Source organism: Geothrix paludis (genome assembly GCF_022808815.1).
Classification (GTDB): Bacteria; Acidobacteriota; Holophagae; order Holophagales; family Holophagaceae; genus Geothrix; species Geothrix paludis.
Map to the genome: position 1 here is coordinate 1 of NZ_JAKZLC010000007.1, position 111329 is coordinate 111329.

The following is a 111329-nucleotide window of genomic DNA, read 5'->3' on the forward strand; positions in this document are numbered from 1 at the left end:
GGCCCCTAACCCTCCGCTCAACTCGGACCCAGCCTGCATTGTCTTCCGCTCTATCTCAACTTCTCGCTTCCTCGGCTCCGCTCAACGCCTCGGTGCAGGCGGGGCCGGTTAGCTTCATTCGTTAGGCCGTCGATGCGCATGAATCATATCTTCAAGGCTGGTTTCATAGTCATAGCCGCAATGGCTCTTGATGCTGCGCCAAAGGTAAAGCCGGGGATTTCGATTCAACGGTTACAGGTGAGTGAACTTCAAGATGGCGCAATTAGCTACGCCTACTTTACGGATAAACCTAAGGGAGTTGGCTGCGAATGGGCAACATCACCTCAAATCGCCGCTCCCTCCAAAGTTGATCCGCATCAACTCGCCATTCGGATTAATGGTCGACTTCACCATCTCCAACTTTCAGAAGGTCATAGCCGCAATGGCCCTAAATCATTCGATGGCACTACCTATCGGCTCTTCAGGGAATGGTCAGACAACGAAGTCAAAATTGAAATTTACGAAAATCGTATTGAAGAAAACGACTCACAAAGGTGTACACAGGGTTTACTGATCGTGACCATTGGCGAAGATTCTAAGCGTTTCCCACTCTGGGGGCTACACGGATGCGAGTAGCGATCGGCCTAACCCTCCGCTCAAGTCGGACCCCGCCTGCATTGCCTTCCGCTCTGTCTCAACATTTTGCTATCTCGGCTCCGTTCACCGTCTCGGTGCAGGCGTGGCCGCTTAGCTTCCTTCGTTAGGCGCTCCATGCAGATCACATCACTTCCCACCGAAAAGGTGATCATGGTGTTGGCCCTTTGTTTGGTCAGTTCATGCACTTCTGTCATTGCGCACTACGATCACCGAGGGGCAGGTACTGTTTGGGTTGAGCAAACACATGGCGGTCCCAAAATTGGCACTGGTGCAGTCATATACAGGCAGAACGATTATTTCGAATTGAGCTTTCATGAAAGGTCCAATACCTACAGTTCGGCGAATATGGAGGTTCGGATCGGGTCTAGATACGATTCGAAATCCAGAATTCTCAACCGCTTCGAAGGCGGTGTCCAAATTGATCGAGAACAGTCGGTCATTGAAATCACCATCGTTGAGATCCTGTCTGATGGCAAGAAATCGCCTCTTCCCATTAACGGGCGCCATAAACTCAAGCCGGGCCAAATGCTTCCCTAGCGCCTAACCCTCCGCTCAAGTCGGACCCCGCCTGCATTGCCTTCCGTTCTCTCTCATTATTTCGCTATCACGGCTCCGCTCATCGCCTCGGTGCAGGCGTGGCCGCTTAGCTTCATTCGTTAGGGCTCCCACTTCGATGAGGAATTCCTGGCCCGTTCTTCTTCCATTGCTGATGAACGTCCTTGCCTGCTCGTCAGGGAAATCCGTCATTCCCGAGATTCAAACCTTGGCCCGCGTTGAATCACCCGATGGCCGGTATGAAGCCAGATTGGATCGCATCATTGGTGGGCCTTGGATGGGTGGTGCCGTCGTTTGGCAAGAGTTGCGAGTGGTTCCACGGAATGCCGTGGTCCATCCGGGCCAAGATGAGCCGAGCATTACTCTCACTTCCAATGAGGAAGACAATTCACCCTCAGTTGGCCTTCGTTGGGCATCGTCTGCCAAACTAGTTGTCACCCCAACAGGTCCAAGCTCAATTAAGCAAGTCCGCCAATCCATCGGCAATGTCGAGATTTCCATCTCCCAACAATGATCGCCCTAACCCTTAGCTCAACTCGGACCCCGCCTGCATTGCCTTCCGCCCTCTCTCAACATTTCGCTACCTCGGCTCCGTTCATCGCCTCGGTGCAGGCGTGGCCGGTTAGCTTCATTCGTTAGGTAGCCCAACATGCGCTCGCGAATTGCCTGTCTAGTTATCGCGGTCTCGGTGCTCACTGGCTGTTCATCTACCCCTGAGAAGGCCCCGACACTTGCTCAGGCAGCTGCATTCCCAAAGGAATTTCAACCTGGAGCAAGGGCTGTGGCTGCTTCCATTCAGCAACACGGTGAGAATCCCTCAGAGTTCCATGCCGTAGTTGAGGGACCGATAAATGGCACTCTCATTTTCCATCTCTGGCATCAGAGTGCTTTCACCCCGGAAAACAGGAACCCGGCTCTCGTTGGCAACCCTGGTGGCAAATGCCGTGATGTAACTTTTGATATCGCCACCAACAAAGTCCTCTCAACTGCACTTTGGCAGTGACCGGCCTACCTAACCCTCCGCTCAACTCGGACCCCGCCTGCATTGCCTTTCGCTCTCTCTCAACTTCTCGCTTCCTCGGCTTCGCTCAGCGCCTCGGTGCAGGCGGGTCCGGTTAGCTTCATTCGTTAGGCATGCCTCTAGAGAGTCGTTCAGATGAATGAAGCGTTCAATTATTGGCTCATTGGGATTCAATACTTACGTTTAGCGGAAGCAGCGTGTAATGAACTGGTTGGCCGAGAGAATGCATCTGGGGTTGTATTTATTGGAGCGGTAGATTGGGACGAGTACCTTGAAGCGACTAAGTGGTCCGATCACAGCATTGGGATTGCAATTTTATTCAATTTCTTTCATGGAATCGAAGTTCTCCTCAAAGGATTCCTATCATTGAAAGCAGCCAGTCCGCCGCGGCACCACAGGCTTTCAGAAATTCTTATGGAGTTTGAAAAGGAATACCCTGGTACTCGCCTTTCAAGCCTTGTTCGCGAATACACGGAAGAGCTGTGCCCCTACTCCCCTCTTGGCCAGTTTTTCAGAACGAACGCGATATCGGTGGATGAGTGGTACGAGGCATTAAAATATCCCGAGTCAAAAAGCGGTCGTTCTTATCGGCACACGGACTTAAAATATGGCGGCCTTGACACAGTTCACTTTTGGAAATCTATCGGCAATACAGCCATTCTTCTGCGAAAAGAGGCTGTACAACTATCTAGGTCCATCGATTGAATCGCACCGCATGCCCAACCTCTCGCTCAAGTCGGACCCCGCCTGCATTGCCTTCCGCTCTCTCTCACCATTTTGCTATCCCGGCTCCGCTCATCGCCTCGGTGCAGGCGGTGCCGCTTAGCTTCATTCGTTAGGCTTCACCACAAGGAGTCACCAAGATGCCTCGAAAAGTCATCGCTCCTTTGCTTCTTACTTCACTGATCTTCACCCTCGCTGGATGCACCGGCCCTGTTTGGGTCCGGGCACGTCCCGAAGGCGGGTATGTGCGCGCCCAAGGGTATAGCCACGAAGACAACTCTCGCATCACTGCTGAACTTAAAATTTTCGGCACCATCGATCCGAGTTCCATTTCATTTGAAGGGGCTTCTCCGCAAGAATTGAAAATCGAATATCAGTCAGATGAAGCAACTGTGCGTTGGTCAGTGCCAGGAGATCGGATTGGTAAATGGAACAAAGCTCCGTATTTCATTCTTGGGCGAAGTAAGGATCGACCTTTCAAAATTCGAGTCGACTGCCAGCCTAAACACACCATTCTTACCGAGATGATTCTCATTCCGGGGGCTCGGTTGTAAAACCAAACCAGAACTGGTTCTTCAGCCTAACCCTCAGCTCAACTCGGACCCCGCCTGCATTGCCTTTCGCTCTCTCTCAACTTCTCGCTTCCTCGGCTCCGCTCATCGTCTCGGTGCAGGCGGGGCCGGTTAGCTTCATTCGTTAGGACGCCATGAATCAACTCAAAATTCCCCTTGGCTTTCTATTGACCACCATGGCGTTCTCTTCGCTAAAAGCGGAAGAGCCGAAGGAACGCTTCAGGGTCGGGCTTGTTGCTAGTTTCCCGATTTCAGATTTCAAAGATTCGACCTCATCAGCAGGGCCAGGCATTTCTGCTGGCTGGAGTTTCTGGACTATATCCCCCAACACCAGTGCAGGCATGTATCTCGAAAATGGTTGGTACTCCGCGGATTCAGGTACGGCAGTTCTAACTAACCTAGGCTTTGAGATGAGGTCGAGATTAAATGGTGGATTCTATGACCGGTATGGAATTGGTGCTGTCCGTGTGAAAGCACCGACTTCAGAAGCTACGATCAAACTCGGTGGCGTTTTTGGGTTTGGTTATAGGTTTAGCGATGCAGTTGGAATTGAGCTTTATGGGGCATTCCTGGCCTCATCTCAACCCCCTGCTTCAACGTTGAACATGGCCGTTGTATGGAATTTCTAGCTGCCCAAAATGAACCAAGCAAACCGCCTGGCGCCCTAACCCTCCGCTCAACTCGGACCCTGCCTGCATTGTCTTCCGCTCTCTCTCAGCTTCTCGCTTCCTCGGCTCCGCTCAGCGCCCCGGCGCAGGCGGGTCCGGTTAGCTTCATTCGTTAGGCAGCCCAATGGAATTCTCAGAATCACCTGGCATTGGCAAGCCGAAATCAAATCGGTTCAAAATTCGTGCGAGTATCTTATTTTTGATCTCAACAATCCTGTTTACATACACCGTCATTTGCAACGTATTCTATTATCGATCCAAAAAAGAACTGACCAGCCAATACGCATTGATTCATTCCTTTTATATTCAATCGTCACCAGCAATAGAAGGTTTTGCCTTAAGGTATGCTTCCTCACGCATTGTTCAAGTCAAAGCCCAAAGTAACCACGGGCATCTAGTTTCTCCGTTTAATTCTGACGATTTCGAATTCATAAAAACAAAATATGTTCTACTCGATAACATCGCCTTCGAAATTCTAGGCAAATTACAATTTCGAGAAGTCCCTGAAAATTTATCCGATATAGTTGAACTAAATAAATTTCTGATTTCCTCAAACAAATTACAAATTCAATATTCAAAATCAGTCGACGACTACAATAGTACTTGTAAAACAATGCATCAATTACTTCCATCCTTTTTAATTCTTGATCTGGAAACAAACCCAGGAGATTTTCGGAGCTAGCAACTTGGTCGTATCGCAAGGCTGTCTAACCTCTCGCTCAACTCGGACCCCGCCTGCATTGCCCTCCGCTCTCTCTCAACATTTCGCTTCCTCGGCTCCGTTCATCGTCTCGGTGCAGGCGGGTCCGGTTAGCTTCATTCGCTAGGCATTCCATGATCGCTTCGACAGTTCTATGGATGGTCGTTATGGTCCTTGTCCCTCGCTCGGGGCCAAGGATCAACCCTCAAGAACTTCCTGCACTTGCTGCTGATCCAAAGCTGTCTGAAAGACTCGGATCAAAGGCTGAGGCAGAAGGGAAATATGCGGAGGCAAGAAGGCATTACGAAGAGGCTTGTCGCCTCGATGCAGATTGGGGAGAAGAAAATCAGCCTCCATTCGGAGAGGCAAGCGTCCTCCTCAAACTTGCACGACTGCTTCGCGATCCAAAGTGCGGTCCTCCCGACCTCACACGGGCCGGGCGCTGTTATGTGGCCGCACTTGGCATCGGTTCAAACCAATGGAGTGCAGAAGCCTGGATTGAACTGATCAAAATGTATCGAGATGGTCTAGGTGTGCCAAAGGATCCTGGATTTTCAAAGCATCTGTTGGAGGAATTTCGATTCAAGGCGGGAAATATGCACTGGTCCAAAGAGGACAGTCGTCGCCTTGCACTGATGTGGGAGAAAGGAGATTTCCTACCAAGAAACCTACTTGCTGCATCCAGTCAATTTTATTTGGCTGGCGACATAGCATCCGCCCGCAAAGCCTTAGAGAAAGGGGCCGATGAAGGCGATCCATCTGCATGTGAAAAATTGGCATGGTCCTATCAGGGCCAAGGTTTGGTAGTCACCGACATCGACCCAAAAAGGGCTAACGCGTACTTGCTGAAAGCCAAGTCTCTTCGTTCAGCGATTACCTCGCCCAAGCCCCAAACCAATCCTGAGAAGCCAAGAGTAGCCATGAGGGCCTGGGGTGGCGATGCCGGCCCTCCACAAGAAGCAAGTGATGAATCACTAGGGTCCGAAAAACAGCATGAACTCTCCCAAACCCCTGACCCCGTCCGTGGGCTTTATCATCGACTTTGGGCAGAGTACCTGTCCCCAAAGGATTGAGTGAATGCCTAACCCTCCGCTCAACTCGGACCCCGCCTGCATTGCCTTCCGCTCTCTCTCGGCTTCCCGCTTCCTCGGCTCCGCTGGTCGCCTCGGCGCGGGCGGGTCCGGTTAGCTTCATTCGTTAGGCCTCTCACAATCTTCAAAGCCATCATCGATCCAGGCACGGAGCACCATGGCCAAATACCTGATCTCCTTCCCCAGTGCTGCGATGGTCGTTCCCAGCGGCGAGCTAGAGGCAGTGGGCCACGCTGCGCACGCCGTGATTGAAGAGGCGAAGGCCGCTGGCGTTTACATCTTCGGCGGTGGCATCGACGAAGATGTGCCGCCAGTGCTCGTTTCGTCCGATGGCACGATCTCTATGGGCGGTTACCCGTGGGCGCCCACGCTCGATGGCGGATTCACCGTGCTCGAGCTGCCCTCGCGCGAAGAGGCCATCGCGTGGGCTACACGGATCGCCAAGGCTTGCCGCTGTGACCAAGAGCTACGCGTCTTCGGGCTCGACCCGCAGTCCTAAAGGCGCACGGACGCATATCGGCCTAACCCCTAGCTCAACTCGGACCCCGCCTGCATTGCTTTTCGCTCTCTCTCAACTTCTCGCTTCCTCGGCTCCGCTCAGCGCCTCGGTGCAGGCGGGTCCGGTTAGCTTCATTCGTTAGGCGCATCGATGATCGCTCCAATGAGAATTAAGCTGATATCCGTTGCAATCATGGCGATCTGTGAATTCGCCTGCCTTGGACCAAATACATTCACTGTTCCAAAGACACAGAAGAAAATCGGAAACTTAGGATTCCTGATTGATATCCCAATTCCAGGAGTTCCAATTGAGTGTCAGTTCCCGGGCAATGGGATAGTGAATTATGATTTTTACTTGAATTCGAGAGAATTCAAGCCTGCCAAACTATTTTCTGTTGAATGGATAAGCCGGAAGGGCAAGCAGCCCCTGAGCGAGAAGGAAGTAGACACATATTTGGTGGACTTCATTCCCAAATATTTGACACATAATTTTGAAAACGGGAATTACACACTTCTATTCTCAAGCCCAGTTGTTCTCAATAATGAATTCGCTGGAACATTATTCGTGGGTTCTGGTCATCACAATGGCGGTCAGCCAGGTTCAATCTATCTAATCACTGTTTACTTCGATCATCACTGGGCCATGATTTATTCTTTAAATACGAACACGATTGAGAAAGATAACCCATCGCTTCGTTCCATGGAATCAGTTGCTGGCCTGCCCGCGTTTGGCAATTTCAGCAAATTTGCAGACTCATTTGATTTGGACCTACCTTACAAACCCCGGAAGTGAGTAGGTGCCAGATGCGCCTAACCCTCCGCTCAACTCGGACCCCGCCTGCATTGCCTTCCGCGCTCTCTCAGCTTCCCGCTTCCTCGGCTTCGCTCATCGCCTCGGTGCAGGCGTGGCCGGTTAGCTTCACTCGTTAGGTGTTCCCTCGGGGCTTTAATGACCAAATATCCAATGTCCAAGCAAGTTCTAGGCTTCTTTGGGTGGCTCTCCATTTGCTTTGCAACCGCAGCCCTTGGCGCCCTCGCTTCCGCACAAGCTGGATCTTTCTACAAGGCACTCATTCGCCCACTATGGGCACCACCCGGATGGCTCTTCGGTCCGGTTTGGACTGTTCTCTACATCATGATGGCCATTTCAGCCTGGCTTATATGGCGGGAATACGGTCTTCGAAAGGCCGGTCCCGAGCTCGCTCTGTTCGTTTTCCAACTAGCCGTAAATGCCCTATGGACTTGGTTGTTCTTTGTTTGGCATCTCGGCGCCCTGGCGTTCGCTGAGATCCTATTTTTGTGGCTGTTGATCATCGCCACCGCAATTATGTTCTGGCGCCGAAATCGTTTTGCGGGTGCTTTGCTTATCCCCTATTTAGCCTGGGTGTCTTTCGCTTCCGTTCTCACCTGGGCAGTATGGAAAAGCAATCCCCACATCCTTGCCTAACCCTTAGCTCAACTCGGACCCCGCCTGCATTGCCTTCCGCTCTCTCTCATCCACTCACCTCCTCGGCTCCGCTCATCGCCTCGGCACAGGCGGGGCCGGTTAGCTTCATTCGTTAGGCGTTCCCACCTTCATTCCGGATGGTTGTCATGAGCGCTCAATCGGTTTTCACGTTCCTTCTTTCTCTGGCGTGCACAACCCTACCTGCCCAGGTAGATGCAGCTGCATATCTTCCAAGGTCGTTTGATCAGATCCTCATCGAGAGGAAACCGTGTGCAGATCCTGCATCAGACCTTAATGTGTGCACGGAAATTCACAAATATCAAACCCAACTGACATATCTAAATGAGATACGCCCAATTACCGGCCGAAAGGCTGAACTACTAAAGGGCCTCCAAACCTCATGGAAGGCCCTGCCAAATGTCGTTCAGTTTTTCGCCATGTACCATCAGGAAATACTGGTTACCTACAAAGGCACCAAGGTATGGATCCCAATCCAAGACTCTTTAATCCCTGAAGTGAAGCAATACTTGAAACCAAACCATGACTTCTTGGCGTTCCTAGTGGTTCCAGGCGCTCTAAAATCAGAGTTGGTCTTCGTTCTGACAAGATTCGATGAACTTGATTAGGGGTTCGGGCCGGGTACGCCTAACCCTCCGCTCAACTCGGCCCCCGCCTGCATTGCCCGCCGCTCTCTCTCATCGTTCCGCTTCCTCGGCTTCGTTCAGCGCCTCAGTGCAGGCGGGTCCGGTTAGCTTCATTCGTTAGGCTGCGCGGCGTGTTCAACCTCGCCAACAGGAAAGGTCCAAACATGAAGAGGACGGCTTTTCTCCTGACGATGTTTCTGCCAGCTGCCTTAGTGGCGCAGCATCAACCTACGACGGGTTACGCCCCGGTGAACGGTCTCAAGATGTACTACGAGATCCACGGGAGCGGCGACCCGGTGGTCCTGCTCCACGGCGCGTTCATGACGATCACCAACAACTGGACCGGGTGGATTGACGAGCTCTCCAAAACGCGGAAAGTGATCGCCGTCGAGATGCAAGGCCATGGGCGCACGGCGGACATCCCACGCGACATCACCTCCGAGAACCTCGCCGACGATGTGGCGGCTCTGCTCGATTACCTGAAAATCCCACGCGCGGACCTCCTCGGGTACAGCATGGGCGGCGGCGTGGCCATGCGGTGTGCGATCCGTCATCCGGACAAAGTGCGAAAGGTCGTCGTCATTTCGTCGATGCTCCGCCGGGACGGCGTGGTCAAGGAAGGGCAGGACGCCCTCGCGACACTCACCGCGGACGCCTTTAAAGGTTCGCCCATTGAAGTCGAGTACAAGAGACTGAACCCGAATCCGGACGATTTCCCGAAGTTCGTCAAGCGGGTCCTCGCCATGGATTCGAAAGGGCGCGACATTGGCGACGATCAACTGAAGGCCACCCCGGCGCCGATGTTCTTCATCCACGGTGACTCGGATGGTGTACGGCTCGAGCACGTCGCGGAAATGTTTCGCCTGAAAGGCGGCGGGATCCACGGCGACATCAAGCCGCTCCCCGCCTCGCGATTGGCCATCCTGCCCGCCACGACGCACGTGACGCTGATGCAGCGCATGTCCGTCATCGTCCCGATGGTGAATGACTTTCTTGACGCCAAGCAACCAAAGCCATAAGAGAAGTCCCGTACCTCAAACCACTCAGCCCAGATATTCATCTAGATTCCATCTCGCAGCCTAACCCTGTGCTCAACTCGGACCTCGCCTGCATTGCCCTCCGCTCTCTCTCAACTTCTCGCTTCCTCGACTCCGTTCAGCGCCTCGGTGCAGGCCGGTCCGGTTCGCTTCATTCGTTAGGCCTTCCTCGAAAATCCAAAACCCAGGTCCCTTCTTAAAAACCCAGCAGCAATAGGATGCTTGTCATGAACCCATCCAAGCCTTCTCTTGATGAACTTGTGGCGGTGCTGGAACGAACGCCCGCTAGTCTCGCGAAGTTGCTCGAAGGATTACCTGAAACCTGGGTGACAGCGACCGAGGGCGATAACACTTGGTCCCCGTACGATGTCCTCGGCCATCTCATCCATGGCGAGAGAGTCAACTGGATTCCTCGAGCACGGCACATCCTGGCTGGAGAGACGCGACCATTTGATCCATTCGATAGAACTGCCCAGTTCAATCAAAGCCAAGGCAAACCGCTTTCAGAGTTGCTCACGACCTTTGAATCACTTCGACGCGATAACGTCTCTGTTCTACTCGAAATGAACCTTACGAACGCAGACCTTGATCGTGTCGGTCTACACCCTGAACTTGGGAATGTAACATTGGCGCAGCTATTGGCAACGTGGGCTGTCCATGACCTTGACCATCTTGGACAGATTGCCCGAACGATGGCAAAGGTTTGCGCCAGTGCCGTAGGACCATGGGCGAATTACTTATCGATCTTAAAGGATCGTCGGCATTAAGTGGCTCAACTACGGACAGTTCGGCTTAGGTAGCCCTCCGCTCAGCTCGGGCCCCGCATGCGTTGCCCTCCGCCCTCTCTCAACTTCCCGATTCCTCGGCTCCGCTCAGCGCCTCGGTGCAGGCGGGGCGGTTAGCTTCTTTCGTTAGGCCCGGCCCAGAGAAGGTGTCCACCCAGACCACACCTAGTTGTCAATCAGCATTTCAAGCCTGAGCAGTTGCTCTACCCGAAGCACGGTGACAACCCATATGGTGCTTCCGGCCCGGCGATAGATGACTCGACAGGGATAGGCAGTTACTTCGCGGTGAGGCAATCCCTTGAAAACCACTTTTCCCATCTCTGGATGCTCTCGCAAGTGCTCCAAGAGTTTCTCGACATGCGCAGCAATCTTGGAGGTAGCGTCAGGATTGTCCATCGCGATGAATTGAAGGATCTCGTTCAACTGCCGATGGGCTCGTGGAGCAAACCTGATGCTTAGCGTTGCCATTTCTTCAGGTCCGCTTTGACGTTCTTCCAGCTAACGCTCAGTCCTTGCCCGATTTCCATTTCGCCCATGGCAATCTCCTCGAGCACGGCCAGGCGGTTCGTCAGCATGTGGTAAGCCTCTGGGTCCATGATCACGCCAGCTTCCCGCCCGTGCTCCGTGACCATGACGGGTTGTTTGGTGGCCCGCACTTGCTCGAAAATCTCTGCGGTGTGTCGTCGCACTTCTGTAAGGGGTGTAAGGTTTGGGCTCAGGTTCACAGCATCACCTCAAACAAAGTATAACTATTCTTGCACTTTTTGCAATTCCTGGGCCCAGCTCACCGCTCAACTCGGACTCCGCTCGCATTTCCTTCCGCCCTCTCTCGGCTTCCTGCTTCCTCGGCTTCATTCAGCGCCTCGGTGCAGGCGGGGCCGGTTAGCTTCATTCGTTAGGCGTCTCGGATGCGCCCCACCGAATTCATCAACCTCTTCGCAGTTCTTCTTGGGGCTCTCTATGTGGGGATAGCATCAGGTTTTATCGCTCTAATCGCCCCTATCCCAATCTCGCCCAGAGCTCGATCGTGGGTCGCATACGGTGCCCCGGTCGCACTCGCGACCATGCTCGATCTTCCTGCCCATCTGGGACCGAGGCACTTACCCCAGCTGCGGTTGGGATGTCGTGGCGATTCTGTTATGGGCAACTGTGGGCATGGTGGTTTCCATTCTCGTGGCCAATTACAAAGAGCGTCGATCTAAACTTAAAATCAATCCGACGCCTAGCCCTTAGCTCAACTCGGACCCCGCCTGCATTGCCTTCCGCTCTCTCTCAACTTCCCACTTCCTCGGCTCCGCTCGTCGCCTCGGTGCAGGCAGGGCCATCTAGCTTCATTCGTCAGGCGCTCCATGCTTCCCGAATCCTTCGCCATTATCGGTGCCATCATCGGGTCGCTCGGCGGCTTCTATTACTTATACGAAACCATCGCCGGCAAAGCCCAACCCAACCGCATCACGTGGCTGCTTTGGGGTGTTTTCCCGATGGTTATTTTTGTGGCGCAAAGGGCGCAAGGCGTAAAGAGTTTATCCTGGGCGTCCTTTGCCGCCGGCTTTACGCCGTTGCTTATCGTTGCTGTATCTTTCTTCAACAAGAAGGCCTATTGGAGAAGCGAGCCCCGCGACTACTACCTGATGGCGGCGGCCATCATCGGCATCGTCCTCTGGGCCATGACCGACAATCCGAACCTGGCCATCCTGTTCTCGCTGCTGGCCGACATGCTGGCCGGCATACCGACCCTCATCAAGTCGTATCTCCATCCCCATTCAGAGAGCTGGGTTGCCTATGCCGTCAGCGCATTCGGTTTCGGAATAAGCTTTCTGTCGATTCGAACCCACAACTTTGAAAATACAACTTTTGTAGCGTATCTTTTCATTCTCAATGGCACCTTTGCGGTACTGGCCTCACGAAGCCGTAAGCATCAATAAGCGACCAGCTTCTTTCATCAACCTCGGCGCCAGCCCAACCCTCCGTTCTGCTTGGGCTTCGCCTGCCTGGCCTTCCGCCCCTTCTCAACCATTCGCTTCCTCGGCTCCGCTCCCTGGCCTGACGCAGGCGGATCCGGTTGGCTTCATTCATCAGGGGTCTCCGGCTCATGCCCACCATCGAAATCGCCACAACCAGAATGGACATTGATTCTGCGCGGGACCTTTTCCTCGAATATCAATCCCTCTTGGGGGTCGATCTCGGGTTCCAGTCGTTCGATGAAGAAGTCAACCGCCTGCCAGGCGACTACGCGCCTCCCGATGGAAGGCTGCTTCTCGCCAAAAAGGATGGCTTCCCGCTCGGGTGCATTGCCTTGCGGCGCATCTCCGCCACCAGGTGTGAGATGAAGCGCCTTTTTGTCAGGCCCCAAGGCAGGGGCCTGGGCGTTGGCAAAAAGCTTGTCGCCCGGCTCATCGCGGAGGCCCGGTCCATGGGATACGCCGAAATCGTCCTGGACACCCTGCCCACCATGACCGAGGCCCAGACCATGTACCTGGCCTTCGGTTTTCACGATATCGCCCCCTACCGTCCCAACCCCATTCCTGGGGCGCGGTTCCTGGGCCTGTCCCTGTGATCGGTCCACCCCTCTGTTCACCTCGGGCTCCCGCCTGCATTGGCTTCGGCGCATTCCCGCCTTCCCGCTTCCCAGGCTTCGTGAGCCGCCTTGGGGCGGGCGGAAACGGGTAACATCCTTCGTCAGACCGCCTCCGAGGTTCACATGCATCCGAACTTCCCGCTGCTGATCGCCTCCCTGGTCCTCGCCGCCCTCGCCCTTCCACTGGCCGTGAGATGGGTCCGCCCGAATCCGCTGTACGGCGTTCGAATCCACAGGAGCCTCCAGAACGAGCGGCTCTGGTTCAAGACCAACACGTTTGGCGGTTGGCTGCTGGTGGCGGTGGCCCTGCTCGGCGTCGGCCTCTCCATGGCCGGTTCGACCATCATCGGGTTCTCTGCCAGCTTCAATTGGCTCCTTTTTGTGGCTGCCCTTCTTGTCGCTCTGATCATGTCAACGGCCTACGCCTACCTTGCGGCGTAATCCCCGGGCTCAAGCCAGTCCATCCCCCAGGCCACAACGATATGGATCATGCCCTTCTCGCTCGAGTGCTCCAAGGTGACGAAGAATCCGCCTCCCGGTTTGGCAAACCTTGAATTCACCCTTCTCGACGACGGTCGCCTCATCAAGGAGCACCCACCATGTCAGCAGAAGCCGCAGCCGTCACGCGCGTGATCGAATCGTTCGCCGCATGCTGGAACCGACACGACATGAACGCGTTTGGGGCGTTGTTCTCGGCGGATGCCGAGTTCGTGAATGTGGTCGGCCTATGGTGGAAGGGGCGGGCAGAGATCCAGGCGGCCCACGAATTCACTCACCAAACCCTCTTCAGGGACAGCCGGTTGACCATCGGGGAAGTCTTCACGCGGTTCCCGGCGCCGCACCTCGCGATCGCGCGGTGCCGATGGAAGCTCGAGGGCCACGTCACGCCCGACGGGGCGCCACTGCCAGAGCGCAACGGCATCCTGCTGAACGTGCTGCGCCAGGAAGGCGGCGGGTGGTTCATCATTGATTCGCAGAACACCGACATCATTGAAGGGGTCGCGTCCAGGCCGCAGTAGTGGCAATCGTGATGTCGCCGGGTCGGCCGATGGCGCTGGACCTTCCGTTCACTTCTGACCCCACCGCATGGTCCTTCGCGCCCTCTCACCTCCCCGCTTCCTCGGCCTTGTTCGGCGCCCCGGCGCAGGCGGTGCCGGCCACCTTCCTTCGATAGGCAGCCCATGAGCCACCAGATCCGATCGGCCACCCTGTCAGATGCCTCTGACATCGCGCGCCTCTCGGACGCGCTCGGATACCCCGCCGAGCACGAGGAGATCGCCCGGCGCCTGGCCGTGCTGCTTCCCAATCCTTTGCATCTGGTCCTCGTGGCAGAACCGCTGGAGGGCCACGGCCTCCTCGGCTGGCTCGCCGCGGAGCAGCGCATCACCCTTGAATCTGGAACCAAGTTTGAGATCGTGGGGTTGGTCGTGGACGGAACGGCCCGGCGATCCGGAATCGGCAAAGCGCTGGTCCAAGCCGCGGAAGCGTGGGTCCTGGACCAATCGGGGACGGGCCTCGGTGTCAGGTCGAATGTCCTGCGCCCCGAGTCTCATGGGTTTTACGAATCGCTCGGCTACCTCCGCAAGAAGAGCCAGCACGTCTACCACAAGGGCCTGCCGACCTGACCCTCGCTCATCCGGGACCTTGCCTGCATGGCCTTCCGCATCCGTTCCCGCCTGGGCAGAATGAAGCAGCGATCCGCATATCCGTGGCTGCTCCTTCCACCCCGGGGCTCTCACGTACCTTTATTTTCTGCCCTTCATGGAGCCGTGATGAGCCTAGGAACCAGGTGTGCATTCGGGATGCTGCTGGTCCTGCCCTTGATGGGACAGGTGGCCGCCCGCCAGGGAACCGTGGCTGATGTGCGGCAAAGCGAGTTCTCGTCCCCGATGGTCCTCGAGCTGCCGATGGACCGGCTCAACGCCGCGGAACCCGGGGACATGTACTCGTTCACGGACCAGGGGACCTTCGTCTGTGATGACGTGTCCCTTCCCCTGGTCGTGGTGAAGAAGATCGTCAATGACAAGGCCAATCGGGTGGAGCTGAAGATCCAGTCCACGGCCTACGTGCGCCCCTCCTTCGACCGGAAGGTGGTCCTCCGCTATTCGGTCCTCCGCTCCGGCCAGGCGCTGGCGGCCTTCACGGAGCAGGAGATCTCGGCCAAGGAGAAGAAATACAGGTCCGACAGTTCCACCCTGGTAATACCCAAAGACGAGTTCGACAGCCTCTTCCAGGGTGGAAGCCGCGGGGTGCTCAAGATCGTCATGGTCGTCACCCCAGACCGATGACACGGCCTTAGACGGGTCCCGGCCGGCCCGGGCGTGCCCAGCCATGCTCTGACGGCCGCGGGACATGACCGCGAGAAGACGCCGCGGGATTCAAGCCCCCCTATCGCCGCCTTTCCTCGGCCTCGGCGTCCTCTTCCTCTTCATCCTCCTCGATGGCCGCCAGGGACACGGGATTCCCCCGAAGATCCAGGGGCGAACCATCGTCCGGGATGAAGATCTCGTGATCCGCGTCCCAGCGCCCGCTCATCTCATCGCCATCCGTGAAGAACCGGGCCTCCCCGGCCTCGGGAAACACGGCCACCCACCTTGCCTGGGTGCCATGCGGCTCGTAGGCGACGAGAACCCACCAGGACTCGCCGCGGCCCTCTGTGGTCTCGAGGGTTTCCATGAGCGTGTACGGCGGCGGGAAGGCCTGGCCGCGCATCTCATCCAGATCCCTGATCATCTTGGTGCGCAGCATGACCACCCTCCTCGGCCTGTCCCATGACGGAGAAGAAGGACGATCATACTCCGGACGCAAAGTACCGGATGCCAAGGATTCCGACCTGCGCGAGCCGCGGACGGGCCTATCTTCATCGATCGGAACACCCATCTTGCGGGGCGACTCAAACGATGCGGAGGTACCCATGAAGCCTGCTTCGTTCCTCGCCACGGCCTTTCTCGGAATCGTCGCCTTGGCCCATCTGGTGCGGGTGATTCTCGGGCTGGAAGTCCAGATCGGCCGGGCCCTCATCCCCTCCTGGATGAGCCTGGTGGCGTTCCTGTTCTGCGGGGCCCTGGCGACGATGCTGTACCGGGAAAGCCGCGCGGATTGACCGCGGCTGCCTGCTCGTCGGCGATCCCGCCTACTACCTCCGCTTCGGCTTCAGGCATGTCCCTTCGCTTCGCATCCACGACGTGCCGCCGGAGAATTTCATGTGCCTTCCCTTCTCCGGGGACATCCCGAGCGGGCTCGTCACGCATCACCCGGCCTTCTTCACGACGGCCTGACCCTCCGCCCGTGGGCCTCCGACCAAGGCAAGGGCCATCTTTTTACCAAGCGATGGGCCCTGGCGCCCCGGGGGAACCGGGCTATCTTCATTCCCGTGGCTTCCACAAGGATGCAGTCTCGATCTCACATCGTGGATCCGGCCCGAACGCCGCCGGTCCCCCCAGGGAGCTTCCCATGGCCGACCTGAGTCCAGACCAAGTGGCCGGGAACTGGGGTGCCATCGCCTCGGACTACGAGCGGGCCTTCGAGGGCCTGAGCGGTCAGTTCGCGGCGCACGCGCTGCGGCTGCTGGGCCTGCGGCGGGGCGAACGCGTGCTCGACGTGGCCGCGGGCACGGGAGCCTTCGGGCTGATGGCCGCGCGGGCCGGCGCGAAGGTCCTCGCGACGGACTTCGCCCCGGGCATGGTGCACCGGCTCCGCGAACGCATTGCTGAAGAACAGCTCTCGGGCATCTCCGCCGAGGTGATGGACGGGCAGGCCCTGGACGTTCCGGATGGAGCTTTCGACGCCGGCGCCTCGGTGCTGGGCCTGATCTTCTTCCCGAACATCGACCGGGGCCTGGCCGAGCTTCGGCGCGCCCTGCGTGGAGGCGGACGCGCCGCGATCGTCTGCTGGCGCGACCCCGCCAACCTGCAGCTGATGACGCTGGTGCGACAGGCGGTCCAGAAAGTCGCCCCCGAGTTCCAGCCCCCCACCGCGCCGCCCGTGTGGGCGAGGCTCAGCGGCGCCGAGACGCTGAAGGCCCGCATGGAAGCGGCCGGCTTCCGCGAGGTGGAGGTCGTGACGTCCACGGCCGTGCAGGAGATCGACGAGCCGGAGGCCTACTGGTCGGGCTTCACGCGGTCGGCGCCGCCCCTGGCCCACCTGTTCAGCCGGCTCGGGCCCGAGGCCACCGAAGCCGTGGGGCGCGAGTACATCGAGGCCCTCCGCACCCAGTCCCGCCGCGGGATGCCCGTCATGAGGGCGGAGGCCTGCATCGGCCTCGGCCGGGCCTGACATGGACGCGGACCGCACCGGCCCCGGGGTCCGCCTGCCGCCGCCCGTCGTGTTCATCGCGGGCCTGGGTCTTGGCTTCCTGCTCCAGCACCGCATTCCGCTGGCCTTCGCCGTGCCGGGGAACCCCCTTCCGCGGCTGCTGGGCGCCGTGCTCGTCCTCGGCTCAGGGGCCCTGGCGCTCTGGGGCTTCCTCACCTTCCGCCGGGCCCGCACCACGGTGCGGCCCGATCGCTCCGCCTCGGCACTCCTCACCGAGGGGCCCTTCCACTTCACCCGGAACCCCCTGTATCTCAGCCTCTCGCTGCTCCATGCCGGCGTGGCCCTGCTGGCGAACGCCCTCTGGCCCGCGCTCATGCTGCTGCCGGTCCTGCTCGTCATCCGCTTCCACGTCATCGCCCGGGAGGAGCGCCACCTGGCGGCCCGCTTCGGGGCGGAGTACGAGACCTACCTCCGGACCGTCCGACGCTGGTTCTGATCACCTACCGGTGATCGGGAACCCCCTCGGCCACTCGGGCGGCGTAGGCGTCCATGGCCCGGGCGGAGAACACGAGTGCGGCACCGGCATTGACGGCCACGGCCACACCCAGCGCCTCGGCGATCTCCTCCCGGCTGGCCCCCAGCTTCACCGCCGCATCGGTGTGGACGGCAATGCATCCGTCACAGCGTACGGTGACCGCCACGGCAAGGGAGATCAGCTCGCGGGTCTTGGCGTCGAGATGGCCGGTCTTCTGACCCGCCTCCCCCAGCATGCGGTAGCCCCGCGCGGTCTCGGGGCTCAGCCGGGCGAGATCGCCCACCCCCGCCCCGACCTGTTTCCGATAGCCGTTCCAGTCGAGCATCATGGCGGCACCTCCGGCCCACGAGTGTTCCACCTTCCTGGCCCAGGCAGGGGCGATTCGATGGGGCTTATGCTGGCTGCATGGCAGATTCCTTCCTCGAGCGCCTCCCCACCCTCTCCGAGGCGGAGCTGCGCCGCTATGTGGAGCGGCCCCAGGCCTACAAGGCCGAAGCCGTGACGGCGGCCCTGGCGGAGCTGCGGCGGCGGGGCGCAGCGGTCTCCGAGGGCGACCTCGCGCAGATCCGGGAGGCCCTCCGGTCCCGGGAGGCGCGTCAGGCCGCGCAGGCCGGCCGCCTGCTGGGGACGGACCCGCGCGTCCGGAAGCACCGCATCCGCCGCGTCACGGCGGGCATCCTGACCGCGGGCCTCGGCGGTGCTGCCCTGATCTACCTGCGAGCCGTGCCCCGGGTGGCCAACCCCCTGGGCTACGAGCCGGAGGACACCAAGAAGTACCTGCGGGAGCTGGAGGTCTACGGGGGGAAGCTGAACGTCCTGGTCACGGAGTTCCGGCGCTGGTTCGAGGGGCTGTGGCAGGGCCGGTCCCTGGCCGCCACCGTGGCCGTCCTGACGCTCCTCCTCGCCCTGGGCTTCTGGTTCGTGGCCACCCGCCTGGCTCCGGACGGGGAGGGCCGCTGACATGGCCTCGAAGCCGCAGGCCCAGGCGCCGAAATCCCCAGCCCCTGCCCATCGACCCGCCAAGCCGGGCCTTCACCCCCGCAACCGCCACGGCGGCGGCTACGACTTCCCGCGCCTGGTCGCCGCCAGTCCCGAGCTGGGGCCCTTCGTGCGGCGCGCCCCCCATGGCGGGCCCACCATCGACTTCTCGGATCCCGCCGCGGTGAAGGCCCTGAACCGGGCCCTGCTGCTGGAGGCCTACGGCATCCGCGGCTGGGACCTGCCGGCGGAGGCCCTATGCCCGCCCATCCCCGGCCGCGCGGACTACCTGCACCACCTGGCGGACCTGCTGGCGGAGGGCGGACCCATCCCCCGGGGCGCCACCGTGCGCGCGCTGGACATCGGCACCGGCGCCAGCCTCATCTACCCGCTGCTGGGCCACCGGGAGTACGGCTGGTCCTTCGTGGGCTCGGACCTCGACGGTGCGTCCCTCGCCTCGGCAGCCCGCATCCTGGCCGCCAACCCGGACCTGGCGGCGGCCATCGCCCTGCGCCGGCAACCCGATCCCAAGGCCGTCTTCCGGAACGTGGTGGGGCTCGACGAGCGCTTCGACCTGACCCTCTGCAACCCGCCCTTCCATGCCTCGGCGCGGGAGGCCCGGGAGGCCGCCCAGGCGAAGTGGCGGAAGCTGGGGCGGGGATCCGCCGGGACGGCCCGGAACTTCGGCGGCCGGGGGGCCGAGCTGTGGTGCGAGGGCGGCGAGGCAGGCTTCGTCCGGCGGATGATCGACGAAAGTGCCACCCTCGGAACCCGGGTGCGCTGGTTCACCACGCTCGTCTCCAGCTCCGCGAACCTGCCCGGCCTGCAGCGGGCCCTGCGCCAGGCCGGAGCCGTGGAGGTCCGCACGGTGCCCATGGCCCAGGGCCAGAAGCAGAGCCGCTTCCTGGCCTGGACTTTCCTGGCGCCTGATGCGCGGAAAGCTTGGTCTGGCTTAGGATCCGGGTTGTGATTCGATATTTCGGATAAACAGGTACGATTCCCAGAACCGGGAGTCCCCATGTTCGTCCTTCGCCGCCTGCCCGCCCTCCTCGCCCTGCTGATGCTGGGGGCCCACTTCCTCCGCTTCGGGCACACACCCCTGGTGCTGCTCTGTCTGGCCCTCCTGGCGCCCCTCTTCATCCCGCGGCCCTGGGCCCAGGTCCTGGTGCGCTGGACCCTGGCCCTGGGCGCCCTGGTCTGGCTGTGGACCCTGGTGGAGGACGTCCGCCAGCGCCTGGCCTTCGGCGAGCCCTGGCTCCGCCTGGCATTCATCCTGGGCGCCGTGGCGGCGTTCACCGGCTGGGCGGCGTGGCTAGTACGGGCGGAGACAACCGAGAAAAAGCGCTGACAGGATTAACAGGATTAAAGCATTTCAAGTTTTGAATCCTGTTCATCCTGCCTTTCATCCTGTTAATCCTGTCCCGCTTTTCCTCAGAAGACCGACCACCCTGTCCGCGTCGTGAAGCGGTCCAGGGCCTCGACGCCGGCGATGCTGTTGCCGTGGGGGTCGAGGGCGGGACTCCAGACGCAGAGGACGCCGCGCTCGGGCAGCACGGCCAGGATGCCACCGCCCACGCCGCTCTTGCCCGGCAGGCCCACGCGGTAGGCGAAGTCACCGGCGGCGTCGTAGGTGCCGCAGGTGAGCATGATCGAGTTGATGCGCTTGGATTCGCTGCGGGAGAGCAGGCGCGTGCCGTCCGCCCGCAGGCCGTGGTTGGCCAGGAAGAGCCCGGCCTTGGCCAGATCCGCGCAGCTCATGGCGAGGCTGCACTGGCGGAAGTAGTGGTCCAGCACCCGGTCCACGGGATTCTCCAGGTTGCCGCAGCTGGCCATGAAGTGGGCCAGCGCCGCATTGCGGTGGCCATGCGAGGCCTCCGAGTCGGCCACCTCCGGATCCACGTCCACGGCCGGGTTGCCGCTCTCGATGCGCAGGAAGTCCCGCAGGGTGCCCAGGGAATCGCCCGTGAGGGTGAGCAGTCGGTCGATGAGGACCAGGGCCCCGGCGTTGATGAAGGGGTTCCGCGGAATGCCCTTCTCGTACTCGAGCTGCACGAGCGAGTTGAAGGGGTTGCCCGAGGGCTCGCGGCCCACACGCTTCCACAGCGCCTCGCCGTCCCGGGCCAGCACCAGGGCCAGGGAGAAGGCCTTGGACACGCTCTGGATGGAGAAGGGCGTGCGCCAGTCGCCGGTTCCGAGGAGCTGGCCGTCCGTGGTGGCGAGGGCCAGGCCGAAGCGCGCGGCGGGCACGGAGGCCAGGGCCGGGATGTAGTCCGCCACCTTCCCCTGCGCCGCCAGGGGCGCGGCTTCCGCCGCCAGATCATCGAGGAGGGCTTGGAGGTCCATGCCTCCAGAATCCCACAGGAACCGTGGGTATAGGATGGTCGCCATGACGCCCCTCGCCGCCGACCTCCTCCTGCTGTTCCGCCGGGACCTGCGCTGCCTCATCCGCGAGGTGGAGCTTTTCCCGAATGACACTGCGCTGTGGCGCACGGTGCCGGGCATCGCCAACAGCGCCGGGAACGTGGCCCTGCACGCGGCGGGCAACCTCCGGCACTTCGTGGGCGCCGTGCTGGGGGGCACCGGCTACGTGCGCCAGCGGGAGCGGGAGTTCGCCCAGCGGGAAGGCACACGGGTTGAGGTCGCGGCGGAGCTGGAGGCCGCCATCGCCGCCGTGGAGGCGGGCCTGGCGGCCCAGACGGACGCGTCCCTCCAGGCGCCCTTCCCCACCCCCATCGGCGGGCACCGGATGTCCACCCGGCGCTTGCTCCTGCACCTGGAGGCCCACCTCGCCTTCCACCTGGGCCAGGTCGGATACCTACGCCGCGTGCTCACGGGGGATGCCGCCAGCGCCGGCGGCATGGCCATCCAGGACCTTGCGGAGCCTTGAGCCACCGGCGAGGCCGGCGGAGAATTGTGCATCATGCCTGAAGGAGGGCTCATGTCCCTGAATGATTCCGTCGCGCTCGTCACCGGCGCCAGCCGTGGCATCGGGGCCGCCGTGGCCAAGGCCCTGGCCACCGAGGGCGCCGCGGTGGCCGTGAACTACTTCGGCTCGGAGGCCGCCGCGAAGGCCGTGGTGGGCGACATCCAGGCCGGGGGCGGCCGGGCCATGGCCGTGAAGGCGGATGCCCGCGACCGGGCTCAGGTGGAGGCCATGGCCGCGGCAGTGAAGGTGGAGTTGGGGCCCATCGGGATCCTGGTCCTCAACGCATCCATCGGCTTTCCCATGAAGGGGATCCTCGAGTACCCCTGGGAGGCCTTCGAGGCCAAGGTGCTGGGCGAGATGGGCGCGGCCTTCCACGGCTGCCGGGCCGTGGTGCCCCAGATGCTGGCGCAGCAGAAGGGCGCCATCATCGCCATCACCAGCGGCCTCGCCCGCAACCCCGGCTGGGGGTTCTCCGCCCACAGCGCGGCCAAGGCGGGCCTGGAGGGGTTCGTGCGGGCGCTGGCCTTCGAGCTGGGCCCCATGGGCATCCGCGTGAACGCCGTGGCGCCCGGCCTCACGCTCACGGACGCCACGGCGGACCTGCCGGAGAAGCACAAGCAGGCGGCGGCGGAGCACACGCCCCTGCGGCGCAACGGCCAGGCGGAGGATGTGGCCGAGGCCGTGGTCGGCCTCCTGCGGGCCGGCTTCGTCACGGGCGCCACCCTCCCCGTGAACGGCGGCGGGCACACCTTCTAGGAGCTTTCATGGCGGCGGTTCGCACAGGTCTCGTCCTCGGCATCCTGGTGGTGCTCTGGACCTTCGTCATGGGCTTCACGGGTTGGTACCGCCATCCCAGCCTCTTCTTCCTCCTCTGGCTGGCCATCCCCCTGCAGATCGGCCTCCTGATCCTGGCCCTCCGCGGCACCGCCTCGAGCCAGGGCTACCTGCGCCAGGTGCAGGATGGCGTGGGGGCCACCCTCATCGCCTCCGCCATCATCTTCGTGGGCAGCCTGCTCTTCACCCTGGTGGTGTTCCCCAGCTACTTCGCCGAGATGGAGGCCCTGGGCCGCCTGAAGATGGTCCAGCAGGGCTTCAGCGCCGATCAGATCGAGGCCGTGATGAAGGCCAAGGGCCCCATGCAGACCTCGCTGGGCCGGGCCTTCTCCTGGGCCCTGGGCACCTGGATCACGGGCCTGGTCACGTCCCTGGCCGCCGCGGTGAAGTACCACCGGCGCAGGCCGCTGGCGGCCATGCCGCCTGCGGGTGTCGACCATCCGCAAGAGGGACCGACGGGCGTTTAGGGCCTGTCGGTGTTCCTTCTTCAGCGCTCCCGCCTCAGTGCTGTGGCGAGGGAGAGCGGGTGGGCCGCGCCGGCGATGACGTCGTCCACGCAGCGCAGGACGAGGCCCGAGCGCAGGGGCGCGGCGGCCAGCTCGTCGCGGGTGAGCCAGCGGCAGCCCAGGATGTCCGGATCCTCCGGGGCCGCTTCCGCGCCTTCGGGCACGGTGCCCCGGAAACAGATGCGGCAGTAGTCCTTCCCGTTCCGCGCCTGGAGCTGATAGATGCCCACGAACGCCTCGGGCGTGAAGGCCAGGCCCGTCTCCTCGCGGACCTCGCGGCGCACGGCGGCGAGGACGTCCTCGCCGGGCTCCACGTGCCCCGCGGGCTGGTTGAAGACACGCTCAGGCGAGGCGCCGTCGGTCTCCTCCACGACAAGGTAGCGGCCCTCCCGCTCGATGACGGCGGCGACCGTGAGCTCCCACATCACGCACCCAGGAAGAGGTAGAAGCCGTTGATGAAGTAGACGATCCCGATCACGCCCACCAGCAGGCCCAGGTAGTAGACGGGCTTCTGCTTGAGCAGGGCGGCGATCGAGGAGAGCAGGATGCCGATCTGCAGGAAGATCACCGCCAGGCCGAAGGCCGCGCCGTGCCGCTGGGCCTCGGTCTTAACGTCCTCGAAGCGGCGGGCCTCCTTCTGGATCTCGGCCTTCTCCCCGTCGTACTTGGCCACCTTCTTCTCCACGTCCGCGAGGCTCTTCTGCAGGGTGGGCAGGGCCGTCTTCGGCGCCAACTCCAGCTCCCGGCGCAGGCGCATGGCCTCCACCTCGTAGAGGTTCCCCTTGATGCCCTTGGCTTGGTAGTAGGCCCACTGGTCCGAGGCCTGGCTCTGGCTCAGCACGGCCCGCGTGGAGTGGCCGCCACCCTTGAAGGTCGCCAAGGTGGCGCAGACCGCGAGGATCACGGTCGTCAGGGCCAGCAGGTTCAGCCAGGGTTCTTTCTTGTCGTCGCTCATGGGTCTCCGCCGCAATTGGCTCTGTCCATTCTACGGAAAAAGGCCCCGTTGCTTGAACCGGCGGGACTTGGGCCTATCGTGAAGGATTGGAGTCCTCCGGGATGTGCGCCGAATGTCGCAGTCCTCCTCCGATCCGACCAGGATCCGCCGCCCTTCACCGGGGGCGGGCTCGGCGCGTCCGTCCCCATGTTCCCAAGCAAAGCCTAGGAGGCTCCCATGCTGCACCGCACCGCGCTTTGCATCGGGATCAACCAGTACCAGAACTTCCCCGCGGCCAACCTGAACGGGTGCGTGAACGACGCCCACGACATGGCTTCGCTGCTGAAGGATCTGCTGGGCTTCGAGGATTCCGATATCACCCAGTTGACGGACCAAGCCGCCACCAAGGCCAACATCATGCGCGAGCTGCGACGCATGGTGGAAGGCGCCTTGGCCGGCCGCTACAACCACCTGGTCTTCACGTTCTCGGGGCATGGCACCCAGGTGCCGGACCTGAACCTCGATGAGTTCGACCGGGCCGACGAGGCCTTCTGCCCCCATGACCTAGCCCAGAGCGGCCCCCAGTGGGACCGCGACCACCTCATCGTGGACGACGAGCTCCACGACCTGTTCGTGCAGCTTCCCCAGAGCGTGATCCTGGAAATCCTCCTCGACACCTGCCACAGCGGCGCGGGCCTCCGGGCGGCGGACCTGCTCATGGACCGCAAGCCCCGCTACCTGCCGCCGCCCTCGATCGAGGCCTTCCGCGACATCGAGTACCGCCGGGCCCGCCCCGGGCACCTCAAGCTGCTGGAGAAGGGCCTGTCGCACCACATCCTCTGGACCGCCTGCAAGGAGAGCCAGACCGCTGCGGACGCCTTCATGCAGGGCGACTGGCACGGCGCCTTCAGCTGGCACTTCTGCCGCGAGGCGAGGGCCAGCGGTAACCACCTCACCCGGGCCAAGGTGCTGGCGAAGATCCGTTCCGACCTCAGCGCTGCCCACTTCACGCAGACGCCCCAGCTGGACTGCGAAGCCGTCACCCGCCATGCGGTGATGAAGGCGGTGGAGGTTCCCCCGAACCTGTCGCCACTGCCGACCGAGATGCCGACCTGACCGGGTCTACGCCCGAAACGAGCAGGGCGCCGCAAGGCGCCCTGTTCTCTGAAACGCGAAGCGTTTCAGCCTAGTAGCGGTAGTGGTCGGCCTTGTACGGTCCCTCCACCGGCACGTCGATGTACTTGGCCTGGTCGGGGCGCAGGGTCGTGAGCTTCGCGTTCAGGGTCACCAGCTGGAGCCGCGCCACCTGCTCGTCCAGGTGCTTGGGCAGGGTGTAGACGCCGACCTGGTACCCGCCCTTCTTCGTCCACAGCTCGATCTGGGCCAGGGTCTGGTTCGCGAAGGAGGAGCTCATCACGTAGCTGGGGTGGCCGGTGCCGCAGCCCAGGTTCACCAGGCGGCCCTTGGCCAGCAGGATGATGCGCTTGTTGTCCGGGAAGATCACGTGGTCCACCTGGGGCTTGATCTCCTCCCACTGGTACTTCTCGAGGCTGGCGACGTCGATCTCGCTGTCGAAGTGGCCGATGTTGCACACGATGGCGTTGTGCTTCATCCGCTTCATGTGGTCGTGGGTGATCACGTGGAAGTTGCCGGTGCAGGTGACGAAGATGTCGGCCTGCTCGCAGGCCTCCTCCATGGTCACCACGCGGTAACCCTCCATGGCGGCCTGCAGGGCGCAGATGGGATCGATCTCGGTGACCCACACCTGGGCACTGAGCGCACGGAGCGCCTGGGCGCTGCCCTTGCCCACATCGCCGTAGCCGCAGACCACGGCGATCTTGCCGGCGACCATCACGTCCGTGGCGCGCTTGATGGCGTCCACCAGGGATTCGCGGCAGCCGTAGAGGTTATCGAACTTGCTCTTCGTGACGCTGTCGTTGACGTTGATGGCGGGGAACTTCAGCTCGCCCTTCTTGGCCATCTCGTAGAGGCGGTGAACGCCCGTGGTGGTCTCCTCCGTCACGCCCTGGATCTTGGCCAGCTGGGTGGAGTACCAGTTCGGCTGCGTGGCCAGGCGCTTCTTGATGGCGGCGAAGAGCACGGTGGCCTCCTCGCTGTCGGGATGATCGAGCACGTGGATGTCCTGCTCGGCGCGAGCGCCCAGGTGCAGCAGCAGGGTGGCGTCGCCGCCGTCATCGAGGATCATGTTCGCGCCGCTTTCGAAATCGAAGATGCGGTGCGTGTACTCCCAGTAGTCCGGCAGGGTCTCGCCCTTGACGGCGAACACCGGCGTGCCCCCCGCGGCGATGGCGGCGGCGGCGTGGTCCTGGGTGCTGAAGATGTTGCAGCTGGCCCAGCGCACCTCGGCGCCGAGCGCCTTCAGCGTCTCGATGAGCACGGCGGTCTGGATGGTCATGTGCAGCGAGCCCGCGATGCGCGCGCCCTTCAGCGGCTGCTGCGCGGCGTACTGGCGCCGGATGGCCATGAGGGCGGGCATCTCGCCCTCGGCGATGGCGATCTCCTTGCGGCCCCAGGCGGCAAGGGCGAGATCGGCGACGATGAAGTCGGTGGTGGCGACGGTCATGGGACCTCCACGAAGGGCCGGATCGACAGGAGGGTGCGTCCACCCCATCGCCCCGGTTCAGGGTTGAGGTGAGCGCCGTTCCTGGAAGGATGGGTCCGAGCCTGAGATCCCGCACAGCCGATCTGCCGGGTCCTGCAGCGCTCCTCGGACCTCTCCAGGATAGCGGTGACGACAGGGGGTGGAGTGGTTTCTATTTTCTTGGTGTCGCGTTACAAAATTTTTTCAAAATTTTGTAACGAAATATAAATATTAAAATAATTATAATTGTTAACTAATTTGTGTATTTTGTCACTTTTATCTAACAAATTTTTTTCGTAGAAAAATTTTTGTACCTGCAAACACACGACTTGCAAACTGGCACAACCCTCGATGTGACATGGCTGCCTGAAAGGAGGCAACCATGTCCAACCCCTTCACCTCTCTGGCCTTGGCGCTCGTCCTGGCCCTTCCCCTCTCGGCCGCGGCCGGCCGTTCCCCCCGGGCGCCCCAGCGGCCGGTGAACCTCAACACGGCTTCGGTCACCGAGCTCATGCAGCTGCCCCGCGTCGGCCAGAAGACCGCCGAGCGCATCGTGAGCTTCCGCAAGCAGCATGGCGGCTTCCAGCGCCCGGAAGAGCTCATGAACGTCAAGGGCATCGGCGAGAAGTCCTACGCCAAGCTGAAGCCCTACCTGGCCCTCACGGCCTCGCCGCGTTCCGCGGCCGCGGCGAAGTAGGGGGTGGCCATGCTCCGGAGCTGCCGCCTCTCCCAGCGGGGGACCTCCCTGCTGGACCTCACCGTCTCCATGGCCGTGGCCGCCGTCATGACCATGATCTGCCTGGCCCAGTGGGATCCCGGCAGTGTCGAGCTCTCGGTGGCCCACCAGGAGATCCGCGGCAGCCTGGAGCAGGCCTTCAGCCTGGCGCGGGCCCGGGGCAGCAATGTCACCGTGGCCCTGGGCCAAGCCAGCGGCGCCGGGGAACACCTCCCGGTGCAGCTCAGCCGCCGGATCAAGTGGGGCAAGCCCGCCCAGATCCCCCTGCCCCCGGGCATGGACGCGCCCGCGGTGGCGACCCGCACGGGCGAGGCCCACCCCATCCTCACGGTCACCCCCCGCCACACGGCCCTGGCCAGCACCTGGTTCCTGAACGACGGCCAGGAAGCGCTGTGCATGCGGCTCTCCGGCCAGGGCCGGCTCCAGGTGCTCCGGTGGCGGCGGGACCGCCAGAAGTGGGTGAGGGCCTGATGCGCATCCTCGACCTCTCCCCCGACCAGCGTCCCCGGGAGCGCCTGCTCGCCGGTCACGGCGAGACCCTCTCGGACGCGGACCTCCTTGCCCTCATCTGGGGCACGGGTCTCCGGGGCCACAGCGCCGTGGAGCTGGCCCAGGCGGTGCTGGGCCGCACCGGCGGCCTGGCGGGCCTCCTGGCCCTGGGGCTGAACGACTGGCTGGGCCAGCCCGGTCTCGGCCCCGCCAAGGCGGGCCAGCTCTGGGCCGCCTTGGAGCTCTCCCGGCGTGCCCAGCGCGGGTCCGACCGTCCCCGCATCACCAGTCCCCGCGCCGCCGGCAGCTACCTGCTACCCCGCTGCCAGGGCTGGACCGAGGAGCGCTTCGGCCTCCTCGCCCTCAACGCCAAGGGCGACCTCCTGGCGGAGCGCATCCTCAGCCAGGGTACGGCCACGGCCACGCTCATCAGCCCCCGCGAGTTCTTCCGGGAGGCGCTGAGATACGGCGCCAGCACCGCCCTGGCCTTCCACAACCACCCGAGCGGCGACCCCGCCCCCAGCCGCGAGGACATCCAGCTCACCCGCCGCCTCCAGGCCGCCGGCGAGTCCCTGGGCGTGCCCCTGGCCGACCATCTCATCCTCGGCCAAGAGCGCTATCACAGCTTCCGCGCGGCGGAGGGCTGGGATCAGCGAGGGTAGGGCTCAGGGCCTGAACGGCTCCTTCAGCGGTTCGCCGCAGGCGAGGTCGGCCAGGGTCTCGATGAGCACGTGGGCACCGCGGTGCAGATCCTCGATGGGCACCTGCTCGTCCACGTCGTGCCCCGGATAGGGCCGGCCGGGGAACCACATGCCGAAGGCGATGGCGTGGGGCATGCGCTTGGCGTAGGTGCCGCCCCCGGAGATGGCGGGCTGATCCACCCGTCCGGTGGCGCGCTCATAGTCGGCCATGAGGCGCTTCACCAACCGGGACTGGGGATCGAAGGCCAGCGGGGTGTCCCCGAAGAAGCCCCCGAAGCTGAAGGCCGTCTTCCGGGCGGCCGCGAACGCCGAGACCACCTGCCGGAGGTGCGCCTCCAGCGCGGGCCCGTAGCGCTTCGGTGTCGCGCGGATGTTGAGGGTGAGCTTCAGACCGCCGCCAGCCTCCGGCTTGAGGGTGGCCACGTTCACGGCGCACCTGCCCCAAAGCGGGTCGGGTTCCGTGAGCCCCAGCCCGGTCCCGTACAGGTCCCCGCCCGCCTGCCGGGCGAAGGCCAGGAGGTCGTCCGCCCCGCCTGGCGGCAGCTCGCCGTCCAGCAGCCGCGCCAGGGCCACGAGCGCATTGCGGCCCCCTTCCAGGTTGACGCCACCGTGGGCGGCCTTGCCCTGGACGGTGATGGTCAGGGAGGCACCGGCCCCCTCCGGCGTGAGGCTGAAGGCCGCTCGGCATCCGGGGTCCAGCGGCCGGCGCTCCAGGCGCTTCCGTAGGGCGACCAGAGGATCCTTCCCAGCCGCGGAGGCCAAGCGGATCACCGCCCGATCGGGGACGATGCTCGTGGCCAGGCCCGCCTCCAGGGCCGCCACGGTCCAGGGACGGTCCGCCGTGGGAGCGGTCGGCCGCTGGGTCTCGAGGGTGAGCGCGTTCCAGGCCTTCTCGCCCACGACCACGGGGAAGGCGGAGTCGAGCACGAGGCTGAGGTCCGGCGGCCGGTTCGCCTTCAGGTAGTCCGTGATGTCGGTGTTGGTGCTCTCCTCGTCGCTTCCCACCAGGAGCCGGATGGTGCTGGCCCGGGTGGGGCCGGCCTCCTTCAGGGCCTTCATGGCCAGGAGGGCCTGGATCATCGGGCCCTTGTCGTCCGCGGCCCCGCGGCCGAGGACCCGCCCATCCTTCACGGTCCCCGAGAAGGGTGGGATGCTCCAGTGATCGTCCACGGGCTGCACATCGCCATGGACGAGGAGACCGAGTACCGGCGCCCCATCCCGCCCACCCGTGGCCGGCAGGTCCACCTCCATCACCTTGCCCGCGTCCCGCACCTCGAAGCCGAGGCCCTTGGCGAGCTTCTGGATCCAGGTCTTCTGGTCCGCCCAGGCCTTCGCGTTTCCGGCGACCGTGGGGAAGCGGATCACCTCGGACAGCAGGGGCACCATCCGGGGCGCCAGGCGGCGATCGTAGTGGTCGTGGACCGGCCGTGTCGGCTGGGCCGGCTGGGCCGCCCACAGGAGAGAAGGGATCATCAAGGAAAGCAGCATCCGCACCACGACCTCCGCACCACTGATCCCCGACTATACGTGTGCAAACAGAAATTCCGGCCAGGATTGACGGAATGACAGGTTCCGCTTCCCCGAGCCAAGATGAGAGCCGGCGATTCTGTGACTTCGAATCCCGCTCCCGCCACATTTACATGAAGGCGCCCCGCGACGCGGGGCGCTGATGTGGCGGAGGGAGCGGGATTCGAACCCGCGGTGAGCTCACACCCACGACGGTTTTCAAGACCGTTGCCTTAAACCGCTCGGCCATCCCTCCGTGCCTCCATCTTGAAGGCTGGGCGCGGCCCTGGGCAAGAAGCCTTGTGCCGAACCGCCCCCAACGGTAATCTGGAAGGCCTTGGAGAGATGCCGGAGTGGCCGATCGGGCTCGCCTGCTAAGCGAGTGTATTGGGTAAACCAGTACCGGGGGTTCGAATCCCCCTCTCTCCGCCACTGAAGCCGCCGAAAGGCGGCTTCTTTGTGGCGGAGAGAGGGGGATTCGAAATCACTGAATCGCCGTCCCTCGTCTTGGCTCGGGGAGACAGCCCAGTGGGCTGTCGGACCCGAGGCAGAGAGACGTGCGATTCGTGCGGCCGGAGGGGACCCCGCGCAGCGGTGACCCCGGAGGGAATCCCCCTAACCGGCCTGCCCGGATGATCATCGAAGCCGTGGCGGGGAGAGGGGGATTCGAAGTCACTGAATCGCCAACTCTTGGCCCCAGGCCAGAAGACCGAAGAAAACCGCCCCCATCCCCGGAGATGGGCCTAGCATGGGGCGACGCATCCGCCGGTCGGCCCTCCGAGGTCGGCGTCGGCAGGTGGACGGATCTTGCTCAAGGCGTCTTCCTGGTTCCCCTGCCGGCCTCCTCCGGCTGGGGCGAGAAAGGAGGAAGCGATGCTGGACACGCTTCGGTACCGGGGCCTCAACGGAGCCCGCGCCATCCGGCGCTGGGCCGTTCCCTACGTCGGGTCGCGGCTGCGGCCGGATGAGTTCCGACCCCTGCTCTGCTACCTCTTCACCGACTGGAAGTGCAACGTGGATTGCCACTACTGCTTCCAGTACGACAACCACCGGCCGGGCATGTCTCTCGAGACGGCACGCTCCGCCATCGATTGGCTGAAGACGGTGGGCTGCCGAGTCCTCGCCATCATGGGCGGCGAACCCCTGGTGCGGAAGGACTTCATCCTGGACGTGATCCGCTACGGCAGCGAGAACGGGTTCTTCGTCTACCTGCCCACCAACGGCTACCTCATGGACCCGGCCTTCATTGATGCGGCGGGCCGCGCCGGCGTCACCGCCATCAACCTGGCCGTGGACGGCGTGGCGCCGCGGAAGGGCCTGCCGAAGGCGCTCCTGGCCATCGAGCCGCAGTTCCGCTACCTCGTGGCCCAGCAGAAGAGGCACGGCTACATCCTCTTCTTCAACATCAACATCTGCGGCCCGAACCTGCGGGACGTGCGGATGCTCACGGAGATCGCGCGCCAGAACGGCATCGGCACCGACTACCACCTGCTGGAGGACCCGCAGGCGACGGTGGACACTGGGCACTATGCCCACCGGGACAACGATCTGCGCATCCGGCCCGAGCAGTACGAGGAGGTGGATGCGCTCCTGGACTGGCTCATCGAGAAGCAGGAGGAGGGCTGGTGCATGGTCAACGCGCCCGAGCACCTCCGGGCCATGAAGGACCGCCTGCGCGGCCGGATCGAGCCCTGGGACTGCCGCGCCGGGCACAACGGCGCGCTGATCAAGCCGGACGGCTCCATCGCGCCCTGCTTCGACCTCATCACGCACCCCTACGACTGGGGGCGCATCTGGGAGCCCGACTTCAACCCCGAGGCGCTGCGGGCCGCGAAGGAGGCCTGCCTGCCCCACTGCTCCTCCACCTGCTTCTACAACCTGGGCACCTACTACAACCTGCGCTCCCTGCCCACGTGGCTCGCCAAGCACGCGCGGATGGGCTGACCCCGCGGCGTGTGGGGCGGCGACAGATTTCCAGGCGCGTCAGCCCTTCTTGTGGGCGTGCACCTTCGCGAACATGGCGTCGGTCATGGGGGAGACCTTCTTCTTGCCGTGGCAGGTGGCGCACTGGGCCTTATCCGGCATGATCAGGCCCGCCTTCTTCGCGGCGGCGGGATCCTTCATGACCCGGATGCCCTTGTACTCGCTGCCCGGGCCGTGGCAGCCTTCGCAGTCCAGCACGGGCTTCGTCTTGGCGTGCGCCGAGGCGCTCCAGGACTCGAACTGGACCTTGTGGCACATCTTGCAGGCCGCGGCGCCGATGCGGGTCGGAGCCGCGCTGGCAACCGCGCACGCGATGAGAGCCACCACCACAGGACGGATCAGCACCATGGCTTCCTCCTTGGAAGAGATCTCCACGCTACGCGCCTAAGGCGGACACTTCATCCAACCCGTAGGTCAAGAATGAAAACCCGCGATCAGGGCGTGCGGAAACGGTGGTACCGCAGGGGCGGGATGCCGTCGTGCAGGCACGGTCCGCGGGCCGACATCGGCGGGGAGAACCAGCGCTCGGTGGCGGGGCGGGTCCGGGGGTCCTGGGTCTGGTTCATGGACCAGCGGGAGGCGCGCTCCTCCCCGTCGAGGCGGAAGCGGGCCCGCACGGACCACAGGTACTCCGTGGCCGGAGCCAGGGCGGCGTCGAGGCCGTGCTCCACGAAGGCCTTCTCCACCGGCTGCGGCGGCTTCCCCTCGGAAGGGGGCGTGGCCCCCACGGGATCCCGGCGGGCGTCCAGCCGCAATCCGGTCCGTTCGTAGACCAGCGGCCCCGGACCGCCTCCCACGGAGGCCCAGATCCGGAGGTCGTACCGGACGTCGGTGATGCGCCCGAACAGGCCGCCGGCATCGTGTTCGAGGTCCTCTCGGCGGGGGAACGCCTCCCACTGCAGGACGGGACGGAGGCTTTCGACCTGGGGCGAGGCCCCGCCGAAGGGGAGGAGCGTCGGGGGGAGGACCGGCCGGGGCCGGCGGGGCAGCAGCCCGCAGGTCGCGGGGCCCAGCTCCTTCGCGATGAAGAAGTCCTGGATCAGGAAGGCGGAATCGGCGATGGCCTCGGCCGCCGAGTCCAGCGTGGCGCCCACGGCCTCCTGCAGCCGCTTCCCGTCCTCCGTGCCCCATTCCTGGAGGGGACGCCGGGGCCCGCCGACAGAGAACTGCCGGGCCAGCAGGACGGTCCCCTTCTGATCCAGCACCCGGTAGAGGACCGTCAGCTCGAAGTCGGCCACGGGATGGGAGCCTGCTCCGCCGTACAAACCCCAGGAGAGGACCGAGACCTCCACCCGCAGGTCCGGCGCGGCGCCGGGGGCGGCCAGGATCTTCCCCGTCCCGGGCAGGCGCTGGACCACCCCCTTCGCCAGCTCGGCCGACAGGTCGGTCTGATTGCGCGCCAGAACCGCTTTCGCCGTCGCCGCGTCCTTCGTGGGCATGCCATGGGCGTAGCCCACCGCCGCCCCGCTCGCCCCGCCGATCACGGTCGCCGCGGGCACGAGGATGGGGGCGAGGATGACGAAGAAGGGGCCGGTCTGCAGGGAGGCCAGGAAGCCGGCTGTAGCCCCGGTGGCGGCCCCCGTGGCGGCCCCCTTCCCCGCCGCGCGCCCCTTGCCGATCTCCCCCCCAAGCTGGGCCTGGGTCCCGGGCTCGGGGGCCACCGGCACCACCGCCACGGCGACGGCTCCCCGCCGGACCGGCTCGGGCACCGCGGGCGTGTAGGCCAGGGGATGCGGGGTGGCGCAGCCCCAGGCCAGTACGGAAAGGAGACCCGCGGAGAGGGGGACTCTCCAGGCGGGTCTCCCGCTGCGGACGGTGGGCATGGCCCCCTCCGGAATGTCTGTCCGGATTATCCGACGATCTTCTTCATCCAGCCATGGGGGTCCGGCGCGAGGCCGTGCTGGAGGTTGAGCAGGGACTCGCGCAGCTTGGCGGCCACCGGGCCGGTCTCGCCGTTGTTCACGAGCCACTCACCCCTGCGGGACTTCACGCGGCCCACGGGCGTGATGACGGCGGCGGTGCCGCAGGCGAAGGTCTCGGTCATGCGGCCTTCGGCGACGGCGGCCTTCCACTCCGCCACACTGATCTTCCGCTCCTCCGACCGGTAGCCCAGCTCCCGGGCCAGCTGCAGCAGGCTGTCGCGGGTGATGCCGGGCAGCAGGGTGCCCGTGAGCTCCGGCGTCACCACCACGGTCTCGCCCTTCTCCTGGTAGACGAAGAAGATGTTCATGCCGCCCATCTCCTCGATGTACTCGCGGTGGATGGCGTCCAGCCACACCACCTGGTCGCAGCCCTCGCCCTTCGCCTGGCTCTGGGCCACGAGGCTGGCGGCGTAGTTGCCCGCGCACTTGGCGAAGCCCGTGCCGCCGGGCGCGGCGCGGACGTAGTCATCGGAGATCCACACGGTCACGGGCTTCACGCCGCCGGAGAAGTAGGCGCCGCTGGGGCTGGCCATGAGGATGAAGAGGTATTCGTTGCTGGCGTGGACGCCCAGGGCGGGCTCGGTGCCGATCATGAGCGGACGCATGTAGAGGCTCTCGCCCACGGCGCCGGGAACCCAGGCCTGGTCCTGGGTGATGAGGGCCCTGGCGGCCTCGAGGAAGCGCTCCTCGGGCAGCTCGGGCATGGCCAAGCGCGCGGCGGAGGTGGCGAAGCGGCGGGCGTTGGCCTCGGGGCGGAAGGAGGCGATGCTGCCGTCCTTCTGCTTGTAGGCCTTGAAGCCCTCGAAGATGGCCTGGCCGTAGTGCAGCACGGAGGAGGCTGGCGACATCTCGATGGGGCCATAGGCCTTCAGCTCGCCCTTGCCCCAGCCCTGCCCGTCCTTGTAGGGGATCACCACCATGTGGTCGGTGAACACCTGGCCGAACCGGGGATTGGTCATGAGCTTGGCGCGCTGCTCGGGGCTGGCGGCGTGGTCCGAGGGGTGGATCTCGAGGGTGGGGGTGGACATCGCGGGATTCACAGGCGCTCCTTGGAATGAAGTCAGGCCCGGCGGACCAGGTGCCCGAGGCGCGCGATGGCGTCCCGGGTGGTGGCTGGGTCGTGCGTGGAGAAGTTCAGGCGGAGGCAGTTGGTACCGCGGCCGTCGGCGAAGAAGAGCGGGCCCGGCGCGAAGCCGATGCCGTGCTGCAGAGCGTCCCGGTGCAGGTCCAGGGCGGAGTAGCCATCGGGCAGGACCACCCACAGGTGCATGCCGCCCTTAGGCTCGGAAACCTGGGTGCCCGGGGGGAAGTGCTCCGCCAGGGCCTCCACCATGGCGTCGCGGCGCTCCTTGAGGGCGCGGCGCAGGCGGGCCAGGTGGCGGCGGAAGCCCCCGGTGTCCAGGAAGCGGGCCACCACCGCCTGCAGGAGCGGCGGCTGGCCGATGGTCTGCACCTCCTGGATGAGGGCCATGCGCCGGAGCAGGTCGTCCTTGGCGATGAGGTAGCCCAGGCGCAGTCCCGCCGCCAGGGACTTGGAGAAGCTCCCCAGGTGGATGACGTTGTCGGCGCCTTCCAGGCGGCGGTAGGGCGGCAGGGAGTGGCCCGAGAAGCGCAGGTCGCCGTAAGCAGAATCCGTCACCACGATCACCCCGTGGGTCCGAGCCACGGCCAGCACGCGCTCCCGGCGCACCTTGGACTGGGTCATGCCCGTGGGGTTGTGGAAGCTGGGTACCGTGAAGAGCAGCTTGGCCTCGCTGCGCTGGAGGGCCGAGGCCAGGCGGTCGGGATCCAGGCCCTGGCGATCCACGGGCACGGGCACGGCCTCCCGGCCCAGGGCGCGGATGAGGGCCAGGATGCCCACGTAGCAGGGGCTCTCCACCAGCACCCGGTCGCCGGGCACCGTGAAGGATTCCAGCGCCAGGGCCAGGCCGGACTGCGCCCCCGGGAGCGACCGGATGCCCCAGCCTTCGTCGATGGGTTCGCCTTCGGAGGCCAGCCAGCGGGAGACCGCCTCGAGGTACGGCGGATGGCCCGCCGGCGCGGCGTAGACCCAGACCTCGGGGCCCATCTCCTTGAGGACCTGGGCCGTGATCCGGCGCAGGTGCTCGCCCGGCAGCAGGTCCGAGGGGATGAAGCCGGCGGAGAAGCTCACCAGGTGGCGATCCTGGACCCGCTCCAGGGTCTCGCCCAGCCAGGAGCCCAGCTCGCCGTCGTGGACCAGCATGGGCGAGCCCTCGAAGGGGAACTCGCTGGTGGCCCGCAGGCCCGGGGCCTCCGGCAGGCGGGGCGCCACGAAGCTGCCCCGGCCCTGCACGGTCTGGATCCAGCCCGTGCGCTTCAGGCCCGCCAGCGCCTTCAGCACGGTCAGGCGGTGGACCCCCCAGCGCTGGGCCAGCTCCGGCACCGCCGGCAGGCGCGAGCCCGGCCGCCACTCGCCTTCCTGGATGAGCCCCCTCAGCCGCCGCTGGAGCTGCAGATACAGGGGGCTGGAGGCGCCCGGGTCGAGGGAGGGATCGAGAACCATCCCCATCAGGATCGGTCATTTCGTGGGTGAAAACGATGGATTTCGCAGTCCAGAACAGACCATGTGCCGGGGTGGCGGGGGGCCGGGCCATATCCCAGACCACCCTAGACCGGTTGCTGAGGCTCAACTCCAGGGTTCAACCCACGACTCAGCCCACGGCTCAACCTTGGCCTTTCCGGGACATCCATAATGGTGAACCGGAGGTTCCATGCGCCGCCTTGCCTTGCCCGCCGCCCTGCTCTCACTCCTGGCCCTGGGTGCCTGCACGGGCTACAGCGTGAACTACGACTACGACGTGACCGCCTCGTTCGCCCGCTACAAGACCTTCGACTACTACACCTCCAAGAAGGGCACCGGCGGCACCACCAGCCTCATGGACAAGCGGGTACGCGCCGCCGTCGAGAAGGAGCTCCAGGCTAAGGGCTTCGTCATGGAGGCCAAGGCCGATCCGGACTTCCTCGTGACCTACTACCCCATCGTCCATGAGCGCAGGTACCGCACCACCACCCACATGGGCTGGGGATGGGGCTGGGGCTACCGGCCCTTCTACGGGAGCGTGGGCACCAGCATGAGCCAGGTCCACACCTACCAGGAAGGCACCATCGTCATCGAGATCGTGGACTTCAAGACCAACCAGATGATCTGGCAGGGCGCGGCCGCCGGCGCGCTCACAGGCCTGAACAATCCCGAGGATGCCGACGAGGTCGTGCCCAGGGCCGTGCGCGACATCCTGGCCAAGTTCCCGCCGCGGTAGGGCCTACCGGCTCAAGCCGAGATCCGTTTCGTGTGGCGGAAGAGGTCGTCCGGGTCGTAGGCCCGCTTGATGGCCGCCAGCCGCTCCAGCGTGGGCCTGCCGTAGGCCGCCTCGATGCGGTCCGTCCCCTCCTCCTCCGTGAGGAAGTTGACGTAGGCGCCCCCTGTCGAGCAGGGCCCGGAGGCCTCGAAGCAGTCCCGGGCCCAGCGGATGTTCGCCGCGTCGTCCTCCGGCCGCTCCCAGGCGCTGGCGATGTTCAGCACGTAGGCCGCATCCCGGTTCCCCGCGGGCGAGTGGCCCGCCGGCAGTTCGTTCAGGGCCCCCGCCAGGTGGAACAGGAAGAAGGCCGAGTGGGGCGACACCATGCGTCCCAGGTGGGCCACCCCGATCTCGATGAGTTCCGGGCTGATGCCGGGCAGGTAGTGGGACTTCCAGTAGTAGCGCCGGCCCTTGGGCTGCGTGGCATCCAGCAGGCTCTGCATCTGGGTGTAGAGACGGCGGGTCACCGTATCGGCGATGGGGCTCCCGGTCCGGCGCAGGGGGGCCAGCAGGGCCTCGCCCTCCGCGATGCTCCCCGTGTGGCAGACGAAGATGAGCGCCACCGGCTTCCCATGCTGCTCCTTCGGCAGCCAGGGCGCCGGCGGCGCGGTCCGCAAAGCGGCCACGCAGGTCAACTCCCGCGGGGCCGCCGCGCTGAAGGCGCGATAGGCCTCGAGGACCTGGCGCGCGTCCTCGCCGCGCCAGGCGAGGGCCCCGCCCAGGATCTCGGGCCCCACGGGAAACAGCCGGTACTCGAAGGAGGTGACGATCGCGAAGTTGCCGCCGCCGCCCCGGAGGGCCCAGAAGAGGTCCGCGTGCGATTCCGCGGAGACCTGCCGGATCTCCCCGTCCGCCGTCACCACCTCCATGGAGGCCACGTTGTCGCAGGTCCAGCCATGGCGCCGCGTGAGGTAGCCGAAGCCGCCGCCCACGGTGAGCCCCGCGATGCCCGTGGCGGACACGAACCCGAGGACCGTGGCCAGCCCGTGGGCCTGGGTCTCCCGGTCCAGGTCGCCCAACGTGCAGCCACCCTGGGCACGGGCCAGGCGCGCCGCGGGATCCACCCACACGCCCCGCATCAGGGAGAGGTCGATCATCAGCCCGCCTTCGCAGACCGCCAGTCCGGCGATGTTGTGGCCGCCGCCGCGCACGGAGAGCAGGAGCCCGTGGCGCCGGGCGAAGCGGACCGCCTGGGCCACGTCCGCGGTGCCCGTGCACCGGGCGATGAGGCCCGGCCGGCGGTCGATCATCCCGTTCCAGATCCGCCGGGTGTCCTCGTAGCCCTCATCCCCGGGGACCAGCAGGGCCCCGCTGAACGCGCCACGGAAGGCCTGGAACGCCTCGGGCGGGAGGTCCACCTTCCCGCCTGCCATACCGGTCAGCTGAATCGCCATGACGTCTCTCCTCGACGGGATTGGCCCGGAATTTTCCATATGATGCCGGCCGCACCTCAGGCGTTGCCCCCGCCGATCAGCCTGGTGGATGGTGCCGGACGGGCCCCCTCTTGGGACAAAACCGTCCCCATGGCGTTCGGAATCCTTCCGGAGGCGTAAACTGGAAGTCCTCTAGGAGGAGTTCTCATGGCCAAGGTCACCCTCAAAGGCAATCCATTCAACACCGCCGGCGATCTGCCGAAGGTGGGTTCGGCGGCTCCGGCCTTCACCCTGGTGCGCACGGACCTCTCCGAAGTCTCGAACAAGGATCTGGCCGGCCAGCGCGTGGTACTGAACGTCTTCCCCAGCCTGGACACGCCCACCTGCGCGGCCAGCGTGCGCAAGTTCAACGCCCGGGCCAACGAGAAGCCCAACACGACCATCCTTTGCGTGAGCGCGGACCTGCCCTTCGCCCAGAAGCGCTTCTGTGGCGCCGAGGGCCTGGACAACGTGGTGCCCGCCTCCGTCTTCCGCGCCCCCGACTTCGGCAAGGCCTACGGCGTGACCCTGACGGACGGGCCCATGAAGGGCCTGCTCGCCCGCGCGGTGGTGGTGGTGGATGGCTCCGGCAAGGTGATCCACACCGAGCTGGTGCCCGAGATCGCGCAGGAACCCGACTACAACGCCGCGCTGGCGGTGCTGTAGGTCGTCCTCGGGCTTCAGTCCTCAGTTGTTCGCGAGCGGCCCTTCGGGGCCGCTTTTCTATTCCACCTGGAAGGTGGCGGCGGTGGCCTTGAGGGACTGGGCGACGCCGGCCAGGTCCCGGGTGGTGATGGCCACCTCGGGCGCGGTGTTCGCCAGCTGGGCGGCGGCGAGCTGGACTTCTCCCGCGGAGGCCTGGCTGGCCTGCATCCGCCGGCTCACCTCGCCGCTGACCTTGGACTGCTCCTCCGCCGCCTGATGGATCTCGGCCGCCACCGCCTCGACCGCTCCCAGGGTCTCCTCCACGCGCATCAGCACCTGCAGGATGGCCGCGGCCTGACCTTCGCCTTCGCTGATCATCGGGTGGAGCGAGGCGTCCGAGCGCGCCTTCAGCCCGTGCAGGAGGTCCACCAGGGTCTGGGCGCGGCCGCAGGCGCCCTTCACTTCCAGGCCCGCGGCCTGCCCATCGTCCACCATGGCGTCCAGGCTCGCCCGCACCTGGAGGACCGAGGTCTGGAGCTGGGCGACGGCATAGGCCACGTCCTCGGAGGCCTGGCGCTGGACCCGGCTGCTGTTCGCGAGCTGCTGCGTGGCGGCGGAGACCTGCTCCGCGCTGGCGGAAAGCCCCGTGGCGCCGGTGGACACGCGGAAGGCATGGGCCTGGAGGGTCCGCGCCAGCTCCCGGAGGTGGGCGCTCATGGCGTTGAAGGCCTCGGTCATCCGGCCCGTCTCGTCGTAGCTGCGCACCGGCAGCTGGACGCGCAGATCGCCGTTCGTCATGCGGGCCATGCCGTCCGCCAGGGCGTGGATGGGCTCGGTGAGCAGCACCGTGGCGCGCCAGGTCCAGAGCAGCACCACCAGTCCGAAGAGGCTGAACCCCGCCGCCAGAAGCCAGCTCTTGGTGCGGGCGCCGCGCTCCAGCCCCTGGGCGTCGGCCAGGATGTCCCCGCTCATGCGGTCCTGGACACCCTTGAGAGCCTGCAGCTCCTCGGAAGCCACCTTGGCCCAGGCTTCCGGATCCTCGATCACCCGCCCGGCCTGGACCAGGTCGCGCATGCGTTGGAGCTCGGGAGCGAAGGGCCCCGCCAGGGCCTTCCGGTAGTCCTCCTGGGCCGCCTCCGGGGCGGCGGAGAGGAATGCCTCGCCCTGGGCCTTCTGGGCGTCCAGAAGCGCCAGGAAGCGCTCCTGGGTGGCCACGTCCATGGTGCCGTGGGAGAAGACGTTGGAGAGGAGGGCGCCTTCGAGGCCCGCGGATTCCTTGGCCCGGATCAGGGTTCCAAAGGCCTGGAAGCGGCTTTCCAGCGGCGTTCCGGCGGCGGGTAGCATGAGCTGGTTCTGGATCCGGAGCAGCGCGTCCACCTCGCGGGCGTAGCCGTCGATCATCTCCAGGCTGGCGCCGCGCAGGTCCGTGCGGCGCCGGAGATCCTTGATGCGGACCCCATCCCGGACCTGGGCCGGGAACAGGGCTTTGAACTCCGGCTCGGTCCCCGAGAGGATGCCCGCCAGGGCCGCCCGCTCCCGGTCCACCGCATCCCGGCCGTGCGACATGGGAGCCTGGAGAACGCCTTCACTGCCGAGGAAGAGGGCGGTTCCCGAGGACTCTGCCTGGAGGGCGTGAACCAGGTTGCCCACCTCCACGGAGAGGCTCGAGGCCGCCCGAAGGCGCTGCATCCGCTCCAGCAGCCGGGTCTGGTTGGCCACCACCAGCCCCGACAGCAGGGCGCCGCCCACCACCGGGAGGAGTACCAGGCCAAGAAGCTTGATGCGGATGCGGACGTGGAGGAGGTCGAAGATCATGGGTCACCCGGGGCCGGTCACGGCAGATCCCACCAGTGTGGAAGCTTTGCTCCGATTCAGGGGACCATCGGGTAGTTATTTGATCAAGATCACCGCCATGGCCGGTTTCTTCAAGCCCTCAGCCGATGCGGTCCATCCGGCGGAGGCCGGGCACCTTCCAGGCGGTGGTCGCCACCACCAGCAGGGTCATGCAGCCGCCGAAGACCACGGAAGGCACCAGGCCCAGCAGCCGCGCCGCCAGGCCGCTCTCGAAGGCGCCGATCTCGTTGCTGGAGCCGATGAACACCTGGTTCACCGAGGACACTCGGCCCAGCATGTGGTCGGGCGTGAGGGTCTGGAGCAGGGTGGCCCGCAGCACCACGCTGACATTGTCCACGGCCCCGCTGGCGACCAGCAGCAGCAGGCTGAGCGCGAAGCTCCGGCTCAGGGCGAAGGCGATCATGGCCGCGCCGAAGCCCGCGACGCAGAGCAGCAGCGTGCGCCCCGCGCGGCGCAGGGGCGGCAGGTGGGCCAGGGTGATCCCCATGAGCACCGACCCCACGGCCGGCGCCGCGCGCAGGGCGCCGAGCCCCTGGGGCCCCACCTTCAGGACCTCCTTGGCGAACACGGGCAGCACCGCCACGGCCCCGCCGAAGAGCACGGCGAAGAGATCGAGGCTGATGGCCCCCAGCAGCAGCCGCTGGGAGAACACGAAGCGCAGGCCCTCGCCCAGGCTCGCCAGCACCGAGCCCGCCCGCGGTGCCACGGGGCGGGGCGCGTAGCGGATGAAGAGCAGGCCCAGCGTGCCGCAGGCCAGGAGCAGCATCACCAGGAAGTGGGCCAGGGCCGGGCCGCGCCAGGCGTAGACGAGCCCGCCCAGCGCGGGCCCCACCACCATGCCCGTGTGGAAGACGGACACCCGCCAGGTGGAGCCGTTCGCGTAGAGCGCCTTGGGGAGCAGGTCCGTGCCCAGGGCCACGTTGGCGGGACGGTAGAAGGCCCGCACCAGGCCCGTGAGGAAGATGACGGCGTAGATGGGCCACACGGCGCGTGCCAGCGGGCCCGTGGAGCACCGCCAGGTGAAGGTCCACAGCAGGCCCGAGCAGAGGGCGAGGCCCAGGGTGGCGGCCATGCAGAGGCGCAGGCGATTCGCCCGGTCCGCCGCGTGGCCGCCGAACAAGGCCGTGGCCAGGAAGGGCAGCGCCTCGGAGAGACCCACCAGGCCCAGGGCCAGGGGATCGCCGGTGCGGTCGTAGACCTGCCAGCCCACCACCACGCCCTGCATCTGCAGGCCCAGCGTGACGAGCCCCATGGTCGCGATGAACCAGCGGTAGTTCCCGTCCCTCAGGGCCGCATAGGGATCATGCGTCGCCGCCGCGTCGGACACGCTGGATCACTCGTATCTCAGGGCGTCGATCACATCCAGCTTGGCGGCCTTGAGGGCCGGCAGGAACCCCGCCGCCACGCCCACCAGGCCCGAGAAGCCCAGGCCCAGGGCCACGGCCCAGGATTCGGTCACGGCGGGCACGGCGAACTTCTGGAGGATGAAGACGGCGCTGTAGGCGAAGGCGATGCCGATGAGGCCTCCCAGCACGGACAGCACGATGGCCTCGATGAGGAACTGCCACAAGATGCTGTGCTGGGTCGCCCCGAGGGCCCGGCGGATGCCGATCTCCCGGGTGCGCTCGGTGACGCTCACCAGCATGATGTTGGAGATGCCGATGCCGCCCACCACCAGGGAGATGCTGGCGGCCACGGCGAGCAGGGCCGTGAGGATGCCCGCCTGCTGGGTCTGCATCTGCACGATGTCGTCCTGCTTGCGGATCTGGAAGGGGTTGTCGTCCTTGGGGGCGACCTTCATGCGCTGGCGCAGCAGCGCGGTGACCTCCGCCTCGGCTAGCTCGGCCTTGCCCTCCTGGGCGCTCACCATGATGCGCTGGATCTTGTCGCGGCCCATGATCTTGCGCATGACCGTGGTGTAGGGCGCCACGATGAGGTCATCCTGGTCGCCGAACATGCCCGCGCCCTTCTTCTCCAGCACGCCCACCACCTGGAAGGGCAGCGCCCCCACGCGGACAGTGAGGCCCACGGGATCCTCCCCGTTGGGGAAGAGGTTGTCCTTCACGGTCTGGCCGATGACGCAGACCTTGGCCATGCCGCGCACCTCGGTGTCGGTGAAGAAGCGGCCATTCTCCACCTCCCAGCCCCGGATCTGCAGGAACTCGGGTCCGGTGCCCTGCACCTGGGTCACGTAGTTGCTGTTCTGGTAGATGATGGGCCGGGTGGTCTGGACCTGGGCCGTGGCCGCCACCACGCTGCTCTGGGCGAGCTCCTGCTGGATCAGCGGGGGATCGGTCTCCAGGAGGATGTCGGCGCTGCCCATGGCCATGGGGCCGAAGCGGTTGCCGCCGGCCCCGGGGAAGATGGTGAGCATGTTGGAGCCCATGTTCTGGATGAGGGCGATGGAGGCCCGCTTGGAGCCCTCGCCGATGCCGATCATGGCGATGACGGCTCCCACGCCCACGATGATGCCGAGCATGGTGAGGAAGGCCCGCATCTTGTTCCGCGTGATGGCGAACAGGGCGAGTTTGAGGAATTCCAGGAATCGCATGGACCCCTCCGGCTACCGCCGTCCGCCGTTCGTTCCGCCGGAGGCGCCGTTGGTAGGCTTGGTGTTCTCCACGCCGGTGAGGATCATCATCCCCTCCTGCAGGCCTTCCCCCGTGATCTCCGTGAACTGGCCATCCGAGATGCCGGCCTTCACGACCAGCGCCTTGGGCTTCCCGTTCTCCAGCACCCAGACCCGGTCCTCGCGCTTGGCCACCACCCCGCCCTTGCTGCCCGACGTGCTCTGGCTCTGGGCGCCGGAGCGCGGGCGCCCCATCATCATGGGCCCGCCCAGCCGCGGACCTTCGGCCGGCTTCTCCTCCTTGATGAAGGCGGCGGGGTTGAAGCGGAGGGCCGCGTTCGGCACCCGCAGCACATCCCGCTTCTGGTTGGTGATGATGGTGACGTTGGCCGTCATGCCGGACCGGAGGGCCAGGTCGCCCGTGAACTTGGGGCCGCCCAGCAGGCTGGCGCCGCCGGGGGTCCGGGCGAGGGCCATGCGGTCCGCCGGGACCGCGCTGGGCTTCATCGCCGGCCGGGCCGTCGGGGCGGTGGCCGCGGCTTGGCGCTCCTTGAACCGCTTGAGGAACTGCTCTTTGGTGACGCCCTGGGCCTCCATGCGCTCCTTCATGCGTTCCCAGGCCTTCTCGGGGTCCCGCGCACCGCGGCCCGGCGTTCCGGATGCGGCGGGATCGCCGCCGGGCCCGGAGAGGGGCTCGTTGGGTACCACCATCTCCACCACGTAGTTCACCACGTTGCTGGTGGTGATGGGCTCCTGCCGGACCAGGCTCACGGTGGCGGCGAACTGCTTGTCCGGTAGGCTGTCCACAGTGAACATGGCCCGCTGGCCTACCTGCACTTCGTCGATGTCCGACTCGCCGATGGACACCTGGACCTTCATCTTCGACAGATCCTGGGCGATCTGGAACAGGTTCGGCGTGCTGAAGCTGGCCGCCACGGTCTGGCCCACGTCGGCCAGCCGGGAGATCACCACGCCGTCCACCGGAGCGGTGATGTCGCAGTAGCCGCGGTTGGCCTTGGCCCGGGCCAGGGAGGCCTGGGCGGACTCCAGGTTGCCGCGGGCGTTCTTGAGGGCCGTTTCCTTGGTGTCCAGATCCTGGTCCGCCAGGAGCTTGTCCATGGCCAGGCGCTTGCTGCGGTCATAGTCGGCCTTGGCGAAATCGTAGGCGGCCTGGGCGCGGAGCAGGCTGGCCTGGGCGTCCTGGAGCTGGGTGTCCCAGACGGTCGGGTCAATCTGGGCGATGAGCTGGCCCTTCTTCACGATGCTGTTGTAGTCCACGTAGAGGGCCGAGATCACGCCGGACACCTGGGTGCCCACGGCCACCTGCACCACCGGGCTCACGGCGCCTGTGGCATTGATGCGCTGGGTGATGTTGCCGCGGTCCACCTTGGCTGAGCGCCACTTGATCTCTTCCTTGGGACGGGTGAGCAGGTAGGTCGCCCCCCCCGCCACCACCACGACACCGATGCCGAGGCCGATCCAGGTGTTCCGTTTCATGACGCCGCGCTCCGCTTCTCAAGGGTCCGAACAGGGGCCCAGCCCTGTACCTTCGCATAACGATGTATGGACCACCAGGGAAGGTTCCCGGTTGAAGCCGGAAAACCGAAAAACTATCGGAGCAGCCCCAGGCCTTCCGTGATGGCCCGCTTCGCGAACCCGTCCGCCAGGGCGTACTGGATGAAGCCACCGGCCAGGACGATGGCCGCGGACACCAGCACGGCGGCGCCCGCCAGAGGAGCGCGGACCGCCGGGCGATCTGAGGCCAGGCGCTCGGCCTCGGCGCTGGGGGCCTGGAGGAAGAGGGCCACCAGGAACCGCAGATAGTAGTAGGCGGACACCAGGCTCGCGATGACGCCGAGGATGGCCAGGCCCACATGGCCCGTGCCCACCAGCTCGCGGAAGATCATGTACTTGCCGTAGAAGCCGCCCAGGGGCGGAATGCCCGCCAGGCTCAGCATGAAGACAGCGGCCGAGAAGCCCATGGCCGGACGCTTCCAGCCCAGGCCCCGCAAGTCCTCGAAGGTGGTCTGCTCGCCCACCAGGCCGAAGGCGGTCAGGAGGCCGAAGGCGCCCATGTTCATGGCCAGGTAGATGACCAGGTAGAACAGCACGCCCGTGTAGGCGGCCGGGGTGCCGGCCACGAAGCCCAGCATGAGGTAGCCCGCGTGGCTGATGCTGGAATAGGCCAGCATGCGCTTCACGTTGGACTGCACCAGGGCGGTGAGGTTGCCGAGCACCAGCGTGGCGACGGCCAGCACCGCCAGCACGGCCTGCATCTTCGCGCCCACGGGGCCCAGGGAGCCGAAGCTCCCGGGGAAGACGCGCAGAAGGGCGATGAAGGCCACGCCCTTGGTGGCCACGGACATGAAGCCGGCGATGGGATGGGGCGAGGCCTCGTAGGCGTCCGGCGTCCACTGGTGGAAGGGCACGGCGGAGACCTTGAAGAGGAAGCCCAGCAGCATCAGGGCGGCGCCCACCAACACCAGGGGATCGAGGGCGAGTCCCTGGACCGTGAGGATGGAGGCCGCGGCGGCCAGATCGAAGGTCCCGCTCAGGCCGTAGATGAGCACCCCGCCCATGAGGAAGCAGCTGGAGGCCACGGCGCCGGTCAGGAAGTACTTCATGCCGCCCTCGGCGCTCTCGGAGCGTGCCCGCACGGTGCCCACCAGGGCATAGAGGGGGAGGCTGAACAGCTCCAGCCCCAGGAAGAGCACCACGAAGTGGGTGGTGGAGGCGAAGAGCACCATGCCCACCACGGCGAAGAGCAGCAGGGCGAGGGTCTCGCCCTTCACCCAGCCTTCCTGGTGGAAGTGGTCCCAGCTCTGGAGGATCGTGAGGGCCGCGGCCACGGCCACGAAGATGCCCGTGAACTGGGCCAGGCGGTCCATGTGGAGCTGGAAGAAGGTCGGCTGGCTGCCGGTCCTCCAGAGATCGGTCAGGTACCAGAAGCTGGCGCCCACGGCGAGGAGGGCCGTGCCGTACATGGCGCCCCGGATCCACTTGGTGGTGGCCTGGTCCTTGTCGATGGACATCAGGGTGACCAGGCAGGCGCCGAAGGCGGGGATGAGCAGCGGCAGCAGGGCCGCCCACTGGCTGGGGGTGAGGCTCATGGGTGCACCTCGTGGGCGGCGGGAGCTTCGGGGGCATGGGCGCCGGCGGCGCCGACAGCCTCATGGGCCTCGGAAGCCTCATGCACGGCAGGGGTCAGGACGAAGGTCCGGGGCGCCGGGGCCTTCACCTCCTGGAGGAGGGCGGCCACGGGCGTCTCGCTGGCGGCCACGAAGGTCTTCGGATGGACGCCCATCCAGACGATGAGCACGACGATGGGCAGCATCACCGCGATCTCCCGGGCGTTGAGGTCGCTGTGCAGGTGGTGGGTGCCGCTGTCCTCGTCCTTGTTCTCGGGGCCCCAGAAGACCCGCATGAACATCCACAGCATGTAGACCGCGCCGAGCACCACGCCGGAGGTGGCCAGACATGCGTAGAAGCGGCCCCATGGGAAGCCGGAGAGGAAGGTGCCGTTGAGGATCCAGAACTCGCCCACGAACCCGTTGGTGAGGGGCAGGCCGATGGAGCTGAGCGTCACGATCATGAAGAAGGTGGTGAAGATGGGCATCTTCACGGCCACGCCGCCGAAGTCGGCGATCATGCGGGTGTGGGCGCGGTCGTAGAGCATGCCCACCAGGAGGAAGAGCGCGCCGGTGCTGATGCCGTGGTTCAGCATCTGGAGCATGGCGCCCTGGGTGCCGATGACGGTCATGGAGGCCAGGCCCAGCATCACGAAGCCCATGTGGCTCACGGAGGAGTAGGCCACCAGCTTCTTGATGTCGCGCTGGACCATGGCCACCAGGGCCCCGTAGACGATGGCAATGACGCTCAGCAGGGCGATGGGCTTGGCGTAGTGCATCGCCGCCTGGGGGAACATGGGGATGGCGAAGCGGATGAAGCCGTATCCGCCCAGCTTCAGCAGCACGCCGGCGAGGATGACGGAGCCCGCCGTGGGCGCCTGCACATGGGCGTCCGGCAGCCAGGTGTGCAGCGGGAAGAGCGGCACCTTGATGGCGAAGGCCACGGCGAAGGCGATGAACAGCCAGCCCTGGACGCCGAAGGGCAGCGCCGAGGCCGCCTGGGCCATCACGGCGGGATTGAAGCCGCCGGCCTTGTTCGCCAGGTAGAGCAGCGCCACCAGCCACAGGAGCGAGCCGCTCAGGGTGTAGAGGAAGAACTTGTTGGCGGCGTAGCGGCGCTCATCGCCGCCCCAGACCCCGATCATGAAGTACATCGGGATCAGCATGGCCTCCCAGAAGAGGTAGAACACGAACAGGTCCTGGGCCACCAGGGCGCCCAGCATGCCGGTCTCCAGGAGGAGGAACAGGGCCGCGAAGGTGCCCATGCGGTCCTTGAGGCTGTTCCAGGTGCCCAGCATGGTGAGAGGCACGAGGAAGGTCGTGAGGAGGACCAGCCAGAGGTTCAGGCCGTCCACCGCCAGGGCGTAGTCCACGGGCAGGCCCACCAGCGTGAACCAAGGGGTGCGCTCGGCCATGACCGTACCGCCCGCGGCTGGCGCGTGGCCCAGCAGCCAGGCGAGGCTCAGGACGAAGATGGCCAGGGCGCCCAGGAAGCCCAGCAGGCGCGCCAGCTTGCCCAGCGCGTGCGGCAGGGCCATGAGGAGGAAGCCCAGGACGGTCGGCGCGAAGACCAGGAAGGTGAGGGGATGGAGGTTCAGCCAGGTCATCGCCCCACCTACTTCAGGAAGACATAGAGGAGGATCGCGGCCCCCAGCGCCATGCTGAGTGCGTAGTTCCGCACCCGGCCCGTCTGGAAGAGCGCCGTGAAATCCCCGGAGACCCGGGCCAGCGCGCCCGGCAGGTTCACGCCCACGCCGTCGATGATGATGACGTCGAAGAGCTTCCACATGAGGTTGCCGAACCAGCGGATGGGCCGGAGCAGGTAGAGCTCCACGCCCTCATCCACGTAGTACTTGTTCACCAGCACCCGGTGGACCGTGGGGAACTTCTCGGCGAAGGCCAGCTCCCAGGCCGGCCCGTTCTTGTACTTCGACCAGCCGAGGAAGCCGAAGACCAGGCCCAGGGTCGTGGAGATCGCGGCCAGCAGCACCGCCGGGCCCTCGTGGTGGCCGTGGGCGGCGTGGGTCTGCCCGAAGGTCAGGGCCGGCTTCAGCCACTCGCCGATGGCGAAGTGGCCGCCGAAGGCCTCGGGCACGCCCCAGAAGCCCCAGAGCAGCGAGCCCACCGCCAGCACCATGAGGGGCACCGTCATGGACAGCGGGCTCTCGTGGGCGTGCTCGTAGGCATGGCGGTCGCGGGGCTCGCCCCAGAAGGCCAGGGCCATGAGGCGCCACATGTAGAAGCTGGTGCAGCAGGCGGCGACGACGCCCACCGCCCACAGGGCCGGGGACTTCAGGTAGGCCAGGTAGAGGATCTCGTCCTTGCTGAAGAAGCCCGAAGTGCCGGGGAAGCCCATGATGGCGACGGTGCCGGCCACCATGGTGATGAAGGTGATCTTCGTCTTGTTCTTCAGACCGCCCATCTTGAAGAGGTCCTGCTCGTGGTGCATCGCGGTGATCGCACTGCCGGCGCCGAGGAAGAGGAGGGCCTTGAACCAGGCGTGGGTGAATACGTGGAAGAAGCCCGCCGCGAAGCCCGCCGCGCCCAGGCCCAGGAACATGTAGCCCAGCTGAGAGACGGTGGAATAGGCCAGCACCTTCTTGATGTCGCGCTGGAAGAGGCCGATGGTGGCGGCGAACAGGGCCGTGGCCGCGCCCACCCAGGCCACCACATCGAGGCTGATGGGCGTGAGGGTGTAGAGGGGGGCCAGGCGGCAGATCATGTAGATGCCGCTGGTCACCATGGTGGCCGCGTGGATGAGGGCGCTGACGGGCGTCGGGCCCGCCATGGCGTCCGGCAGCCAGAGGTAGAGGGGGATCTGGGCGCTCTTGCCCGTGGCGCCCACGAAGAGCATCAGCGTGGCGAAGGTGAGGATGCCGAAGCCCGCCTCGGGGGCCAGATGACCGGCCTGGGTGAGGATGTCGGAGATGGTCAGGGTGCCGAAGGCGGCGAAGAGCACCAGCATGCCGATGGACACGCCCAGGTCGCCCACGCGGTTGAAGAGGAAGGCCTTGAGGCCCGCCTGGGGCGCGAAGTCCGTCTCGAAGTAGTAGCCGATGAGCAGGTAGGAGCAGAGGCCCACGCCCTCCCAGCCCACGAACATCAGGGGCAGGCTCGAGCCCAGGATCAGGGTCAGCATGAAGAACACGAAGAGGTTCAGGTAGCTGAAGAACCGGGCGTAGCCTTCCTCCGCGTGCATGTAGCCCACGGAGTAGAGGTGGATGAGGAAACCGACTCCGGCGACGATCAGCATCATGGTGCCGCTGAGGGGATCGATCACCAGGCCGAAGGGGACGGCCATGGAGCCGGTCAGCATCCACTCGCCGTAGTTCAGCACCAGACGGTGGTCGGGCATTCCCTTCATGGCGAAGAAGGCGGAGGTGGCGACCAGCAGCGAGGCCAGGACCACGCCCACGCCCACGACGGTGACGGCGCCCTTGCCCGCGCGCTTGCCCAGCAGGCCATTGAAGGCCGCGCCCAGCAGGGGGAGGATCGGAATGAGCCAGTAGTACTTGTTCATCGCATCCTCACTGCTTCAGGCTGGCGGCCCGGTCCGAGTCCGTGGTGTCCCGGTGCCGGTAGAGGCCGATGATCAGCGCCAGGCCGACGGCCGCCTCGCAGGCGGCGACGGCGATGATGAAGAGGTAGAAGACCATGGCCTGGGCGTCCCCCCCGCGGAACCGGGCGAAGGCCAGCAGGACCACGTTGGCGGCGTTGAGCATCAGCTCCACGCCCATGAACTGGAGGAGGAGCGTCCGGCGCAGCAACACCGTCGCCAGCCCCAGGAAGAAGAGCAGCAGCGCCACCACCAGGTATCCCTGGAGGCCGCCGTTGAGGATCTGATGGATCGCATCCATGCCGGTCATCACTGGCTCCTCACAGGTTCCGCTTTGTCAGCGCCACGGCGCCGATCATCGCGGCCAACAGCACGAGGCCGGCCACCTCGAAGCCCAGCAAGTGGTCGGCGAAGAGATTGGTGCCCACCGTCTGCAGGGTCATGGCCTGGGGCATCGCCGCCCCCTTCACCGCCAGGGTCTTCACCCCGGGAGAGGCGAACACCAGCTTCACCGCGCCGAAGGCCAGCACCGCCAGCAGGGCCACCGACAGCCAGCGCTGGACGGGATGGGAGACGGCGGCCGACTCTTCCTGGTGGCTGCTCAGCATCATGATCACGAAGAGCACCAGCACCATGATCGCGCCGGTGTAGACGATGATCTGGAGCGCGGCGGCGACGGGGTTGGCCAGCAGCACGAAGAGCCCGGCCACGCCGAAGAAGGCGGCCACCATGCAGAGGCCCGCCACGACGACGTTCTTCTGCAGCAGCATCCCCAGGGCGCCCAGGAGGGTGATGAGGGCAAAGGTGATGAACATGGCCGCTCCCTTACAACGCGATCGTGCGGCGCGGCACGGAGGGGGTGGGATCTTCGGAGATGTTCTCCTTGCCGTCGGCCTTGGCGTAGGTGTTCATCAGGTCCCACTTGCCGTACTGCATGGCGAGCCGGTCGTAGGCGGCCACTTCGTAGTCCTTGCGGAGCCAGATGGCGTCCTTGGGGCAGGCCTCTTCGCACATGCCGCAGTAGATGCACCGCAGCATGTCGATGCTGAACTTGGCCGGGCGCTTCTCCTCGAAGCCCTGGGTGATGTTGAGGTCGCTGAACTCCTCGGCTTCGATGCTGATACAGCGGGCCGGGCAGGCCTCCTGGCACATGAAGCAGGCCACGCACTTGATGGCCCCGTCCTCGAAGCGCTTCAGCTCGTGGAGGCCGCGGTAGCCCTCGGGCATCTCCTTCTTCATGTCCGGGTACTGGATCGTGTAGCGCTTGGCGGTGGGCGTGAAGAGCTGCCTGAAGAAGTGCCTGAGCGTGATGCCCATGCCTTTCATCACCGGCCAGACATAGGTGCGGTCCAGCCAGCTCAGCTCGACCTTCTTGACGACGACACCCATCGCCTACTCCTCAGTGGCCCTGGCTCATGCGCCAGGCGTGGAAGACCAGGTTGACCATGGACATCGGCAGCATCGCCTTCCATCCGAGATGCATGAGCTGGTCATAACGGAACCGCGGCAGCGTCCACCGGATCCACACGAAGACCCAGGCGAAGAAGAGCATCTTCACCAGGAAGCTGGCCACCGAGAGCATCACTGGGGGGTTCTGCATGAAGGGCACCTGCCAGCCGCCGAAATACAGCGTGGCGATGAGCGCCGAGGCCGTCATCAGGTGGCAGTATTCGGAGAGGGCCAGCAGGCTGAATTTCATGCTGCCGTATTCGGTGTTGAAGCCCGCCACGATCTCGCTCTCGCCTTCGGCGAAGTCGAAGGGGAGGCGGTTCGTCTCGGCGAACATGCACGTGAAGAACACGATGAAGCCGAGGGGCTGGCGGACGATGTTCCAGGCCCAGGGAAGGTGCCCCTGCGCCTTGATCACCTCGGAGGGATCGTAGCCTCCTGCCGTCATGAAGATGGTGACCACGGCCAGGCTCATGCCGATCTCGTAGCTCACCATGGTGGCCGACGAGCGCATTCCGCCGAGGATCGCCCACTTGTTGTTGCTGGACCAGGCCGCCACCAGCACGCCGTAGACCGCCATGCCACCGATGGCCAGGGGGTAGAGCAGGCCCATGCCGTTGCCTGGATCCAGCAGCGCCATGTGGTACTCGTGGCCGCCGCTCACGAAGCTGCGCCCGAAGGGGATGACGGCGAAGCCCATGAGGGCCGGCACCAGGGCCAGGAAGGGCGCCAGCCAGAACAGGCCCTTGTTGGCGTCATTGGGAACCAGGTCTTCCTTGAAGAAGAACTTGATGCCGTCCGCCAGGGGCTGGGCCAGGCCAATGATCTTGATCTTGCCGAAGAGGGCCGCGCGGTTGGGCCCGATGCGGTCCTGGATCATGGCCGCGCCACGGCGCTCCACCCAGGTCCAGAGGGCCGCCAGCGAGAAGACGCCGCCGAAGACGATGACGAGTTTCGCCACCATCCAAGCGATGGCAGGCGAGGTGTGCAGCAGGCTTGCGAGCTTGTCCATGGGCGGCTTCCCGGCAGGGCCACCCGCGGGGAGGCCCAACCCATCGAGCCTATCAGAGCCGTGACGTTCCCGACACGGAGGGAAAGAACTCCGGAGGAGCCGATGCGACCTGGGTCACAGCCTGGGGCCAAGGCTGGCGCTTTGGCCCCCTGTAAAAAAGCCAAGGCATTTCGCACGGCGTGGCCGCGCTCAAGAGAAATCGTGGGCGAAGCCCGCGATTTCTCAGCTCTTGGCCTCGATTTTGGCCCTCCCGACCGCCGGATCCTGGCTCCGGCGAGGAGGGAATCACCTCACTGTTTGGCTTCGATCTTCGCCCAGCTGTCCTTCAGCCCCACAGTCCGGTTGAACACGGGCTTCCCGGGAGCGCTGTCCAGGTCCACGGCGAAGTAGCCGGTGCGCTCGAACTGGAAGCGCTCGCCGGGACGGGCCTCCGCCAGGCTGGGCTCCAGCCGGGCGGAGGCCAGCACCTCGAGGCTTCCAGGGTTCAGGAGGGTTTTCCAGTCCTGGCCCTCAGCCACGTCCATGGGGTCCTCCTGGGTAAAGAGGGCCTCGTAGAGGCGCACCTCCGCCGCCACGGCATGGGCGGCGCTCACCCAGTGGAGGGTGCCCTTAACCTTCCGGCCGTCCGGCGCATTGCCGCCCTTGCTGGCGGGATCCCACTCGCAACGCAGCTCCACCACGTTCCCGGCCGTATCCTTCACCACCTCGCGGCAGGTCACCAGGCAGGCCCCGCGGAGGCGCACTTCGGCGCCCGGCGCCAGGCGGAACCACTTCTTGGGGGCCTCCTCGCGGAAGTCGTCCTGGTCGATGTAGAGCTCCCGGGTGAAGGGCAGTCTCCGGGTGCCCATGGCGGGGTCGTCCGGGTGGTTCGGTACCTCCACCTCGAAGGCCTCGGCCTCGGTCATGTTGGTGAGGACCACCTTCAGCGGACGCAGCACCGCCATGCGGCGGGGGGCCCGCTTCTCCAGGTCCTCGCGGATGCAGAACTCCAGCAGGCCGACGTCGGCCACCATGTCGCGCTTGGCCACGCCCACCTTCTCCGCGAAGACCCGAACGGCCTCGGGGGTGTAGCCCCGGCGCCGCAGGCCGCAGATGGTGGGCATGCGGGGATCGTCCCAGCCCCGCACGATGCCTTCCTGCACCAGCTGGAGCAGGCGCCGCTTGCTCATCACCGTGTAGGTGAGGTTCAGGCGGGCGAACTCGATCTGGCGCGGCAGGGGGCGCTGGAAGAACTTCCCTTCGGCATCCTGCTCCAGGAACCACTCGTAGAGGGGTCGGTGGTCTTCGAACTCCAGGGTGCAGATGGAGTGGGTGATGGTCTCGAGGGCATCGGACACGCCGTGGGCGTAGTCGTACATGGGGTAGATGCACCAGGCATCGCCCGTGCGGTGATGGTGGGCCCGGCGGATGCGGTACATGAGCGGGTCGCGCAGGTTCATGTTGCCGCTCGCCATGTCGATCTTGGCGCGGAGGACCTTCGAGCCGTCCGGGAACTCGCCCGCCTTCATGCGGCGGAAGAGGTCCAGGTTCTCCTCGGGGCTCCGGTCCCGGAATGGGCTGGGGCGGCCGGGCGTGTGGAAGTTGCCCCGGTACTCGCGGATCTCCATCTCCGTGAGATCACAGACATAGGCCCTACCCTGCTGGATGAGGTATTCCGCGTAGTCGTAGAGGAAGGGGAAGTAGTCCGAGGCGTAGTGCTCGCCCTTCCAGTCGAAGCCGAGCCAGCGCACGTCGTCCCGGATGGAGTCGACGTATTCCACGTCCTCCTTCACCGGATTGGTGTCGTCGAAGCGCAGGTTCGTGGCGCCGCCGTAGGCCTTCGCCAGGCCGAAGTTCAGACAGATGCTCTTGGCGTGGCCGATGTGCAGGTAGCCGTTGGGCTCCGGCGGGAAGCGCGTGAGCACCCGCCCCCCGTGCTTGCCCGAGGCGCGATCCGCCTCCACGATCTCCTCGATGAAGTGGAGGCTGCGGGTTTCAGGGCTGGGGGCGTCGGCGGACATCGGGGCTCACAAGATGCAAACCTCAAAGATACCCGCTGGCCGGCCTTCCCCGGTAATGGTCATCCCAATCCCGCCGCCACCTGCGTCGCCCGCTCGATGCCGCGGGCCACGACGGAGCGGATGCGGCCGTCCTCCAGGGCCAGGAGGCCGGCGATGGTGCAGCCGGCGGGAGTGGTCACGTCGTCCTTGAGGGCGGCGGGGTGGCGGCCCGTCTCCAGCACCATGGCGGCGGCGCCCAGGGTCATCTGGGCCGCCAGTTCCACGGCCACGGCCCGGGGCAGGCCGCACTGGACGCCCCCTTCGGCCAGGGCCTCGAGGATGACGAACATGAAGGCCGGGCCGCTGGCGCTGAGGCCCGTGACGGCGTCCATGTGGCGCTCGTCCAGGTCCATGACCCGGCCCAGGGGTTCGAAGAGGGCCCGGGCCTGGGCCAGCTGGGCCTCAGTGACCCCCTGCCCCGCCGCCAGCACCGTCATGCCCCGGCGGATGGAGCAGGGCGTGTTGGGCATGGCCCGCACCAGGGGCGTGCCCGCGGGCGTGTGGGCCACCAGGAAGTCCAGGGTGGTCCCCGCGGCGATGGAGACCACCAGGGGGTGGTGGTCCAGCGCCCCCGAGGCGGACAGGCCCGCCAGCAGGCCTTTCAGCTCCTTCGGCTTCACGCAGAGCAGCACCAGTTCCGCATGGCGGACAGCCTCGTCCGCGTCGCTCGAGAGCGCGATGCCCAGGGCCTCGGCCCGGGCCCTGCCCGCGCCCGGGTGCCGCGTGGCCGCGTGGATGCGACCCGCTGGGTAGCCTGAGGCCTCCACCAGGCCGGCGCTGATGGCCTGGCCCATGGTGCCGAAGCCGAGGATGGCGAGCTTGGGATGGCGGCTCATGGAAACTCCCTGAAACGAAAAACCCCCGCCTTGGGGGGCAGGGGTGGATGGCGGGACCTGGATCCAGGTCAGCCGATCATGCGACTCCCCCCCGCACGCAAGGTGCTAGGGCGCGGGTGGATGGCCAGGATGAGGATCATGTGAATCACTATAAACCTTCCGGACCTTCCGGCAGGCGGAAACCGCTACTGGTCCCGACCCCGATCCAGGGTCCACCAAGGGCAGGCGCCCAGGTCCGAGACCACGAATCCCTGCCGCATCTCGGAGATGAGCTGGAACTGCGTGCCGACCGGCGTGTGGAAGCCCGTGGTGATCTCGCCGGGTCCCGAGCGGACGCCGAAGTAGAAGTCGGCCTGCTCCAGACCCAGGCGCAGGATGGTCTCCTGGAGGGCCTCCCGCTGGTCCATGCCCTCGGGAATGCCCTGGATCACCTGGACCGCGTCGCCGGCGATGATGGTGGGGGCGTAGGCCTCGGCACCCTGGTCCTCCAGCACGGCCAGGGTGATGTGGGTGAACTCCTGGAGGTCCATCAGAGCCACTTCGCCAGCCGCGCGGCCACTTCCTCCCGGCCCACCAGCATGAGGGTGTCGAAGATGCCCGGGCTGACGGGCTTCCCGCAGAGCGCCACGCGGAGGGCCTGGGCCAGGTCCTTGGTCTTGAGGCCGTGGCGCTCCAGGATGGCGGCGAAGCCGGCCTCCAGGCCCTCGTGGCTGTAGTCCGCGAGCTCCGCGACTTCCCGCAGGGCGGGCTTGACGGCCGCGGTCATGAACTTCTCCACGGCCTTCTCATCGAAGGCGGCAGGCCGCTCGAAGGCAAAGCGCAGGGCCTCGGCCATGTCGGTGAGGGATTTCCCCTTCTGGGTGGCCTGGATGGCCTGGGCCCGCCAGGCCTCGGGCTTCTGCTCCCAGATCTCGGGCACGAAGGGCCTGAGATGCGGCTCCAGCTCCTGCCAGGTCGCCCGCTGGATGAGCTTCTGGTTCAGCCACTGGAGCTTGTCCATGTCGAAGCGGGCCGCGCTCTTCTGGCAGTCCGCCAGGTCGAAGAGCTGGATCATCTGCTCGTCCGTGAGCAGTTCCTCCTCGGCGCTCTCCACGGCCTTGCCGCCGATCTTGGGCGTCCAGGAGAGGCGGGCCAAGGCCAGGCGCACGGCGGAGGGCAGCAGCCCCATGGCCTGGTACTCCGTGATGCTGGTGGCGCCGTGGCGCTTGCTGAGCTTGGCGCCATCCGCGCCCAGGATCATGGGCACATGGGCGAAGGCCGGCAGGTCGTACCCGAAGGCGGCGAACAGCGGGATCTGCTTGGGCGTGTTGTTCAGGTGGTCGTCGCCACGGATGACGTGGGTGACCTCCATGTGGGTGTCGTCCACCACCACGCAGAAGTTGTAGGTGGGCACGCCGATCTCGCCGGGCCCGTCTCCCGTGCGGGCGATGATCCAGTCGTCCAGGCTCTCGGCGGGGAAACGCGTCTCGCCCTTGATGAGATCGGGCACGAGGATGTCGCCGTCCACGGGCATGCGGAAGCGGATGGCGGCGGGCTGGCTGGCGTCGTGGTTCGCGCCGGCGCAACCCTTCCCCGCGTCCATCCCGCGGTTGTACTGGAAGACCTTGCCGGCGGCCTCCACGGCCTTGCGACGCTCGTCCAGGGCCTCCTTCGAGCAGCGGCAGCGGTAGGCCAGGTCCTTTTCCAGCAGCTCCTGGATCTTGGCCTTGTACAGGTCCATGCGCTGCATCTGGCGGTAGGGGCCGTGGGGTCCCTTCCACTGGCCGGGATCGCCCACCACCGGGCCCTCGTCCCAGTCCAGGCCGCACCAGGCCATGCCTTCTTCGATGATCCGGATGTTGTCGTCGGTGCTGCGTGAGAGGTCCGTGTCCTCGATGCGCAGGATGAAGCGGCCCCCGTGCCGGCGGGCATAGAGCCAGCAGAACAGCGCCGTGCGGACCCCCCCGATGTGGAGCATGCCGGTGGGGGACGGGGCGAAGCGGGTGACGACCTGACGGGACATGAGGGGCCTCGAAATCAAACCCTCAGTGTGCCTCAAGCGCACGGGCTTCGCCCGCGCGTATACGAAAAACGCATGGCGTATTTCGCTCTACTTGATGTAGAGCTTCAGCTTGATCTCCACCGGGGAATCGCCGCTGAAGAGGCTGCGATCCAGCACGATGGGCACCTCCACGACACTGCGGTGGGGCATGTGCGTGGGCGCGGGGGCATGGGCTTGCGAGAAGGTGGAGTCCACGGGGAATTCGTCGATCTCTTCCAGCAGCTCGCCCGCGGACAGCTCCTCCACCTCCAGGGGCTTGGAATCCATGGCGGGAGTCGGGGGCGGCGGAGGGGGAGGTGGCGCTCCTCCCGTGAGCACGGTCTGGGGCTCCTCGACGACGCCGCCGCCATATTTCTCGGCGAGGCTCTTCAGCACGAGGCGGGCCACTCCCGAGAGAGTCTCCTTGACCCCCTCGCCCCGCATGGCGCAGGCCTCGAAGGTGGGCACGCTGAAGAGGTTGATCTCCTTGTCCAGGGTGCCGATGGGCAGCGCGTTCGGCGTGTCCCGCTTGTTCCACTGGATGACGTGGGGGATCTTCGACAGGTCGGTGCCCTGCTCCTTGAGGTTGGCGATGAGGTTCTGGAAGCTCTCCTTGTTGCTTTCCAGGGCCGGGGCCTGGGAATCCGCCACGAACACCACCGCATCGGCGCCGCGGAGCACCAGCTTGCGGGTGGCGTCGTAGAAGACCTGGCCGGGCACGGTGTAGAGCTGGACGCGGGTCTTCATCCCCCGGATGGTCCCGAGGTCGATGGGCAGGAAGTCGAAGAAGAGGGTGCGGTCCGTCTGGGTGGCCAGCGACAGCATCTTGCCGCGCCCCTCGCCGGGCAGCGTGTCGTAGATGTGCTGGAGGTTGGTCGTCTTCCCGCAGAGGCCGGGCCCGTAGTAGACGATCTTCGCCGTCAACTCCTTCGTGGCCGCGTTGAAAAGCACCATGCTGCACCCTCGCGATTCATTCGCGTGATCTTCAGGGAAGATTGGCCGCTCCACCAAAACCCGTCAAGAAAGAACCGATACGAGTCTTTCGCCCCCAATGAGCCGCCACGATGACGGAGGGATGCGCTAAACTTCCCGCCATCCCACCTTCCCCGAGGGTTCCATGGCCAAGCTGCTGGTGCACGAAAGCGCGGGTACCCGCGAATTCGAGATCGTGGATGAAGAAGTCCACATGGGACGCGAGCTGGACAACACCCTGCGGCTCCCGGATCCCAGCATCAGTCGCCATCACTGCGTCCTCCGCAAGGTGGGCGGGGGCTATGAGATCCAGGACCTCCAGAGCAGCAACGGCGTGCTCGTGAACGGCAACCGGGTGCAGTCCTCCCCCCTTCGGAACGGGGATCGCATCACCCTGGGCCAGGTGCAGCTCACCTTCCAGGATCCCCAGTCCGAGGTCGGCGCCACGGTGGCGGTGAACCGTGAAACCGCGGCCAAGCCCCCTCTCGGCACCGTGCGGATGTCCGCGGATGAGCTGGCCGCCATCCATGCCGGGAAGGCGCCGGCCGAGGACCCCGCGGTGCCCATCCAGCCCTCCACCGGCCCTGTGCCCACCCCCGCCAAGATGGCGCCCCCCGTTCCGCCCGTGGCCCCGCCGCCCGCGCCCCGGCCCGCGGCGCCCACCCGGCCTCCCGAGCAGTCCTTCCTCGGCTCCCTCCTGCCCTCCATCCCCGATGACGCTGTGACCGTGGGCGAGCGCGGCGACCTGGTGAACCGGCTCCTGGCCGTCCTCATCGACGCCGTGCCCGCGGTGCTCATCTCCATGGTCTTCATGGTCCTGTCCCACGTGCCCGTGATCGGGTGCGTCCTGGTACCCGTCAGCGTCCTCGCCCAGATCGCCTACTACTGGCTCTTCATCCCCTGGTGCGTCTCGAAATACGGCGCCAGCATCGGCAAGAAGATGATGAAGCTGCGGGTGGTGCCGGAGGGCCAGCCCCAGGGACGCATCGAGTTCGGTCCCGCCATCCTCCGCCAGATCGGCAACATCCTGGCGCTCAACCTGATCGTCCTGGCCGTGAAGGGCGACGAGCGCATCAGCCTCAGCGACATGCTGGCCAAGACCGAAGTGCTGAAAGTGGACCGCTGACGGTGATCCTCACCGGCAAGCAGATCCTCGAGGCCCGGAACCAGGGGAAGATCCGCATCGATCCCTGGTCCGACCGCCAGCTGAATCCCAACAGCTACAACCTGCGCCTGGGAGATGACCTGGCCGTCTACACTGAGCGCGAGCTCGACATGGCCAAGCCCAACGGCATCGAGTTCCTGAAGATCCCCGCGGAGGGCCTGCTGCTCCAGCCCGGCACGCTCTACCTGGGCCGCACGCTGGAATACACGGAGACCCACGGCATGGTGCCCATGCTGGAGGGGCGCAGCAGCGTGGGGCGCCTGGGCCTCTTCGTGCACGTCACCGCCGGCTTCGGCGACATCGGATTCTGCGGCTTCTGGACCCTGGAGATCAGCTGCATCCAGCCCGTGCGCATCTACGCCGGCGTGGGCATCTGCCAGATCTTCTACCACACCGTCAGCGGCGAGTACGACAGCTACGAATCCGGCAAGTACCAGCGCAACTCCGGCATCCAGCCGTCGATGCTGTGGAAGGACTTCGTCAAGGAATGACCCGTCCCCGTACGAAAAAGCGGCGCCGGGGCGCCGCCTTTTCGTGCGGGGAGAAGCCTCAGGCCATGCCGCTCATCAGCTTGTTGAAGCCGGCGACCTTGACCCACCAGATGACGAGGCACACCAGGGCGACGGGGCCCGCGAGGAGGTTCAGGATCGGGATCAGGCCGCAGCAGTTCGCGATGCAGGCGACCAGGCCAATGGTGTAGCCGGCGTCTTCCACGTTCTTGCCGTTTTCCGCTGCCCAGCTCTTGATGGAGTCCGAGACGTTCTTCACGACGAAGAAGTGCCACACCAGGTTGAACAGCGGGATGAGCATGAGCCAGACCATGGCCGGCTTCATCTTCTGGTGGCGCTCGCCGGCGAGATTGAGGGCCTTCTGCATCGTGAGGATGTAGAAGATCGCGATGGCGAGGCCCACTGCGGCGATGAGCAGCCCGAAGATCAGGCAGCCGCCGCCGAGCATCGCGGCCAAGGCATTGGAATCGGTATGAGACATGGAGCCTCCTGGAGATGGCGGAACCCGGATCGGGATACGGCCGGAACATGGGGGGAAGGGGATCAGTCCAGAGCTTAGAGGCCTCCCGGGTCGGATACAAGATCCCGGGTGGCCCGCGCGGCGGGGGACGCCTGAACAGGCCCCCTGCTCATCCTCCGTAGGCGGCCGTCGGCCGGTCCTCTTCCCAGACCACCTCGAAGGGACGCACCTCATGCTCGATGCCCTTGAGCTGGAAACCCTCCAACTGGCGCAGGCGGGCCGCGCCCACCAGCTCGGCCGTGCGTGGGCCGATGACGATCTGGCCGGGCTTGGCCACACCGCTCTCCAGGCGGGAGGCCAAGTTCACGGTGCTGCCCATGACGGTGTAGTCCATGCGTTTCTCGCAGCCAATGTCGCCCGCGAAGGCCTCGCCGCTGTTGATGCCGATGCGCATCTTCAACTCAGGGTAGCCCTCGGGCCGGGCTTCGTTCAGGGTCCGCAGGGTCTCCTGCATGGCCGCGGCGGCCTCCACGGCGTGGCGGGCATGGTCGGGGTCGGGGTTGGGCGCGCCGAAGAAGGCCATGATGGCGTCGCCGATGTACTTGTCGAGGGTGCCCCCCCGGCTGAAGATCTGGTCCGTCATGGCCTCGAAGGTGCGGTTGAGGATGCCCGCCAGCACGAGCGGCTCCATGCCCTCGCTCATGCGGGTGAAGCCGGAGATGTCGGCGAAGAGCACGCTGATCTGGCAGCGCTGGGCCTGGAGGGCTGGAGCCTCCTTGTTCTGGCTGGACTTGAGGATCTGGTCCACCACGGCCGGGCTGTGGTACCGCTCCAGGCGCTGGCGGAACTTGGCCTCCCGCTCGCGCTGGATGCCCACGGCGGCGAAGTTGGCCATGGCGCTGAGCAGGTGCTCGTCCTCCCGCTTGAAGCCGCCCTTGCTGAGGCTCGTCTCCAGGTAGATCACCCCCAGGGACTGGTTCTCCACGATGAGGGGCGCGCAGAGGGCCGAGGTGATGCCATGGATCTTGATGCTCTCGCCGGCGCTGAAGCGGGGGTCCATCCGGGCGTCGGTGGTGAGGATGGCCACCCGGTCCTTCATGGCCGTGCGGGCGATGGTGCGGCTGATGGGGTTGGCGTTCTGGCCCGCCTGCTCCTCCCAGACCAGCTCGGGCACCAGCTCGCCATTGGCATCCGCCAGCAGGATGAAGCCCCGCTGGCAGGGGATCTGGGCCGTCACCAGGCCCATCACGGACTCGAGCAGCTCCGCCAGGCCCGCGGCCCGCAGCAGGGTGCCCGCCATGCTGGCCAGACGCTGGAACAGGGTCACGGCATCGCCCGCGGGGTGCTGGCCGCCGGCCTGGGCCAGCATGGCCTCCAGGCTGGCGTGAGGCACCAGGATCGAGCCCGAGGCATCGAAGGCCCGGTCCTCGAGGGAGATTTTCGGGGCCGCGGTCCGGCCCGCCAAGTTCAGGCCCTGCGTCGGAGATCCCGGCACGGGCTCGGGCATCCAGCGCACCACGGCTTCGCCCAGAAGCACCGTATCCCCCGGATGCAGGGGCGCCGGCTCGGCCAGGACCACCCCGTTGAGCGTGGTGCCGTTCAGGGACTTCATGTCCATGACGTGGGGCTGGCCATCCTTGAGGAAGATCCGGGCGTGGACCCGGCTGACCGCATTGGCCTGGATGCGGATGGTGGCCTGGTCGCCCCGGCCCAGGGTCACGCCTTCTTCCGTGAGCGTTACGGGATGCAGGGCGCCGTCAACCTGGAGGGTGAGCTTCATATGGAAACCGGGGGGAAGGCCGAGTCTAGCACGGGGCTGCTGACCCTATCGGCGCTTCGCGGTAATCTATGAGGTTCCACTTGATGGTGGATGGAGGTCCGTTGACCAAAGTCGGTTTCATGTCCCTGGGCTGCCCCAAGAACCTGGTGGATTCGGAAGTCATGCTGGGCCACCTGCGCCTGAAGGGCTACCAGATCACCCCCGTGCTGGAGGAGGCCCAGGTGCTGGTGGTGAACACCTGCGGCTTCATCGACGCCGCCAAGCAGGAGAGCGTCGAGGCCATCCTCCAGGCCGCGTCCATGAAGAAAGAGGGTGCCTGCGAGAAGCTCATCGTGGCCGGCTGCCTGGTGGAGCGCTACCGCGACGAGCTCATGACCGAGATGCCCGAGATCGACGCCTGCCTGGGCACCCGGGACATCGAGCAGATCGCCGAAGTCATCGGCGCGGGCGCGGCCTACGAGCTGGATCCCAATCCCGATTACCTCTACACCGAGGCCAGCCCCCGGATGCTCACCACCCCCAAGGCCAGCGCCTACCTCAAGATCAGCGAGGGCTGCGACCACGCCTGCGCCTTCTGCGTCATCCCCCAGCTCCGGGGCGCCCAGCGCAGCCGCAGCATCGAGAGTGTGGTGACCGAGACGAGGAACCTCGTGGCCCAGGGCGTGCTGGAGATCAGCCTCGTGGGCCAGGACACCACGGACTACGGGCGCGACTTCGGCGATCCGGACGCCCTGGAGAAGCTGGTGCGTGCCCTGGGGAAGGTGGAGGGCCTGCGCTGGTTCCGCATCCACTACGCCTACCCGAACCGCCTGACGGACGGCCTGCTCCACGCCATCGCCGAGACACCGAACTGCGCCCGCTACCTGGACATGCCCCTGCAGCACGCGGACGCCGCCATCCTCAAGGCCATGGCCCGGGGCGGCGGCCGGGCCCAGTTCCTGAAGCTGATCGAAAAGGTGCGCCGCATCGTGCCGGGCATCGCCATCCGCTCGAACTTCATCGTGGGCTTCCCCGGCGAGGACGAGGGGGCCTTCGAGGAATTGAAGGCCTTCGTGAAGGAGGCCCGCTTCGACCATGTGGGCGTCTTCACCTACAGCCCCGAGGAGGGCACCACGGCGCACGATCTGGGCGACCCCGTGCCCAAGCGCACGAAGGAGGCCCGCAAGCGCCGCCTCCTCGAGCTACAGCAGAAGATCGCCCGTGAGAAGAACCAGGAGAAGGTTGGCCAGGTCATCGACGTGCTGGTGGAGGGCGCCCACGAGGAGACGGACCTCATCGTGAAGGGCCGCCACCAGGGTCAGGCTCCGGACATCGACGGCAACGTGCTGCTGGTGAACGGGACGCCGCAGGTGAACACCATCCAGAAGGTGCGCATCGTGAAGGCCCACGCCTACGACCTCATCGGCGAGGTGGAAGAGGGCGGTCTCGAAGCCAGCACGGCGGCCTACGAGCAGTCGTTCCTCGCCCGGAAACGAACCTGACGAAGGTCCGGATCGGATGCGGTTAACCTGGGGCTCGACCTCCCGACCCATCCGCCCAGGAGCTTCCATGCGTCCTCCCGCCCTTCTGGCTTCCGTCCTCCACCTCGGCCTGATCGTGGCCGCTGCGCTCCAGGCCGCCCCGCTGCCCGCCCAGACCCCGGCCAAGGCCAAGGCGATCGGCCCCAAGCCCGACGATCCCCGAGCCAAGGACGCCAAGGCCATTGGCCCCAAGCCGGATGATCCCAAGGGGAAGAACGTCAAGGCCATCGGTCCCAAGCCGGATGATCCCAAGGGGAAGAACGTCAAGGCCATCGGTCCCAAGCCGGACGATCCCAAGGGCAAGGACGTCAAGGCCATCGGTCCCAAGCCCGATGATCCCCGGGGCAAGGCCGCCAAGCCCGCGACCGCGCCGGCCCCCGCCAAGCGCTGAGCCCCAGGGGTTCAGGCCAAAGGTTCTAAACGGATCTCCGAAGTCCCTCGTAGGCCATAGGAACCGTTTCGGGGATCTTTCATGCGCCATCCGGCTTTGGCCCTCGTCTGCCTGCCCATCCTGGCTTCCCAGGTACCCAACCCGCTGCACCTGGCCATCCCCCGGCTGGCCCAGGCGCCGTCCATGACCCGAGACGCGGACCTCTCCACCTGGAAGGAGGCCCTGGTGATCACGGAGTTCGGCATGATCATGCCGGACGACCAGGGCGAGAACCGCTGGCCCACCATCGTCCACGTGGGCTGGGGTCCGGACGCGCTCTACGTGGCCGTGGAGGCGAAGGATCCCGAGCCCTCGAAGATCCATGCCGCCCGCCACATGCGCGACACCAATAACGGCGACTTCGACTTTGTGGGGGTCGATCTCGACCCCTCCGGCAAGGGCCAGAGCATCGCCCGCTTCTTCGTGACGCCCCTGGGCGGCCAGATCGACGAGATCATGACGGACAGCACCGGCGAGAACGCCTCCTACGACTGCCTCTGGGATTCCACCGGCGTGCTGACGCCGGACGGCTACGTCGTGAAGATGCGCATCCCCTACAGCAGCCTGCGCCGGCGGCCCGGCGACTGGGCCTTCCGCATCCTGCGCATCATTCCCCGGGAGCGGCGCTACGGCATCTCCTGGCCGCGCATGAGCAAGGACGTGCAGTGCGACATCTGCCAGATGGCCCGGGTCTCCGGCGCCCCGGTGGACAAGCCCGGCTCGCCCTTCCTGGTGATCCCCTTCGCCACCTACACCCGCTCCCAGTCGCTGGAGACCGACCCAGCCGCGCCCGTGGAATCCAAAGCCCGCTTGGGCATGGATGTCCGCTACACCACCACCGCCCTCACCTTCGAAGGCACCTACCGGCCCGACTTCGCCACGGCGGACGCGGACGTGGACCCGCTCCAGATCAACAGCCGCTTCAAGGTGTTCTACCCCGAGCGCCGCCCCTTCTTCCTGGAGGGCATGGATCTGCTTTCCCCTCCGGCGGCCCAGCGGCAGTTCTTCAGCCGCTCCATCCAGAGCCCCCTCTACGGCCTGAAGGCCTCGGGCCAGGGCTCGCTGGCCAGCTGGACCATGCTGCACGCCAAGGACGAGGACGGCGGCCTCATGCTGAGCGCCAACGGTGCCCAGGGCGTCGAGGGCCTGCCCACCCAGGACACGGCGGCGGCGCTGCGTTTCCAATTGGACGGGCGCGGCTCGGGCCTGTCCTTCCTCGGCACGGACAAGCGCCTGATGGGCGGACCGGACGCCGTCGGCGGACTGATCGGCGGCCAGAGCGGCGGCCTCTACCTGGATCAGTACCTGGGCTCCGAATTCCATTTCATCGGCAGCGCCATGGCCGCCACCTCGCACCTTCCCCAGGCGGATGGCAGCCTCCTCTCCCAGCGCGGCACCTCCACCTCCGCCGAGCTGGACTGGAACACGCGCCATTGGTTCGCCACCGCCGTCAGCCAGACCACGAGCCCCGGACTGGTGCTGGTCTCGGGCTTCACCGACCTCCGGGGCTACCGCCAGCAGAACGGGACCTTCGGGTGGCAGAGCAACTGGAACGGGGGAAAGCTCTCCCAGGCAAACCTCTTCCTGCGCGCCCGGCGCCTCGTGTGGTGGGACGGGAATCCCTTCGACCGCGCCGTGGGCCTGAGCACCTTTGTGGAGACCGCCGACCGCTGGGCCTGGAGCCTGGACTGGGACATCGCGGGGCGCACCTGGGCGGATGATGAGGTGACCTCCAACGCCACCCGCAACTTCGACACGGCCCTGAGCTGGAAGAAGCTGATCTGGGCCCAGATGCTGCTGCGGGCCGTCCGCGGACGCACCATCGACCTGGCCTCGGGGGCCCCGGCGCGCATCCACACCCTCAGCTTCAGTTCCCACGGCGCGATCGGGGACGTCTCCTACAACCTCTCCACCCAGAAGACCGAGCTGGACCGCGAATCCGACGGCCTGCAGCTCGTGCGCGCGCGGAAGCTGGCCCTCACGGCCACCTACCAGATGCCGAGCGCCTTCTACCTGAAGACCCAGGCGTTCGTGGTGCGGTACGACGGCTCGGAGATCGATGGCGTGGACAAGTTCCTCAAGGCCTTTCTGGGCTGGCAGCCCAACGCCTTCACCAACGCCTATGTGGGCTGGTCGGGCCAGCGGCGGCGCGATCCCCTCGCCATCCTGCCCACCGAGCGCATGGTGGAGCGGGGCGTGTTCGCCAAGCTGGCCTACGCCATGCAGTTTTAGGATCGCCTACACTGGGCGGATGCTGGAATTCAGGGAGGTCACCCGCGCCTACGAACTCGGCGGCGAGCGTGCCGGCGTGTTCGGCGTGTCGCTGGCGGTGCCGAAGGGCTGTCTGGCAGTGCTGGCGGGCCCCAGCGGCAGCGGCAAGACCACCCTGCTCCAGCTGGCGGGCCTCCTGGACCAGCCCGACGAGGGCGCCGTCCTCCTGGATGGACAGGAGGTGTCCAGTCTCTCTGAGCGCGAACGCTGCGGCCTCCGCCTGGGCCGGCTGGGCTTCGTGTTCCAGGCCTTCAACCTGGTGCCCGTCCTCACGGCCCTGGAGAACGCCATGCTGCCCCTGCAGCTCCAGGGCCTGCCCGAGAACGAGGCCCGCCGCCGGGCCGAGGCGGCCCTCGAGCGCGTCGGGCTTTCCGACCGCCTGCACCATCGCCCCGGCCAGCTGAGCGGCGGCCAGCAGCAGCGCGCCGCCATCGCCCGCGCCCTGGCGCCTGATCCCCTCCTGGTGCTGGCGGACGAGCCCACGGCCAGCCTCGATCACGCCCACGGCGGCCCCCTCATGGACCTCATGGCCGAGCTGGCCACCGAGCGGGGCGCCACCTTCCTGGTGGCCAGCCATGATCCCGCCGTCATCGCCCGCGCCGATCATGTCTTCCGCCTGGCCGACGGGCGGCTCATCGAGGAGGAGCACCGGTGATCCTCCCGCGCCTCGCCCTGCGGAACCTGCTGCGCCAGCGGCGGCGCACGGCGCTGACGCTCATGGTGGTGGTGGCGGGCTTCCTGGCCCTGAGCCTGGCCGGGGGCTTCATGGCCCAGACCTTCCAGGGCCTCGCCGATGGCGCCATCCGCGGTGGCTTGGGCCACCTTCAGGTGATGGCCCCCGGCGCCATGGAGGGCGACGAGGCCCAGAGCCTGGAGAAGGCCCTGCCCGAAGGCGAAGCCCTGGCGGCGCGGCTCCGGCAGGATTCCGCCGTGGCCGAGGTGCTCCCCCGCATCCACTTCATGGGCCTGCTCAGCAGCGGCCCAAAGAGCGTGGCCTTCCTGGGCACCGCCGTGGACCCGGCCCTGGAGCCGAAGCACATGGCCTGCCTTGATTCCCTGAAGGATGGGGCCAAGGCCCGCGGCGGCGCGGGCTCGCGATGGCTGTCCACGGATCCGGCCGCCCGCGAGGTGATCCTCGGCACGGGCCTGGCCCGGAGCCTGGGGGCCTCCGTGGGTAGCCTGCTCACCCTCATGTCCACCACCAAGGACGGCGCGCTCAACGCCGTGGATGTGGAGGTCGTCGGCCTCCAGGACCAGGGCCTGAAGGAGCTGAATGACCGGGTCCTCACCGTGGGCCTCGCCACCGCGGGACAGCTGCTGGACGCCGGGCCGGCCCGCTCGCGGCTCTCCGTCGTGCTCAAGCACCCCGGCGACACGGCCGCCGAGCAGGCGCGGCTCCAGACCCTGCTGCCCGAAACCACGGTGAAGCCCTGGTTCGAGCTGGCCTCCTTCTACCGGCAGGTGAAGCTGCTCTACTACGCCATCTTCGGCTTCATGGGCCTGGTGCTCTTCCTGGTGGTGCTGCTGGCCACGGCCAACACGCTGCTCATGTCCGTCATGGAGCGCGTCCGCGAGTTCGGCGTGCTGCGGGCCATGGGCCTCCGGCCCGGCCAGCTGCTGGCCCTGCTCCAGTGGGAGGGCGCCTTCCTGGGCCTCTTCGGCAGCGCCCTGGGCCTGGCGGCCACCCTGCTGCTGCGGGCCGGCCTCAATGCCCTGCACCTCCAGATGCCCGCCCCGCCGGGCACCAGCCACGGCTATGAGCTGGACATCCACCTCGTGCCCGGCGTCTATCTCGCGGTGGCCCTGGGCCTCCAGGCCACGCTCCAGGTGAGCGCCCTGTTCCCCGGCCTCAAGGCCGCGAAGCTCCGCATCGTGGAGGCATTGAGACATGTTTGAGAAACAGGCCTCAGGCCTCAGTCCCCAGTCCTCAGGAAGGAAGGCCCCTCGCCCCGCCTGGTGGCTGGCCACGGGCTTCGGCAGCGGGTATCTGAAGCCGGCGCCAGGCACCTGGGGCAGCCTGGCGGGGCTGGCCGCCTGGCTCCTGCTGGTGTGGATCGTCCGCGGCTGGGCCCTCCCGTCCTGGATGCTCCTCGCGGCGCCCCTGGCCCTCACCCTGATGGCCGTGTGGGCGGCGGATGGCGTGGTGCAGGAGACCGGCCAGAAGGATCCCTCGTTCGTCGTGGCCGATGAATGGGCTGGCGTCTGGATCGCCCTGACGCCCCTGCTCTTCACCAGCACGCTCCAACCGCAGCCCTGGACCCTCTGGGCGGCACGGCTGGTGGCGCCCTTCCTGCTCTTCCGCCTCTTCGACGTCTGGAAACCGGGAGCCGTGGACCGCGCCCAGCACCTGCCCGGCGGCTGGGGGGTGGTGGCGGACGACGTGCTGGCGGGCCTCCTCGCGGCACTCATCGCCTGGCCCCTGGACCGGTGGCTGGGCGCGCAGTCGCTACTGCACCCAGAACTGTGGCAGTAAGGCAAAAACAGAACCACCCTCGCAGAGATCGCCGAGAAATCAGAGAACACGGAGAATGAACGCATTCTCTCCCCGTGCCTCCGCCATCCTCCGCGCGCTTCGCGTGAGTTTTTTCAATCCAGCTTCAGCCTGCGGTTTCTTCTAACAACCGCTTCCACACGGCGGGCTCGCTCAGCCGCCCCGTTTCGTCGAAGTGGCGGCTCTCGATCAGGTAGCGGTAGCCCTGCTCGGTGAGAAAGAGTTGGCGGTTCCGCGCGAACTCCTGCTCGGTGGTGTCGCGGCTGATGAGGGAGTAGAAGTAGCTCACGTTGCGGTCGCCCTTGGGGCGCAGGATGCGGCCCAGCCGCTGGGCTTCCTCCTGCCGGGAGCCGAAGGTGCCGCTCACCTGGATGGCCACGGAGGCGTCCGGCAGGTCGATGGCGAAGTTGGCCACCTTGCTCACGATGAGCACGCGGAGGTCCCCCTCGCGGAACCGGCGGAACAGCACCTCCCGCTCCTTCTCCGGCGTCTGGCCCGTGAGCACCGGCGCGTTCAGGCGCTCGCCGATGATGCGGAGCTGCTCCAGGTACTGGCCGATGACGAGGATGCTGTCGTTGGGATGGCCCGCCAGCAACTCGTCCATGACGGCCAGCTTGAGGCTGTTCTCGGACGCGATGCGGAAGCGCTGGCGCTGGTCCGCCACGGCGTATTCCATGCGCTCGTCCGTGGGCAGGGGGACGCGGATCTCCAGGCAGTGGGCCGTGGCGATGAAGCCGTCCTTCTCCAGCATCTTCCAGGGCACGTCCACGCGCTTCGGCCCGATGAGGCTGAAGACGTCCTCCTCCTTGCCGTCCTCGCGCACCAGGGTGGCCGTGAGGCCCAGGCGCCGCTTGGCCTGGAGCTCCGCCACGGCCCGGAACACCGGCGCGGGCAGCATGTGCACCTCGTCGTAGATCACCAGGCCCCAGTTCGCGGCCTCGAAGAGCTTGAAGTGCTCGAAGGGGCCGGTCTTGCTCTTGCGATAGGTGAGGATCTGGTAGGTGGCGATGGTGACGGGCTTGATCTCCTTGGTGTCGCCCGTGTAGAGGCCCACCTGATCCTCCGTGAGGCTGGTCTTGTCCAGCAGCTCCTGCTTCCACTGCTTCACGGCGGTGCCGTTGGTGGTGAGCACCAGCGTGTGGGTCTGCAGGCTGCCCATGCAGCCGATGCCGATGACGGTCTTGCCCGCACCGCAAGGGAGGACCAGCACGCCGGCGCCGCCGTCAGGCCCGCCCCCGGCGTGGAAGACATCCACGGCCGCCTGCTGGTAGTGCCGCAGGCCGAAGGGCTTGCCGTTCTGCTTGGTGATGGGCGACAGCTCGAAGGGCAGAGGGTCGCCGGGCTTGTAGCCGGCCATGTCCTGCACGGGATGACCCAGGCGGATGAGCTGGAGCTTGGCCTCGCCGCGCATGCCCGTCTGGAGGAAGATGCCTTTCTCGTCCGGGTAGGGTTCCGCCAGCATCCCCTGCAGCGACTTCTGGTTCTCCAGCTCCCAGAAGAGGCCCCGGTCGTCCATCTCCAGGGCCAGGCGGTCCCCCTTGGCCACCAGGCGCAGCTTGCCGTATCTCGTGCCGTGGTCCTCGATCTCCTGCAGCAGGTTCTGGGGTACCGGGTACTTGGACCAGGTGTTCAGCGTCTCGATCATGTCCTGGCAGGCCACGCCGGAGGCCGAGGCATTCCACAGGCTCAGCGGGGTGATGCGGTAGGTGTGGATGTGCTCGGGGCTCTTCACCAGCTCCGCGAACCGCGCCAGCTCGTCGCGCACCTGCTCGAAGGCGGGGTGGGCCACCTCGAGCAGCAGGGTGCGATCGCTCTGGACGATCAGGGGATTGTCGGGACGGAGGGCGATCACGGTGGCGGCAGACCCAAACCTCCAGCCTAGGGGCCCCGGGCGGCAGGGTCAACGTGAGGCAGCGGAGAAGACCTTGGCGGACTTACCAAAAGCCAACTGGCGCGGGCCTTTGACTGTCGTATAGTTTGGGATCCCCTAGGCCCCCGACCTCGTTTCCATTCCGGCCCCGGGGGATCCATCCTGGAGACGCCATGAACCACCGGGCGACCAAGTTCCTCGCTCTCCTCCTGTTATCGGCTTCCGTCTCGGAACTCGCCGCCCAGGAGGGGAACCCCGGCCAGCGGCGCCTGGACCTGCCCTACCGCCGGAGCCCCCACGCCCTCGGCGGACACGACCGGGCGGACCTGCGCCGGGAGTGGAACCTCTTCTGGTTCGGCGGAAAGGCCAGCCCGGCCTATCTGGACTACAAGAACCAGCTCGCCGAGCAGCAGACCCGCCTCTGGGCGCCGCGGCGCCTCCAGGGTGCGGGCCCGCTCGCCCAGCCGTTGATCCAGCCGCTCGCCCAGCCGCTCGCCGGCACACTTCCCTCGGCCCTGGCGACCGGGCCGGCCGGCATCGGAGGCGTCTGGACGAACCTGGGCCCCTTCTCGCAGCTCACCAGCACCACGCCCGACATCGACAGCGGGCGCCCCGTGGCCATCGTGGCCCATCCGACGGCCCCCACCCTCTACCTGGCCACCAGCGGCGGCGGCGTGTTCCGCTGCGACAACGCGGATCCGGCCTCCACCACAGACTGGACCTGGTACTCGGTCACGGACGCCCTCCCCACCAGCAGCAGCGGGGGCAACGTCTCCGTGGGCGCCCTGGCCATGAGCCCCGTGGACCCGAACACCCTCTACATGGGGGCCGGCGACTTCTTCGATGCCGAAGGTCGCGGCTTCTTCAAGACCACGGACGGCGGCGCCACCTGGACCGCCGCCCCCCTGAGCAGCCTCGGCACCGCCACCCGCTCCTACGCCATCCTGCCCCTGGACGCCAACCGGGTCCTCTGGGCGACGAACGCCGGCCTCCGGATCTCCACTGACGGGGGATCCACCTTTGTCGCGGCCACCGGGGGTCCCGCCACCGGGCAGGTCTGGTCCCTGCAGAAGGTAACGGCCACCGATCTCCTCTGCTCCGTAGAGGTGACCAGCGGCACCACCAGCACCGCCAACATCCACTACTCCACCAATGCCGGCGCCTCCTGGACCCCGGCCACCCTGCCCAGCCTTACCTTCACCCCCGGCCGGATCACCATCCGGGCCGCGGGGGACGGCACGACGGCCTACGCCATCCTCGAGGACACCACGAACAGCAGCAGCACCACCATGGCCCGGGGCGTCCTCAAGAGCGTCGACAAGGGCGCGACCTGGACCTGGCTGGCGGCCCCCACCGTGAGCGGCGGCCTCTTCCAGGGCACGGGTCCCCAGATGTCCGGCGACGGCGGGCAGGGCTGGTACAACCACGGGCTGGCGGTGGATCCCAACAACCCGCTGCGGGTTTTCGTGGGGGCCAACCTCGCCCTCTACCGCTCGGTGGATGGCGGCCTGAGCTGGGTCCAGCTGACCCACTGGTTCGGCAGCGGCCACGTCTACGCCCACGCGGACTTCCACGCCACCGCCTGGTCGCCCAATGGGGCCACGCTCTACGTGGGCAACGACGGGGGCCTGGCCGTGGTGCGGGACCCCTTCCGGGTGACCATCCCCACCATCTCCTTCGACACTTCCTTCCTCGACAACCGGCGCAACAAGGGTCTGGCCTCGCACCTGGTCTACAACGTGGGTTCCACCGCCGCCCTCAGCCCCTCGGATTCAAAGTGGCGGATCTCCCTGGGCATGCAGGACAACGGAACGCGCCTGCGCCAGCCGGCGGTGTCCGGCGGCACCCTCACCGGGACGGAGGGGACCTTCGAGGATGAGATCGGCGGCGACGGGTTCGCCACCCTCTTCCATCCGGGAGACGGCACCCAGGTGCTCGGCAGCATCTACTACACCGACATCTACCGGAGCACCAACGGGGGCGGCTCCTTCAGCGAGTCCATCTCGGGCATCGTCGAGGCGAAAAACAAGGACCTCGCGCCCTTCGCCCCCAAACTGGTGCCCGGCGACGCGGCCAGGCCGGCCGCGGTCTACACCTCCACCAACGGGAAGATCTACCTGAGCACCAGCTTCGGAGCCAGCTGGGTGGACATTGGCACCGGCGGCCTTCCGGCGCCGCTGGACACGTCCTCCACCACCACCAATACTACCAACCCGGAGTTGTTCATCCGCAATCTGGCGGCCTCCGCCAGCGATCCGAACACCCTTGGCATCGCGGCCAACCAGTCGCGGGTCTACCTGACGTCCAGCGGCGGCAGCTCCTGGACCAAGGGCGGAACCCTTCCGGGAAGCGCCTCCTACCTCAGCTGCATCGAGTTCGACCGCACCACCCCCACCACGGTGTACGTGGGATCGGTGGCCCCCACCAGCACCGCCAACCACCTGTGGAAGAGCATCAACGGCGGCGGCAGCTGGACGGCCATCGACGGCAGCCCAACCGCCAGCAACGGCTTCCCCTTCGGCATCCCGGTCCACGTGGTGAAGGCCGATCCCCTGGTGGCCAACAAGGTCTACGTGGGCACGGATTTCGGCGTCTACGTGACCAGCGATGGAGGCGCCACCTGGAGCCGGTTCGGCAGCAACCTGCCCCTGGTCGCCACCCGCGACCTCTACATCGCCCCGGATGACAGCTTCCTCCGTGCGGCCACCTTCGGGCGCGGGGTGTGGGAGTTGCAGACCGCCCAGGTCAGCGTGTCGCTGGACAGGACCACGGCCACGGTGAACCCCTCCACCAGCACGACCTTCACCGCCACCGTGACCAACTACACCGCCGACAACAAGGTGAACTGGACCGTGTCCGCCGGAGGCGGCGGGGTCAGCCCCACCCAGACCGCCAGCGGCAGCGCCGCCACCTACACGGCCCCGGCCACGCCGGGAGTCTACACGGTCACTGCCGCGAGCAACGAAGCTCCCTCGGCCTCTGCCTCCGCCACCGTGTCGGTCTACAACCCCGCCTCCGTCACCGTATCCGTTTCCCCCGCCACGGCATCCCTCCTGGCGGGCGGCACGGCAACCTTCTCGGCGACGGTGACGAACGCCCCGAGCCAGGGGGTCAGCTGGTCCGCCAGCGGAGGAACCATCACGGCCGGCGGAGTCTACACGGCTCCCGCCGCTGCCGGGACCTACACCATCACCGCCGCCAGCATCTGGCCGGGCACCACTTCCGGGACCGCATCCGTCACGGTGAAGTCCCTGGATCTGAACGGCGACGGCGTGGTGGATCTGCGGGACCTGCTCTTCTTCGCCAAGTTCTACGGCACCACCAACCCCACCTGCGACCTGAATGGCGATGGGACGGTGGATGACAAGGACCTCGCGATCCTCCTCGGCGGTCTGTGATGGAGAAGCCCATGATCCCGATGACCAAGCTCCTCTCCGGTTCCGCCGCCTTGGCGCTGATGGCCCTACTCGCCTGCGGCGGGGGTGGAGGCGGTGGATCCTCCGCACCGACCACGGCCACCAGCCTGGCCTACACGGATCCGACCACCGGCACCTACCTGCTCAAGAAGAACGCGGCCCTCTCCACCGCCACCCACCTCGTGCTCGACCTGGTGGGACCCTCGTCCACCACGGGCACCGGCGTCACGACCACGTTCACCGCGGATGCCACCCGGGTGGCCTGGGCCAATGTCGCCGCCGGCGACCCCGCCAACACCTTCGTCCAGAACGGAACGGCCTTCAACCTCGGAGCCGCGTCCCAGATCCTCAAGGGCAAAGTCTCTGGCGGGACCCTCCAGGTCACCGCGGCGCAGAAGGGCACCGCCAGCCCGGTCTCACTGAACGCCCCCCTGCTGCGGGTGGCCCTGGACCTCCGGGCCTCCCAGCCCCCGGGAGCCGTCTCCCTCGGCGCCGACAGCTCCAAGTGCCAGGTGATCGACGGGACCGGAGCCATCGTGGCCCCCATCGCCGTGACCGTGGGGACCCTCGCCGCCCAGTAGATGGACCTGAGGCCCACGTTCCGGCCTGCGTGTATCATAGATGCCTCATGCATCAACATACGCAGTAATCGAATCGCCCCAGGGTTCTCCCGGATCCAGCCATCGCGGATCCGCGAGACCGTGGTTCCGGAGCCGCCATGGACCTGCTCGCCCGATGCACCTGCTTCCTGGCCCTGGCCATCTTCCTGGCCTGCGGAGGCGGGGGCGGCTCATCCACCCCGCCGCCGCCGGGACCATCCATCAGCGGCGTCACGCCCAGCCATGGCAGCCCCGGAACCACGGTGGCCCTCTCCGGCGCCAACCTCCTGGGCGCCACGGCCGTCTCCTTCAATGGCCACCCTGCGTTTTCCTACCAGGTGGTGAGCGCCGCCGAGATCGATGCGGTGGTGCCCGACGATGCGACGACCGGAACCATCAAGATCACCACGGCCAACGGCTCCGCCACGTCGTCGACCTTCACGGTCGACGCGTTCCAGGCCCCCACCATCACGTCGTTCACGCCCTCCGGCCTCCAGGCGGGCACGGTGGTGACGTTGACGGGTGCGCACTTCGTGGGCGCCTCCCGGGTCCAGTTCAACGGCGTGGACGCCGCCGCCTTCACGGTCAGCAGCGATAGCCAGATCTGGGCCACCGCGCCTTCCGGCCTCTCCGCGGGCTTCCTGACGGTGACCACCCCCGGCGGCACCGCCACCTCCGCCACCTCGTACGCCCTGAGCAGCAAAGTCCAGGTGCTCATGAACACGGGCTTCGAGCAGGCCTCCCCCATCATCTGGAAGGGGGACACCGGCACCATCCAGGGCGCGTCGAGCAGCCAGCCCGAGGTGGTGCCCCACGGCGGCACCCAGTTCTCATGGCTGGGCGGATACGGGTCCGTGCAATCGGATCAGATCACCCAGGATTTCTATGTCCCGGCGACAGCCCTGAGCGCCACTGCCACCTTCTACCTGAAGATCGTCACGGCCGAGCCGAGCGCGGGCGGGGCCAAGGACTACGTCTACGTGGAGGCGCTGGATGCCTCGGGCGGCTTGCTGGGAACCCTGCTCACCAAATCCAACCTGGACGCGTCCGACTACAAGGCCTATACCGTGGATCTGCTCCCCTACAAGGGCCGGATCCTCCGCCTGTCCTTCAGGAGCCAGGAGGATTCCCAGCGGGCCACCAGCTTCCTCCTGGACGACGTCGTGGTCGATATCGAGGCGCCGGGCGCGGATCTCGCCCCCATCATCTCCGGCTTCACGCCCACCTCCGGCGTCCCCGGAGAAGCCACGGTCCAGATCTCGGGCATGAACTTCTTCGGCGTGACGGGCGTGTCCATCGGGGGCGCCAGCGTGATCCCGACGCTCACGGACGGGACGAGCCTGGCCGCCGCGGTGCCGACCAATGCCGCCGTCGGGAGCGCGCCCATCCTCATCGCCAGCGCCCAGGGCACGGGCGCCTCCGCCCAGCCCTTCTCCGTGATCTACGGCGCGCCGGCCATCACCAGCATGAACCCGACCCAGGGCCCGGTCGGAACGCCGGTGGTCCTCACGGGCAGCTACCTGGGCTATCCGGGCACCACGCTGACCTTGAACGGCCAGGCCATTCAGCCCACCAGCCTCAGCCCCGCCCAGGTCACGTTCACGGTCCCTGCCGGAGCCACGAGCGGCAACCTGGTCATCAGCACCCCGGGCGGAACGGCGACGCGGCCCTTCACGGTCAACACCGCCAGCACCACCCTCGACCTCCACGTGAAGAACGTGCAACTTACCCAGAGCACGCAGGACCTGAACGGATCCGTCCCCATCGTGGCCGGGAAGGATGCCCTCATCCGGGTCTTCGTGCTGGCCAACCAGGCCAACACCGCGGCCCCCTCCGTGAAGATCTCGATCATGGACAACAACGCGGTGCCCGTCCCGGGCTATCCGAAAGTCGTCGCGTCCACCCGGTCCAGCGTCCCCGCCACGCTGGATGAATCCAGCCTCACCTCCAGCTGGAACCTGGTCGTTCCGGGGACGGACCTCACCACCGCGGGACCCAACGGTGTCTACCTGATCAGCGCCGAGGTGGACCCGATCGGCGCCATCCCGGAAGCCGACAAATCCAACAACACGCAGGTGCGCAGCTTCAGCGGGATCGCCGTCCCCATCTTCCGGACCACCATCTTCCCGGTCGCGCTTTCCACGGGCACCGGGAACATCACCGAAGCCAACAAGGGAGCCTGGGTTGCCCGGCTCGCCAAGATGTATCCCGTGGCCGGCGTGGACGTCGCCGTGGGCGCCACCTTCACGTCCTCGGTGACCCTCGGCTCCGACGGCACCGGCTGGAACACGCTGCTCAGCGAGCTCACGGCCAAGCACCTGGCCGATGGCGTCAGCGACCGCTACTACTTCGGCGCCCTGGACGTCACCTACGGCTCCGGCACGGCCGGCGTCGGGTGGGTGCCCTACGCAGGCAGCCCCTTCCAGTACCGCACCGCCATCGGGTGGGACAAGACCGGCTACCAGGATGGGGGCAACTTCCCCGAGGTGTTCGCCCACGAGACCGGCCACAACATGGGCCGCCACCACAGCCCCTGCGGCAGTGCCGCCGACGCCGATCCGGACTACCCCTATGCGGGCGGGGCCATCGGCGTCTGGGGCTACGACACCACGGCGGGCCTACTGAAGGCCCCGGCGACCTACAAGGACATCATGGGCTACTGCTCGCCCAACTGGGTTAGCGACTACGTCTACAAGAAGATCCTCGACTTCAGGAGCGGCCCAGGCGGCCTCATCAGGAGCACCGACGAGGACGCCCCGCTTCTCCAGGCCCAGTCCACGGCCCGCGAGTGCCTCATCGTCCGGGGGATCGTCCACGCGGACGGGCAGGTCGACCTCCTCCCGGCCTTCCGCACCCGGTCGCTTCCCACCCTCGCGCCCCGCTCGGGGGACTACGCGCTGGAATGCGTGGATCGGAAGAACCAGACGGTCTTCACCACGCCCGTGGCGCTGATGGATCTCGGCTGCTGGCCCAAGGGCCGGGAGCGCCACTTCGTCATGGCGCTGCCGCTCGAAGCGGCCACCCTGGACGCCATCACCGGGTTGCGGATGGTGAAGGAAGGCAAGACCCTCGCAAGCCTCCGCACCACGTCCGCCGAGGCGCCGGCGCCCGAGTTCCAGCGCCTGCAGGACGGGAAGGTGCAGGTCACCTGGGATGTGTCGGTCCATCCGGCCCTCCTGGTCCGGGACGCGGATTCCGGCGAAGTCGTCGCCATCCTCTCGGGAGGCCGCCAGACATTCGCGAGCCGGTCGAAGCGGTTCGATCTGGTCCTCAGCGATGGCGTGGCGGGGCGGACGCTCCATCTCAAGGCCCCCGAATAGGGCGTCTGCGCTCACGCGGGAAAACCATCCAGCGTGGCGGACATTTTTTCCGCGTGAGCGTGCAAGGGTTCCGTGGGACACTGGAGGATCATCTGTATTCAGGTGTCCATGGCGCTTACCCACTACCAGCTCCTCTCGAACTGCTCGGATGAGCAGCTCAGGACCATCTGTGAGCGACGCCGCCTGCCCATCCCCCTCCGCTGGGAGGATGAGGCCGAGGGCCGCGTGCGGCTGCTCAAGACCATGGTGTTCCACCTGGAGGATCACAAGCGCCTGGCGGACACCCTCGCGGACCTGGACAGCGGCTCCCTGGTGGCCCTCAAACATCTAGCGGGCGAGGGCGTCATGCCGGCCCCGCCCGTGGTCGAGTCCCTCCACGCCCTCGGGCTGATCCTTCCCGATGGCGGGGACTGGGCCGTGGCCGAGCGCGTGGCCGACGCCCTGGACGACTTCGACGACGGTGCCCTGAACTTCCAGGCCCCGGAGGGCGTGAAGCTTCGACCCGCGGAGCCGTTCCGGTTCTCCCTGGCCCTCACCAGCGTGCTGCTGCGCTGCGTGGCGGGCCTGCGCGTGCTGAAGGGCGGGCTTCCCGCCAAGAAGGAGCTAGGCCAGCTCATGCAGCGCAACGCCATGCTGCACGAGGAGCAGGACGCCACGCTGCTCTTCACCCTGCTGCATCGCCTGGGCCTGCTGTGGAGCCGCGAGGGCCGCGTGGAGACCCTGCTGCCCGCGGTGACCAGCCATCCGCCCCGCTGGGTGGCCGAGCGCGCCTTCGCCAGCCTCCTGGAGCACGACCTCAAGGCCTGGGGCATGCCCCCGGCGGAGGACCGCCACTTCCTCATGCAGCACCTGCTGGAGCGTCGGGGCCAGGCCCTCGCGGTCCAGCCCTTCCTCGCCTTCCTCAAGACCCTCCACCCCCTGGACGAGGAGCGCACCCGCGCGGTGTTCCTGCCCTTCCTGGGGCGCATGGGCATCATCCAGGGCGACGAGGGCTTCGCGCACCTGAAACTCACGGAGCACGGCGAGGCCCTCGCCCACGAGTACCTGCTGCGCGACCTCAAGGGCACCGCCGCCCACTGGCAGCCGCTGGAGATCGATCAGCCCATGATCCTCCAGCCCACCCTGGAGCTCCTCACACCCCTGCTCCAGAATCCCCACCGCCTGCTCCAGCTGGCCCAGCTGGCGGACGTGGAGGCCCTGGACGCCATGGGCACCTTCCGGGTGGCCCACGCCACCCTGGTGCGCGCCCTGGATGCCGGCGTGCCGCTGGAGGAGCTGGGCCGCCGCCTGGGCGCCTCCACCCAGACCCTGCCCCAGCCCCTGCTCCAGCTGCTGGAGGATCTCTCCCGCCGCGTGGGCGAGGTGGAGGTGCACCAGGGCGTGCGCCTCGTGCGGGCACGCACGGCCCACTTGGCGGACGAGCTGAAGCTGCGGCCCGAGCTGGCCCCGCTCAAGCTGGCCTCGCTGTCCGACACGGTGCTCGAGGTGCGCGGCGACGGCAACGCCCATGCCCTGCTCAAGCAGGCGGGCTTCATGCCCAAGCCCGGCCGCTTCCTGGCCCTGAGCGTGGATGGGGACGAGAAGTTCTACCTGTGGGCCCTGGCGGCCCTGGCCTTCGTGGACGAGAAGGGCATGAACCACCACCTGGAGCCCGTGCAGCAGATGGTGCGCTCGGCCCTCCAGAAGCTCCACGACGAGGACCCGGCCCTCTACCAGGAGGTCCAGCGCCGCATCCCCATGCTGCACCTGGGGGGCGAGGACCAGCTGGCCGAGGAGGTGCAGCGCATCCTCGAGTACGCGGCCGGCCATACGCTCATGGTGGAGCTGACCTACCTGCCCCCGGCCGCCCACCGCACGCAGCTGCGGCGGGTATCACCCCGCACCATCCAGGAGGACCACCTGCTGGCCTTCTGCCACCTCCACCAGGAGGAGATGGCCTTCCGGCTCACCCGCATCCAGGGCGTGAAGCTCCTGAACGAGCGGGGCTGGACCCCGGCGAATCACAGCCAGGCAGGTTGATGCTCTCCGGGGGTCCCTCGCTTCGCGAAACCCCCCGGACTCCCAAGAGAAGAGCCGGCAAAGCCGGCTCTTCTCTTTCCCCATTCCCATCGACTCAGTATTGCGACTCCGGCTAGGGCTTGGCCTTCACACGCTGGTAGTCGTCGCCCTGGAACTTCAGGGGCTTCTCCACGGGGATGACCAGGTAGGGTTCAGTCTTCCGGCCCCCCTGCTTCGAGGCCAACTGAAGCTGCTGCTGAACTTCTTCCTTCGCCTGGCGTTCCTTGGCCACCTCGGCGGCGTGGGCGGCGGCCATGCGGGTGAGCTCCTGCTCCTGGCGCTGGGCCTGGACGGCCAAGCCGTCGGCCCGCTGCTTCTGCTGGAAGCCCCAGGCGCCCAGGCCGGTCAGGACGGCCAGCAGGGGCAGAGCCGCAGCGGCCAGCAGGCCCCAGGTGGGCCGCTTGCGCTCGGTGCGACGGCGGCGCTGGGCCTCCCGGCGCAGGTCGCTGGCCAGGGCGGTCAGCTCGGCCGTGGGGGCCGCGGGGGCGCTGGCGATGACGGGCCCAAGGCCCAGAAGGTCGCGGAGCTCCGCCCGCAACTGGACATCCTCGGCGGGTTCGAAACGCCGGGCGGGATCAGACCAGGACATGCACGCCTCCAGAGGGGTTGAGCTGATCTTTGAGTTGGGCCTTGGCCCGGTGGATGCGGGTCTTCACGGTGGCCTCGGGAATGCCGAGGATGTCCGCGATCTCCCGGATGGACAGCCCCTCGACCACGAAGAGCCACAGGGCCTCGCGGAAGGTGGGAGAAAGCAGGCGCATCCGCTCCCGGACTTCCTGGTTCAGCACCAGGTCGTCCGCGCCGCCGGCCAGGCCGGGCTCGGATACAGCCTCCAGGCTGAGGTTCTGGTTCTTCATGGGGCGGCGCTCGGTGAGGGACAGGGTGCGGACGGTGCCATACAGGAAGGCGGTGGGGTGTTCCACGCGCTCCTCCCGCTGCATGAGGATGACGAAGGCCTCCTGGGCGATGTCCTCGGGAAAGACCGCCCCGTAGCGGCGGGCGTAGCTCACCAGCCGGGGATAGAGCTCCGCGAAGGCGCCGTGGAAGGCCTCCTCGCTGCCGAACGGGGTTTCCTGGGGGGACTGCTCCATGCGGGGCTCCGACACCCTAGGATGCCCGAACCCGAGGCGAGGTTCCGGGCTAGGCTGGAAGGGTGACCGACCACCCGCTCCAAGCCTGGCGCGACACCCTGGAGGACCTGGGGGTGATGGGCCTTGTCCGAGAGCCGATGGCCGCCCCGGAGCCGATCCCCGCACCCCCCGGTCCCCGTCCGGCAGACCTGCGCCTGGGCTTGAGACCGGCCTCGAACCCGGTGGCCCAGCGGCCGGTCCCGCCACGCCCCTCGTCCGCCCCACCCACGGCCTACGTCCGCCCCACGGACCCCATCGGCTGCCCGCCCCCGGAGGCCGTGGCCGCCGCAGCCACCCTGGCCGACCTGGAGCGGGCCGTCCAGGGCTGCCTGGCCTGCCCCCTGGGCCCGGGGCGCCTGAAGTTCGTATTCGGCGAAGGCGACCCCGAGGCCCGGCTCATGTTCGTGGGCGAGGGCCCCGGCCGGGACGAGGACCTGCAGGGCCGCCCCTTCGTGGGCAAGGCCGGCGAGCTGCTGGACAAGATGATCGGCGCCATCGGGTTGAAGCGCGAGGACACCTACATCGCCAACGTGGTGAAGTGCCGCCCCCCCGACAACCGCACGCCCGCCCCCGAGGAGGCCCGGGCCTGCCTGGGCTACCTGCACCGCCAGATCGAGCTGATCCAGCCCGCCGTCATCGTCACCCTGGGCGCCACCCCCCTGCGGGAACTGGTGGGTGTCGGCGAGGGCATCACGAAGGTGCGGGGCCAGTGGAAGCGCGTGCGGATCGCGGGCCGCGAGATCCCCGTCATGCCCACCTTCCACCCCGCCTACGTGCTGCGCCAGTACACCCAGGACGTGCGCCGCGCTGTCTGGGAGGACCTCAAAGCGGCGAAGGAGTGGGTGGACAAGGCTGCCGAAGACCAAGGACTGAAGACTGAAGACTGAGGACTGAAGACTGAAGACTGAAGACTGAAGCCTGTCATGTCATGCTAGGCCCAGCTTTCGAGGTCGGCCCATGCGTCTTGTGAACGTGTTCTTCTTCGTGCTCCTGGCCTTCGTGCTCTTCGTGCTGGGCAACCTGTACCTCACGAACCACGACCTGCTGGTGCGCGAAGTCGTCATCTTCGGCGAGGACATCAAGATCCAGAGCGTGATCCTCCTGGCCTTCCTGCTGGGGTTCCTGCTGAACGTGCTCTACACCGGCATCATGGAGCTGGTGCGCCTGATCCGCGGCCTGAGCGAATCCGCCGACACCCGCCTGGTGAAGCGGATCTCGGAGCGCGTGCAGGATGCCCGCGACCTCGTGGCCCACGGCCTGCCGCGCGAGGCGAAGACGATCCTGGAGGGCATCCTGGAGCAGCGCAAGGAACACGTGCCGGCCCGCATGCTGATGGGCGAGGTGCTCCTGAAGACGGGCCACCCCGAAGAGGCCGTGACACTCTTCCGGGCCCTCTGCGAGGAGGATCACGATCACGTCGAGGCCCGCTACCAGCTGGCCGAGGCCCTGATGGCTGTGCGGAATCCCGAGGCGGCCCTGGGCGTCCTCAAGAAGCTGGCCTCCGACGACCCCAAGAAGGCCCTGCGCGCCCTGCGGCGCATGCGGGCCATCCACATGGATGCCCAGCGCTGGGATGAGGCGGTGGAGACCCACAAGAGGCTGCAGGCGAACTTCCCCGCCGAGCTCACCCAGGGCGAGAAGGCCCAGGGCGCGGCCCTGGCCTACCAGGCCGGCCTGGCCAAGGTCGAGGCGGACCAGTTCAAGGATGCCGCCCAGATCTTCCAGCAGGTCATCAAGGACGAGCCGGACTTCGTGCCCGCCTACCTCAGCCTCGGACGCTGCATGATCCTCCAGGACCAGGAGGCCCAGGGTCTGGAGATCTGGCTGGAGGGCTTCCGCAAGACCGGCGAAGGCACCTTCCTGCAGGAGATCGAGGACTACTTCATCCAGCTCGGCCGCCCCGAGGATGGCCTCGCCCTCATGCGCAAGGTGGCCGCCACCTCCAAGCACGCCACCACCGCCAAGTTCTTCCTGGGCAAGATGCTCTACCGCCTGGAGATCCTGGACGAGGCCCTGGACCTGTTCCAGGAGGTGCGCAGCCAGGTGGTCTACAGCCCCATCCTGTTCTTCTTCATGGCCAAGATCCACAGCCGGCGCGCGCGCCTGGACGCCGCCCTCAACGAGTACCGCCAGCTGCTGCGGAACCTGGGTGTCCTCAAGTTCCGCTTCGAGTGCGCCGTCTGCGGCCACAAGACCCAGGACTACGTGGACCGCTGCGACAGCTGCGGCAGCTGGAACAGCAACCACTTCCTGTTCAAGGAGAGCGACCTGCCCGAGAACCCGGTCCGGGGGGAATCGGGGAGCTGGATGGCGATGCTGTGACGGGTGGCGAGGGGCGCGGCAGTGCCGCGTTCCGAGCCGGGCACCCGTCCAGCAGAGCATCACACCCAGGTTGGCCACGGCTTCGCACGGCTATCAGCCAATAAAACGGGGCGCCCTTCGGCGCCCCGTTCACTGAAAGCTGAGAGCTGACAGCTGATAGCTCCCTACGCAATGGCCTGTCGAATATCGAACAGGAGGCGCTTGAGCTCCAGCTCGGAGAGGTTGAGGGGCACCTGCTGCTTCACCTCCTCCTTGCGGAAGAAGGCGATGCGCTTCACCACCACCTTGTTCTTGCCGAGGCTGATCTCGTTGAACTGGATCTGGGTGTCGTCCTTGTAGGGCGGCAGGCTGCGAAGCTGGATGTACATCCCCCGACGGTCGTGGTCCACGATCTCCAGGCGCTCCTTCAGGTAGTCCACCTTCTCGGAGAGCATCTCGGCCTTCGTCTTCAGCTTGGCGAAGCTGAGGCGCTTGGGCGCGTGGCACTCCAGGACCATTTCGCCCAGCTGCACGCCGCCGTCGTCCCGGCGGAGGAACCCCTCCAGGGTGCTGTCCATCTCCGCATCGGCCTGGCGGAAGGGCACGAAGCCCTGGAACTCGCCGGGCAGCACGGATTCGTCGTAGCGTTTGGCCTTGCGGGACAGCTTCATGGCGCACCTCGGAAGGGTGGGATCTTCCGATAGGGCCAGAGGCGTGCCAGAGCGTCGCGATCAGGGCAGGTTTAGCACATCATCTGAATAGGCAGGACTTCCTTTCACCTTCTGCCGAGCTAGACCTGCCCACAGGACGGCAAATCCGTTCAAATGTGTCCAGAAGTGGCCGGTCGATTTACCGTATCGTTCACTTTTCGACGGCGTCCACCTTGGGCCACCGCCGCCGGTAGACCATGCGGTCCAGGGCCCGGTGGTAGGGGCTCCAGGACCCGCTGTCCGACTCGTCCTGCGCGACCCGGAGCATCACCTCCAGCTTGCCGTCCAGGTCGTCCAGGTAGTGGACCAGCAGGGCCTCCGGGGTCTTGGGCAGCACGGGGGAGCCGAATTCCAGCCGGCCATGGTGGGAGAGGACGATGTGCAGGATCTGCAGGCGGAGGTCCTCGGGAAATCCGGGGATCTTGCCCACCGCCCGGTTGATCCAGTCGGTTTCCAGGGCGATGTGGCCCAGGAGGTTGCCCGCGTCCGTATAGCCGAAGCTGCGCTGGTAGCTCAATTCCGCCGTCTTGCCCACGTCATGGAGCAGGACCCCCGCCTGCACCAGGTCCCGGTTCAAGGCCCGGTAGTGGCCGCAGGCCCGGTCGGCCATGCCGGCCACGGACAGGGTGTGCTCCAGGAGGCCGCCCAGGAACACGTGGTGCATGGACTTGGCGGCCGGGGCCTGGGCGAAGGCCGCCCGCAGGTCGGCGTCGGCCACGAACAGCGCCTCCAGCAGGCGGCGGATCCAGGGGTCTTCCACGGAGGCGATAAGCGCGTCCAGCTCGGCCAGCATCTCCGGCACGGGGCGGGCGCTGACGGGGAAGAAGCGGGAGAAGTCGCCCACCTCCGCGTCCGCCGCGAAGCGCACCTTGTCCAGCTTCATCTGGAGACGCCCGTTGTAGCTGGTCACGGCGCCCTTCACCCAGAGGAAGGCGTCGGGTTGCACCGCGTCCATGTCGCCTTCGATGGCCCGCACGTCCCAGAGGAAGGCCTTGAGGTCACCGGAGGCGTCCGAAAGCTTGAGCTCCAGGTACTCGCTGCCCTTGGCGCTCACCTTGTAGACGGCCTCCTGGGCCAGGAGGAAACCTTGGAAAACCCCGCCTTCTTTCAGGCTCCGGAGGATCGGCTGGTCGGACATCGGTTCTCCTTCTGTCCCATCAGGCTCGGGCGGCCGATGCGACAGCGGCTGTCAATGACTGCGCGGCGGCTTGGATGGGGAGGAAAAGGGGTCCTCGTCGCCGTAGCCCAGGTCCAGGGGCAACCGCTTGTCCTCCAGCACCTCGAAGAGCGACCACTGGTCGGCCTTCTTCACGTTGCCCTCGGGCAGGCTCAGCACCCGCACCTTCAGCACGCGGTTGTACAGGGGGAACTCCAGCTCGTCCTGGACCTTGACCTCGTGGCTGGCCTTCCGGGGCACGTTGTTCACGCGCACCATGCCCTCGTCGCAGAGCTGGTTGGCCAGCTCGCGCCGCTTGATGAGCAGGCTCTTCTTGAGGAAGGCGTCGAGGCGCACGGCATCAGCCTTTCAGGATCTGTTCCTTGGGCACCAGGTAGCGGATGTTCGCGCGCATCCGCAGGTTGGCGAGGTACTGCTCGATGGCGTTCTGGGCCTTGGGCTCCTGGAGCTTCTCCAGGATCTTGGCCTTCACTTCCGCGAAGTCCTTGACCGGCGCGTCCTCCAGGGCGATGAGCTGGATGAGGTAGATGTCCTTGTCCGTCTCGATGGGAGCCGAGACCTGCTCGGGCTTGAGCTTTACCGCGGCGTCCTCGATGCTGGCGCGGAGGAAGCCCTTGTTCATCCAGCCCAGGTCGCCGCCGGTGGCCTTGCTGGGGCTCACGGAGTTCTGGCGGGCCAGCTCCTCGAAGGACTTCCCGGCCTTGAGCGCCGCCTGGATCTCCGCCAGCTTCGCGCGGGTCGCCGCCTGCTCCTCGGGCGTGGCGCCCTTGGCCAGCACCAGCTCCCGGATGCGGAAGCGGCTGGGGAGGCGGTACTCGTCCTTGTGGTCCTCGTAGTAGGCCCGCAGCTCGTTGTCCTCCACGGCCACCTTGGAGAACACCTCCCGCTGCAGGACGTACTGCTGGGTGGCCTGCTGCTTCTGGCGCTTCATGAACTCCGGGAGGCCGATGCCGAGGCTGGTCTTCAGGGCCCGCTCCAGGTCGGCGTCCGTGGCGAAGTTGTTCTCCTTCTTGATGCCGTCGATGCTGGAGCGGACGTAGTCATCCGTGATGGGCGAGCCCAGCTCGTCGCCCTTGTCCTCCAGCAGGTAGGCGTCGATCATCCCCTGGAGAGTCTTCTCCCGGGCGGTCTTCAGCTTCTCATCCAGCTCCTTGCCGGAGAACTGGCGGTAGAGGGCCGCGTTCTGCTGCTCCACCGCCTGCGTCAGGTCGCGGCGGGTGATGATGTGGCTGTTCACGATGACGAGGATCTCCTCGCGCACCTCGGCGGTCAGCCCCGCGGGCGCCAGAAGCGCCAGGGCGAGGATGGGATTCAGCGCCTTCAACGGGCACCTCCCTTGGGCGCTTCGCCGCCTTGGGGAGCGGCCTGGGGGGCGACCTTGGGATCCTCGGCCTTCGGCGCCGCCGGCGCCTTGGGCGCGGGGGCCTCCGAGGGCGAAGGCTTCGCCAGCTCGAAGGGGATCTCCTTGCGGAGGCTGTCCATCAGCTCGTTCCAGATCGCGGCCTGGCGCTCGCGCTGGGCGCCCTGCTCGGCCACCTGCTTGGCCTCTTCGAAGGGCACTTCCCGGGCCGGCTTGCGGCTTTCCACCTTCACCAGGTGGTAGCCGAACTGGGTCTTCACGGGGGCCCCCACCTTGCCGATGGGCTGGGTGCGGGCGGCGGCGCCGAACTCGGGCACCCAGGTGGAGGGATCGGCATCCTCGTAGAGGCCGCCGTTCTCCTTGCTGCCGGGATCGTCGCTGTACTTCTTCGCCAGGGCCTCGAACTTGGCGCCCTTCTTCAGCTCGGCCTGGATCTTCGCGATCCTGGCCTTGGCCTCGGCCTCGCTCAGGCCCTTCTCCTCGCCCTCGCGCTTCACGGACACCAGGATGTGGCGGACGCTGGCCAGCTCGGGCTGCTTGAAGCGGTCCTTGTGCTTCTCGTAGAACGCCTTCACGTCGTCGTCGGAAACCGCGAGCTTCTTCTGGAGGCCCTCGCTCTCCTTGGCCAGGTACTCGCGGGCGAGCAGGTCGTCCTTGGTGCGTTCCACGGCCTGCCGGAAGGCGGGGGTCTGGTCCAGCCCCATGCGCTTGGCCTTCACGGCCAGGAGCTTGCTCTCGGCCATGCGCTTAACGAACTCCTCCTTGCCGCCCTGGATCATGAGGATCTGCATCTGCTCCTGCTGGTTCAGCAGGCGGAAGGCGGCCTGGAAATCGGCCTCGGTGATGGGCTCGCCGCCCACCTTGGCCAGCACCACCTCTTCAGGCTTGGGCGCGGGGGCCTGCGGCTTCGGGGCCGCTGCCGGAGCGGCCTGGGCTTGAGCCTGGGCCGGCGCCGGGGCCGGCGCGGGAGCCTTGGCGGGCTCCTGTGCGACGACACCGAGGGCGATCATGGAGATCAGGGAAGCACGGAGCATGGGATTCCTTGGGTGCCGGGAAGGCGCTAGCGGCGACGTCCGCCGAGAAGGTTCATCAGGGAGATCAGGATGTTGTAGAGGCTCACGAACAGCGCCAGGGCGAAGCCGGCGGGATCGCCGAAATCGCTGGTGCGGAGCATGGCGGAGGTGTCCCAGAGCAGCTTGGCCGAGCAGGCGATGACCGCCACGCCGGAGATGATCAGGCTGAAGGTCTCCAAGTGGAAGATGGCCGCCGCCAGGCTGCCGAAGAACATCACGGCGATGCCGACGATGACGAAGTTCCGCAGGAAGCTGAAGTCCTTCTTGGACACGAAGGCCGTGACCGTCAGGGTCAGGAACACCACGCCCGTGAGGCCGAAGGCTGTAAAGACGGGCATGAAACCGGCGCCCTGGGCCACCGCCAGGGCCACGATGCCCGCGATGACGCCCGAGATGAAGGTGAACAGCACATAGGCCACCCGGTTGAGGGGCTTCCGGCGGCTCACCCGGGAGGCGAACATCAGCGATCCGAACTGGATGCCGAAGAGTACCCAGAACCAGAAGCGGCCCGCCACGGAGATCAGGGCGGTCCCCACCAGGGGGGCGCTGAAGGCGCCCAATGCCGCCACGGCGAAGCCGCCCATGAGCCACAGGTAGACGCTTCGGACAAAATCGACGCGGGACTGCGTTCCGGTGGAAGCCCCCTGCCACGACTGCTGGTAATCCATGCCACGCTCCAAGGGGGACCCGCGTGGATCCCCCTCAGATCCTAACATTCCCCCCACCCTTACCCTGCCTCCAAGGACCCCGAGGTTCCGTGATCCCCCCACCCTGGCTGCAACGCCTCCGGCATCAGGCGGATCGCCGCCGTGCCCTGGGCCGGGACCGGGCCATCCACCCGGCCACGGGCGTGGACTTCTGCTCCAACGACTACCTGGGGCTGCGACGGGACCCGCGACTGGCGGAGGCCGCCGCGGCGGCGGCTCATGAGCACGGGGCCGGCGCGGGCGGGGCGCGCCTCCTCCGGGGCACCACGCCCCTCCACGATGAGCTGGAGGCGGCCCTCGCCGACTGGAAGGGCACGGAGGCCTGCCTTCTCTTCAACACCGGCTTCCAGGCCAACGCCACCCTCATCCCCGCCCTGGCTGGCTCCGGCGACGCCGTCTTCTCCGACGCCCTCAACCACGCCTCGCTGGTGGACGGCTGCCGCATGGCCCGCGCCGGGGGCGCCCACCTGGGCATCTTCCGGCACCTCGACCTGGCGGACCTGGCGCGGCAGCTCGAGCTCTGGCGGGCCTCGGCTCCGGGGGGCGCCCTGGCCCTGGTGGCGACGGATGCCGTGTTCAGCATGGATGGCGACGCGGCGGACCTGCCGGCCCTGCTGGCCCTCTGCGACCGCCACGGCGCCCTGCTCCTGGTGGACGAGGCCCACGCCACGGGCCTCCTTGGCGCGGACGGCGCCGGCCTGGCCCAGCACCAAGGCGTCCACGGCCGCGTGCCGCTGGTCATGGGCACCCTCGGCAAGGCCCTGGGCGCCTTCGGCGCCTTTGTCTGCTGCGACCGCCCGATGCGCGAGCACTTGGTGAACACCGCCCGGGGCTTCATCTTCTCCACCGCCCTGCCCCCGTCCGTCGTCGGCGCGGCCCTGGCGGGCGTGCGCCTCGCCCGGGCGGAACCCTGGCGGCGGGAACGGGCCATGGCCCACGCCGCGCACCTCCGGCGGGCCCTGGGGCAGGCCCAGGCTCCTTCCGCCATCGTGCCGGTGCCCGTGGGTCCCGACGCGGAAGCGGTGCGCCTGGCCGGCCGCCTCCAGGCCCGGGGCTTCGATGTGCGGGCCGTGCGCCCCCCCACGGTGCCGGAGGGTTCGGCACGCCTGCGGATCACCACCGGCGCCCACCTGGAGGACGCGCAGATCCTGGCCCTCGTGGAGGCCCTGGCCCTGGAGGCTCCTGGGACCTGATCCGGCGGAAAGGGATCAGCCTCCCAAGGCCTTCTGCATGGCCTGCATCAGGCCCGCGCGCCGGAAGGGCTTCTGGACGAAGGCGACGAGGCCCTTGCCCAGGAACTCGTGGACGGCCTCCTGCTCGTTGTAGCCGCTCATCAGCACCACCCGGCAGGCGGGATCGAGGGCCCTCAGCCTGCGGAAGGCCTCGACCCCGTCCATGTGCGGCATGGTGAGGTCCAGGAGCACGGCCTTGATCCGGCCGCCCTCGGCCTTGAACCGTTCCAGGCCCTCCTGGCCGTCCCTGGCCTCGATGACGTCGAATCCCATGGAGCGCAGGAGGGCGCCCGCCACGCCCCGCACGCTCTCCTCGTCATCGACCACCAGGATGGTGCCGGACCCGCTCCAGCTCACGGAGGCATCCTCTGCGGACGGGCCCGGCTCCGCCTCCAGCCCCGCCGGGAAGATCAGCTTGAACGTGGTCCCCTTTCCTACCTCGCTGTAGAGGCGGATGCCGCCCTTGTGGCCGCGGACGATGCCCTGCATGGCGGACAGCCCCAGGCCCCGGCCCGTGAACTTGGTGGTGAAGAAGGGCTCGAAGATGCGGGCCTGCACGTCGGGGCTCATCCCCTGTCCCGTGTCCGACACTTCCAGGGTGATGAAGGTGCCGGGCGCGATGGTCTGTCCGGGGAAGTCCCGGACCAGGTCCTCCTCCGAATAAGCCTGCGTGCCCGTGCGGATCGAGACGATGCCCTCCCCGTCGCCGATGGCCTCGGAGGCGTTGGTGACGAGGTTCATGACCACCTGCTGGATCTGGGAGGCCTCGGCCATGAGGGCCGGCAGGCCCGGCTGGAACTGGAACCGCAGCGCCACCTTCTTGGAGATGGAGACCCCCAGCAGGTGGGACATCTCCTCCACGGCCTGGTTCAGGTCCAGGGGCTCGACCAGGAAGCGGCCCCGGCCGGAGTAGGCCAGCATCTGCCGCGTGAGGCCGGTGGCGCGATGGACGGACTTCTCCAGGTTCTCCAGGTAGGGCCGCGCGGGCGACAGGGGCGGCGTGCACATCTGGGCGAGGCTGATGTTGCCCAGGATGGCCGTGAGCAGGTTGTTGAAGTCGTGGGCGATGCCGCCCGCCAGCACGCCGAGGCTCTCCAGCTTCTGGCTCTGGAGCTGGGCCTGCTCGGCCCGGCGGCGCTCCGTGATGTCGGTGATGATCCCCAGTACGCTCACCACGCGCCGTTCGTCGTCCATCACCGGGTTGCCGGTCACGATGGTCCACACCTCCGAGCCGTCCTTCTTGCGGAACCGGAAGTCGTGCTGGCTGCTGATCCCGTTCCTCCGCTGCGCCATGTTGCGGTCTGAGGTGTCGCGGTCCTCTTCGAACATGAAGTCAGACAGGGGGCGGCCGATCATCTCCTCCGGAGCGTAGCCCAGGATCTGGGCCATCCGGCGGTTCACGAAGGTGGTCCTTCCCTCCGGATCCAGCACCCACATGCCCTCTCCCATCACCTCCACCAGGTGGCGGAACCGCGCCTCGCTCTCCCTCAGCGCCTTCGCGTCCCGCCGATGGCTCTCCGTCTCCTGCGCCAGCTCGCGCGTCCGGGCCTCCACCTGGGTTCGGATCTCCGCCTGGCCGGCCAGCAGGGCGCGCACATAGCCCGAGAGCACCAGGCTGAAGGCGAGCCCCCCGGCCAGGACACCCCAGGCCCGCCAGCCCGCCGCCAGGCCGTAGTAGCCCGGGGCCGGCGTCACCACCACCTCCCAGCGCCGCCCGGCCAGGTCGAAGCCCAGGACATGCTGGAGCCTGGATGGTCCTGGCGGGCCGGCCGGAGGCAGCGGCGAGGGTTCCAGGTGCAGGAGGGCCTCTGACGGCGGCGCGCTGGCGTCCATCAGCCGCAGGTCCACGCCGCGGGGCTCCAGGATGGCGATGGACTTCTGGACCAGGTTGCCGGCGCGGAAGACCCCCTGAACCACACCCCGGGGCCGGCCCTGCCGGTCCCGCACCGCGGCCATGACCAGGATCCCTGCTTGGGCAGCCGTCTCCTGGAGCAGGTGGATCCGGCCGCTGGCGCAGACGTCTCCCGTGCGCAACGCGCGGTCCAGTGTCTCCCGGCGGGTGGCCAGGTGCTCCGCCGAATAGCCCAGGGTCACCTCGTTGCCCCGGTAGGGCGCCACGAACTGGATCGCGAAGAAGCGGTGGTCCTGGCGCAAGGGGACGTTCCGGCCGCCCTCGTCCTTCCCGAAGAAGTGGAACTGCGGCTGGAAGCGCCGGCCCTCGGCCTCCAAGGCGCCCCGGTTCTCCGGGCCCACCTCCGGCAGCCACTGGAAGGCCTGGATGTAGGGATGCATGGCGAGGGTGGGCGCCGTGAAGGCATCGAAGTCGGCCCGGCTCACGTCATCGCTGGCTTCGAAGTAGCTCCGCAGTACGCCGACATCCTCGAAGCTGTGCCGGAGCCCCTCGGCCACGCTCTCCGCGCGGTCGCGGGCCGCCTCGTGGAACTGCGCCTCCACCTGGCGGCGGTTGGCGTCCCGGGCCACGAAGAACCCCACCAGGCTGAGCACCACCCCGACCGCCAGCACCAGCCCGGCGCGGACTCGGCCCGGGGCGGCTGGACTGGGCATGGGGTCGGCCACGGGCACCTCGTTCGGATGGGTTGGGATCGGAATTATCCTGGCATGGCGCGCCCCATTCCGGGAGCCTCATGTCTTTCCCATCAGCCCCAGGTCCCGGGGGCAACCTGTGGGAGAATTCTAGGGGACCGGAAGGTCTTCAGGAGGTGGCTTTTGAATCGGAACATCGTGTTCGCCCTGGTCGGAGGCCTTGCCGTGGGATTCCTCGCGGGCTACGTCGTCGGCGGCAGCGGGGCCAAGGATGCCGCCACCCCCACCGCCGCCGCCCCCACGGGGGGCGTGGTGATGCCGGCGCCCTCCCTGGGCGGCGGCATGGCCGCGGGAGCCCCGGCCCCGGGCCAGATCCCGCCGGGCATGGGCCTTCCCAACGCGGAGATGCAGGCCCGTATCATCAAGCTGGAGGCCGTCGTGAAGGCCGAGCCCAAGAACCACGACGCCTGGGTGGGCCTCGGCAACGACTACTTCGACAGCCACCAGCCACAGAAGGCTGTGGACGCCTACGCCAAGGCCCTGGCCCTGAAGCCCGACGATCCCGACATCCTCACGGACCAGGGCGTGATGTACCGCCAGCTCAACCAGTTCGACAAGGCCATCGCCAACTTCCAGAAGGCCGGCAAGATCAATCCCTCCCACGTGCCCAGCGTCTTCAACCTCGGCATCGTGTACGCCGGCGACCTCAACAAGCCCGACGAAGCGGCCAAGGCCTTCAACAAGGTGCTGGTCCTCGCTCCGAATAGCGAGCAGGCCACCCAGGCCCGCCAGCTGCTGGCCCAGCTCAACAAGGGCGGCATGCCCCGCTGATCCGCGGCGCTGATCCGTCCTGCTGAATCCATGCTGAACCTCGACGCCCTCCCCAGCCCGCTCTGGGTCCTCGGAACCGGAACGGGCGTGGGGAAGACCTTCGTGGCCTCACGCATTGCGCACGCCTGGGCGGAGCGGGGTCCGGTCAGCTACCGCAAACCCTTCCAGACCGGCGTGGACCGGGCGGATGACTCCGAGGCCGACGCCAGCGCGGTGGCCGGCCCTAGCATCACCGCCGAAAGCCATGTCCTGCTGCGGGCGCCGCTCTCGCCCCTGGCCGCGGCCCTGCGGGAAGGCCGCACGCTGGACCTGGACGCCACCGCCGCCTGGTGCCGCCGGCCCGCCCCTCATCCTGGCGGGGGACGGGTGCTGCTGGAAGGCGTGGGCGGCCTCATGGTGCCCCTGGCGCCGAACACGCACTTCCTGGCCTGGGCCACGGATCTTCGGATCCCCTGCGTGCTGGTGGCCCTGGGCGGCCTCGGCACCTTGAACCACACCCTGCTCAGCGCCGAGGCCCTCATGCTCCGCGGCTGGCGGATCGAGGCCGTGCTGCTCAACCCCGGCGCCGATGGTGCGACCCAGGAAGCCGCAAACGAGAATGCGACCGTTCTGCAAGGATTTCTTCCCATCCCCGTCCATGTCCTGAAATAACTTCCAGAGCGCATCAAGCCGATCCATACGCTATCTTCAGGCGATCCGCATCCCCTGAGGCCCGCGCTTCCCTCGACACATCTCCGGCACTCCCTTCAGCCGTTCCCTTTCCCTCCGGGAAGGACCCCATGCCAGCCCCCACGCCTCTGCGACGCCGGTTGTGGCTCCCGCTACTGTTCGGAGTCGCCGGGCTGCTGGTCAACCTGCTGCGCTATGAGATCTTCTTCAACGTGGACCTCATCTTCGGATCGGTCTTCGTGATGCTCGTGATCCTCCACGTCGGCGAGGGGCCCGGCGTGGTGGCGGCCCTCATCGCGGGCAGCGCCACCTGGATCCTCTGGAACCACCCCTGGGCCATGGTGATCCTCGCGAGCGAGGCCCTCTTCGTGGGCTGGCTCGTGAGGCGCCGCTCGTGGGATCTCCTCCTGGCGGACCTCCTCTTCTGGGGCGCCCTGGGGATTCCCCTGGTCTGGGTGTTCTACCACCTCGTGCTGCGGACGCCGGTCCAGACGACGGGGCTGGTCTTCCTGAAGCAGGCCATCAACGGCATCATCAACGCCCTCCTGGCCTGCATCCTCCACCTGGCCTGGCGGGCGCGGTCCCGTGGGGACGGGGCCGCCCGCCCGGCCTTCCGCTCCGTGGTCTTCGTCACGGCCGTGTCCCTCGTGACCTTCCCGGCCCTTCTCTTCCTGACAGTCTTCGTCCGCCAGGAGGTCCGCCGGGGCGAGCGGGACATGCTCCGCCAGGGCGCCGAACTGGAGCTGGTGGGCCGCCAGATGCTCCAGACCTGGATCGAGGACCGCCATCAGAGCATCGCCACGCTGGCGAGCCTGGCCTCCCAGCCGAACCAGCGGCGGGAGGACTTGCAGCGGACCGTGGAAGCCATCCGGACGGCCACGCCGGCCTTCAAGCGGGCGGGCGTACTGGATGTCCATGCGGATGTCATCGTCTTCAGCCCCCTGGTCGATGACCTGGGGCGTTCCACCCTCGGACGGAACTTCGCCGACCGGCCCTACATCTCGACCCTGCGGGAGACCCTCAGGCCCTGGGTGGCCGACGTGGTCATGGGCCGCGTCGGCAGACCGGAGCCTGTCATCTCCCTCGTGGTCCCCGTGGTCCGGGATGGACGGTACGACGGCTACTGCATCGGCATCGTGGACACCACGCAGATCCAGGAGGTCCTCGCCATCGTGGCCAGTTCCACCGACGCCCGGCTGACCCTCCTCGACCGGTCCGGGCGTGTGGTCGCCAGCACCCGGAAGGACCTGGCCATGATGTCCGCCTTCGCGCCGCCTCCCGGCGAGCGCCGCCCGCTCGGCGAGGGGGTCTGGCACGTCATTCCCCCGGCCCGGTCGGGGCGCAGCGCCCTGCAGCGGTGGAGCGACTCCTTCCTCATCCAGGAGGGCCTCCTGAGCCCGCAGCTCCCCTGGAAGCTGGTGGTGGAATCCCCCCAGGCCCCGCTCATCGCGGGCTTGAGCCGGATCACCATCCGGGGCCTCGGCACCCTCCTGCTCCTCATCCTCCTGACCATCGCCCTGGCCCACCGGCTCAGCCGGGGGTTCACCGCGGCCATCGCCCGCCTGGAGGAAGCCACCCGCGCCTTCCCCGGGCGCCTCGGCGAGGATCCGGGCACCGACCTGGCCCTGGCCCCCAGCCGCATCGAAGAGACCCAGCACCTCAACGACCGCTTCCAGCAAATGACCGACGCGCTCCGGGCCTCCTTCCGCGAACTGAACGACCTGAAGGTCACGCTGGAGCAGCGCGTGGCCACGCGCACCCAGGAACTCCAGACCGCCCTGGACACCATCAAGACGCTCCACGGCATCATCCCCATCTGCGCCTCCTGCAAGAAGATCCGCGACGACAAGGGCTCCTGGAACCAGATGGAGACCTACATCTCCGAGCACACCGAGGCCGACTTCAGCCACGGCATCTGTCCCGAGTGCGCCCGGCGGCTCTACCCGGATCTGCGCCAGGAAGACTCCGGCTGAGGCTGCCCTAGACTGGAGCCATGCCGACGCCCCTGCCGCCCGACTGGACCGACCGCCTCGCCCTGGACCGGGCCCACGTCTGGCACCCCTTCACCCAGATGCAGGTGCACGAGGCCGATCCGCCGGTGCCCGTCATCGGCGGCGAGGGCTGCGACCTGCTGCTGGCCAACGGCGAGCGGGTGCTGGACGGTGTCTCCAGCTGGTGGACCTGCCTGCATGGCCATGGCCACCCGAAGCTGGTGAGCGCCCTGGAGCGCCAGGCGGCGAAGCTCGACCACGTGATGTTCGCGGGCTTCACCCACGAGCCCGCCCTGGAGCTGGTGGTGCGGCTGCGGCCGAAGCTGCCGCCGAACCTCACCCGCGCTTTCTTCTCCGACGACGGCAGCACCGCCGTGGAGGTGGCCCTCAAGATGGCCTTCCAGGCCCAACTCCAGCGGGGCCAGAAGGGCCGCAACCGCTTCGGCGCCCTGCGCGGCGGCTACCACGGCGACACGCTCGGCGCCGTGGGCGTGGGCGAGCTGGACAACTTCATGACCAGCCTCTTCCGCCCCCTGCTCCTGGCCTGCGAGCGGCTGGAGGTGCCCGAGGATCCGCGCTGCGAGGTCACCCCGGATCTGGAGGGATGGCCGGAGCGCCTGGAGGCGGCCCGCCAGGCGATGGCGGCCTTCTTCGCCGCGCACGGGGAGCGGCTGGCCGCATTCATCGCCGAGCCCCTCATCCAGTGCGCGGGAGGCATGCGCATGTGGCCGCCGGAGCTGCTGCAGGAGCTGCGCGCCCAGTGCGACGGCCACGGCGTCTACCTCATCCTCGACGAGGTGGCCACGGGCTTCGGCCGCACCGCCACCTTCCTCGCGTGCGAACAAGCGGGCGTGGCACCGGATCTGCTCTGCCTCTCCAAGGGCCTCACGGGCGGCACCCTGCCCCTATCCATGACCTGGGCCACGGAGGAGCTCTACGGCCACTTCTGGGGCACGCCCGCCTCGGGGCGGGCCTTCCTCCACGGCCACAGCTACACGGGCAATCCCGCGGCCTGCGCCGTGGCCTGCGCCAGCCTGGCCCTCTTCGACGACGAGCCCGTGCTGGCGAACGCGGCCGCCCTGCATGACGCGATGACGGCGGCCTTCACGGCCCTGGCCGCCCATCCCGCCGTGCGCCAGGCCCGCGTGCTGGGCGCCATCGGCGCCTGCCGCCTGGTCGATCCCGCCACCGGCGCCGCCCACGACACCGAGGATCGCTTCGGCTGGCGCCTCCACCGCCGGGCCCTGGACCACGGCCTCCTGGTGCGCCCCATGGGCGACTGCCTCTACCTCCTCCCGCCCCTCAGCACGCCCCCCGCGCGCATCCGCGAGGCTGCCGAGACGCTGCTGGAGCTGCTTTGAGGCCTCAGGGTACCGGCACGGCCTCGTAGCCCGTGCCCTTCGGCGCGATCCGCACGATCTGCGGCAGGTGGGCCCCGGCCAGGACCACCTTCCGGCGGGCGGCTTCGCGGAACAGCTCCTGACGGACCTTCACGGCGCGGTCGCCATCCAGGTCGAAGGCGACGCCCACTTCCGGCCGCTGGAACTGCACCGCGCCGAAGTGGATGAGGTCGCCGATGCACCAGAGCTCCCGGCCTTCGGAGGTGAAGGCGTAGACCGTGTGGCCGCCGGTATGGCCGTAAGCCGGGATGGTGCGGAGGCCCGGAAGAAGTTCCTCGCCATCCTCGAAGGGGCGGAAGGCCCCGGCCTTCCCGTAGACCTCGAAAAGGGCCTTCAGCTTCGGCGCCCGGTCCCGCAGGCGCTCGGGCAGGCGCGAGGGGTCCTCCGTCCAGAAGGCGTGCTCGCGGCGCGAAACCCTCAACGTCGCCTTGGGGAAGGCGCGCATGCCATCGGCCTTCAGCAGGCCGCCGATGTGGTCGAAGTGCTCATGGGTGATGAGGATGAGGTCGATGTCCGAGGGCGCCACGCCCGCGGACGCGAGCTGCTCCGCCAGGTGGCCCGAGTCCTCCTCGGGATCCTTCCCGATGCCCGTGTCCACCAGGACGGTGTGGCCGGGCATCCGCACGAGGTAGGCGTTCACCGGTGTGTCCGCCACGTCCTTCCCGTCCAGCATCCGCCGCGCCTCGGCGTCATCGAGGCCCTTGAGAAGCGACGCGGCGAGGGAGATCCGTCCGTCCTGCAGACGCCACACCTGCAGCCGGCCCAGGCGCAAGGGCGCGAGGCGGGAGGCGGTCGTCGGGGCGGAGGGCGTCATGGCGAATCCCGGCAGCAGGAGGGTCGTGGCGAGGAGGAGGGTGCGCATGGCCCGAGTGTACCTCGTTCCATCTGCCGTGAATGACGATGCAGGAGTCGTGTTTTCCCGGCATTACACTGGGCCTTTGCGGAGAATCCGATGAAGCTGGTGACGTTCCTGAAGGCCGACGCCGAGAAGATCGGCGCCGTGATGGCGGACGGCCGCATCCTCGACTTCGCCGCCGCCGAGCCCCGCCTGGCCGTGGACATGCTGACTCTCATCCGCCGCCAGGACGAGCTGATGTCCCTGGCCCGGACCCTGGCCGCGGCCCCGCCGACCCAGGCCCTGGTCGATGCTGGTGCCGTGCGCCTGCTGGCGCCGGTGCCTCGGCCCGTGTCCATGCGCGACGGCTACGCTTTTCGCCAGCACGTGGCCACGGCCCGCCGCAACCGCGGGCTGGACATGATCCCCGAGTTCGACCTCTTCCCCGTCACCTACTTCACCAACCACCTGGCTGTCACGGGCCCCGGCGAGGTGCTGGTGCAGGATCACCACCTCACGCGCCTGGACTTCGAGCTGGAGGTGGCCGTCATCACGGGCCGGGCCCTGAAGAACGCGACGCTGGAGGAGGCGGACGACGCCATCTTCGGCTACCTGGTGATGAACGACTGGAGCGCCCGCATGCTCCAGATGGAGGAGATGAAGCTCTCGCTGGGCCCCTGCAAGGGCAAGGACTTCGCCACCAGCCTGGGTCCCTGGCTCGTCACCAAGGACGAGCTGAACCTCGAGCGGACTGCGGTGGGCGAGCTCCTCCATGCCCGCATGACCTGCGAGGTGAATGGACACCGGCTGTCCGACGGCAACGCCGACAGCATGAACTGGACCTTTGCCCAGATTCTCCAGCGCACCAGCTACGGCATCCAGATGCACCCGGGCGAGGTCATCGGCAGCGGCACCGTGGGGACCGGCTGCCTGCTGGAGCTGAACGGCTCGAAGGTCACCGACAACCTCTGGCTCAAGGCCGGCGACGAGGTGGTGCTGGAGATCGAGGGCCTGGGCCGCCTGGTGAACACCATCACCCATGTGCCCGAGCGGCTGGTGGACATGCCGGCACACCTGGTGGGCGGAACCCTGCCCGACCTCTACGCCGGCACGCCCTCCGGCGAGGCCGGGGACTGACTAGACTGGGGCATCCCCCAACCGGAGTGACCATGCGCCGCGCCCTCGCCCTCCTCCTCGGCCTGCTGGCCACCGCGAGCCCCGTCCTCGCGCAGAAGCCCACCCTGAAGACCTACTTCGCGGACGGCGCCAAGCTCCGCGAGGGCGGCGTGAAACTCATCCCCATCCAGACGCCCAAGGGCACGTTCAAGGTCTGGACCAAGCGCTTCGGGAACAATCCGCGCATCAAGCTGCTGCTGCTCCACGGCGGGCCGGGCTCCACCCACGAGTATTTCGAGTCCCTGGAGGGCTACCTCCCCGCCGAGGGCATCGAGTTCATCTACTACGACCAGCTGGGCTCGGCCTACTCGGACCAGCCCAAGGATCGCGACCTCTGGACCACGGAGCGCTTCGTGGAAGAGGTCGAGCAGGTGCGGAAGGCCCTCGGCCTGACCAAGGACAACTTCTACCTTCTGGGCCACTCCTGGGGCGGCATCCTGGCCGCCGAGTACGCGCTGAAGTACGGGGCCAACCTCAAGGGCCTGATCATCTCGAACATGATGATGAGCATCCCCGACTACAACCGCTACGCCAGCAACGTGCTGGCCAAGCAGATGGACCCGGCCGTGGTGAAGGAGGTCAAGGAGCTCGAGGCCAAAGGCCAGTACGAGAACCCCCGCTACATGGAGCTGCTGATCCCGAACTTCTACAACCAGCACCTCTGCCGCCTGCCGGAGTGGCCGGACGCCTTCAAGCGGGCCTCGGCCCACTCCAACAACGACATCTACGTGCTCATGCAGGGCCCCAGCGAGTTTGGCGCCTCGGGCCGCCTGGAGAAATGGGACCGCAAGGCCGACCTGCCGAAGCTGGCCATGCCCACGCTGGTCATCGGCGGCACCTACGACACCATGGACCCCGCCCACATGAAGTGGGTGGCTGGCCAGGTCCAGCACGGCAGCTTCCTCCTCTGCCCGAATGGCAGCCACATGTCCATGTGGGACGACCAGCGCACCTACTGCGAGGGCCTCATCCGCTTCCTGAAAGCGACGGACGCGGGCCGGAAGATCGTCACCTTCGGGAAGCCATGAGCGTGCGCACGATCCTCCCCGGCGACCTCTCGCCCATCGAGACCAACGCCCTCCTCTGCGGCGGCGTGGCGCCGCGGCCCATCGCCCTGGCCAGCACCATCTCGAAAGACGGCATCCGGAACCTGTCGCCCTTCAGCTTCTTCAACGCCTTCGGCTCGAACCCGCCCACGGTGGCCTTCGCGCCCAACCGCCGGGGCCGCGACGGCACCGTGAAGCACACCTACCTCAACGCCGTGGCCACGGGCGAGTTCGTCATCGCCGCCGTGAGCCACGCCATGCTGCATCCCATGAACGTGGCCAGCGCCGAGTGGCCCGACGGCGTGGACGAGTTCCCCAAGAGCGGCCTCACGCCCCTGCCCGCGCGGCTCGTGAAGCCGGCCCTCGTGGCCGAGAGCCCCTTCCAGATGGAGTGCCGCCTGCAGCAGGTGGTGGAGCTGGGCAGCGGTCCCGGCTCGGGCCTCATGCTCCTCGGCGAGGTGCTGGCCTTCCACGTGCGGGAGGACTGCTTCGTGGACGGCCTCCTCCACCCCGACGCCCTCGACCTCATCGGCCGCAACGGCGGCGCCTTCTATACGCGGGCCAGCGGCGCGGCCGTCTTCCAGGTGCCCAAGCCCGCCGGGAAACCCCTGGGCTACGACGCCCTGCCCGAAGCCCTCAAGCAAAGCCGCATCCTCACGGCCAACGACCTGGGCCAGCTCGCCAATAGCCCCGGTTTGCCGGACCTGGCCGCCATGGCGCGACGACCCGGCGACTCGGCGGATGCCGAGGGTCTGGAGCGGGCCCTGCAATCGGCCCTGGCCCGGAACGACCCGGACGAGGCCTGGCGCCTGGCGGGGCTCCGCCTGCGCGCGTAGGCTGGCACAGACAAACGCGGAGATCGCATGTCCTCTCGAAGCCGCATCACGATTCTCCTCGCGGCCCTCGCGCTCCGGCTGGGGGCCCAGGTCCCCACCCCCTCGGCCGAGCTGCGGCAGTACCTCAAGGTGGAGGCGCCGGTGGTGGCCCTGGTGCACGTGCGGGTGGTGGACGGCACCGGCGCCCCCGCCCGGGAGGACCAGACGCTGATCCTGCGGAACGGCCGCATTGAGGCCCTGGGAGCCAGCACCACCCTGGTGGCGCCGAAGGAGGCCCTGGTGCTGGACCTCGCGGGCCACACCGTACTTCCGGGCCTGGTGGGCATGCACAACCACCTGTTCTATACGCACTCCATCCATAGCGACGAGAAAGGCGGCGCCCTCGCGCCCGGGCGGCTCTTCGCCGAGATCGCCTACTCGGCCCCGCGCCTCTACCTGGCCTGCGGCGTCACCACCATCCGCACCACCGGAAGCCTGGAGCCCTACACGGACCTCAACGTGAAGCGCCAGATCGACGCGGGCCTGATGCCCGGACCGAAGATGGACGTGACGGGGCCCTACCTCGAGGGGCTGGAACCCATGACGCCGCAGATGTACGCCCTGCGGGGCCCCGAGGACGCCCGCCGCTTCGTGGACTTCTGGGCCGACGCGGGCGTGACCTCCTTCAAGGCCTACATGAACATCCGGCGGCCCGATCTCGGCGCCGCCATCCAGGCCGCCCACGCCCGGGGCCTCAAGGTGACCGGGCACCTGGGATCGATCACCTGGCCCGAGGCCGTGGCCCTGGGCATCGACAACTTCGAGCACGGTCCCGTGTACACGGACACGGAATTCACGCCGGGCAAGAAGCCCGATCAGGGCCCTTCGGTGGCCGCCTCCTGGGGTTCCTGGCTGAAGGTGGACGTGGCGGGCCCCGAGGTCCAGGGGCTCATCCGGGAGCTGGTGGCGAAGAAGGTGGCGGTCACCTCCACCCTGCCGGTCTTCGAGCTGGGCGTGCCCGGGCGCCCGCCCCTGCAGGCGCGGATGCTCGCGGCCATGTCCGCGGAATCCAAGGCCAGCTACCTGGCGGCCCGGGCCAAGGTCCCCACGGCCCCGAACGGCCGCGCCGAGCAGCTGCTCCGGAAGGAGATGGCCTTCGAGCGGGCCTTCGTCCAGGCCGGGGGCCAGCTGCTGGCCGGGCCCGATCCCACGGGCATGGGCGGCGTGCTGCCGGGCTTCGGCGACCACCGGGAGCTGGAGCTGCTGGTGGAGGCCGGCTTCACACCCCTGGAGGCCATCCGCATCTACACGGCCAACGGCGCGGCCTTCCTGGGCCGTCTGGATCGCATCGGCACTCTGGAGCCCGGCAAACAGGCGGACCTGGTGGTGGTGAAGGGCGACCCCACGCGGAAGATCGAGGACATCGAAAACGTGGTCACCGTCTTCAAGGACGGCCTCGGCTACGATCCCGCCAAGCTCCTCGACTCCGTGCGGGGGCACGTGGGCATCCGCTGAAGCGGCCCTAGTCCAGGTTCTGCGATGCGATCGGTGCCGCTTCTCCACGGTGGTGAATGACGCGCTGGGGATAGGGGATGTCGATACCGGCCTCCCGGAAGGCCATGAGGATGCGCCGGCGCAGCTCCCGGGCCACCTCCCACTGCTTGGCCGGGGCGGTCTTGGTGAGGGTCCGCAGGGTCACGGCGCTCTCCCCCAGGTCCTCCACGCCCAGCACCTGAGTGGGCTCCAGCACCCGGTCGGGCCAGGCCTCGGCCAGCTCCTTTCCGATGCGGGTCAGCAGCGCGATGGCCGCGTCGATGTCCGTATCGTAGCCGACGCCCACCTCGACCTTGGCCCGGGCGAACTCCTTGGAGAGCACCACCACCCGCACCACGGAGCCGTTGGGGATGAAGTGGGCCTTGCCCTCGGAATCGCGGATCTGGGTCACACGCAGGGTCATGCGCTCCACGGTGCCCGTGTGCTTCTCGTCCACGCTGATGATGTCGCCCACGCCGAACTGGTTCTCCATGAGGAGGAAGAACCCGCTGATGACGTCCTTCACCAGGCTCTGGGCCCCGAAGCCCAGGGCCACGCCCGCGATGCCGGCGCCGGCCACCAGAGGCCCGATGTTGACGCCGAACTCCTGGAGCGACATGAGCAGGAAGAAGACCACCGCCAGGACGCGCGCCGTGTTGTTGAGCACGGAACCCAGGGTCTCCGCCCGGCGCTCGGCGTCCGAGGTCACCTCCTCGTTCCCGTCGTCCACGGCCCGGCGCACGGCGCGGGACACCAGCTTCACGCTCCAGAGGATGGCCAGGCAGGCCGCTCCGACCATGAGCAGGTGCTCCAGCCGCGACCAGCCCACCCGGTCCATCCACGCCATGAAATGGTCGAAGCGCCGGACTTCGGTCTTGATCAGAGGCTGAAGGAAGAGAACGATCACGTCACCAGTCTACTTCCAGGAGGCTCTCGCAACCATGTGGGTCGCTCCAAGCGCTCTGGGAGAGCGCCTGGAGCGGGGCCCCACAGGGCGCGAATCACGCTTGTGAGAGAACGCGCCTCCCTACTTCCAGGACGCCCAGTAATTGAGATTCTCCACCAGCCCCGCGGCCGGCGTGGCCTTCAGGGGCCTGAAGGTGTCCACCATGACAGCCACCTCGTCCGTGCGATCCTTGGTGCGGCTGAGGGGGATGGCCTTGGGGTGCGGCCCGTGGTGGATGCCCTGGGGATGCCAGGTCACCATGCCCGCGCCGATGCCGTCGCGGCTGAAGAAGTGGCCCGCCGAGTAGAACAGCACCTCGTCGTAGTCGATGTTGGAGTGGAAGAAGGGCACGCGCATGGCGCCCTCCTCCTCTTCGAAGGGCCGGGGCAGGAAGGAGCAGATGACAAAGTTGGTCGCGATGAAGGTGGAGTGGGCGCTGGGCGGCAGGTGGTAGCGGGCGCTGACGACGGGCCGGATGTCCTTCACGTTGATGCGCCACACGGTGAGATCCCCCTTCCAGCCCACCACGTCCAGGGGATTGAAGGGGTAGAACACCTTCGTGATCTGGTTCTCCCGCTTGATGTGGACGGCCCACTCCCGCGGTGTGGCGTTGTAGGCCTCTAGCTCCGGCGTGTCCACCATAGCCGGATCGAAGATGGCGTTGGGCCCCAGCTGGTTGCGGTCGGGGATGGTGACCTCGCTGAAGCTCTCGATGAGCAGGTAGCGCTGGTCGCCGTCGGAGGGCAGGAAGCGGTACGTGGTGCCTCGGGGGATCACCAGGTAGTCACCGGTGGCGTAGGTGAGCGCGCCGAAGGTGGTCTCCAGCTTCCCGCCGCCCGCATGGATGTAGTAGACGTCGTCCCCGTCGGCGTTGCGGTAGAAGAAATCCATGGCCGAGGGCGCCACCCAGTGCAGGGCCACGTCCGCATTGTGGAGGATGCAGATGGGCGCGAAGGCCGCTTCCTGCGAGCCGAACATGGAGGCCCGGATCGCCTCATCCGCCGAAGGCTTCAGCCCGTTCAGGTCGTAGCTGTGGGGGCGCAGGGGACCCTCGATGTGAGTCCAATCCGTCACCGGGTGCAGACGGTAGAGGTGCGTGGTGCGGCCGTAGAAGCCCTGGCGCGCATGCTCCTCCTCGAACGTGCCCTGCGGCAGGTCCACATGCGCCTGGCGCGTATGCAGGCCCTTGCGCAGGGGGAAGAGCGGCGTTTCCTTCTTGGACATGGGAGCCTCGGGGAGCGGGCTCCCATTATCTCCAAATTCGAGCTCAATGCCTAAAGCAAGGACTCCACGAAGGTCGCCAAGGAAAGCCGAAAGGGCACGAAGCATCTTCCGCTTCGTGCCCTTAGTGCTCCCTTCGTGCCCTTCGTGGAGATCCTTTTCAGCCCTGCTTCTGCAGCCACCGGTTGTAGATCCACAGGCTGAGGGCGCTGCCGAGTCCGAAGAGGGTGAGGATGATCCAGCCGGTGGCGGCGGCCTTGGGATCGAGCTTCAGCAGGCCGTCCGGCTGCTTCACGGCCCCGGCGCACATGACCTGGTTGAAGAGCCAGGCGCCCGCCGGACCCCCCACCAGGCTGCCGATGGCCATGGGCAGGTTGGCGTAACCAAGGAATAGCCCCTCCTGGCCCTTGGGGGCGAGCGAGCCGATGTACTCGTAGAGGCGGCTGGAGGCGAACAGCTCGCCGAAGGCGATGAGGGCCACGGTCATCACGATGAAGAGGCTTCCGACCGGCAGCAGCACCTTCGCGGTGATGCCACCCGCCATGAAGAGGGGCGCCACATTGATGAGCATGGAGAGGCCGATGATCACCGTGCCCACGATGATGGACTTGATGGGGGGCAGCTTGCCGAAGAGCTTCGTGATGAGGAGCTGGAACAGCACGATGGTGATGGGGTTCGCCATGGTGTAGAGGTCCATGGCCGGGCTCAGCTCCACGGTCTTCTTCACGTAGAGCGGCAGCACGTTGTAGACCTGGTTGTAGATGAAGTAGAAGCCGCTGCTCACCAGCAGGAACAGCGCGAAACGGCCGCTGCCCAGTACCTTGAACATGCCCAGGAGGATCTCGGGGAGGGTGCGCTTGGGCTTGGCCGGATCCACGGCGGATTCAGGGTCCCGATAGAGCAGGGCCACCACGAGGAAGGCCAGCACCGAGGCCGCCATGGACACCAGGAAGATGGTGTCGAGCTTGCCGAGCTTGGTGCGGACGAAGAAGGCCGTGAGGCGGCCGAAGACGCTGCCGATGTTGATGACCATGTAGAAGATGGCGAAGGCCAGCGTGGCCTTGCCCAGGTGCGTGCGCTGCACGGTGCCCGCGATGCAGGGCTTCACGAAGGAGCCGCCGATACCCACGAGGAGGATGGCCAGGGAGACCGGCACCACCACGCCGGCCCCCGCCGTGACCTCCCGGCCGGCCTGGAGGGCCAGCACATGCCCGCCGAACCACACCGGGTAGCCCATGAGGAAGTAGCCGGCCACCAGCAGCACGCAGGCCAACAGCAGGCTGCGGCGGAAGCCGATCTGGTCCGCGATGGTGCCGCTGAGGATGGGCAGGAAGTAGACCAGGAACCAGAGCACCCCGTTCAGCGTGCTGGGCCAGTAGTCGCCGAGCCCCAGCCGCCCCAGGTAAATCACGATGAAGCTCGCCATGGAGTAGTAGGCGGCCCGCTCGAACAGCTCCGTCAGGTTCGCGTTCCAGTAGCTGGCAGGGAAGGAGTACTTCTCGCGGAAGGAGGGCTGGGCGGTCATGGCTACCTCGGGGTCGGATTAGTCTCGCATGGCGAGGTGTCCCGGGTTCGCGGATTCTGGTATCTCTGGCGGATGTCCCCCCGCCCTTTCCGCCGGTTTCGCTTCGCCTTGGCCCTGGTCCTGGGCTTGGCCTCCTTGGCCGCCGCGCCGCCTTTGTCCCCCGCCGCCCGGGCCCTTGTGGACCGCGCCTTCACCGACCTGGATCCCGCCCGCCCCGTGGTAGATATCCATGTCCACGCCCTCGGCCTCGGTCAGGACGGCGACGGGACCTTCGTGAACCCCGAGAAGCTGAGCTTCCGGCATCCCGCGAAGCGCCTGGGGACCAACCTCTACCTGAAGGCCACCGGCGTGAAGGGGCTCGATCACTTCGACCGCGACTACCTGGCCATCCTCGCGGCCCGGGCCCGGGCGTTCCCGCGTCCCGTGCGGATCCACCTCCTGGCCATGGATCGGGCCTACCGCGCCGACGGCACGCCGGATCCGGTCCGCACGGAGTTCCATGTGCCCAACGCCTACGTGCTGGACGCCGCTGCGGCATACCCCGACGTCTTCGTGCCCGTGGCCTCCATCCACCCGGCCCGGAAGGATGCCATCCAGGAGCTGGAGGCCTGCGCGACCAAGGGCGTCCGCCTGCTCAAGTGGCTGCCCAACACCCAGGCCATCGATCCCGCCGATCCCCGCTACAACGCCTTCTACCGCCGCATGAAGGAGCTGGGCGTGGTCCTGCTCACCCACGCCGGCGAGGAGAAGGCAGTGGCCGTGAAGGGCGCCCAGGCTCTGGGGAATCCGCTGCGCCTGCGCCGACCCCTGGACCTGGGCGTCACGGTGGTCGTGGCCCACTGTGCCAGCCTGGGCCGCAACGAGGACCTGGACCATCCCGGGAAGACGGTCTCGAACTTCGACCTGTTCCTGCGGCTGATGGATGAGCCCAGGTACCAGGGTCGTCTCTACGGCGACCTCTCCGCCATCACCCAGGTCAACCGCCTGCCACGCCCCCTGCAAACCCTGCTGGCCCGCGACCTGGACGACCGCCTGCTCAACGGCAGCGACTACCCGCTGCCGGGCGTGAACCTCGTCGTCTGGACCCGCCGACTCGTGGAGATGAAGCTCATCACCCCCGCCGAGCGGAGGGCCCTCAACGAGCTCTGGAGGGCCAACCCGCTCCTCTTCGACTTCGTGCTCAAGCGCACCCTGCGGGATCCCCGGACGGGCCGGCGCTTCGCGCCCGGCGTCTTCCAGCGGGATCCGGCCGCTCTCAGCGGATGAGCGCACCCCGCTCCGCCAGCAGCTCGCGGAGGACGGAGCGGTGGCAGTGCGATTCGTTCTCGCAGTAGCAGCCCACGGCCAGGTCCGTGCGATGAGACAGGGCCGCCAGCAGGTCCAGGAGCCGGGCCTTCTCGGGATGGCCCATCTCCGCCCGGTACTTCTTTTTGAAGGCCGCCCAGTCCTTGTCGCTCTCGGCGGCCTGGGCCTGCTTCACCAGCTCCTCGCTGGGCGCGGCCTCCGGCATCCACACATCGTAGAAGTCCCGGGAGGCGAACTCCGCCTTGGGCACGCCCCGGGGCGGGCGGCGCACCGTGCCGATCCGCAGGCCCTCGCCCGGGGCCCTCGGCGTTCCCAGTCGCACCACGCGGATGGCCATGGCTGCCTCCTTCAGTGATCTTCCGCCAGCTCAGTGAGGTGTAGCGTCACGGCGCCGCCGGGTTCCACGCGGTCCACGCCGGGCGGGATGACGGCCAGGGCGTTGGCGTCGAGCATGGACGAGAGGATGGCCGAGCCCTGGGGACCCGTGAGCCGCGCCAGGAGCTGGTCGCCTTCGCGGCGGGCCACGACCCTCAGGAAGGTCGTGCGGCGGTCGCCGGTCTTGCCGCGCCAGCCGTCCTCCAGCACCGCCTCGGCCGCGGGGCGATGCAGCACGGAGAAGCCCATGAGGCGCCGCAGGGCGGGCCGCACGTACTCCTCCACCATGAGCATGGCGGCCACGGGGTTGCCCGGAATGCCGAAGATGGGTTTCTCGCCCAGCATCCAGAACCCCAGCGGACCGCCGGGCTTCTGGGCCACCTTCCAGAAGACGCGGCGCGCGCCCAGCTCCTCCAGGATGGGCTTCACGAAGTCGTAGTCGCCCACGGAGATGCCGCCGGTGGTGAGTACGGCGTCGGCCGTCAACGCCTCGCGCAAGGCAGCGGTGAGCGTGGCGCGGTCGTCCCGCACCCGCGGGAAGGGCACTGGGATCGCTCCGCAGGCGGTCACCTGAGCGCAGATGCTGTGGATGTTCGCGTCGCGGATCCGGCCTGGGCCGGGCCGCTCCGAGGCGTCCACTAGTTCGTCTCCCGTGGTGAGCACGGCCACCCGGGCTCGCGGATGGACGGGCACGGCAGGTATCCCCACGGCGGCCAGCACGCCCAGGTCGCCGGGGCGCAGTGCGCGGCCGGGCGCCAGAATGGCCCGGCCCACCTGGATGTCCTCGCCCGCGTGGCGCACATGGACCCCTGTCCGCAGAGGCGCGCGGACCTCCGCCCAGTCTTGGCCGCGGGTCGTGTCCTCCACGGGCACCACCGTGTCGGCCCCCTCGGGCAGGGGCGCGCCAGTCATGATGCGCCAGGCGGTACCGGGGGTCACCGGGTGGTCAGGCGTGGCTCCGGCCGCCAGGTCCCCCAGAACGCGGAGGCGCACCGGTCGCTCCGCCGAGGCCTCGGCCAGGTCCTCCGCCCGCACGGCGTAGCCGTCCATGGCGGAGTTGGTGAAGGGGGGCACTTGTTCCTCGGAGGCGAGGGCCTCGGCGGCGGCCAGACCCAGGGCCTCGCCCAGGGGCACCCGCCGCGTGGGGAGGGGCGCCACGCGGTCCAGGATCAGAGCGAGGGCTTCGGCGGGGGTGGGCATCAGTCGGGGTACCTCAGGACCTTCCACTGGACGAAGGAGAAGTGGCGCCAGCTCCCGGTCATGTGGGATCCCACCGAGGCCACCAGGGTGGCGGCCAGGTACCAGGGCAGGCGGTGGGCCGGTTGGAGGAGGCCCGCGCCCAGCAGGGCCAGCTTCAGCAGCACAGCCACGCCGCTGCCCTGCACGAGGATGCCCATGTCCCGGGCGAGATCGATGGCGAAGAGGAGGGCACCGCTGGCCACCGTGAGCAGGATGGGTGCCTGCAGGGCCTCGAATCCGGCGCCGAAGGGGAGGGCCCCCACCACCAGGGCCATGGCGGCGATGTGGACGCTCCGCAGGACCAACTGCACGGGCCGCGCCCAGGGGAAGAACCGGGGGCGCTCCGGGAAGAGCCGCGCCCGGAGGGTGCGAGGGGCCGGCTTGTCCGCGCGCCTGTCATCCATCCCTCCCTTCTAGCAGATTCCCCTTCCCGCCCGTGCTGAAATGGGGTCGCCCGAGGTCCCCATGGCCAAGCCCGCCTCTCCTGCCGCGTCCATCCGCATCCGCATCGCCTACGGCACGGACATCGCCATCGGCCAGGGCAAGGCCGACCTGCTGGAGGCCATCGGGGAGACCGGCTCCATCTCCGCCGCGGCCCGGCACCTGGAGATGAGCTACCGCAAGGCCTGGATGCTGGTGGATGAGATGAACCAGTGCTTCCATGCGCCCGTGGTGGCCGCGGCCAAGGGCGGCCACCGGGGTGGCGGGGCGGTCCTCACCCCCACCGGCCAGGAGGCCCTGACCCGCTTCCGGGAGATCCAGGCCAAGGCCGCCGAGGCCATCGCCGGCGACGTGCGGGCCTTCCGGAAGCGGCTGCTGGACTGAGATCACAATCCCGCCGGCCGGCCCGGCCCAGCTTCGCCTTCCGTTGTATTCTTTCGGACACATTGGATGGAGGCCCCCATGCGGATCCCGAGATTCCCCGGCTGGACCTGGCTGCTCGCCGCATCCCTGACCTGCGGGGGCCTGGGCGCGGGACAGCCCGCCGTGAAGGCGGTCATCCTCGCCACCACCACCAGCACCCAGGATTCCGGCCTGCTGGACGAGCTGATCCCCCGCTTCGAGAAGCAGACGGGCTACGTGGTGAAGACCATCGCCGTGGGCTCCGGGCAGGCCCTCGCCATGGGGAAGAAGGGCGAGGCGGACGTGCTGCTGGTGCACTCGCCGGACGCGGAGAAGGCCCTCATGGCCGAAGGCTCCGGCGTGAACCGCCGCATCGTCATGCACAACGACTTCATCCTCCTGGGACCGGCCATGGACCCCGCGCATGTGCGCGGGAAGGGCGCCGTCGCGGCGCTCCAGGCCATCGCCGCCGGACACGCCCTCTTCATCTCCCGGGGGGACAACTCCGGTACCCATGCCCAGGAGAAGAAGCTTTGGGCCGCGGCGGGCCTCAAGCCCGAGGGCCAGGCCTGGTATCAGCAGACGGGCCTCGGCATGGGCCAGACCCTGGCCGTGGCCGCCGAGAAGCGGGCTTACACATTGTCAGACCGGGGCACCTACCTGGCCCTGCGGAAGAAACTCGGGCTGGAGATCCTCAGCGAAGGCGATGCGGCGCTCCTCAACGTCTACCACGTCATCGAAGTCAACCCGGCGCGGCATCCCAAGGTGAACACCTCCGGAGCCCGC

At 67.0% G+C, this 111329-nt stretch carries 108 protein-coding genes, 2 tRNA genes, 1 pseudogene and 1 riboswitch (1 of these 112 running past the window's edge); of the genes and pseudogenes, 61 read left to right on the top strand and 50 right to left on the bottom strand.

Annotation, left to right across the window (positions count from 1 at the left end; translation table 11 throughout):
* Positions 1-138: 138 nt before the first annotated feature.
* The 12 genes from MLE64_RS14885 (at position 139) to MLE64_RS14940 (ending at position 10359) form a co-directional block, all read left to right on the top strand.
* On the top strand, positions 139-615 hold the full coding sequence (locus MLE64_RS14885) for a hypothetical protein (protein WP_243318916.1): 477 nt from the start codon (positions 139-141) through the stop codon (positions 613-615).
* Between the two features lie 135 nt (positions 616-750).
* Complete coding sequence (locus MLE64_RS14890) at positions 751-1173, top strand: hypothetical protein (protein ID WP_243318918.1); 423 nt, start codon at positions 751-753, stop codon at positions 1171-1173.
* A 1174-nt stretch (positions 1174-2347) separates the two neighbouring features.
* The gene (locus MLE64_RS14895; protein ID WP_243318920.1) at positions 2348-2917 is read left to right on the top strand and encodes a hypothetical protein; all 570 of its coding nucleotides are present in this window, start codon (positions 2348-2350) and stop codon (positions 2915-2917) included.
* A 158-nt stretch (positions 2918-3075) separates the two neighbouring features.
* Complete coding sequence (locus MLE64_RS14900) at positions 3076-3489, top strand: hypothetical protein (RefSeq protein ID WP_243318923.1); 414 nt, start codon at positions 3076-3078, stop codon at positions 3487-3489.
* 152 nt (positions 3490-3641) lie between these two features.
* Positions 3642-4136 (top strand): hypothetical protein, encoded by a 495-nt coding sequence (locus MLE64_RS14905; protein WP_243318925.1) that lies wholly within the window; start codon positions 3642-3644, stop codon positions 4134-4136.
* 873 nt (positions 4137-5009) lie between these two features.
* Positions 5010-5948: an SEL1-like repeat protein gene (locus MLE64_RS14910; protein WP_243318927.1), complete on the top strand. Its 939-nt coding sequence runs from the start codon at positions 5010-5012 to the stop codon at positions 5946-5948.
* 175 nt (positions 5949-6123) lie between these two features.
* Positions 6124-6465: a YciI family protein gene (locus MLE64_RS14915; RefSeq protein WP_243318929.1), complete on the top strand. Its 342-nt coding sequence runs from the start codon at positions 6124-6126 to the stop codon at positions 6463-6465.
* Between the two features lie 150 nt (positions 6466-6615).
* The gene (locus tag MLE64_RS14920) at positions 6616-7257 is read left to right on the top strand and encodes a hypothetical protein (RefSeq protein WP_243318931.1); all 642 of its coding nucleotides are present in this window, start codon (positions 6616-6618) and stop codon (positions 7255-7257) included.
* 156 nt (positions 7258-7413) lie between these two features.
* Positions 7414-7911, top strand: coding sequence for a TspO/MBR family protein (locus MLE64_RS14925; RefSeq protein ID WP_243318933.1), 498 nt, complete (start codon positions 7414-7416; stop codon positions 7909-7911).
* A 146-nt stretch (positions 7912-8057) separates the two neighbouring features.
* A complete protein-coding gene (locus tag MLE64_RS14930) occupies positions 8058-8537 on the top strand; it encodes a hypothetical protein (protein WP_243318935.1) in 480 nt (159 codons plus the stop codon).
* Between the two features lie 149 nt (positions 8538-8686).
* Positions 8687-9574, top strand: a complete 888-nt coding sequence (locus MLE64_RS14935; RefSeq protein WP_243318937.1) for an alpha/beta fold hydrolase — start codon at positions 8687-8689, stop codon at positions 9572-9574.
* A 245-nt stretch (positions 9575-9819) separates the two neighbouring features.
* A complete protein-coding gene (locus MLE64_RS14940; RefSeq protein WP_243318939.1) occupies positions 9820-10359 on the top strand; it encodes a DinB family protein in 540 nt (179 codons plus the stop codon).
* Between the two features lie 183 nt (positions 10360-10542).
* Here the strand turns inward: MLE64_RS14940 and MLE64_RS14945 are convergent, their stop codons facing one another.
* Together MLE64_RS14945 and MLE64_RS14950 are read right to left on the bottom strand one after the other, a co-directional pair.
* The gene (locus MLE64_RS14945) at positions 10543-10845 is read right to left on the bottom strand and encodes a type II toxin-antitoxin system RelE/ParE family toxin (protein ID WP_279343161.1); all 303 of its coding nucleotides are present in this window, start codon (positions 10843-10845) and stop codon (positions 10543-10545) included.
* Positions 10833-11102, bottom strand: coding sequence for a type II toxin-antitoxin system Phd/YefM family antitoxin (locus MLE64_RS14950; protein ID WP_243318942.1), 270 nt, complete (start codon positions 11100-11102; stop codon positions 10833-10835). Before MLE64_RS14950 ends, MLE64_RS14945 begins: the two co-directional genes overlap by 13 nt.
* Positions 11103-11726: 624 nt before the next feature.
* Here MLE64_RS14950 and MLE64_RS14955 point away from each other — a divergent pair.
* The 6 genes from MLE64_RS14955 (at position 11727) to MLE64_RS14980 (ending at position 15243) form a co-directional block, all read left to right on the top strand.
* A complete protein-coding gene (locus MLE64_RS14955; RefSeq protein WP_243318944.1) occupies positions 11727-12302 on the top strand; it encodes a hypothetical protein in 576 nt (191 codons plus the stop codon).
* 167 nt (positions 12303-12469) lie between these two features.
* Positions 12470-12934 (top strand): GNAT family N-acetyltransferase, encoded by a 465-nt coding sequence (locus tag MLE64_RS14960; RefSeq protein ID WP_243318945.1) that lies wholly within the window; start codon positions 12470-12472, stop codon positions 12932-12934.
* A 144-nt stretch (positions 12935-13078) separates the two neighbouring features.
* Positions 13079-13396 (top strand): SdpI family protein, encoded by a 318-nt coding sequence (locus MLE64_RS14965; protein ID WP_243318948.1) that lies wholly within the window; start codon positions 13079-13081, stop codon positions 13394-13396.
* Between the two features lie 158 nt (positions 13397-13554).
* Positions 13555-13974 (top strand): YybH family protein, encoded by a 420-nt coding sequence (locus MLE64_RS14970; protein WP_243318950.1) that lies wholly within the window; start codon positions 13555-13557, stop codon positions 13972-13974.
* A gap of 162 nt (positions 13975-14136) precedes the next feature.
* Positions 14137-14580, top strand: coding sequence for a GNAT family N-acetyltransferase (locus tag MLE64_RS14975; RefSeq protein WP_243318953.1), 444 nt, complete (start codon positions 14137-14139; stop codon positions 14578-14580).
* A 177-nt stretch (positions 14581-14757) separates the two neighbouring features.
* Positions 14758-15243: a hypothetical protein gene (locus MLE64_RS14980; RefSeq protein WP_243318955.1), complete on the top strand. Its 486-nt coding sequence runs from the start codon at positions 14758-14760 to the stop codon at positions 15241-15243.
* A 100-nt stretch (positions 15244-15343) separates the two neighbouring features.
* On the opposite strand, the gene MLE64_RS14985 is transcribed toward MLE64_RS14980, so the two are convergent.
* The gene (locus MLE64_RS14985) at positions 15344-15703 is read right to left on the bottom strand and encodes a hypothetical protein (RefSeq protein WP_243318958.1); all 360 of its coding nucleotides are present in this window, start codon (positions 15701-15703) and stop codon (positions 15344-15346) included.
* Here MLE64_RS14985 and MLE64_RS14990 point away from each other — a divergent pair.
* The 3 genes from MLE64_RS14990 to MLE64_RS15000 all read left to right on the top strand — a co-directional run bounded on the left by MLE64_RS14990 (position 15702) and on the right by MLE64_RS15000 (position 17705).
* Positions 15702-16058, top strand: coding sequence for a hypothetical protein (locus MLE64_RS14990; protein WP_243318960.1), 357 nt, complete (start codon positions 15702-15704; stop codon positions 16056-16058). The genes MLE64_RS14985 and MLE64_RS14990 overlap by 2 nt on opposite strands.
* 350 nt (positions 16059-16408) lie before the next feature.
* A complete protein-coding gene (locus MLE64_RS14995; RefSeq protein ID WP_243318963.1) occupies positions 16409-17230 on the top strand; it encodes a class I SAM-dependent methyltransferase in 822 nt (273 codons plus the stop codon).
* A gap of 1 nt (position 17231) precedes the next feature.
* On the top strand, positions 17232-17705 hold the full coding sequence (locus tag MLE64_RS15000) for a methyltransferase family protein (RefSeq protein ID WP_243318965.1): 474 nt from the start codon (positions 17232-17234) through the stop codon (positions 17703-17705).
* Between the two features lie 4 nt (positions 17706-17709).
* Here MLE64_RS15000 and MLE64_RS15005 read toward each other — a convergent pair whose 3' ends face one another.
* Entirely contained in the window at positions 17710-18069 is a 360-nt protein-coding gene (locus tag MLE64_RS15005; protein ID WP_423748267.1) for a carboxymuconolactone decarboxylase family protein, read from the bottom strand.
* 80 nt (positions 18070-18149) lie between these two features.
* On the opposite strand from MLE64_RS15005, the gene MLE64_RS15010 reads away from it, so the two are divergent.
* From MLE64_RS15010 to MLE64_RS15020, 3 genes are read left to right on the top strand one after another with little or no spacing between them, the layout of a single operon-like run.
* Positions 18150-18704 carry a hypothetical protein gene (locus tag MLE64_RS15010; RefSeq protein WP_243318970.1) on the top strand — a complete coding sequence of 185 codons (555 nt, stop codon included), beginning with the start codon at positions 18150-18152 and terminating at the stop codon, positions 18702-18704.
* Between the two features lies 1 nt (position 18705).
* On the top strand, positions 18706-19692 hold the full coding sequence (gene rlmF / locus MLE64_RS15015) for a 23S rRNA (adenine(1618)-N(6))-methyltransferase RlmF (protein ID WP_243318972.1): 987 nt from the start codon (positions 18706-18708) through the stop codon (positions 19690-19692).
* A 48-nt stretch (positions 19693-19740) separates the two neighbouring features.
* Positions 19741-20070 (top strand): hypothetical protein, encoded by a 330-nt coding sequence (locus tag MLE64_RS15020; protein ID WP_243319174.1) that lies wholly within the window; start codon positions 19741-19743, stop codon positions 20068-20070.
* An 83-nt stretch (positions 20071-20153) separates the two neighbouring features.
* Here MLE64_RS15020 and MLE64_RS15025 read toward each other — a convergent pair whose 3' ends face one another.
* Positions 20154-21065, bottom strand: coding sequence for a glutaminase (locus MLE64_RS15025; protein ID WP_243318974.1), 912 nt, complete (start codon positions 21063-21065; stop codon positions 20154-20156).
* Between the two features lie 43 nt (positions 21066-21108).
* Between MLE64_RS15025 and MLE64_RS15030 the strand changes: the two genes are divergently transcribed.
* Genes MLE64_RS15030 through MLE64_RS15040 form a run of 3 tightly spaced genes read left to right on the top strand, consistent with a single transcriptional unit; the run spans position 21109 to position 22949 of the window.
* Positions 21109-21609 (top strand): DinB family protein, encoded by a 501-nt coding sequence (locus MLE64_RS15030; protein WP_243318976.1) that lies wholly within the window; start codon positions 21109-21111, stop codon positions 21607-21609.
* Positions 21610-21660: 51 nt separating this feature from the next.
* Positions 21661-22404, top strand: a complete 744-nt coding sequence (locus MLE64_RS15035) for an SDR family NAD(P)-dependent oxidoreductase (RefSeq protein WP_243318977.1) — start codon at positions 21661-21663, stop codon at positions 22402-22404.
* 8 nt (positions 22405-22412) lie between these two features.
* The gene (locus MLE64_RS15040) at positions 22413-22949 is read left to right on the top strand and encodes a DUF4199 domain-containing protein (RefSeq protein WP_243318979.1); all 537 of its coding nucleotides are present in this window, start codon (positions 22413-22415) and stop codon (positions 22947-22949) included.
* Positions 22950-22969: 20 nt separating this feature from the next.
* Here MLE64_RS15040 and MLE64_RS15045 read toward each other — a convergent pair whose 3' ends face one another.
* Together MLE64_RS15045 and MLE64_RS15050 are read right to left on the bottom strand one after the other, a co-directional pair.
* Positions 22970-23413 carry an NUDIX domain-containing protein gene (locus tag MLE64_RS15045; protein ID WP_243318981.1) on the bottom strand — a complete coding sequence of 148 codons (444 nt, stop codon included), beginning with the start codon at positions 23411-23413 and terminating at the stop codon, positions 22970-22972.
* Positions 23413-23943: a DUF4337 domain-containing protein gene (locus tag MLE64_RS15050; protein ID WP_243318983.1), complete on the bottom strand. Its 531-nt coding sequence runs from the start codon at positions 23941-23943 to the stop codon at positions 23413-23415. Before MLE64_RS15050 ends, MLE64_RS15045 begins: the two co-directional genes overlap by 1 nt.
* Before the next feature lie 216 nt (positions 23944-24159).
* On the opposite strand from MLE64_RS15050, the gene MLE64_RS15055 reads away from it, so the two are divergent.
* A complete protein-coding gene (locus MLE64_RS15055; RefSeq protein WP_243318985.1) occupies positions 24160-25038 on the top strand; it encodes a caspase family protein in 879 nt (292 codons plus the stop codon).
* Between the two features lie 70 nt (positions 25039-25108).
* Here MLE64_RS15055 and ahcY read toward each other — a convergent pair whose 3' ends face one another.
* The gene (gene ahcY / locus MLE64_RS15060) at positions 25109-26506 is read right to left on the bottom strand and encodes an adenosylhomocysteinase (RefSeq protein ID WP_243318987.1); all 1398 of its coding nucleotides are present in this window, start codon (positions 26504-26506) and stop codon (positions 25109-25111) included.
* 63 nt (positions 26507-26569) lie between these two features.
* A riboswitch (S-adenosyl-L-homocysteine riboswitch) is annotated at positions 26570-26658 on the bottom strand.
* 248 nt (positions 26659-26906) lie between these two features.
* Here ahcY and MLE64_RS15065 point away from each other — a divergent pair.
* From MLE64_RS15065 to radC, 3 genes are read left to right on the top strand one after another with little or no spacing between them, the layout of a single operon-like run.
* The gene (locus MLE64_RS15065; protein WP_243318988.1) at positions 26907-27221 is read left to right on the top strand and encodes a ComEA family DNA-binding protein; all 315 of its coding nucleotides are present in this window, start codon (positions 26907-26909) and stop codon (positions 27219-27221) included.
* Positions 27222-27230: 9 nt separating this feature from the next.
* Positions 27231-27731, top strand: coding sequence for a pilus assembly FimT family protein (locus tag MLE64_RS15070; RefSeq protein WP_243318990.1), 501 nt, complete (start codon positions 27231-27233; stop codon positions 27729-27731).
* Positions 27731-28411 carry a RadC family protein gene (gene radC, locus MLE64_RS15075; RefSeq protein WP_243318992.1) on the top strand — a complete coding sequence of 227 codons (681 nt, stop codon included), beginning with the start codon at positions 27731-27733 and terminating at the stop codon, positions 28409-28411. Before MLE64_RS15070 ends, radC begins: the two co-directional genes overlap by 1 nt.
* A gap of 3 nt (positions 28412-28414) precedes the next feature.
* Here the strand turns inward: radC and MLE64_RS15080 are convergent, their stop codons facing one another.
* Both MLE64_RS15080 and MLE64_RS15085 read right to left on the bottom strand, forming a co-directional pair.
* Positions 28415-29923 (bottom strand): Sapep family Mn(2+)-dependent dipeptidase, encoded by a 1509-nt coding sequence (locus MLE64_RS15080; RefSeq protein WP_243318995.1) that lies wholly within the window; start codon positions 29921-29923, stop codon positions 28415-28417.
* A gap of 199 nt (positions 29924-30122) precedes the next feature.
* Positions 30123-30212, bottom strand: a tRNA-Ser gene (locus MLE64_RS15085).
* An 83-nt stretch (positions 30213-30295) separates the two neighbouring features.
* Here MLE64_RS15085 and MLE64_RS15090 point away from each other — a divergent pair.
* Positions 30296-30388, top strand: a tRNA-Ser gene (locus MLE64_RS15090).
* Between the two features lie 441 nt (positions 30389-30829).
* Positions 30830-31900: a radical SAM protein gene (locus MLE64_RS15095; RefSeq protein WP_243318996.1), complete on the top strand. Its 1071-nt coding sequence runs from the start codon at positions 30830-30832 to the stop codon at positions 31898-31900.
* Positions 31901-31939: 39 nt separating this feature from the next.
* Here MLE64_RS15095 and MLE64_RS15100 read toward each other — a convergent pair whose 3' ends face one another.
* The 4 genes from MLE64_RS15100 to MLE64_RS15115 form a co-directional block, all read right to left on the bottom strand.
* Positions 31940-32287: a multiheme c-type cytochrome gene (locus MLE64_RS15100; RefSeq protein ID WP_243318998.1), complete on the bottom strand. Its 348-nt coding sequence runs from the start codon at positions 32285-32287 to the stop codon at positions 31940-31942.
* A gap of 86 nt (positions 32288-32373) precedes the next feature.
* Complete coding sequence (locus tag MLE64_RS15105; protein WP_243319000.1) at positions 32374-33762, bottom strand: hypothetical protein; 1389 nt, start codon at positions 33760-33762, stop codon at positions 32374-32376.
* Between the two features lie 26 nt (positions 33763-33788).
* Complete coding sequence (locus MLE64_RS15110) at positions 33789-34889, bottom strand: branched-chain amino acid aminotransferase (protein ID WP_243319002.1); 1101 nt, start codon at positions 34887-34889, stop codon at positions 33789-33791.
* 32 nt (positions 34890-34921) lie between these two features.
* Entirely contained in the window at positions 34922-36385 is a 1464-nt protein-coding gene (locus tag MLE64_RS15115) for an aminotransferase-like domain-containing protein (RefSeq protein WP_243319005.1), read from the bottom strand.
* A 208-nt stretch (positions 36386-36593) separates the two neighbouring features.
* Here MLE64_RS15115 and MLE64_RS15120 point away from each other — a divergent pair, with 208 nt between their 5' ends.
* A complete protein-coding gene (locus MLE64_RS15120) occupies positions 36594-37139 on the top strand; it encodes a DUF4136 domain-containing protein (RefSeq protein ID WP_243319007.1) in 546 nt (181 codons plus the stop codon).
* 11 nt (positions 37140-37150) lie between these two features.
* On the opposite strand, the gene MLE64_RS15125 is transcribed toward MLE64_RS15120, so the two are convergent.
* On the bottom strand, positions 37151-38572 hold the full coding sequence (locus MLE64_RS15125; protein WP_243319009.1) for an FAD-binding oxidoreductase: 1422 nt from the start codon (positions 38570-38572) through the stop codon (positions 37151-37153).
* Positions 38573-38758: 186 nt separating this feature from the next.
* Between MLE64_RS15125 and tpx the strand changes: the two genes are divergently transcribed.
* Entirely contained in the window at positions 38759-39256 is a 498-nt protein-coding gene (gene tpx, locus MLE64_RS15130; RefSeq protein WP_243287009.1) for a thiol peroxidase, read from the top strand.
* A 57-nt stretch (positions 39257-39313) separates the two neighbouring features.
* Here tpx and MLE64_RS15135 read toward each other — a convergent pair whose 3' ends face one another.
* The 16 genes and pseudogenes from MLE64_RS15135 to MLE64_RS16050 all read right to left on the bottom strand — a co-directional run.
* The gene (locus MLE64_RS15135) at positions 39314-41050 is read right to left on the bottom strand and encodes a nitrate- and nitrite sensing domain-containing protein (protein WP_243319010.1); all 1737 of its coding nucleotides are present in this window, start codon (positions 41048-41050) and stop codon (positions 39314-39316) included.
* 118 nt (positions 41051-41168) lie between these two features.
* A complete protein-coding gene (locus MLE64_RS15140; RefSeq protein ID WP_243319012.1) occupies positions 41169-42416 on the bottom strand; it encodes an MFS transporter in 1248 nt (415 codons plus the stop codon).
* Positions 42417-42422: 6 nt separating this feature from the next.
* On the bottom strand, positions 42423-43640 hold the full coding sequence (locus MLE64_RS15145) for an ABC transporter permease (protein ID WP_243319014.1): 1218 nt from the start codon (positions 43638-43640) through the stop codon (positions 42423-42425).
* 12 nt (positions 43641-43652) lie between these two features.
* On the bottom strand, positions 43653-45155 hold the full coding sequence (locus tag MLE64_RS15150; RefSeq protein WP_243319015.1) for an efflux RND transporter periplasmic adaptor subunit: 1503 nt from the start codon (positions 45153-45155) through the stop codon (positions 43653-43655).
* Positions 45156-45268: 113 nt separating this feature from the next.
* Positions 45269-46768: an NADH-quinone oxidoreductase subunit N gene (locus tag MLE64_RS15155; RefSeq protein WP_243319018.1), complete on the bottom strand. Its 1500-nt coding sequence runs from the start codon at positions 46766-46768 to the stop codon at positions 45269-45271.
* Positions 46765-48393 carry a complex I subunit 4 family protein gene (locus MLE64_RS15160; RefSeq protein WP_243319020.1) on the bottom strand — a complete coding sequence of 543 codons (1629 nt, stop codon included), beginning with the start codon at positions 48391-48393 and terminating at the stop codon, positions 46765-46767. The genes MLE64_RS15155 and MLE64_RS15160 overlap by 4 nt, the downstream gene beginning before the upstream one ends.
* Positions 48394-48401: 8 nt before the next feature.
* On the bottom strand, positions 48402-50306 hold the full coding sequence (nuoL, locus tag MLE64_RS15165; RefSeq protein ID WP_243319022.1) for an NADH-quinone oxidoreductase subunit L: 1905 nt from the start codon (positions 50304-50306) through the stop codon (positions 48402-48404).
* 7 nt (positions 50307-50313) lie between these two features.
* A complete protein-coding gene (nuoK, locus tag MLE64_RS15170; RefSeq protein ID WP_423748268.1) occupies positions 50314-50643 on the bottom strand; it encodes an NADH-quinone oxidoreductase subunit NuoK in 330 nt (109 codons plus the stop codon).
* Positions 50644-50662: 19 nt separating this feature from the next.
* Positions 50663-51157, bottom strand: coding sequence for an NADH-quinone oxidoreductase subunit J (locus MLE64_RS15175; protein WP_243319025.1), 495 nt, complete (start codon positions 51155-51157; stop codon positions 50663-50665).
* 10 nt (positions 51158-51167) lie between these two features.
* Positions 51168-51731 carry a NuoI/complex I 23 kDa subunit family protein gene (locus tag MLE64_RS15180; RefSeq protein ID WP_243319027.1) on the bottom strand — a complete coding sequence of 188 codons (564 nt, stop codon included), beginning with the start codon at positions 51729-51731 and terminating at the stop codon, positions 51168-51170.
* 10 nt (positions 51732-51741) lie between these two features.
* Positions 51742-52803 carry an NADH-quinone oxidoreductase subunit NuoH gene (gene nuoH, locus MLE64_RS15185; RefSeq protein WP_243319029.1) on the bottom strand — a complete coding sequence of 354 codons (1062 nt, stop codon included), beginning with the start codon at positions 52801-52803 and terminating at the stop codon, positions 51742-51744.
* Between the two features lie 290 nt (positions 52804-53093).
* The gene (locus tag MLE64_RS15190) at positions 53094-54803 is read right to left on the bottom strand and encodes a glutamine--tRNA ligase/YqeY domain fusion protein (protein WP_243319031.1); all 1710 of its coding nucleotides are present in this window, start codon (positions 54801-54803) and stop codon (positions 53094-53096) included.
* 59 nt (positions 54804-54862) lie between these two features.
* Positions 54863-55678 (bottom strand): pyrroline-5-carboxylate reductase, encoded by an 816-nt coding sequence (gene proC, locus MLE64_RS15195; protein ID WP_243319034.1) that lies wholly within the window; start codon positions 55676-55678, stop codon positions 54863-54865.
* A 185-nt stretch (positions 55679-55863) separates the two neighbouring features.
* On the bottom strand, positions 55864-56208 hold the full coding sequence (locus tag MLE64_RS15200; RefSeq protein WP_243319036.1) for a hypothetical protein: 345 nt from the start codon (positions 56206-56208) through the stop codon (positions 55864-55866).
* Complete coding sequence (gene gltX / locus MLE64_RS15205; RefSeq protein ID WP_243319038.1) at positions 56208-57680, bottom strand: glutamate--tRNA ligase; 1473 nt, start codon at positions 57678-57680, stop codon at positions 56208-56210. Before gltX ends, MLE64_RS15200 begins: the two co-directional genes overlap by 1 nt.
* 399 nt (positions 57681-58079) lie before the next feature.
* Positions 58080-58652, bottom strand: a pseudogene (locus MLE64_RS16050) (GTP-binding protein); the annotation flags it as partial.
* 163 nt (positions 58653-58815) lie between these two features.
* On the opposite strand from MLE64_RS16050, the gene MLE64_RS15215 reads away from it, so the two are divergent.
* Together MLE64_RS15215 and dcd are read left to right on the top strand one after the other, a co-directional pair.
* Entirely contained in the window at positions 58816-59796 is a 981-nt protein-coding gene (locus tag MLE64_RS15215; protein WP_243319040.1) for an FHA domain-containing protein, read from the top strand.
* A 2-nt stretch (positions 59797-59798) separates the two neighbouring features.
* Positions 59799-60326, top strand: coding sequence for a dCTP deaminase (gene dcd / locus MLE64_RS15220; protein WP_243294760.1), 528 nt, complete (start codon positions 59799-59801; stop codon positions 60324-60326).
* A 58-nt stretch (positions 60327-60384) separates the two neighbouring features.
* Here dcd and MLE64_RS15225 read toward each other — a convergent pair whose 3' ends face one another.
* Both MLE64_RS15225 and MLE64_RS15230 read right to left on the bottom strand, forming a co-directional pair.
* Complete coding sequence (locus tag MLE64_RS15225) at positions 60385-60825, bottom strand: hypothetical protein (RefSeq protein WP_243319042.1); 441 nt, start codon at positions 60823-60825, stop codon at positions 60385-60387.
* 148 nt (positions 60826-60973) lie between these two features.
* On the bottom strand, positions 60974-62584 hold the full coding sequence (locus MLE64_RS15230; protein ID WP_243319043.1) for an adenylate/guanylate cyclase domain-containing protein: 1611 nt from the start codon (positions 62582-62584) through the stop codon (positions 60974-60976).
* Between the two features lie 101 nt (positions 62585-62685).
* On the opposite strand from MLE64_RS15230, the gene rimO reads away from it, so the two are divergent.
* The 6 genes from rimO (at position 62686) to MLE64_RS15260 (ending at position 69278) form a co-directional block, all read left to right on the top strand.
* Entirely contained in the window at positions 62686-64065 is a 1380-nt protein-coding gene (rimO, locus tag MLE64_RS15235) for a 30S ribosomal protein S12 methylthiotransferase RimO (RefSeq protein ID WP_243319045.1), read from the top strand.
* 67 nt (positions 64066-64132) lie between these two features.
* Positions 64133-64495 (top strand): hypothetical protein, encoded by a 363-nt coding sequence (locus MLE64_RS15240; RefSeq protein ID WP_243319046.1) that lies wholly within the window; start codon positions 64133-64135, stop codon positions 64493-64495.
* 81 nt (positions 64496-64576) lie between these two features.
* Complete coding sequence (locus MLE64_RS15245) at positions 64577-66766, top strand: DUF5916 domain-containing protein (RefSeq protein ID WP_243319048.1); 2190 nt, start codon at positions 64577-64579, stop codon at positions 66764-66766.
* 19 nt (positions 66767-66785) lie between these two features.
* Positions 66786-67460, top strand: coding sequence for an ABC transporter ATP-binding protein (locus tag MLE64_RS15250; protein ID WP_243319050.1), 675 nt, complete (start codon positions 66786-66788; stop codon positions 67458-67460).
* Entirely contained in the window at positions 67457-68701 is a 1245-nt protein-coding gene (locus MLE64_RS15990; RefSeq protein WP_243319052.1) for an ABC transporter permease, read from the top strand. The genes MLE64_RS15250 and MLE64_RS15990 overlap by 4 nt, the downstream gene beginning before the upstream one ends.
* Positions 68694-69278: a phosphatidylglycerophosphatase A family protein gene (locus MLE64_RS15260; RefSeq protein WP_243319054.1), complete on the top strand. Its 585-nt coding sequence runs from the start codon at positions 68694-68696 to the stop codon at positions 69276-69278. The genes MLE64_RS15990 and MLE64_RS15260 overlap by 8 nt, the downstream gene beginning before the upstream one ends.
* Before the next feature lie 124 nt (positions 69279-69402).
* Here the strand turns inward: MLE64_RS15260 and MLE64_RS15265 are convergent, their stop codons facing one another.
* Positions 69403-71148, bottom strand: a complete 1746-nt coding sequence (locus MLE64_RS15265; RefSeq protein ID WP_243319056.1) for a DNA repair helicase XPB — start codon at positions 71146-71148, stop codon at positions 69403-69405.
* Positions 71149-71339: 191 nt separating this feature from the next.
* On the opposite strand from MLE64_RS15265, the gene MLE64_RS15270 reads away from it, so the two are divergent.
* The 4 genes from MLE64_RS15270 (at position 71340) to MLE64_RS15285 (ending at position 80520) form a co-directional block, all read left to right on the top strand.
* Complete coding sequence (locus MLE64_RS15270) at positions 71340-74564, top strand: dockerin type I domain-containing protein (protein WP_243319058.1); 3225 nt, start codon at positions 71340-71342, stop codon at positions 74562-74564.
* Between the two features lie 11 nt (positions 74565-74575).
* Positions 74576-75163 carry a hypothetical protein gene (locus MLE64_RS15275; RefSeq protein WP_243319060.1) on the top strand — a complete coding sequence of 196 codons (588 nt, stop codon included), beginning with the start codon at positions 74576-74578 and terminating at the stop codon, positions 75161-75163.
* A 137-nt stretch (positions 75164-75300) separates the two neighbouring features.
* Positions 75301-78501, top strand: a complete 3201-nt coding sequence (locus MLE64_RS15280; RefSeq protein WP_243319062.1) for an IPT/TIG domain-containing protein — start codon at positions 75301-75303, stop codon at positions 78499-78501.
* A 108-nt stretch (positions 78502-78609) separates the two neighbouring features.
* The gene (locus MLE64_RS15285) at positions 78610-80520 is read left to right on the top strand and encodes a helicase-associated domain-containing protein (RefSeq protein WP_243319064.1); all 1911 of its coding nucleotides are present in this window, start codon (positions 78610-78612) and stop codon (positions 80518-80520) included.
* A 112-nt stretch (positions 80521-80632) separates the two neighbouring features.
* Here MLE64_RS15285 and MLE64_RS15290 read toward each other — a convergent pair whose 3' ends face one another.
* Positions 80633-81148 (bottom strand): hypothetical protein, encoded by a 516-nt coding sequence (locus MLE64_RS15290; RefSeq protein WP_243319065.1) that lies wholly within the window; start codon positions 81146-81148, stop codon positions 80633-80635.
* Positions 81135-81650, bottom strand: a complete 516-nt coding sequence (locus MLE64_RS15295) for an RNA polymerase sigma factor (RefSeq protein WP_243287041.1) — start codon at positions 81648-81650, stop codon at positions 81135-81137. Before MLE64_RS15295 ends, MLE64_RS15290 begins: the two co-directional genes overlap by 14 nt.
* A 62-nt stretch (positions 81651-81712) precedes the next feature.
* On the opposite strand from MLE64_RS15295, the gene MLE64_RS15300 reads away from it, so the two are divergent.
* Complete coding sequence (locus MLE64_RS15300) at positions 81713-82576, top strand: uracil-DNA glycosylase (protein ID WP_243319067.1); 864 nt, start codon at positions 81713-81715, stop codon at positions 82574-82576.
* A 70-nt stretch (positions 82577-82646) separates the two neighbouring features.
* Positions 82647-84011, top strand: coding sequence for a tetratricopeptide repeat protein (locus tag MLE64_RS15305; protein WP_243319069.1), 1365 nt, complete (start codon positions 82647-82649; stop codon positions 84009-84011).
* Positions 84012-84175: 164 nt separating this feature from the next.
* On the opposite strand, the gene MLE64_RS15310 is transcribed toward MLE64_RS15305, so the two are convergent.
* The 6 genes from MLE64_RS15310 to MLE64_RS15335 form a co-directional block, all read right to left on the bottom strand.
* Complete coding sequence (locus MLE64_RS15310; protein WP_243294744.1) at positions 84176-84661, bottom strand: hypothetical protein; 486 nt, start codon at positions 84659-84661, stop codon at positions 84176-84178.
* Between the two features lie 190 nt (positions 84662-84851).
* Positions 84852-85838 (bottom strand): 3'-5' exoribonuclease YhaM family protein, encoded by a 987-nt coding sequence (locus MLE64_RS15315; protein WP_243319071.1) that lies wholly within the window; start codon positions 85836-85838, stop codon positions 84852-84854.
* A gap of 51 nt (positions 85839-85889) precedes the next feature.
* On the bottom strand, positions 85890-86213 hold the full coding sequence (locus tag MLE64_RS15320; protein WP_243294742.1) for an RNA-binding S4 domain-containing protein: 324 nt from the start codon (positions 86211-86213) through the stop codon (positions 85890-85892).
* A 4-nt stretch (positions 86214-86217) separates the two neighbouring features.
* Positions 86218-87201 (bottom strand): peptidylprolyl isomerase, encoded by a 984-nt coding sequence (locus MLE64_RS15325; protein WP_243319074.1) that lies wholly within the window; start codon positions 87199-87201, stop codon positions 86218-86220.
* On the bottom strand, positions 87198-88271 hold the full coding sequence (locus MLE64_RS15330; RefSeq protein WP_243319076.1) for a peptidylprolyl isomerase: 1074 nt from the start codon (positions 88269-88271) through the stop codon (positions 87198-87200). Before MLE64_RS15330 ends, MLE64_RS15325 begins: the two co-directional genes overlap by 4 nt.
* 26 nt (positions 88272-88297) lie before the next feature.
* Positions 88298-88978 carry a Bax inhibitor-1/YccA family protein gene (locus tag MLE64_RS15335; RefSeq protein ID WP_243319079.1) on the bottom strand — a complete coding sequence of 227 codons (681 nt, stop codon included), beginning with the start codon at positions 88976-88978 and terminating at the stop codon, positions 88298-88300.
* Positions 88979-89067: 89 nt separating this feature from the next.
* Here MLE64_RS15335 and MLE64_RS15340 point away from each other — a divergent pair, with 89 nt between their 5' ends.
* Entirely contained in the window at positions 89068-90210 is a 1143-nt protein-coding gene (locus MLE64_RS15340) for an aminotransferase class I/II-fold pyridoxal phosphate-dependent enzyme (RefSeq protein ID WP_243319080.1), read from the top strand.
* A 15-nt stretch (positions 90211-90225) separates the two neighbouring features.
* Here MLE64_RS15340 and MLE64_RS15345 read toward each other — a convergent pair whose 3' ends face one another.
* Complete coding sequence (locus MLE64_RS15345) at positions 90226-92826, bottom strand: PAS domain S-box protein (protein ID WP_243319082.1); 2601 nt, start codon at positions 92824-92826, stop codon at positions 90226-90228.
* 150 nt (positions 92827-92976) lie between these two features.
* Here MLE64_RS15345 and MLE64_RS15350 point away from each other — a divergent pair, with 150 nt between their 5' ends.
* The 4 genes from MLE64_RS15350 (at position 92977) to bioA (ending at position 97645) form a co-directional block, all read left to right on the top strand.
* A complete protein-coding gene (locus MLE64_RS15350) occupies positions 92977-93624 on the top strand; it encodes a tetratricopeptide repeat protein (RefSeq protein ID WP_243319084.1) in 648 nt (215 codons plus the stop codon).
* Positions 93625-93654: 30 nt separating this feature from the next.
* Positions 93655-94275: a dethiobiotin synthase gene (gene bioD / locus MLE64_RS15355; RefSeq protein WP_243319086.1), complete on the top strand. Its 621-nt coding sequence runs from the start codon at positions 93655-93657 to the stop codon at positions 94273-94275.
* Between the two features lie 128 nt (positions 94276-94403).
* Positions 94404-96266 carry a cache domain-containing protein gene (locus tag MLE64_RS15360; RefSeq protein WP_243319088.1) on the top strand — a complete coding sequence of 621 codons (1863 nt, stop codon included), beginning with the start codon at positions 94404-94406 and terminating at the stop codon, positions 96264-96266.
* Positions 96267-96286: 20 nt separating this feature from the next.
* Complete coding sequence (gene bioA / locus MLE64_RS15365; RefSeq protein ID WP_243319090.1) at positions 96287-97645, top strand: adenosylmethionine--8-amino-7-oxononanoate transaminase; 1359 nt, start codon at positions 96287-96289, stop codon at positions 97643-97645.
* A 4-nt stretch (positions 97646-97649) separates the two neighbouring features.
* Here bioA and MLE64_RS15370 read toward each other — a convergent pair whose 3' ends face one another.
* Positions 97650-98546: an MBL fold metallo-hydrolase gene (locus MLE64_RS15370; protein WP_243319092.1), complete on the bottom strand. Its 897-nt coding sequence runs from the start codon at positions 98544-98546 to the stop codon at positions 97650-97652.
* A gap of 90 nt (positions 98547-98636) precedes the next feature.
* On the opposite strand from MLE64_RS15370, the gene MLE64_RS15375 reads away from it, so the two are divergent.
* Genes MLE64_RS15375 through MLE64_RS15390 form a run of 4 tightly spaced genes read left to right on the top strand, consistent with a single transcriptional unit; the run spans position 98637 to position 103071 of the window.
* Entirely contained in the window at positions 98637-99656 is a 1020-nt protein-coding gene (locus MLE64_RS15375) for a fumarylacetoacetate hydrolase family protein (RefSeq protein WP_243319094.1), read from the top strand.
* A gap of 32 nt (positions 99657-99688) precedes the next feature.
* Positions 99689-100723 carry a proline iminopeptidase-family hydrolase gene (locus MLE64_RS15380; protein ID WP_243319096.1) on the top strand — a complete coding sequence of 345 codons (1035 nt, stop codon included), beginning with the start codon at positions 99689-99691 and terminating at the stop codon, positions 100721-100723.
* A complete protein-coding gene (locus MLE64_RS15385) occupies positions 100720-101577 on the top strand; it encodes a flavin reductase family protein (protein WP_243319098.1) in 858 nt (285 codons plus the stop codon). Before MLE64_RS15380 ends, MLE64_RS15385 begins: the two co-directional genes overlap by 4 nt.
* A 27-nt stretch (positions 101578-101604) precedes the next feature.
* The gene (locus tag MLE64_RS15390; protein ID WP_243319100.1) at positions 101605-103071 is read left to right on the top strand and encodes an amidohydrolase family protein; all 1467 of its coding nucleotides are present in this window, start codon (positions 101605-101607) and stop codon (positions 103069-103071) included.
* A gap of 7 nt (positions 103072-103078) precedes the next feature.
* Here the strand turns inward: MLE64_RS15390 and MLE64_RS15395 are convergent, their stop codons facing one another.
* The 3 genes from MLE64_RS15395 to MLE64_RS15405 all read right to left on the bottom strand — a co-directional run bounded on the left by MLE64_RS15395 (position 103079) and on the right by MLE64_RS15405 (position 106781).
* The gene (locus MLE64_RS15395) at positions 103079-103996 is read right to left on the bottom strand and encodes a mechanosensitive ion channel family protein (protein WP_243319103.1); all 918 of its coding nucleotides are present in this window, start codon (positions 103994-103996) and stop codon (positions 103079-103081) included.
* 120 nt (positions 103997-104116) lie between these two features.
* The gene (locus MLE64_RS15400) at positions 104117-105259 is read right to left on the bottom strand and encodes a homogentisate 1,2-dioxygenase (protein WP_243319104.1); all 1143 of its coding nucleotides are present in this window, start codon (positions 105257-105259) and stop codon (positions 104117-104119) included.
* 157 nt (positions 105260-105416) lie between these two features.
* Positions 105417-106781 carry an MFS transporter gene (locus MLE64_RS15405; RefSeq protein WP_243319106.1) on the bottom strand — a complete coding sequence of 455 codons (1365 nt, stop codon included), beginning with the start codon at positions 106779-106781 and terminating at the stop codon, positions 105417-105419.
* Between the two features lie 72 nt (positions 106782-106853).
* Between MLE64_RS15405 and MLE64_RS15410 the strand changes: the two genes are divergently transcribed.
* Complete coding sequence (locus tag MLE64_RS15410; protein ID WP_243319109.1) at positions 106854-108047, top strand: amidohydrolase family protein; 1194 nt, start codon at positions 106854-106856, stop codon at positions 108045-108047.
* Here the strand turns inward: MLE64_RS15410 and MLE64_RS15415 are convergent.
* The 3 genes from MLE64_RS15415 to MLE64_RS15425 are packed head-to-tail and all read right to left on the bottom strand — an operon-like array spanning position 108037 to position 110104.
* Positions 108037-108423, bottom strand: a complete 387-nt coding sequence (locus MLE64_RS15415) for a DUF488 domain-containing protein (protein ID WP_243319110.1) — start codon at positions 108421-108423, stop codon at positions 108037-108039. The two genes, MLE64_RS15410 and MLE64_RS15415, sit on opposite strands and share 11 nt — an antisense overlap.
* Positions 108424-108434: 11 nt before the next feature.
* Complete coding sequence (locus MLE64_RS15420; protein ID WP_243319111.1) at positions 108435-109661, bottom strand: molybdopterin molybdotransferase MoeA; 1227 nt, start codon at positions 109659-109661, stop codon at positions 108435-108437.
* The gene (locus tag MLE64_RS15425) at positions 109661-110104 is read right to left on the bottom strand and encodes a hypothetical protein (protein WP_243319113.1); all 444 of its coding nucleotides are present in this window, start codon (positions 110102-110104) and stop codon (positions 109661-109663) included. The genes MLE64_RS15420 and MLE64_RS15425 overlap by 1 nt, the downstream gene beginning before the upstream one ends.
* A 61-nt stretch (positions 110105-110165) precedes the next feature.
* On the opposite strand from MLE64_RS15425, the gene MLE64_RS15430 reads away from it, so the two are divergent.
* On the top strand, positions 110166-110525 hold the full coding sequence (locus MLE64_RS15430) for a winged helix-turn-helix domain-containing protein (RefSeq protein WP_243319114.1): 360 nt from the start codon (positions 110166-110168) through the stop codon (positions 110523-110525).
* A 78-nt stretch (positions 110526-110603) separates the two neighbouring features.
* Positions 110604-111329: the 5' portion of an ABC transporter substrate-binding protein gene (locus tag MLE64_RS15435; RefSeq protein WP_243319116.1), read on the top strand. 111 nt of this gene lie beyond the right edge of the window; 726 of the gene's 837 nt are visible here — the first part of the coding sequence; it begins with the start codon at positions 110604-110606; the stop codon falls past the right edge of the window.

Excerpts from the sequence above, each read along its gene's own strand:
- MLE64_RS15430 (WP_243319114.1), top strand. The coding sequence starts at position 110,166 with ATGGCCAAGCCCGCCTCTCCTGCCGCGTCCATCCGCATCCGCATCGCC.
- MLE64_RS15030 (WP_243318976.1), top strand. The coding sequence starts at position 21,109 with ATGACGCCCCTCGCCGCCGACCTCCTCCTGCTGTTCCGCCGGGACCTG.
- MLE64_RS15385 (WP_243319098.1), top strand. The coding sequence starts at position 100,720 with ATGAGCGTGCGCACGATCCTCCCCGGCGACCTCTCGCCCATCGAGACC.
- MLE64_RS15410 (WP_243319109.1), top strand. The coding sequence starts at position 106,854 with ATGTCCCCCCGCCCTTTCCGCCGGTTTCGCTTCGCCTTGGCCCTGGTC.
- nuoL (WP_243319022.1), bottom strand. The coding sequence starts at position 50,306 with ATGAACAAGTACTACTGGCTCATTCCGATCCTCCCCCTGCTGGGCGCG.
- MLE64_RS15110 (WP_243319002.1), bottom strand. The coding sequence starts at position 34,889 with ATGTCCACCCCCACCCTCGAGATCCACCCCTCGGACCACGCCGCCAGC.
- MLE64_RS15370 (WP_243319092.1), bottom strand. The coding sequence starts at position 98,546 with ATGCGCACCCTCCTCCTCGCCACGACCCTCCTGCTGCCGGGATTCGCC.
- MLE64_RS15230 (WP_243319043.1), bottom strand. The coding sequence starts at position 62,584 with ATGAAGCTCACCCTCCAGGTTGACGGCGCCCTGCATCCCGTAACGCTC.
- MLE64_RS15150 (WP_243319015.1), bottom strand. The coding sequence starts at position 45,155 with ATGAAACGGAACACCTGGATCGGCCTCGGCATCGGTGTCGTGGTGGTG.
- MLE64_RS15040 (WP_243318979.1), top strand. The coding sequence starts at position 22,413 with ATGGCGGCGGTTCGCACAGGTCTCGTCCTCGGCATCCTGGTGGTGCTC.
- MLE64_RS15390 (WP_243319100.1), top strand. The coding sequence starts at position 101,605 with ATGTCCTCTCGAAGCCGCATCACGATTCTCCTCGCGGCCCTCGCGCTC.
- MLE64_RS14940 (WP_243318939.1), top strand. The coding sequence starts at position 9,820 with ATGAACCCATCCAAGCCTTCTCTTGATGAACTTGTGGCGGTGCTGGAA.
- MLE64_RS14925 (WP_243318933.1), top strand. The coding sequence starts at position 7,414 with ATGACCAAATATCCAATGTCCAAGCAAGTTCTAGGCTTCTTTGGGTGG.
- MLE64_RS15045 (WP_243318981.1), bottom strand. The coding sequence starts at position 23,413 with ATGTGGGAGCTCACGGTCGCCGCCGTCATCGAGCGGGAGGGCCGCTAC.
- MLE64_RS15260 (WP_243319054.1), top strand. The coding sequence starts at position 68,694 with ATGTTTGAGAAACAGGCCTCAGGCCTCAGTCCCCAGTCCTCAGGAAGG.
- MLE64_RS15305 (WP_243319069.1), top strand. The coding sequence starts at position 82,647 with ATGCGTCTTGTGAACGTGTTCTTCTTCGTGCTCCTGGCCTTCGTGCTC.
- MLE64_RS15035 (WP_243318977.1), top strand. The coding sequence starts at position 21,661 with ATGTCCCTGAATGATTCCGTCGCGCTCGTCACCGGCGCCAGCCGTGGC.
- MLE64_RS14990 (WP_243318960.1), top strand. The coding sequence starts at position 15,702 with ATGACCACCCTCCTCGGCCTGTCCCATGACGGAGAAGAAGGACGATCA.
- MLE64_RS15175 (WP_243319025.1), bottom strand. The coding sequence starts at position 51,157 with ATGTTCATCACCTTTGCCCTCATCACCCTCCTGGGCGCCCTGGGGATG.
- MLE64_RS15330 (WP_243319076.1), bottom strand. The coding sequence starts at position 88,271 with ATGCTCCGTGCTTCCCTGATCTCCATGATCGCCCTCGGTGTCGTCGCA.
- MLE64_RS15070 (WP_243318990.1), top strand. The coding sequence starts at position 27,231 with ATGCTCCGGAGCTGCCGCCTCTCCCAGCGGGGGACCTCCCTGCTGGAC.
- MLE64_RS15105 (WP_243319000.1), bottom strand. The coding sequence starts at position 33,762 with ATGCCCACCGTCCGCAGCGGGAGACCCGCCTGGAGAGTCCCCCTCTCC.
- bioD (WP_243319086.1), top strand. The coding sequence starts at position 93,655 with ATGCTGAACCTCGACGCCCTCCCCAGCCCGCTCTGGGTCCTCGGAACC.
- MLE64_RS15215 (WP_243319040.1), top strand. The coding sequence starts at position 58,816 with ATGGCCAAGCTGCTGGTGCACGAAAGCGCGGGTACCCGCGAATTCGAG.
- MLE64_RS15335 (WP_243319079.1), bottom strand. The coding sequence starts at position 88,978 with ATGGATTACCAGCAGTCGTGGCAGGGGGCTTCCACCGGAACGCAGTCC.
- MLE64_RS15145 (WP_243319014.1), bottom strand. The coding sequence starts at position 43,640 with ATGCGATTCCTGGAATTCCTCAAACTCGCCCTGTTCGCCATCACGCGG.
- MLE64_RS15135 (WP_243319010.1), bottom strand. The coding sequence starts at position 41,050 with ATGATCTTCGACCTCCTCCACGTCCGCATCCGCATCAAGCTTCTTGGC.
- ahcY (WP_243318987.1), bottom strand. The coding sequence starts at position 26,506 with ATGACCGTCGCCACCACCGACTTCATCGTCGCCGATCTCGCCCTTGCC.
- MLE64_RS15285 (WP_243319064.1), top strand. The coding sequence starts at position 78,610 with ATGGCGCTTACCCACTACCAGCTCCTCTCGAACTGCTCGGATGAGCAG.
- MLE64_RS15050 (WP_243318983.1), bottom strand. The coding sequence starts at position 23,943 with ATGAGCGACGACAAGAAAGAACCCTGGCTGAACCTGCTGGCCCTGACG.
- MLE64_RS14910 (WP_243318927.1), top strand. The coding sequence starts at position 5,010 with ATGATCGCTTCGACAGTTCTATGGATGGTCGTTATGGTCCTTGTCCCT.
- MLE64_RS15315 (WP_243319071.1), bottom strand. The coding sequence starts at position 85,838 with ATGTCCGACCAGCCGATCCTCCGGAGCCTGAAAGAAGGCGGGGTTTTC.
- MLE64_RS15180 (WP_243319027.1), bottom strand. The coding sequence starts at position 51,731 with ATGGGTGTCGTCGTCAAGAAGGTCGAGCTGAGCTGGCTGGACCGCACC.
- nuoK (WP_423748268.1), bottom strand. The coding sequence starts at position 50,643 with ATGGATGCGATCCATCAGATCCTCAACGGCGGCCTCCAGGGATACCTG.
- MLE64_RS14895 (WP_243318920.1), top strand. The coding sequence starts at position 2,348 with ATGAATGAAGCGTTCAATTATTGGCTCATTGGGATTCAATACTTACGT.
- MLE64_RS15360 (WP_243319088.1), top strand. The coding sequence starts at position 94,404 with ATGCCAGCCCCCACGCCTCTGCGACGCCGGTTGTGGCTCCCGCTACTG.
- MLE64_RS15405 (WP_243319106.1), bottom strand. The coding sequence starts at position 106,781 with ATGACCGCCCAGCCCTCCTTCCGCGAGAAGTACTCCTTCCCTGCCAGC.
- MLE64_RS15095 (WP_243318996.1), top strand. The coding sequence starts at position 30,830 with ATGCTGGACACGCTTCGGTACCGGGGCCTCAACGGAGCCCGCGCCATC.
- MLE64_RS14890 (WP_243318918.1), top strand. The coding sequence starts at position 751 with ATGCAGATCACATCACTTCCCACCGAAAAGGTGATCATGGTGTTGGCC.
- MLE64_RS14960 (WP_243318945.1), top strand. The coding sequence starts at position 12,470 with ATGCCCACCATCGAAATCGCCACAACCAGAATGGACATTGATTCTGCG.
- MLE64_RS15160 (WP_243319020.1), bottom strand. The coding sequence starts at position 48,393 with ATGACCTGGCTGAACCTCCATCCCCTCACCTTCCTGGTCTTCGCGCCG.
- MLE64_RS15000 (WP_243318965.1), top strand. The coding sequence starts at position 17,232 with ATGGACGCGGACCGCACCGGCCCCGGGGTCCGCCTGCCGCCGCCCGTC.
- MLE64_RS15005 (WP_423748267.1), bottom strand. The coding sequence starts at position 18,069 with ATGCTCGACTGGAACGGCTATCGGAAACAGGTCGGGGCGGGGGTGGGC.
- MLE64_RS15115 (WP_243319005.1), bottom strand. The coding sequence starts at position 36,385 with ATGGTTCTCGATCCCTCCCTCGACCCGGGCGCCTCCAGCCCCCTGTAT.
- MLE64_RS15280 (WP_243319062.1), top strand. The coding sequence starts at position 75,301 with ATGGACCTGCTCGCCCGATGCACCTGCTTCCTGGCCCTGGCCATCTTC.
- MLE64_RS15225 (WP_243319042.1), bottom strand. The coding sequence starts at position 60,825 with ATGTCTCATACCGATTCCAATGCCTTGGCCGCGATGCTCGGCGGCGGC.
- rlmF (WP_243318972.1), top strand. The coding sequence starts at position 18,706 with ATGGCCTCGAAGCCGCAGGCCCAGGCGCCGAAATCCCCAGCCCCTGCC.
- MLE64_RS14955 (WP_243318944.1), top strand. The coding sequence starts at position 11,727 with ATGCTTCCCGAATCCTTCGCCATTATCGGTGCCATCATCGGGTCGCTC.
- MLE64_RS14900 (WP_243318923.1), top strand. The coding sequence starts at position 3,076 with ATGCCTCGAAAAGTCATCGCTCCTTTGCTTCTTACTTCACTGATCTTC.
- MLE64_RS15375 (WP_243319094.1), top strand. The coding sequence starts at position 98,637 with ATGAAGCTGGTGACGTTCCTGAAGGCCGACGCCGAGAAGATCGGCGCC.
- radC (WP_243318992.1), top strand. The coding sequence starts at position 27,731 with ATGCGCATCCTCGACCTCTCCCCCGACCAGCGTCCCCGGGAGCGCCTG.
- tpx (WP_243287009.1), top strand. The coding sequence starts at position 38,759 with ATGGCCAAGGTCACCCTCAAAGGCAATCCATTCAACACCGCCGGCGAT.
- MLE64_RS15270 (WP_243319058.1), top strand. The coding sequence starts at position 71,340 with ATGAACCACCGGGCGACCAAGTTCCTCGCTCTCCTCCTGTTATCGGCT.
- MLE64_RS15080 (WP_243318995.1), bottom strand. The coding sequence starts at position 29,923 with ATGATCCCTTCTCTCCTGTGGGCGGCCCAGCCGGCCCAGCCGACACGG.
- MLE64_RS15415 (WP_243319110.1), bottom strand. The coding sequence starts at position 108,423 with ATGGCCATCCGCGTGGTGCGACTGGGAACGCCGAGGGCCCCGGGCGAG.
- proC (WP_243319034.1), bottom strand. The coding sequence starts at position 55,678 with ATGAGCCGCCATCCCAAGCTCGCCATCCTCGGCTTCGGCACCATGGGC.
- MLE64_RS15055 (WP_243318985.1), top strand. The coding sequence starts at position 24,160 with ATGCTGCACCGCACCGCGCTTTGCATCGGGATCAACCAGTACCAGAAC.
- MLE64_RS14885 (WP_243318916.1), top strand. The coding sequence starts at position 139 with ATGAATCATATCTTCAAGGCTGGTTTCATAGTCATAGCCGCAATGGCT.
- MLE64_RS14985 (WP_243318958.1), bottom strand. The coding sequence starts at position 15,703 with ATGCTGCGCACCAAGATGATCAGGGATCTGGATGAGATGCGCGGCCAG.
- MLE64_RS15420 (WP_243319111.1), bottom strand. The coding sequence starts at position 109,661 with ATGCCCACCCCCGCCGAAGCCCTCGCTCTGATCCTGGACCGCGTGGCG.
- MLE64_RS14915 (WP_243318929.1), top strand. The coding sequence starts at position 6,124 with ATGGCCAAATACCTGATCTCCTTCCCCAGTGCTGCGATGGTCGTTCCC.
- MLE64_RS15245 (WP_243319048.1), top strand. The coding sequence starts at position 64,577 with ATGCGCCATCCGGCTTTGGCCCTCGTCTGCCTGCCCATCCTGGCTTCC.
- MLE64_RS15295 (WP_243287041.1), bottom strand. The coding sequence starts at position 81,650 with ATGGAGCAGTCCCCCCAGGAAACCCCGTTCGGCAGCGAGGAGGCCTTC.
- MLE64_RS15200 (WP_243319036.1), bottom strand. The coding sequence starts at position 56,208 with ATGGACCTCCAGGAGTTCACCCACATCACCCTGGCCGTGCTGGAGGAC.
- gltX (WP_243319038.1), bottom strand. The coding sequence starts at position 57,680 with ATGTCCCGTCAGGTCGTCACCCGCTTCGCCCCGTCCCCCACCGGCATG.
- MLE64_RS14930 (WP_243318935.1), top strand. The coding sequence starts at position 8,058 with ATGAGCGCTCAATCGGTTTTCACGTTCCTTCTTTCTCTGGCGTGCACA.
- MLE64_RS14920 (WP_243318931.1), top strand. The coding sequence starts at position 6,616 with ATGATCGCTCCAATGAGAATTAAGCTGATATCCGTTGCAATCATGGCG.
- MLE64_RS15240 (WP_243319046.1), top strand. The coding sequence starts at position 64,133 with ATGCGTCCTCCCGCCCTTCTGGCTTCCGTCCTCCACCTCGGCCTGATC.
- MLE64_RS15290 (WP_243319065.1), bottom strand. The coding sequence starts at position 81,148 with ATGTCCTGGTCTGATCCCGCCCGGCGTTTCGAACCCGCCGAGGATGTC.
- MLE64_RS15125 (WP_243319009.1), bottom strand. The coding sequence starts at position 38,572 with ATGGCGATTCAGCTGACCGGTATGGCAGGCGGGAAGGTGGACCTCCCG.
- nuoH (WP_243319029.1), bottom strand. The coding sequence starts at position 52,803 with ATGGACAAGCTCGCAAGCCTGCTGCACACCTCGCCTGCCATCGCTTGG.
- MLE64_RS15190 (WP_243319031.1), bottom strand. The coding sequence starts at position 54,803 with ATGTCCGCCGACGCCCCCAGCCCTGAAACCCGCAGCCTCCACTTCATC.
- MLE64_RS15100 (WP_243318998.1), bottom strand. The coding sequence starts at position 32,287 with ATGGTGCTGATCCGTCCTGTGGTGGTGGCTCTCATCGCGTGCGCGGTT.
- MLE64_RS15275 (WP_243319060.1), top strand. The coding sequence starts at position 74,576 with ATGATCCCGATGACCAAGCTCCTCTCCGGTTCCGCCGCCTTGGCGCTG.
- MLE64_RS15380 (WP_243319096.1), top strand. The coding sequence starts at position 99,689 with ATGCGCCGCGCCCTCGCCCTCCTCCTCGGCCTGCTGGCCACCGCGAGC.
- MLE64_RS15425 (WP_243319113.1), bottom strand. The coding sequence starts at position 110,104 with ATGGATGACAGGCGCGCGGACAAGCCGGCCCCTCGCACCCTCCGGGCG.
- MLE64_RS15020 (WP_243319174.1), top strand. The coding sequence starts at position 19,741 with ATGTTCGTCCTTCGCCGCCTGCCCGCCCTCCTCGCCCTGCTGATGCTG.
- MLE64_RS15120 (WP_243319007.1), top strand. The coding sequence starts at position 36,594 with ATGCGCCGCCTTGCCTTGCCCGCCGCCCTGCTCTCACTCCTGGCCCTG.
- MLE64_RS15310 (WP_243294744.1), bottom strand. The coding sequence starts at position 84,661 with ATGAAGCTGTCCCGCAAGGCCAAACGCTACGACGAATCCGTGCTGCCC.
- MLE64_RS15400 (WP_243319104.1), bottom strand. The coding sequence starts at position 105,259 with ATGTCCAAGAAGGAAACGCCGCTCTTCCCCCTGCGCAAGGGCCTGCAT.
- MLE64_RS15025 (WP_243318974.1), bottom strand. The coding sequence starts at position 21,065 with ATGGACCTCCAAGCCCTCCTCGATGATCTGGCGGCGGAAGCCGCGCCC.
- MLE64_RS14905 (WP_243318925.1), top strand. The coding sequence starts at position 3,642 with ATGAATCAACTCAAAATTCCCCTTGGCTTTCTATTGACCACCATGGCG.
- MLE64_RS15250 (WP_243319050.1), top strand. The coding sequence starts at position 66,786 with ATGCTGGAATTCAGGGAGGTCACCCGCGCCTACGAACTCGGCGGCGAG.
- MLE64_RS14970 (WP_243318950.1), top strand. The coding sequence starts at position 13,555 with ATGTCAGCAGAAGCCGCAGCCGTCACGCGCGTGATCGAATCGTTCGCC.
- MLE64_RS15010 (WP_243318970.1), top strand. The coding sequence starts at position 18,150 with ATGGCAGATTCCTTCCTCGAGCGCCTCCCCACCCTCTCCGAGGCGGAG.
- MLE64_RS14980 (WP_243318955.1), top strand. The coding sequence starts at position 14,758 with ATGCTGCTGGTCCTGCCCTTGATGGGACAGGTGGCCGCCCGCCAGGGA.
- MLE64_RS14965 (WP_243318948.1), top strand. The coding sequence starts at position 13,079 with ATGCATCCGAACTTCCCGCTGCTGATCGCCTCCCTGGTCCTCGCCGCC.
- MLE64_RS15155 (WP_243319018.1), bottom strand. The coding sequence starts at position 46,768 with ATGAGCCTCACCCCCAGCCAGTGGGCGGCCCTGCTGCCGCTGCTCATC.
- MLE64_RS14945 (WP_279343161.1), bottom strand. The coding sequence starts at position 10,845 with ATGGCAACGCTAAGCATCAGGTTTGCTCCACGAGCCCATCGGCAGTTG.
- MLE64_RS14995 (WP_243318963.1), top strand. The coding sequence starts at position 16,409 with ATGGCCGACCTGAGTCCAGACCAAGTGGCCGGGAACTGGGGTGCCATC.
- MLE64_RS14975 (WP_243318953.1), top strand. The coding sequence starts at position 14,137 with ATGAGCCACCAGATCCGATCGGCCACCCTGTCAGATGCCTCTGACATC.
- MLE64_RS15065 (WP_243318988.1), top strand. The coding sequence starts at position 26,907 with ATGTCCAACCCCTTCACCTCTCTGGCCTTGGCGCTCGTCCTGGCCCTT.
- bioA (WP_243319090.1), top strand. The coding sequence starts at position 96,287 with ATGCCGACGCCCCTGCCGCCCGACTGGACCGACCGCCTCGCCCTGGAC.